Source organism: Kamptonema formosum PCC 10802 (assembly GCF_000332335.1).
Taxonomy (GTDB): Bacteria; Cyanobacteriota; Cyanobacteriia; order Cyanobacteriales; family Oscillatoriaceae; genus Oscillatoria.
The window spans coordinates 3,704,820-3,801,645 of sequence record NZ_KB235948.1; the positions used below are offsets into that span (position 1 = coordinate 3,704,820).

The 96,826-nt window shown below is 54.4% G+C and carries 79 protein-coding genes, 1 tRNA gene and 2 riboswitches; of the genes, 48 read left to right on the forward strand and 32 right to left on the reverse strand.

What is annotated here, in order from left to right; genetic code table 11:
* Window positions 1-400 precede the first annotated feature (400 nt).
* On the reverse strand, window positions 401-2,536 hold the full coding sequence (locus OSC10802_RS40400; RefSeq protein WP_017717771.1) for a hypothetical protein: 2,136 nt from the start codon (window positions 2,534-2,536) through the stop codon (window positions 401-403).
* A 407-nt stretch (window positions 2,537-2,943) separates the two neighbouring features.
* Window positions 2,944-3,984 (reverse strand): glycosyltransferase family 2 protein, encoded by a 1,041-nt coding sequence (locus OSC10802_RS0115950; RefSeq protein ID WP_017717772.1) that lies wholly within the window; start codon window positions 3,982-3,984, stop codon window positions 2,944-2,946.
* Window positions 3,985-4,020: 36 nt separating this feature from the next.
* Between OSC10802_RS0115950 and OSC10802_RS0115955 the strand changes: the two genes are divergently transcribed.
* On the forward strand, window positions 4,021-4,803 hold the full coding sequence (locus OSC10802_RS0115955) for a hypothetical protein (protein ID WP_017717773.1): 783 nt from the start codon (window positions 4,021-4,023) through the stop codon (window positions 4,801-4,803).
* Between the two features lie 149 nt (window positions 4,804-4,952).
* On the opposite strand, the gene OSC10802_RS0115960 is transcribed toward OSC10802_RS0115955, so the two are convergent.
* From OSC10802_RS0115960 to OSC10802_RS0115970, 3 genes are all read right to left on the reverse strand, one after another.
* The gene (locus OSC10802_RS0115960; RefSeq protein WP_017717774.1) at window positions 4,953-5,927 is read right to left on the reverse strand and encodes a class I SAM-dependent methyltransferase; all 975 of its coding nucleotides are present in this window, start codon (window positions 5,925-5,927) and stop codon (window positions 4,953-4,955) included.
* Between the two features lie 388 nt (window positions 5,928-6,315).
* Complete coding sequence (gene mraY / locus OSC10802_RS0115965; protein ID WP_026098529.1) at window positions 6,316-7,422, reverse strand: phospho-N-acetylmuramoyl-pentapeptide-transferase; 1,107 nt, start codon at window positions 7,420-7,422, stop codon at window positions 6,316-6,318.
* Window positions 7,423-7,642: 220 nt separating this feature from the next.
* The gene (locus OSC10802_RS0115970) at window positions 7,643-7,885 is read right to left on the reverse strand and encodes a DUF3134 domain-containing protein (RefSeq protein WP_017717776.1); all 243 of its coding nucleotides are present in this window, start codon (window positions 7,883-7,885) and stop codon (window positions 7,643-7,645) included.
* Window positions 7,886-8,035: 150 nt separating this feature from the next.
* Between OSC10802_RS0115970 and OSC10802_RS0115975 the strand changes: the two genes are divergently transcribed.
* The 5 genes from OSC10802_RS0115975 to OSC10802_RS0116000 all read left to right on the forward strand — a co-directional run bounded on the left by OSC10802_RS0115975 (window position 8,036) and on the right by OSC10802_RS0116000 (window position 13,015).
* The gene (locus tag OSC10802_RS0115975; RefSeq protein ID WP_017717777.1) at window positions 8,036-9,739 is read left to right on the forward strand and encodes a glycosyltransferase family 4 protein; all 1,704 of its coding nucleotides are present in this window, start codon (window positions 8,036-8,038) and stop codon (window positions 9,737-9,739) included.
* 145 nt (window positions 9,740-9,884) lie between these two features.
* Window positions 9,885-10,469 carry a PAP/fibrillin family protein gene (locus OSC10802_RS0115985; RefSeq protein WP_017717779.1) on the forward strand — a complete coding sequence of 195 codons (585 nt, stop codon included), beginning with the start codon at window positions 9,885-9,887 and terminating at the stop codon, window positions 10,467-10,469.
* 1 nt (window position 10,470) lies between these two features.
* Window positions 10,471-11,274 carry a PD-(D/E)XK nuclease family protein gene (locus tag OSC10802_RS0115990; RefSeq protein WP_017717780.1) on the forward strand — a complete coding sequence of 268 codons (804 nt, stop codon included), beginning with the start codon at window positions 10,471-10,473 and terminating at the stop codon, window positions 11,272-11,274.
* 161 nt (window positions 11,275-11,435) lie between these two features.
* Window positions 11,436-11,891, forward strand: coding sequence for a DIP1984 family protein (locus OSC10802_RS0115995; protein WP_017717781.1), 456 nt, complete (start codon window positions 11,436-11,438; stop codon window positions 11,889-11,891).
* Window positions 11,892-12,358: 467 nt separating this feature from the next.
* Window positions 12,359-13,015 (forward strand): GNAT family N-acetyltransferase, encoded by a 657-nt coding sequence (locus tag OSC10802_RS0116000; RefSeq protein WP_026098530.1) that lies wholly within the window; start codon window positions 12,359-12,361, stop codon window positions 13,013-13,015.
* A 338-nt stretch (window positions 13,016-13,353) separates the two neighbouring features.
* Here OSC10802_RS0116000 and OSC10802_RS40405 read toward each other — a convergent pair whose 3' ends face one another.
* The 11 genes from OSC10802_RS40405 to OSC10802_RS0116060 form a co-directional block, all read right to left on the reverse strand.
* On the reverse strand, window positions 13,354-14,400 hold the full coding sequence (locus tag OSC10802_RS40405; protein WP_017717783.1) for a calcium-binding protein: 1,047 nt from the start codon (window positions 14,398-14,400) through the stop codon (window positions 13,354-13,356).
* 132 nt (window positions 14,401-14,532) lie between these two features.
* Window positions 14,533-14,826 carry a hypothetical protein gene (locus OSC10802_RS40410; RefSeq protein WP_017717784.1) on the reverse strand — a complete coding sequence of 98 codons (294 nt, stop codon included), beginning with the start codon at window positions 14,824-14,826 and terminating at the stop codon, window positions 14,533-14,535.
* 230 nt (window positions 14,827-15,056) lie between these two features.
* Window positions 15,057-15,725: a response regulator transcription factor gene (locus tag OSC10802_RS0116020; RefSeq protein WP_017717785.1), complete on the reverse strand. Its 669-nt coding sequence runs from the start codon at window positions 15,723-15,725 to the stop codon at window positions 15,057-15,059.
* A 151-nt stretch (window positions 15,726-15,876) separates the two neighbouring features.
* Window positions 15,877-17,343, reverse strand: coding sequence for a sensor histidine kinase (locus OSC10802_RS0116025; RefSeq protein ID WP_017717786.1), 1,467 nt, complete (start codon window positions 17,341-17,343; stop codon window positions 15,877-15,879).
* 141 nt (window positions 17,344-17,484) lie between these two features.
* The gene (locus tag OSC10802_RS0116030; protein ID WP_017717787.1) at window positions 17,485-18,087 is read right to left on the reverse strand and encodes an exopolysaccharide biosynthesis protein; all 603 of its coding nucleotides are present in this window, start codon (window positions 18,085-18,087) and stop codon (window positions 17,485-17,487) included.
* Between the two features lie 275 nt (window positions 18,088-18,362).
* On the reverse strand, window positions 18,363-18,587 hold the full coding sequence (locus OSC10802_RS50045; protein ID WP_155967895.1) for a hypothetical protein: 225 nt from the start codon (window positions 18,585-18,587) through the stop codon (window positions 18,363-18,365).
* A 43-nt stretch (window positions 18,588-18,630) separates the two neighbouring features.
* Window positions 18,631-19,392, reverse strand: coding sequence for a universal stress family protein (locus OSC10802_RS0116040; RefSeq protein ID WP_071593314.1), 762 nt, complete (start codon window positions 19,390-19,392; stop codon window positions 18,631-18,633).
* A gap of 83 nt (window positions 19,393-19,475) precedes the next feature.
* On the reverse strand, window positions 19,476-20,315 hold the full coding sequence (locus tag OSC10802_RS0116045) for an ABC transporter ATP-binding protein (protein ID WP_017717790.1): 840 nt from the start codon (window positions 20,313-20,315) through the stop codon (window positions 19,476-19,478).
* Between the two features lie 210 nt (window positions 20,316-20,525).
* Window positions 20,526-21,998 carry an ABC transporter substrate-binding protein gene (locus OSC10802_RS0116050; protein WP_017717791.1) on the reverse strand — a complete coding sequence of 491 codons (1,473 nt, stop codon included), beginning with the start codon at window positions 21,996-21,998 and terminating at the stop codon, window positions 20,526-20,528.
* A gap of 201 nt (window positions 21,999-22,199) precedes the next feature.
* A complete protein-coding gene (gene ntrB / locus OSC10802_RS0116055) occupies window positions 22,200-23,048 on the reverse strand; it encodes a nitrate ABC transporter permease (RefSeq protein WP_026098532.1) in 849 nt (282 codons plus the stop codon).
* Window positions 23,049-23,143: 95 nt separating this feature from the next.
* A riboswitch (cyclic di-AMP (ydaO/yuaA leader) is annotated at window positions 23,144-23,312 on the reverse strand.
* Between the two features lie 141 nt (window positions 23,313-23,453).
* The gene (locus OSC10802_RS0116060; protein WP_017717793.1) at window positions 23,454-24,791 is read right to left on the reverse strand and encodes an ArsB/NhaD family transporter; all 1,338 of its coding nucleotides are present in this window, start codon (window positions 24,789-24,791) and stop codon (window positions 23,454-23,456) included.
* A 383-nt stretch (window positions 24,792-25,174) separates the two neighbouring features.
* Window positions 25,175-25,308, reverse strand: a riboswitch (cyclic di-AMP (ydaO/yuaA leader).
* 243 nt (window positions 25,309-25,551) lie between these two features.
* Between OSC10802_RS0116060 and OSC10802_RS0116070 the strand changes: the two genes are divergently transcribed.
* A complete protein-coding gene (locus OSC10802_RS0116070) occupies window positions 25,552-27,987 on the forward strand; it encodes a DHH family phosphoesterase (protein WP_017717796.1) in 2,436 nt (811 codons plus the stop codon).
* Between the two features lie 443 nt (window positions 27,988-28,430).
* Here the strand turns inward: OSC10802_RS0116070 and OSC10802_RS0116075 are convergent, their stop codons facing one another.
* Together OSC10802_RS0116075 and OSC10802_RS0116080 are read right to left on the reverse strand one after the other, a co-directional pair.
* Complete coding sequence (locus OSC10802_RS0116075; RefSeq protein ID WP_017717797.1) at window positions 28,431-29,171, reverse strand: YdcF family protein; 741 nt, start codon at window positions 29,169-29,171, stop codon at window positions 28,431-28,433.
* A gap of 120 nt (window positions 29,172-29,291) precedes the next feature.
* On the reverse strand, window positions 29,292-30,173 hold the full coding sequence (locus tag OSC10802_RS0116080; RefSeq protein ID WP_017717798.1) for a hypothetical protein: 882 nt from the start codon (window positions 30,171-30,173) through the stop codon (window positions 29,292-29,294).
* Between the two features lie 452 nt (window positions 30,174-30,625).
* Here OSC10802_RS0116080 and ctpB point away from each other — a divergent pair, with 452 nt between their 5' ends.
* Window positions 30,626-31,921 carry a carboxyl-terminal processing protease CtpB gene (gene ctpB / locus OSC10802_RS0116085; protein ID WP_017717799.1) on the forward strand — a complete coding sequence of 432 codons (1,296 nt, stop codon included), beginning with the start codon at window positions 30,626-30,628 and terminating at the stop codon, window positions 31,919-31,921.
* Here ctpB and OSC10802_RS0116090 read toward each other — a convergent pair.
* Window positions 31,888-32,076 (reverse strand): hypothetical protein, encoded by a 189-nt coding sequence (locus OSC10802_RS0116090; RefSeq protein ID WP_017717800.1) that lies wholly within the window; start codon window positions 32,074-32,076, stop codon window positions 31,888-31,890. The two genes, ctpB and OSC10802_RS0116090, sit on opposite strands and share 34 nt — an antisense overlap.
* A gap of 115 nt (window positions 32,077-32,191) precedes the next feature.
* Here OSC10802_RS0116090 and OSC10802_RS0116095 point away from each other — a divergent pair, with 115 nt between their 5' ends.
* On the forward strand, window positions 32,192-32,542 hold the full coding sequence (locus tag OSC10802_RS0116095) for a hypothetical protein (protein ID WP_017717801.1): 351 nt from the start codon (window positions 32,192-32,194) through the stop codon (window positions 32,540-32,542).
* On the forward strand, window positions 32,539-32,709 hold the full coding sequence (locus OSC10802_RS53015; protein WP_017717802.1) for a hypothetical protein: 171 nt from the start codon (window positions 32,539-32,541) through the stop codon (window positions 32,707-32,709). The genes OSC10802_RS0116095 and OSC10802_RS53015 overlap by 4 nt, the downstream gene beginning before the upstream one ends.
* Window positions 32,710-32,941: 232 nt before the next feature.
* Here the strand turns inward: OSC10802_RS53015 and OSC10802_RS0116105 are convergent, their stop codons facing one another.
* Together OSC10802_RS0116105 and OSC10802_RS44425 are read right to left on the reverse strand one after the other, a co-directional pair.
* Entirely contained in the window at window positions 32,942-35,302 is a 2,361-nt protein-coding gene (locus OSC10802_RS0116105; RefSeq protein WP_017717803.1) for a beta-propeller domain-containing protein, read from the reverse strand.
* On the reverse strand, window positions 35,295-37,274 hold the full coding sequence (locus OSC10802_RS44425; protein WP_017717804.1) for an NACHT domain-containing protein: 1,980 nt from the start codon (window positions 37,272-37,274) through the stop codon (window positions 35,295-35,297). The genes OSC10802_RS0116105 and OSC10802_RS44425 overlap by 8 nt, the downstream gene beginning before the upstream one ends.
* 565 nt (window positions 37,275-37,839) lie before the next feature.
* Between OSC10802_RS44425 and OSC10802_RS0116115 the strand changes: the two genes are divergently transcribed.
* Entirely contained in the window at window positions 37,840-38,559 is a 720-nt protein-coding gene (locus tag OSC10802_RS0116115; protein ID WP_017717805.1) for a Uma2 family endonuclease, read from the forward strand.
* Between the two features lie 196 nt (window positions 38,560-38,755).
* On the opposite strand, the gene OSC10802_RS0116120 is transcribed toward OSC10802_RS0116115, so the two are convergent.
* Both OSC10802_RS0116120 and trpS read right to left on the reverse strand, forming a co-directional pair.
* Window positions 38,756-39,697 (reverse strand): methylenetetrahydrofolate reductase, encoded by a 942-nt coding sequence (locus OSC10802_RS0116120; protein WP_017717806.1) that lies wholly within the window; start codon window positions 39,695-39,697, stop codon window positions 38,756-38,758.
* A gap of 170 nt (window positions 39,698-39,867) precedes the next feature.
* A complete protein-coding gene (gene trpS / locus OSC10802_RS0116125) occupies window positions 39,868-40,878 on the reverse strand; it encodes a tryptophan--tRNA ligase (protein WP_017717807.1) in 1,011 nt (336 codons plus the stop codon).
* 254 nt (window positions 40,879-41,132) lie between these two features.
* On the opposite strand from trpS, the gene OSC10802_RS0116130 reads away from it, so the two are divergent.
* Entirely contained in the window at window positions 41,133-42,722 is a 1,590-nt protein-coding gene (locus tag OSC10802_RS0116130; protein ID WP_017717808.1) for a B12-binding domain-containing radical SAM protein, read from the forward strand.
* Window positions 42,723-43,084: 362 nt separating this feature from the next.
* On the opposite strand, the gene glgP is transcribed toward OSC10802_RS0116130, so the two are convergent.
* A complete protein-coding gene (gene glgP / locus OSC10802_RS0116135; protein ID WP_017717809.1) occupies window positions 43,085-45,751 on the reverse strand; it encodes an alpha-glucan family phosphorylase in 2,667 nt (888 codons plus the stop codon).
* Window positions 45,752-45,914: 163 nt separating this feature from the next.
* On the opposite strand from glgP, the gene OSC10802_RS0116140 reads away from it, so the two are divergent.
* Together OSC10802_RS0116140 and OSC10802_RS40420 are read left to right on the forward strand one after the other, a co-directional pair.
* Window positions 45,915-46,244, forward strand: a complete 330-nt coding sequence (locus OSC10802_RS0116140; protein WP_026098534.1) for a hypothetical protein — start codon at window positions 45,915-45,917, stop codon at window positions 46,242-46,244.
* Window positions 46,245-46,407: 163 nt separating this feature from the next.
* Window positions 46,408-47,652, forward strand: coding sequence for a PAS domain-containing sensor histidine kinase (locus OSC10802_RS40420; protein ID WP_017717810.1), 1,245 nt, complete (start codon window positions 46,408-46,410; stop codon window positions 47,650-47,652).
* 183 nt (window positions 47,653-47,835) lie between these two features.
* Here OSC10802_RS40420 and OSC10802_RS44430 read toward each other — a convergent pair whose 3' ends face one another.
* Window positions 47,836-53,166 (reverse strand): PAS domain S-box protein, encoded by a 5,331-nt coding sequence (locus OSC10802_RS44430; RefSeq protein WP_017717811.1) that lies wholly within the window; start codon window positions 53,164-53,166, stop codon window positions 47,836-47,838.
* Between the two features lie 110 nt (window positions 53,167-53,276).
* Here OSC10802_RS44430 and OSC10802_RS0116155 point away from each other — a divergent pair, with 110 nt between their 5' ends.
* From OSC10802_RS0116155 to OSC10802_RS55680, 3 genes are all read left to right on the forward strand, one after another.
* A complete protein-coding gene (locus tag OSC10802_RS0116155) occupies window positions 53,277-53,681 on the forward strand; it encodes a hypothetical protein (RefSeq protein WP_026098535.1) in 405 nt (134 codons plus the stop codon).
* Between the two features lie 570 nt (window positions 53,682-54,251).
* On the forward strand, window positions 54,252-56,648 hold the full coding sequence (locus tag OSC10802_RS53020) for a protein kinase domain-containing protein (RefSeq protein ID WP_017717815.1): 2,397 nt from the start codon (window positions 54,252-54,254) through the stop codon (window positions 56,646-56,648).
* A gap of 22 nt (window positions 56,649-56,670) precedes the next feature.
* A complete protein-coding gene (locus OSC10802_RS55680) occupies window positions 56,671-56,802 on the forward strand; it encodes a hypothetical protein (protein ID WP_255349146.1) in 132 nt (43 codons plus the stop codon).
* Here the strand turns inward: OSC10802_RS55680 and OSC10802_RS0116170 are convergent.
* Together OSC10802_RS0116170 and OSC10802_RS0116175 are read right to left on the reverse strand one after the other, a co-directional pair.
* The gene (locus OSC10802_RS0116170) at window positions 56,770-57,822 is read right to left on the reverse strand and encodes an N-acetyltransferase DgcN family protein (protein ID WP_017717816.1); all 1,053 of its coding nucleotides are present in this window, start codon (window positions 57,820-57,822) and stop codon (window positions 56,770-56,772) included. The genes OSC10802_RS55680 and OSC10802_RS0116170 overlap by 33 nt on opposite strands.
* A gap of 116 nt (window positions 57,823-57,938) precedes the next feature.
* A complete protein-coding gene (locus tag OSC10802_RS0116175) occupies window positions 57,939-58,982 on the reverse strand; it encodes a dipeptide epimerase (RefSeq protein WP_017717817.1) in 1,044 nt (347 codons plus the stop codon).
* Between the two features lie 255 nt (window positions 58,983-59,237).
* Here OSC10802_RS0116175 and OSC10802_RS0116180 point away from each other — a divergent pair, with 255 nt between their 5' ends.
* The 23 genes from OSC10802_RS0116180 to OSC10802_RS53025 all read left to right on the forward strand — a co-directional run bounded on the left by OSC10802_RS0116180 (window position 59,238) and on the right by OSC10802_RS53025 (window position 84,598).
* A complete protein-coding gene (locus OSC10802_RS0116180) occupies window positions 59,238-59,468 on the forward strand; it encodes a hypothetical protein (RefSeq protein ID WP_017717818.1) in 231 nt (76 codons plus the stop codon).
* Window positions 59,465-59,884, forward strand: coding sequence for a PIN domain-containing protein (locus OSC10802_RS0116185; RefSeq protein ID WP_017717819.1), 420 nt, complete (start codon window positions 59,465-59,467; stop codon window positions 59,882-59,884). Before OSC10802_RS0116180 ends, OSC10802_RS0116185 begins: the two co-directional genes overlap by 4 nt.
* Window positions 59,885-60,141: 257 nt before the next feature.
* Window positions 60,142-62,328 carry a CHASE domain-containing protein gene (locus OSC10802_RS40435; RefSeq protein ID WP_017717820.1) on the forward strand — a complete coding sequence of 729 codons (2,187 nt, stop codon included), beginning with the start codon at window positions 60,142-60,144 and terminating at the stop codon, window positions 62,326-62,328.
* 147 nt (window positions 62,329-62,475) lie between these two features.
* Complete coding sequence (locus tag OSC10802_RS50055; protein WP_155967898.1) at window positions 62,476-62,820, forward strand: hypothetical protein; 345 nt, start codon at window positions 62,476-62,478, stop codon at window positions 62,818-62,820.
* 32 nt (window positions 62,821-62,852) lie between these two features.
* Entirely contained in the window at window positions 62,853-63,917 is a 1,065-nt protein-coding gene (locus OSC10802_RS0116195; RefSeq protein WP_017717821.1) for a 3-deoxy-7-phosphoheptulonate synthase, read from the forward strand.
* A 135-nt stretch (window positions 63,918-64,052) separates the two neighbouring features.
* Window positions 64,053-65,174, forward strand: a complete 1,122-nt coding sequence (locus OSC10802_RS0116200; RefSeq protein WP_017717822.1) for a serine hydrolase domain-containing protein — start codon at window positions 64,053-64,055, stop codon at window positions 65,172-65,174.
* 739 nt (window positions 65,175-65,913) lie between these two features.
* Window positions 65,914-66,690 carry an ankyrin repeat domain-containing protein gene (locus OSC10802_RS0116205; protein ID WP_026098536.1) on the forward strand — a complete coding sequence of 259 codons (777 nt, stop codon included), beginning with the start codon at window positions 65,914-65,916 and terminating at the stop codon, window positions 66,688-66,690.
* A 272-nt stretch (window positions 66,691-66,962) separates the two neighbouring features.
* The gene (locus tag OSC10802_RS0116215) at window positions 66,963-67,733 is read left to right on the forward strand and encodes a DUF8692 domain-containing protein (protein ID WP_017717825.1); all 771 of its coding nucleotides are present in this window, start codon (window positions 66,963-66,965) and stop codon (window positions 67,731-67,733) included.
* Window positions 67,734-67,750: 17 nt separating this feature from the next.
* The gene (locus OSC10802_RS0116220; protein WP_017717826.1) at window positions 67,751-69,556 is read left to right on the forward strand and encodes a glycosyltransferase family 39 protein; all 1,806 of its coding nucleotides are present in this window, start codon (window positions 67,751-67,753) and stop codon (window positions 69,554-69,556) included.
* Between the two features lie 440 nt (window positions 69,557-69,996).
* Window positions 69,997-70,155, forward strand: coding sequence for a hypothetical protein (locus OSC10802_RS50060; protein ID WP_017717827.1), 159 nt, complete (start codon window positions 69,997-69,999; stop codon window positions 70,153-70,155).
* 92 nt (window positions 70,156-70,247) lie between these two features.
* On the forward strand, window positions 70,248-70,514 hold the full coding sequence (locus OSC10802_RS44440; RefSeq protein WP_017717828.1) for a sensor histidine kinase: 267 nt from the start codon (window positions 70,248-70,250) through the stop codon (window positions 70,512-70,514).
* Between the two features lie 938 nt (window positions 70,515-71,452).
* Window positions 71,453-73,330: a sensor histidine kinase gene (locus OSC10802_RS0116240; RefSeq protein ID WP_017717830.1), complete on the forward strand. Its 1,878-nt coding sequence runs from the start codon at window positions 71,453-71,455 to the stop codon at window positions 73,328-73,330.
* Between the two features lie 78 nt (window positions 73,331-73,408).
* Entirely contained in the window at window positions 73,409-74,323 is a 915-nt protein-coding gene (gene phnD / locus OSC10802_RS0116245) for a phosphate/phosphite/phosphonate ABC transporter substrate-binding protein (protein ID WP_017717831.1), read from the forward strand.
* Between the two features lie 410 nt (window positions 74,324-74,733).
* Window positions 74,734-75,663 (forward strand): PhnD/SsuA/transferrin family substrate-binding protein, encoded by a 930-nt coding sequence (locus tag OSC10802_RS0116255; RefSeq protein WP_026098538.1) that lies wholly within the window; start codon window positions 74,734-74,736, stop codon window positions 75,661-75,663.
* A gap of 420 nt (window positions 75,664-76,083) precedes the next feature.
* The gene (locus OSC10802_RS0116260) at window positions 76,084-77,481 is read left to right on the forward strand and encodes a DUF4139 domain-containing protein (RefSeq protein ID WP_017717835.1); all 1,398 of its coding nucleotides are present in this window, start codon (window positions 76,084-76,086) and stop codon (window positions 77,479-77,481) included.
* A gap of 7 nt (window positions 77,482-77,488) precedes the next feature.
* A complete protein-coding gene (gene ybiA, locus OSC10802_RS0116265; RefSeq protein ID WP_017717836.1) occupies window positions 77,489-77,935 on the forward strand; it encodes a riboflavin biosynthesis intermediates N-glycosidase in 447 nt (148 codons plus the stop codon).
* Between the two features lie 145 nt (window positions 77,936-78,080).
* On the forward strand, window positions 78,081-79,013 hold the full coding sequence (locus tag OSC10802_RS0116270; protein WP_017717837.1) for an alpha/beta fold hydrolase: 933 nt from the start codon (window positions 78,081-78,083) through the stop codon (window positions 79,011-79,013).
* Window positions 79,014-79,136: 123 nt separating this feature from the next.
* Window positions 79,137-79,640, forward strand: coding sequence for a peptidoglycan-binding domain-containing protein (locus OSC10802_RS0116280; RefSeq protein ID WP_017717838.1), 504 nt, complete (start codon window positions 79,137-79,139; stop codon window positions 79,638-79,640).
* Window positions 79,641-80,098: 458 nt separating this feature from the next.
* A complete protein-coding gene (locus tag OSC10802_RS0116285) occupies window positions 80,099-81,304 on the forward strand; it encodes a DUF8838 domain-containing protein (protein ID WP_017717839.1) in 1,206 nt (401 codons plus the stop codon).
* Window positions 81,305-81,517: 213 nt separating this feature from the next.
* Entirely contained in the window at window positions 81,518-81,919 is a 402-nt protein-coding gene (locus OSC10802_RS0116290) for a hypothetical protein (RefSeq protein ID WP_017717840.1), read from the forward strand.
* Between the two features lie 184 nt (window positions 81,920-82,103).
* Window positions 82,104-83,105, forward strand: a complete 1,002-nt coding sequence (gene arsS / locus OSC10802_RS0116295) for an arsenosugar biosynthesis radical SAM (seleno)protein ArsS (protein ID WP_017717841.1) — start codon at window positions 82,104-82,106, stop codon at window positions 83,103-83,105.
* A 144-nt stretch (window positions 83,106-83,249) separates the two neighbouring features.
* Window positions 83,250-83,960, forward strand: a complete 711-nt coding sequence (locus tag OSC10802_RS0116300; protein ID WP_017717842.1) for a TVP38/TMEM64 family protein — start codon at window positions 83,250-83,252, stop codon at window positions 83,958-83,960.
* Window positions 83,957-84,598, forward strand: a complete 642-nt coding sequence (locus OSC10802_RS53025; protein WP_026098541.1) for a TVP38/TMEM64 family protein — start codon at window positions 83,957-83,959, stop codon at window positions 84,596-84,598. The genes OSC10802_RS0116300 and OSC10802_RS53025 overlap by 4 nt, the downstream gene beginning before the upstream one ends.
* A gap of 116 nt (window positions 84,599-84,714) precedes the next feature.
* Here the strand turns inward: OSC10802_RS53025 and OSC10802_RS0116310 are convergent, their stop codons facing one another.
* Complete coding sequence (locus OSC10802_RS0116310) at window positions 84,715-85,074, reverse strand: hypothetical protein (RefSeq protein ID WP_155967904.1); 360 nt, start codon at window positions 85,072-85,074, stop codon at window positions 84,715-84,717.
* Window positions 85,075-85,552: 478 nt separating this feature from the next.
* Between OSC10802_RS0116310 and OSC10802_RS0116315 the strand changes: the two genes are divergently transcribed.
* The 3 genes from OSC10802_RS0116315 (at window position 85,553) to OSC10802_RS0116325 (ending at window position 87,335) form a co-directional block, all read left to right on the forward strand.
* On the forward strand, window positions 85,553-86,461 hold the full coding sequence (locus OSC10802_RS0116315) for a class I SAM-dependent methyltransferase (RefSeq protein WP_017717844.1): 909 nt from the start codon (window positions 85,553-85,555) through the stop codon (window positions 86,459-86,461).
* A complete protein-coding gene (locus OSC10802_RS0116320; RefSeq protein WP_017717845.1) occupies window positions 86,458-87,186 on the forward strand; it encodes an HAD family hydrolase in 729 nt (242 codons plus the stop codon). The genes OSC10802_RS0116315 and OSC10802_RS0116320 overlap by 4 nt, the downstream gene beginning before the upstream one ends.
* A gap of 76 nt (window positions 87,187-87,262) precedes the next feature.
* Window positions 87,263-87,335 (forward strand) — tRNA-Ala (locus OSC10802_RS0116325).
* Between the two features lie 316 nt (window positions 87,336-87,651).
* On the opposite strand, the gene OSC10802_RS50070 is transcribed toward OSC10802_RS0116325, so the two are convergent.
* Window positions 87,652-87,981, reverse strand: coding sequence for a hypothetical protein (locus OSC10802_RS50070; protein ID WP_155967907.1), 330 nt, complete (start codon window positions 87,979-87,981; stop codon window positions 87,652-87,654).
* 236 nt (window positions 87,982-88,217) lie between these two features.
* Here OSC10802_RS50070 and OSC10802_RS44445 point away from each other — a divergent pair, with 236 nt between their 5' ends.
* The 3 genes from OSC10802_RS44445 to OSC10802_RS0116345 all read left to right on the forward strand — a co-directional run bounded on the left by OSC10802_RS44445 (window position 88,218) and on the right by OSC10802_RS0116345 (window position 89,903).
* Window positions 88,218-88,820, forward strand: coding sequence for a hypothetical protein (locus OSC10802_RS44445; RefSeq protein ID WP_017717847.1), 603 nt, complete (start codon window positions 88,218-88,220; stop codon window positions 88,818-88,820).
* Window positions 88,821-89,085: 265 nt separating this feature from the next.
* Window positions 89,086-89,319 (forward strand): hypothetical protein, encoded by a 234-nt coding sequence (locus tag OSC10802_RS0116340; protein ID WP_017717848.1) that lies wholly within the window; start codon window positions 89,086-89,088, stop codon window positions 89,317-89,319.
* Window positions 89,320-89,672: 353 nt separating this feature from the next.
* Window positions 89,673-89,903, forward strand: a complete 231-nt coding sequence (locus OSC10802_RS0116345; protein ID WP_026098542.1) for a hypothetical protein — start codon at window positions 89,673-89,675, stop codon at window positions 89,901-89,903.
* Window positions 89,904-90,052: 149 nt separating this feature from the next.
* Here the strand turns inward: OSC10802_RS0116345 and OSC10802_RS0116350 are convergent, their stop codons facing one another.
* Window positions 90,053-90,595 carry a hypothetical protein gene (locus tag OSC10802_RS0116350; protein WP_232731692.1) on the reverse strand — a complete coding sequence of 181 codons (543 nt, stop codon included), beginning with the start codon at window positions 90,593-90,595 and terminating at the stop codon, window positions 90,053-90,055.
* A gap of 242 nt (window positions 90,596-90,837) precedes the next feature.
* On the opposite strand from OSC10802_RS0116350, the gene OSC10802_RS0116355 reads away from it, so the two are divergent.
* Window positions 90,838-91,524, forward strand: a complete 687-nt coding sequence (locus OSC10802_RS0116355) for a polysaccharide deacetylase family protein (RefSeq protein WP_017717851.1) — start codon at window positions 90,838-90,840, stop codon at window positions 91,522-91,524.
* A 104-nt stretch (window positions 91,525-91,628) separates the two neighbouring features.
* Here the strand turns inward: OSC10802_RS0116355 and OSC10802_RS0116360 are convergent, their stop codons facing one another.
* The gene (locus tag OSC10802_RS0116360) at window positions 91,629-92,621 is read right to left on the reverse strand and encodes a pentapeptide repeat-containing protein (RefSeq protein WP_017717852.1); all 993 of its coding nucleotides are present in this window, start codon (window positions 92,619-92,621) and stop codon (window positions 91,629-91,631) included.
* A 694-nt stretch (window positions 92,622-93,315) separates the two neighbouring features.
* Entirely contained in the window at window positions 93,316-94,155 is an 840-nt protein-coding gene (locus OSC10802_RS0116370; RefSeq protein ID WP_017717854.1) for a pentapeptide repeat-containing protein, read from the reverse strand.
* Between the two features lie 397 nt (window positions 94,156-94,552).
* Between OSC10802_RS0116370 and ilvD the strand changes: the two genes are divergently transcribed.
* Window positions 94,553-96,235 carry a dihydroxy-acid dehydratase gene (ilvD, locus tag OSC10802_RS0116375; protein WP_026098544.1) on the forward strand — a complete coding sequence of 561 codons (1,683 nt, stop codon included), beginning with the start codon at window positions 94,553-94,555 and terminating at the stop codon, window positions 96,233-96,235.
* The last annotated feature ends 591 nt before the right edge of the window (window positions 96,236-96,826 follow it).

Below are 96,826 nucleotides of genomic sequence, written 5' to 3' on the forward strand. Positions count from 1 at the left end.
GTAGTTGGGCTTTAGCCCAAAGGTTCGTAGTTGGGCTTTAGCCCAAAGGTTCGTAGTTGGGCTTTAGCCCCACAGTTTGTCGTTTGCAGTTGGGCTTTAGCCCACCGGCGACCTTATATGCCCGCACCTTTTCCATTATTCCCATACTAACACAACTCCTGCCAATTGCAAGGGGTTTTGAGAAAATTTTTGAGAGAATTTTGGCTGGAGGAGGCGGAGCCTCCTGGGGGCGTTCCCAGGCGGATACTGGGAACGAGAAAGGTTACCTCTTTGCTCCCCTCCCCGTTCACGGGGAGGGGTTGGGGGTGGGGTAAAACCCCCTATCAATTCGCCAACAGATTCTTTCAATCGCCTGGATCTATGTGCCACCGAGAGACAAGCCCGGATAAAACCCCGCTTTCTACTTACTCCCGTTATGAGCGCCCAAATTATCTGCAGCCGCCACCAGATATTGAGCCACCTGCATCAGCCCCGTAGAGGTTTCTTGCAAACCGGCACACACTTGGGCCATCGAAACATCCGCCTCATTAAAAAACCTGGTTTGCGATTCAGTCGCCCTGTCCAAATATCCAATCATCTGGTGATTCCCCAGCTCCAGAGCTTGGCTAAACTGACCGGCCAAATTCTGATAGGCGCTCTCCACCCCCTGCATCTGCTCCTCAACCGATTGCAAAACCTGATTCAATTCCCCAACCATACTCCTGTAGGCGCTCTCCACCTGCTGCGCCTGCACGCCCACCGTGCGAGCCAGCTCTTGCAACTGCTGCAAACGCTCGCTAGAATTCAACCCCAGCCCGTTCGCCATATCGCACACCTTTTCCGTCGTATCATGAATTTTTGTCATACTCCGGTCAACATCTGCTAACATCTGCTGGCGTTTTTCCGCCTCCTCCCGAAACGCAGTCTGCAAAGCCGCCACAACCTGCGCCAGACCCCGCTGCTGCTCGCCCAAAGTTGACTCCAGCAAATTGTTTTGCTCGCTAAAAAATTCCACCAGCGACGCTTGGTAGCTTTCCCGGAATTGCTGCAACTCTTGCTGCACCATCACGCGCGTATTTTGCAGCATCCCATCCACATTTCGCAAGCTCCCCACCAGATTTTCCCTGGCATCTTCCATCAGCTTAGAAGCCTCTTGACCGACAGCTTGAATTGTGCTAGACTGAGATTGAAATGCGGTGTGCGCCGCCTTGAGAATACTCACCATTCGCTCCCCCACGCCTTGCAGCCGCTGCTGTTCCAACTCCGCTTGAGTGTGCAAACCCGCTTGCAAGTCCTCTCGAATCCCCCGGAACGTCGAGGCGGCTTCCTCCGCACTCTGTTTAAACGCCGCTCGCTGCTCCTTCATCCCCTCAATACTCTGGTCAACTCCCTGCTGGATCTCAGCCGCCATTTCCTGCAAAACGCCCTTCGTATCCGTTTGGAACTCGCCCAGAATTTCCTGCAAACTGCCGGCGAAGTCCTGCAGGCGAACCACAGTATCCTGCTGGAAACTCTGAATCGTTAATATCGATTCCGCCAAACTCTGGGAAATGCCGCCCAGCTCATTTTTCAGCTCCCTGACCGCAACAGACGCTTCCTGAGTCAGCTGTGAGGTTGCGTCCAAACGCTCCACCACCGGCTCAATCACGCCGGTGCGCAATTCCCCAATCAAACTCCTTAACAGCTCTTGACCCTGATCCGCCTTAATTTGCCGCAGAGTGGCGAGTTCTTCGCGGATTTCCTCAAACACGGGAATCAGCGCCACCCCCACTTGGTGGCCCATTTTTTCTGGATTGAGCCGCTGCTGAGCTGTTACAATTTCCGTAAAACCGGCACGCATCGTCTGCGCCGCGCGAACCATCGCGCCGGCTGCATCGCGGTTGGCATCCGGGGTGATGCGCGAGAGCAGTCGCTCTGGGGTTTCCAGGAAAGCAATCTGATTGAGCTTATGGCGAAACTTGTCGCGGCGATCTCTCCGCCGGCGCTCGCCCCAAGCGAGAAGTAATATCAAAAAAATCGAGTTGCCCAGTCCTAGCAGAGAGGTGACAAATGCCAGCTTCATCCCTTCTAGGAGCTGCGTGCTAGAAGTCAGCAGCTGTTCCGGTTCCGTAATACCAGAAACCCCGATTTTTTGCAACCCCAGAAAGATGCCGGCGAACGTTCCCAGAACCCCCAGCGCCGTCAGCAAATTCGGCGCAAAACTCACTGGCGATCGCGGCACCGGCGCTGCTAAAATAGAAGGGTACTGCAGCAGCACGAAACTGCCACTGTCTATCCTGGGCAGAAAGTCATCCTCCGTACACTGACCGGCAAAGTGTCTGGCAATCCATTTCAGGCTCTGAGCGTCTGGCTTTGGCGGCGGTGTGGAGCCGTTATGTTCTGCCGGTTTGCTGTCACTGTTGAGGTACTTCGCCAAATAGTCCATAGGTTTGGCAAGCTCGCTGAGTGAGCGCCGGTAAGCGCGGATAGCCATTAATTCCAGGAACACCGATGCGAGGGCTCCCCCTGCAATGGCCACCACAAACAGCAAGTCTACCAGTTTGATTATATCTATCATCCTCCCCTCCTCCCTGTAGTTTTGTTATGGCTGGCATCTCGCACCACCCCCCTCCCCGGCGTGGGGAGTCGGTGTCAGCCAGCAATATCATGTCTTTAGGTGACTTCAGCTTAAAAAAGGCTCTCACCTCCATCCCCTCTCTCCCAATAATAGCGGGGAGAAAAAATCTTGTAGAGGCGCGACATGTCGCGTCTCTACCACCCCCCTCTCCCACAAGAGGAGAGGGGCTTGGGGGGTGAGGGGATATTTGTGCGGTAGTTCAAGGACATGACACAGCACCCATGCAGCCAACTATACCCCACAAGTGGACTCTCGCGCAGTAAAGACGCGACATATCGCGGCTCTAAAAAACGCAACCCCACCCCCTGTCTCCTTTCCCGCGCTCCCTTGGAGGGGGAATGGGAGCGCTAGCGAGGTTCCTCCAGCCAGTCCATTTCCCGCGCCCTTTCTGGGAGTTGCGCTTGACGCTGACCGGCAGCTCGCGCCGCAGCGCAAAACAAACCAATCGGAGTATTTAATAAATCAACCCAACCGGCTTTCCCGAAAATCGCCTTAACACTCGCCACCGGCAATTCTTTGAGCAGCCACCGGCTGAGCCGGTAAGCGTATTCTCCGGCTGTTGGCTCCCGCATCAAATCAACTCCGTGCAGTTCGTGCAGGTAGCGGTTCGACTCGCCATAGCGCCGCCACTGACTTTTCAGCTGGCGCAGGGTTGAGCGGTGCCGGTGCTGGACTGCGGCTGCCGGTGCGAACTCGATCTGCCAGTCAGTCTGCCGGAGAATTCGCCAGCAAATATCGGCGTCGCCGCCGGTAGTCAGGTAAGGGCGAAATAAGCCCACTTTTTCCAAAGCGAGCCTGCGAATTGCCAGATTTGCTGTTTGACCGTAGGGGCAAAATGGGTGGGCTAGCGTGTGTTTTTGCGATAGCGTATCCTGCCGGTCTGCAAATTGTTCTAGCAGCGTTTTTCCAGGCAAAGCGACAATTTCACCCGCAACTGCCCCCACAGAGGAATTGACAAATGGCTGCACTAGCGCTTCCAGCCAGTTGGGCGCGGGGCGGCAGTCAGCGTCGGTGAAGGCGAGAATCTCGCCGGTGGCGGCGCGGATGCCGGTGTTGCGGGCGGCGTAGGAGGACTGCACCCAATTTTCGCTGAGATGGCGAATGGGTGGCTGCACCTTTTGCTCCTCTATCTGAGGAGAGAGGGGAGTTTGGGGGGAGGGGGATAAGATAGGGGTATCTGGAGCGGCAGCTTGGAGCAGGGTGCCGGTGCGATCGCGGCTGTTGTTGTCCACTATCAAATATTCAACCAAATGAGGCGGATAAGTTTGAGAGCGCAGACAGTTGAGCAAATCTGGCAAATCCGCTTCACCATTGTAAACCGGCACGATCGCCGAAACTCTAGGGAAAAACTTAGGGGCAGTGGGACTTTCTCCTGAACTGGCTGTCATATTACCTGAAAATCGCAATCTTGTGCTTGTAAGTCCATGAACGACGGGGAGATTAATTTTCTAACGTTGCAGTTTTCTGAATATCTGGAAAATACGTTTGCAGAGGAGTTCTTTGAAAACTCATTAATAACTGTCCGTGCCGGGGCTCTTTTGAGCCTGTTTCTCTATGCCGTTTTTGGATTTTTAGATAGCTGCCTATTTCCCGATTCAAGGGTCGGGCTCTGGGCGATTCGCTACGCCATTGTTTGCCCTTTCATTTTAGCAGTTTATTGCTTCAGCTTCCACCCCCATTTTAAGCGGTTTCTACAGGCCGCCATCAGTGTGTCAATTCTCGGAGCGGGGCTGGGCATCGTCGCCATGACAGTGATTCTGCCATCTCCGAGAAGTTATGACTACTATTCAGGCTTAATTCTGATAGTGATGTTATCTTATGCGTTTACCCCTCTGAGATTTTTGCACTCGGCGCTCACCGCTTGGGGGCTGATACTTGCTTATGACATCGCCGCTATCTGGCTCAGCCACACGCCCCTGCCGGTTTTGGCGGAAAACAACTTTTTACTGATTTCTTCAAGCTTGATTGGCATGTTTGCAGCCTACAACATTGAACTTTACATCCGCCGGGATTTTTTACAAACTTACCGGTTAAAAGCTGAGCGGGAAAAGAGCGAGCAATTGCAGCAGCAGGTCCGGCAACTCACCATCGAGATTGACCAAGGGAAGCGGGCGCGCCAAGTGGCTGAAATTACCGAAACAGATTACTTCCAGGAGTTGCAGGAGAAGTCAAGATTAATCAGGAGTCGGGCGAAACAGCAGCAGTAGGGTGGGTTCCCTCAAGGGAGAATTCAACTTTTTTGAAGGACTGGGGGAACGCACCCTACCTTTAGTATCAGTAGGGTGCGTTCCCTTAAGGTAGCATTCTATTTCTCAGAAGGACTAGAGGGCGGGGAACGCACCCTGCCTTTTCTATATTATTTCCTGCGAATCCAAAAAGAACCTGGAACGCGATTTTCTTGCTTAGCAAAAATTGGGCACTTAGCGGCTAACTCTTCTTTATAGTGGTGTGCGAGGTAGTTAAGCGCGAGCAAGACTTCAAATTCTGAATTGAAAGCGAGAAAAGCCTGCAACAGATATTGCTCAGTCCAAAAGCGCCTTTTGTTTACTATCCATTCACGAATATATTCAAAGGGCAAAAAAATATCATGAATGTGTACTATTACGCCGCTATTAAGAGTAGGCAATATTCTCAAGTATTCGTATAAAACATCTCCCCCTGTTCTTAAAACATGAGAAGAATCAATGAAAAGAATGTCATTTTTATGAAGAATATCAAAGGTGCTAAGTGGCAGAGTCTCGACTTTTTCTCTAATAACCTTGCCAGCGCCAAGTTCCTCAAGCCAAGGATTCTCAAAAGGCTCAATGCATATGTGTTCGCAAGCTTTTCCTTCAGACCGATTTTTGTCAAGGGCATGCTTCGCTATTCTAGTTGAGAATCCCGAAACTATTTCTAGAACCCTACCGGGCTTAAAATATCTAATGACGTTGTAAAGCGTCTCTGCATCTCCAGACTCAAAGGACAGATTTTCATAATAAAAGTCCAAGCTGCTATTTTGCTTTTTTATGGGAAATAGCTCTAGCTCTGAGTTGTATTCAAATTGCTTCAATAAATTGAGTTCCCCTTCAATTTTTAAATCTATTCCATAAAGAGGGTCTTCTTCTATCCATATTCTTTCGGGCAGTTCTGAGACTTTAAAAATGGGTTGATAGTAGTGATATCTCACTGGAGAAACCCCAAAAAAATCCCATATTTTATAGGTAATTGGCAGTTCTTGAGATCCATATCTGGCTTGTATTTTACTCACCAGAGCAACTAGAGGAGTTACGGCTATACCCAGGATATCTAACCCTAAACACAGCCAGGATCGGAGAAAACTTTTCACATTCATCGGCGTTACCTCGAATCTACTAATAGCCCCTACTTACTAAGTCTTATTTTACCCCATCAGTCAGAAAAGTGCAAACCTAAAAATATCCCTAGAAGAATTCCGAAGCCAGAATCGAGGGGAATCAAGAATTCTTAGAGGTCATTTATAAAGAAAATCTATATCTCCCCGCCCCCTTAAAAATGGTTGGCTCTGAAAGTTCCCCCCTTTTGTAGGAGGGGTAGGGGGGATCGTTTCCCTACTGAGCGAGCGCGGGCCTTTAATATTTACTTTATAAATAACCTCTCAAGTCTCCATTCCTCCATTTTTCCTGACTTTTGGATGCTGGCTTCGGTATTGTAGCAGCTTCTGGGATGATTTAGGACGTGTAAGTCCTGAAATGTAATAAAAATTAACGAATCGCCAGAGCGAGGAGAGCGAGCACCGCGTTAATCGCGTAAAAAACCCCAACAACTTTCACTTCAGGCCAGCCAGAAAGCTCTAAATGGTGGTGAATCGGTGCCATTTTGAACAGGCGCTTGCCGACCCCATCGGGACCTTTGGTCGCTTTGTAGTAGGTGACTTGGGCAATCACTGAAATGGATTCCATGAAAAACATTCCGCTGAGGAGAAATAGCGGCCAGAGGCTGTTGGTCAGGATGGCCACAGAGGCGAAGGCTCCGCCGAGGGCTAGGGAGCCTGTGTCGCCCATGAAGACGCGGGCGGGGTTGCGGTTGTGGGCCACAAAGCCGAGGCAGCTGCCGGCCATGCCAGCGCAGAAAATCCCCAAACCGGGGGATGCGGGAGCCACCACAGCAGCTAGACCGAGAAAAGCAATGGCCCCCATTCCTCCCATCAGCCCATCCACACCGTCGGTGAGGTTGGTGGCATTGCTCTCCGCCACCAGGGCAAACACCGCCAGCGGCCAGAACAGCAGCCCCAGAGGCAGCGCTAAACCGAGGGGCAAGTCGAGGGCGGTGACGGCTGCCGGTGCGCTCACTGACGCCCACAGGCAAAACACAGTCCCAAAGCCGATTTGCAGCGCCAGTTTGGTTTTGGGGGAGATGCCTTTATTCGACTTGCGGCGCAGGATTTGCCAGTCGTCGAGCCAGCCGATGAAGCCATAAGCCAGAGTCAGGGCACAGACAGCACAGACAAATGTCACATCTGGCGTCTGGGCCAAGACAGACCACAGCACCCCCACCAGCGCCCCCACCGGCACAAAAAACACCCCGCCCATCGTCGGAGTGCCGGCTTTCTTCAAATGCGCCTGAGGGCCATCTTCGCGAATCACTTGCCCGGTTTTCAGCCACTGGAGCAGGGGGACCGCACGGGAGCCCAGGGCAGCTGCAGCCAAGGCGCACGCCAGCAGCGGCAGGGTGAGCGACAGCCCCATATTGGCCAGCCGGCCAGAGATTAAATCCAGAATCAGCGCTGCCGCACTCACCCCTGCAGCTAGCAGGCAGAACAGACGAGTGCCTGAGAGTTTTAACCAGCCAGAAGATAATTTAGCGTCCACAGTTCCACATTCACTCAACACAACCCTATTCCAAAGACAGAAATTTCGTCTCCGGTTACTGCTCATTGCTGGGGACGGCGGACGGGAGACGGGGGTGGGAGGGGAGGGGAAAGTGGCGCTCTCCCACTCACAGCCAGACGCTAAGCGTGCGGGTCAATCGCGTCTGTGCCAGACTCTGCCACTGTCCCACTCACGACGCCCTTGGCAGCGCCCCAAGCTGCTACTCATCATCGACCATCAGGTCGTCATCGTCACCATCGTCCTCGAGGTCGTAGCTGTTCTCATCGACAATCAGCGCATCAATCTCTTCTTCATCATCGAGAAAGCCGTCGGGATCGTGGGCGTCTCGGGCGATCAGGCGACCGTTGGCATCCAGCCAGTCTAGAAAGGAAGTCTCCTGCTTGAGTGGAATTACCTCAGCTGGCTGATTGCGAGGTTCCTCACGCAAAGAAGGGTTATACATAGTGGCAAGTCCCACAACTAAAGGCGCTCGGACATTTTAGCTCACCGCTCCGGCAGCGAGCCATTAGTATCTTACACGAGCCGGTTGAGAATATGATTACGATCAGCTGTCAAGCTGTCGAGAAGAGAGTTTACCGGGAGCGACCTGAGGATGGGCACGACTGCAGCAGTCCTTTATCTCAAGGACGGTTACGATACGAGCGGGAAAAAGCTGCTCGGTCGCCAAGCGGCGGGTGAGGGTTTTCTCAAAGGTTTAGTCGGGCACGGAACCGCTGAGCGCCTGTACTGTTGCGCTAAGAACCGTGACGAATTCGCCGACTTCTGCAAGCGCATAGACCCCTGGGCGAAACAGCGCCCCCGGCAAGTGCGGTGGCTGCCCTTTGAGGATGCCAAACTGCTCGCTGAACCGGGTGCCCTCTACAAACCCGACCCGCTGATCGGCGAACTGGCTTGGCAGCGGCGATTTTTTGACCAGCGCGCTTACAGCCTGTGCGGCGTCACCCACACCATCGCCAGCAAGGGCGTTATGCAAGCGATTGGCGACTTGATCGTTGCGCCGCTGCAGCCTTGGGACGCCCTGATCTGCACCTCAACTGCCGTGAAAACGGCGGTGGAGCGCCTGCAGGGAACCTGGGCTGAGTATCTGGCCGCTCGCATCGCAGGCGGGACGCCGGCCCTGCCCGGGGCTGCCCCCAAACCCTCGCTGATGCTGCCGGTTATCCCCCTCGGGGTGGATTGTGATGCCTTCCAGGGGGGACAGCAGGCAAAAGACACCCGCAGCCGGCTGCGCCAAAAACTCGGCATTCCCGACGGTGACATCGCTGTTTTGTTCGTGGGGCGGTTAATTTTCTCTGCCAAAGCCCATCCGGTTCCCATGTATCAGGCGCTGGAACGGGCGGCTCAACTCACCGGCGCTAAGGTTCACCTGATCCAAGCCGGCTGGTTTGAGGACGCCAGAGATGAGCAGGACTTCAAAAATACCCCTAAGGTGTTCTGCCCGTCTGTACGCGCGATCTTTGCCGACGGGCGCGAGCCAGAAATTCGTTCCGGCATCTGGCATGCGGCAGATATTTTTATCTCTCTGTCGGACAATATCCAAGAAACCTTTGGGCTGACGCCGGTGGAAGCGATGGCGGCGGGACTGCCGGCAATTGTCTCGGACTGGGACGGGTATCAGGAGTCTGTGCGCCACGAAATTGACGGCTTTAAAATTCCCACCCTGACGCCCCCACCGGCATCCGCCCTCGATCTAGTATGGAGTTATATTAATGACAGCTTGAATTACAGCACTTATATTGGCCATGCGGCGATGGTGACGGCTGTGGATGTGGAGGCTTGCGCGAGAGCTCTGGCAACCTTAATTAGCAATGACGGGCTGAGACAGCGCATGGGCGAAAATGGCCGCGCTCGGGCGCGGGAGGTCTACGACTGGAAGGTTGTGATTGCTGCTTATGAGGCGCTGTGGGCCGAAATGGCAGCGGTTCGCGCCAGTGCCCCGGAGTCCGTCCCCGTGCCTGCCGGCGCGCCCCCCTATCCCCTGTGCGACGACCCCTTCCGCCTGTTTGGCCACTACCCCACAGCCCAGCTCACCAGCGAGATGGCTCTCGGCTTGGGCCCAATGGCCGCACCGGCCAGCCTGAACCAGCTGCGAAGCTTTTGGATCGGGAATTTTGGCAGCGGGAAGCGAGCGCCGGCATCTACCCTTGAGCGGATTTTAGCCACCATTGAAAAAGAGGGGCCTCTGTCTGTTGGGGAAATCCTCCGCCGCTTTGCCGGTGCAGACGCCGCAGCAGTGGCGTATCTGTCCCGCTCTCTGGTCTATCTGATAAAATTTGATATCTTGCGGCTGCAATAATAAGAAACCCGGTTTCTCCCAGAAACCGGGTTTCTGGAAGCCCGGTTAAGAAACCCGGTTTCTCCCAGAAACCGGGTTTCTGGAACCAAAGCCCCAATCCAAAATCCACGCATCCAAAATACAAAATAAAAAATCCAAAATAGCCATGATTGGGAAAGCAGCACTGTTGGAAGCGATTGCCGGCAAAAATCGCGGACTGCTGGCGACAGAAACGGACAGACAAGCGATTTTATCGGCAGTGGCGCAGCTGGAAGACCGCAACCCCACGCCGCGACCGGTGGAAGCCAGCGAGCTGCTCGATGGCGACTGGCGGCTGGTCTACACCACCAGTCGGGGTCTTTTGAACCTTGACCGGCTCCCTTTGGCTAAGCTGGGACAAATTTATCAGTGCGTCCGCGCCAGAGAGGCGAAAATTTATAACATTGCTGAAGTGTGCGGCTTGCCCTATCTGGAAGGGCTGGTCAGCGTTGCCGCTACCTTCGAGGCGGTTTCGGAACGGCGAGTTCAAGTTAAATTTAACCGCTCAATTGTCGGCTTGCAGCGCTTGACCGGCTATCAGTCGCCGGCTTCTTTCATCGCCCAAATAGAAGCTGGGAAAAAATTTGCCGCCCTGGATTTTCCCCTGGACAGTCGCGAGCAGCAAGGCTGGCTGGATATTACATATTTAGATGCGGACATGCGGATAGGTCGCGGCAATGAGGGCAGCGTGTTCGTGCTCACAAAGGGGTAGTATGAGAGTGTCTCAAGGCCAGCTGAATCTGCTTGACACTTGCCCCCGCAAATTTCAGCTGACTTATATCGAGCAGCTGGGATCGCCGGCATCGCCGGAACAGCAAGAACAGCTCGTTTGGGGGGCAAGGTTTCACTTGCTCATGCAGCAGCGAGAGCTGGGTTTGCCCATCGAATCGCTTGTGGGAGAGGACCCGGAACTGCAGGGCTGCTTGGCAGCTTTGCAAGGGGCTGCGCCAGAAATTTTTGCGGCGGAGAGTGCCGGTGAAAGCCGGGTTTTTCGAGAAGCGGAACACGAGCGCATTTTGCATTTTAACGGATATTTGCTGACAGTTCGCTATGACTTGCTGATTGCTCAAGGCAAGCACGCCCAAATCCTGGACTGGAAAACCTATCCCCGCCCGCAAAACCGGCAGAAGTTGGCCGAGAACTGGCAAACGCGCCTGTATCTTTATGTTTTGGCGGAAACGAGCTATTATTTGCCCAAGCAGATTTCTATGACTTACTGGTTTGTCCAGTCTGCCGGTCAGGGGGTGCCGGTGCCGCAAAGTTTGAAATTTGCTTATAATGCCACCCAGCACAAGAAAACTTTGGCGGATTTAACGCGCCTGCTGAGCGACTTGACCGGCTGGCTGCAGCGCTACCAAGAGGCGGGAGAGCCTTTTCCGCAAGTGGCGGAGGGAGCCGGTCAGTGCCGGTCCTGTCCCTTTGCGGTTCGCTGCGGGCGCACCCAGGATCGCCGGCAAGATGCGCTGGCTGTTGACCGGCTGCCAAGTCTTGCTACTATTGAAGAGGTAGCGCTCTGAGGGGCATGGGGCATTGGGCATGGCGGCGGGCCAGGGGGCATCATCGCATTGCGAAGAATCTTCCCCATGCGCCATGCCCAATCCACGCATCCAAAATCCACGCATCCAAAATCCACGCATCCAAAATCCACGCATCCAAAATCCACGCATCCAAAATTTATATGAAGCTGGCTGAAGCGCTAATATTGCGCGCCGACTGTCAAAAGAAAATCGAGCAATTGAAACAGAGGCTGACAGCAAGTGTGAAAATTCAGGAGGGAGAGCAGCCTCCAGAGAATCCGCAAGAGCTTTTTGCTGAGCTAGACCAAACGCTGAATGAGCTTGCCGGTCTAATCACGAAGATTAACAAAACGAATTCCCAGACCGAGTTGGAGGGAATTACTTTATCCGATGCGCTGGCTGCCAGAGACACCCTTTTGCTAAAGCGCCGCGCCTATGAGGCTGTCGTTGAAAAGGCATCTGTAAGAATGGACAGGTACACTCGCTCGGAGGTTAAATATTATAGCACAGTTAACGTGGCTGAGTTGCAAAAGAAAATGGATGAAATGTCAAAGCAGTATCGGGAGCTTGACACAAAAATTCAAGAGAAAAACTGGACGGTGGATTTGCTAGAATAAGAGTTGAGTTGGTAGCCGGTTCGGCAGAAGCGAGTACAGCCCGCCAACTGGGTAAGTTGGATGGCAGGCATGACGGGCTATGCCTTAGCGGGTTCAAATCCCGCACCCCTCATAAATTAATAAGCCCAGCACTGTCACAAGTGTACGGGGCAATGTTAATGTAACTACCGCGTGCTGGTCTGTTGAAATCGGTGAGGGTGGGTCTGGGGAATTTACAGCTGTTTGCCGCCAGCGCTCGTGCGCTGGCAAGGATTTTTCAGCAAATGTAGCTGATTTAACAGCGGAGGCAGCGAATTGGGTGGGAGAGTTATAGCGTTTTTCAGAGGTACTGAGAAACCCGGTTTCTTTAAGAAACGGGGTTTCTGAGGGCTAGTCTGTCCGCGCTTCCGCCGGCATTAGGCTGCTAGCTAGCTGGTGGCAGCATACAGGAATTCATCACCAATAAGTGATAAAAGCAATCAAAAGTCATGACGAACTCTAGTAATAATAAAAGTAACGGGAGTTATTCCTCAGTTGCAGTCCGAGAGATGGAGATTGACGACCTCGCTCCCGTTTACCACTTGGGAGAGTCCTTATTTACCAGTGATTTGTACCCCTCTTTATATCGAACGTGGGACGAGTGGGAGGTGATTGGGCTTTACAACACCGATCCGGAATACTGTCTGGTTGCGGAAATAGACGATAAGCTGGCGGGTTTCATTTTGGGGACGATTATCAGCAAGGCATCTTGGACCTATGGATATGTTATATGGCTGGGGGTGAATCCTGAGTTTCAGCGCCGGGGAGTGGGGGACAAGCTGGTTGACAAGCTGGTGGAAAGGATGATAGAGGATGGGGCGCGGTTCATGCTCGCCGACACCGATCCGGAGAATGTGCCGGCGGTCAAGTTTTTTACCCGGAAAGGTTTTGTTAATACCCGCGAACACATTTTCCTGTCGATGAACTTAAGCAAGCACGAGCGCTACAAGAAACTGATCGCCAAGGGGCGGGAGCGCGAAAAAGCTGCAAAAGCTGGGCGCGAGCGCAAGCGAAAAGCTACTCAGACGCTCACTCCCGAAGTGATGGCGGGGGAAGCTGCTGTACAAGTAATGGTAAGTGAAACTTCTCCGCCGGCTAGCAGTTAAACCTGAATAATTTTAGATGTTAATTTGAAAAACTTCCGGGAATTTTATAGAACAATAGAAGTCAAAGGAGGCTCCGTCTCCTGATTTTGTTTTCCAGCTTTAGGCTGGGAACGATATTGTACAGCCGGATACCAGAAACCCGGTTTCTTTAAGAAACCGGGTTTCTTAGACTCTGTTAGGCGAGTGTAAAGCCTTTCAAGCCCCAGGAAAAAATACTATCTGTGCCAACTTGGTATTAGTCTTGTTTCTGGCGGTTCCGACCATTTGGCCCGCCGGCCCAAGGGGGACGACCGGCACCGGTGCGGTTTCTCAGTACCTCACAAAAGATGAGAAACTTATCATCCAGTGAAACTGAAGTAGCCAGCTGCAAGACTCAGCCCTGTGCTCCCTTGGACGATGGCGATTAACTCATCGGGTTCGCTAGCGGGTTTGTCAAGATAGATGGCTGTGCCGGCGGGGGCTCCTGTGGGGGATGTCCCCAGCACATAGTTGGCTGCCGATCCCTTAAGTTGAATCACATCTTGACTGAGGTTGAAGTCAGCAATCAGCGCGTAGTCACCGGCACCTAATGTCGCCGCATTGCCATCATCATAAAAGTGACTCGTGCTATTCCCCAGAATGAAGCGATCTGCCCCCGCACCGCCAATTAGGATATCCACCTCACCGGCACCTAATGTCGGACCCGCGCCGGTGAGCGTATCATTGCCATTTCCGCCATCAATGCTGTCACTGCCAATATCCCCACTCAGGAAGTCATTGCCACTGTCGCCATCCAGGGTATCGCTATCCCGACCTCCGTAAAGCGTGTCATTGCCATCTTCACCGTCGAGGAGGTCATTTCCCAAATTGCCAAACAGGAAATCGTCTCCATTACCTCCGTCGAGGATGTCACTATCCCGCCCTCCGTAGAGCGTGTCATTGCCATCTTCACCGTCGAGGAGGTCATTTCCTTGGTTGCCAAACAGCATATCGTTCCCCAAATTACCGCCGTCGAGGGTATCATTGCCGGCTAAACCGGCAAGAGTGTCGTCGCCACCGGCACCGTCGAGCGAATCATTTCCCGCTCCACCGATCAGGGTGTCATTGCCGGCACCGCCAAAAATTTTAGGTTGCCCTGACACACTGACCGCACCGCCGCCCTGAATTGTCGATCCGTCAGCCTTGGTGATAGTAAAGGCGTCAAAATCTCGATCGTCATAATTTCCAAATACCGTAACTGTATCGCCAGGTAAAAGGTTGAGGAGTTGCCCGCGAGTGTCGGCATCAACGAGAATTTGTCCGGTGCCATCGCTGAGGATAAATTCATCTTCCCGAATGCTCAGGATTGTCCCCGCTATGGTAATATTAGACACCCCTTGCTGCAAAGTGTTAATGCTGACTGCCATTGCTGTTCACCTGCGATTTTGATTTACGGTAACACCCCATGAGCTTTGACATGGGGTTATTCTGGGAGCTAGTTTTGAACAAAAGGAACCCGCTTTCTTTGGGAGGAAAGCGTCAGTTAGGTTGATTTAAGCTCAATCGTCAATCTGGATAACCGAGCCATCCGAGCGGGTGATAGTGTAAGCGTCCAGGTCGTAGTCATCAAAGTCACCGTAGACAGTGACTCGCTCACCGACGCTTAGATTGATTGGATTGTTGCCTTCACTGCCGGCATCAACGAGGATCTTCTCCTTGCCGGTGTCGAGGGTGAAGTCATCGCCGTGAATGCTCACGACACTGCCCGATACAGTCACCATTTTCGCTGATGCCGGTGTGGCCTGCACCCCTAGCATCGCCGAAACTAAACCTAAAACAAGAGCCTTTTTCATCGCTAGACATTTCCTCCGCCGTTTCTCTATTAAGCAGGTGAGCGAAAATAAACGCTCCTCCGTTTGCAGGATCGCCCCAGCGCCAATAAGCGCGAGCGAGTGCTTGCCGCACACCTGCGAGTAGCTCGAAGCTGGCACGCAGGCGGGGACATACGGTTTATTTATGCCCACCTATTTCCCAGTTTGGGAGGTAATTATTAAATTCTTATTAAAGTTACATGAGAAGATTCTCATGATTGCAGCCGGTAGCCCACGCCCCTCACCGTCTCGAAGTGCTTGCTGCCTAGCTTTTTGCGGAGATAGCCCACATAGACATCCACGATATTGGAGCTGGGGTCATAATCGTAGCCCCAGACGCGGCTGAGCAGCTGCTCTCGCGTCAGCACTTGTCCGGGGTGGCGCAGGAAAGTCTCAGCTAAGGTAAATTCGCGGGCGGACAGCTCCACTTGCCGGTTGCCGGCGGACACTCGCCGCGTCCGCAAGTCTAGCACAATGTCGCCTGAGGTGAGTGTCATTTCATCTTTGCCGCGCGGGGATTGCCGGTCGCGCAAGCGAGCCCGGACTCGCGCCAGCAATTCTTCAAAGCGGAAAGGTTTGGTCACATAGTCATCCGCTCCGCCTTCTAATCCCGCTACTTTATCAAGCACGTCATCGCGGGCTGTCAGTATAATGACGGGCATCTTTTCGCCTCTGCCGCGCAGTTCTTCTAGCACCTGCAAGCCGTCTTTTCCAGGCAAGCCGAGGTCGAGAATTAACAGGTCAAAATCGTTGCTGTCCGCTGTGCGAATTGCCGCCGGCCCGTCTCCCACCACGAGGGTTGTGAAGCCATTTGCTTTTAGCCCTTTTTCCAGGAAGGATGCGATTCGCGGTTCGTCTTCTGCGATGAGAATTCGGTTCATGGGCTGTAAATTGTGAGGGGTGAGGGGAAAATAAAGTATGTTATAGGGGTTAGGGATAATTTTTTTATAAACCGCAGAGGCGCAGAGATCGCAGAGTCAGGGAAAGATGAAGGTTTACTCGTTTGATAAGGAGGCTCTGCATCCCGACTGCCTAGTCCCGGCTTCCCACGGCGTCAAAAGGCGGGTTCACCGGCACGGCGAGCGTAAAAGTAGAGCCTTTCCCCAACTGGCTTTCCACTTCCACTCGCCCGCCGTGAGCTTCGGCGATGGCGCTGACAATTGCCAGCCCCAAACCGGCACCTTCTGAGCGCCGGCGGCTGTTGGCGGCGCGGGCAAATCGCTGGAATATGCGCTCTCTGTCCTCAGGGGCAATGCCAGTGCCGGTATCGCGCACCCAGAAGCGGACATGACCGTTGGTTAAAGCCGATCCTAACACAATTTCGTCACCGGCACTCGTGTGCTGGGCGGCATTTTGAGCGAGGTTCATCAGGGCTTGCGTCAGGCGCTGCCGGTCTGCTACAATTTTACCTGATGCCTGAGATTCCAACTGCCAGTCACGATCTCCCAGAGCTTTCACCTTAGCATACACTTCCTCGGTAAAGGCGGAAACTCCCACAGTTTCTAAAGTTAAAAAATCGGGGCGTTCGGCTTTGGCGAGCAGCAGTAAATCGTTAACCAATCGGCTCATCCGCTCCAACTCGTCGAGAACTAAGGCTACAGTTTCCGCTCGTTCCTGGGGGTCATCGCCGAGCAGTTCCAAATGGCCGCGAATGATTGTAATGGGGGTGCGCAGTTCGTGACCGGCATCGCTGATAAAATTGCGCTGGCTGGTGAGAGCAGCTTGGAGCCGGTCGAGCATTTCATTGAAGGTGATGGCGAGTTCCGCAATTTCATCAGAACCCCGCACGGGGATGCGCTGGCTGACATTCGACTCGCTAATCGAGTTAGCGGTTGCGGTGAGCGAGCGCAAGGGAGCGAGGACTCGACCGGCTGCAATCCAAGTCAGAGCGCAAGCAATAACTGAGACGGCTAGCGTCACCAGAAGCATGACATCGGTGGTTTCATTTACCTTTTCCCAGTCCCCAGCTGCCGATTGAATGACGACAAACACCCCGCGAGTTTTCCCTTGGATTGTGACGGGTTCCGCCCAGTAGCTGAGCGTGTCATTTGGGGTGACTAGCTCACCTTTTTCTGGCTGAGTTAGTTTCGCCCAGCGATTCAGATATTTTGAATTCGGGCGAAGAGATTCTGGCAAAGCGACGGGACTGGATTTGTAAAGCTGACCGTCGAGCAGTGCCAGCATAAACTCGCCGTCATCCGGGATGTTGCGGGACAGGAACGTGTCAAACAGAGCCGGTGTGTCCAAGACGCCGGTGCTGCTGGGGGACAGGCGGGACGCCTTTCCTGCTGTTGGGCTTTCTTGCAGCAACTGGCGGAACTCCTGGATTTCTTGGAGGAGATTATGTTTGCCCCGCTCTTGCAGCCGCAGCGAAAGGACTTGACGGACTGCTAAGACGGATATTCCCTGCGAGCCAGCTATTAGCACCGCGCACCAAGCGATCAGGCGGGTGCGGATTCCAAAAAAAATTCGACGCCATCCCTGAAATTGTCCAGTCATCAATTCCGAGCCCTTCCTGCAGCACGACTTATAGCGGTTCTCAGTTAGATGAGCGTGTTTGCCCAGAAACCCGGTTTCTTAAAGAAACCGGGTTTTTAAGTACCTCACTAATATGAGACAGGCTATATTTGATAACTTTTACTATAATATATTTTGAAATAGACCGGGCATTTGCCAGAGCAGGTAAGCAATCAGCGCAAACAGCAAAGTAATCAAAGCCGTCAGCACGTAGCTGACGCACATCAAGAACCCGTCGGATTCCAAAGTGGCCACGACAAACAGCAAAATCCCAACGGTGGGAATGGGATTGGTCAAGGGCACCGGCAGCATGAGCAGCAGCGTCAGCCAAGTGATACAAAGCCCGTTGATCTGCCAAATGTAAGGATTGTTTGCGATCCGCCGCATCCGGGGCTTGGCCAGTTTTTTGAGGACGCAGTTGACTTGTTTGAGGTTTTTTAGCAGGGTGAGGATAAATTTCCGGGGGAATTGCAACCGGGCAATTTTTTTGGGAAGCCACGGCGAGCGCCGGCCCAGTGCCATCTGCACGGACAGGACTAAGTTGCCGATGCCCAAGACACCGGTCAGTCCGGGCGGCATGGGAAACAAAAACGGCAAAACCAGTAAACCAATGACTAAACTAAACCCCCTTTCCGAAGTTTGCGCCAGGATATCTGCTAAGGTTAGGGGTTTTTCGGCTAGCCGCTTCAGAAGGGACTCAATATCTTGAGAAAATCTAAGCTGCATAACGCTCTGGCACAATCCAATCTATTCTTGGCTATTTCTGAGTAATTAAAAATTGTAACAAAGAATCGAAAGCAACTTCCTCCTTCTCAAGACGGGTCAGTGTTTTGGCAAGCATTCGACTGTCCCGCAACCTGCCGGCTCGGTTGCTGCGCCGGCAGGCGCTGCGCACCCCCCAGACGGGCGTGGGGACGCACCCGTGTGCGGGAGCATCCCCATGCATGCCAAACTATTGTGACCGAGGAAAAGGTCGAGAGGTTTCATCTGATGTCTGCGGCTTAGGCACAGGGCACGATCTCCGAAGAGCATTTCAGCCGGAAACGGCGGCGATCGCGAGACTGACCGCACAGCGATGCCACCGGACATAATATCAGGGAATTTCTTCTACAGACGCGATTTATCGCGTCTGGGTTCAGGGGAGAGAAAAAACCGGCATCTCTCTGCAGGCTGCTGTGTTCGGTTGCCGGCACCGGCACACTCCCCATTCGCCTGCCGGCAGACACCAGCAGCAGGGTGCGTTATTAAAACGCACCTTATATCTAGCAGTTAAACTGACAGGCAATCTGAGGCAGGAGCGCAACTCGCCCCTGACACCAGCATCGAAGGGATGCCCAGCACCGCGCAGGGGAAATTAGGGCCCAGAGCGCGGACAATGGGGTGGTTGGCGTCGCTGCAGCCCAGGAACAGCAAAACCGCCGATTCGGATTCCACAACTTTTCTGAGTTCGGCGGCAACGCCACCAAACCGGAGGTGAGCTTTGAAGGCACCCCGCCACTCTTCCGCCAGACAGCGAGCTTGCCACAAGATGCGGTCGGCTTGCTCGAACGGGTGAGTAGGCGAGAACATGGTCTTGTAGCTTTGCCGGTCTGCCGGTGTCATTCGCTTGCTTGTTGCTAGCGCTTTATAGGTTTGTTGAGTTAAAACAGATGTGCTAGACTCTAAAGGCTGAGATGATTCCGACACCGCCAGCCGGCTGCTGTAATGAATGGAGGGGCTGCTCCCTTCTTTCGCCCGCTTCAAGACATGCGGACAGTGACTGCTTTGAGTTTCGCTGACAGTGTAGACCACTTGAACGGTGACTTGCCGGTGGGTGGCTAAACGAGTTTGATGGGCCATCCACAGGGTAATATCCAGAGCCGTTTGACTGCTGGGGGAGCTGTTATAGCCTACGACGAAGTTGATTGGTTTGGTAAAGTTAGCCCCATCACAAGCGGGTGCAGCCGGCTCGGGCAGCAACACCATGCGATCCATTATGTCATGCCGGCCCAGTGCGCTTTCCAGACGTGCTAACATTGGCTTGATCTTCACAGCTGTAACCTCTCTCACATGAAACGGACGATCGACAAGAGGTAGGCGACCCACTCAATCACTTAACTTAACACTATTATAATCTATTCGTCCTGAGTGAAATACCTGTCTAGAAAATCTAAGGCGCGGTTGCGGAGGTCGTAATACTCCGTGGATTCCCGCAGTTCTTGGCGGTTGCGCGGATGCGGGAAAGGCACCTCCAGAATCTCCCCAATTGTAGCCGCGGGCCCGTTCGTCATCAGGACGATCCGGTCAGACATATATATCGCTTCATCCACATCATGGGTGATCGTCATCACTGCTTGCCTGTGACTTTCCCAGATGTCGAGCACCTGTTTTTGCAATTTGCCGCGAGTCAGGGCGTCTAGCGCCCCAAAGGGCTCATCCATCAGCAGCATCTTGGGGCGGATCGCCAGGGCGCGGGCAATCCCCACCCGCTGTTTCATGCCCCCAGAAATTTCATCTGGATACTTATCCGCTGCAGCTGTTAAGTTTACCATTGCCAAGTGCTCATTGACAATGCTGATTTTTTCGGCACGGGTGGCCTTCCCCAGCACTTCATCCACGGCCAGCCGGATGTTTTCCCGCACCGTCAGCCACGGGAGCAGCCCGTAGTGCTGAAACACCATCATGCGATCGGAGCCCGGTTTGCGGATCTCTTTGCCCTCTAGCCGCACGGAGCCGGAGGTCTGTTTCTCCAAACCGGCAACTATCTTGAGCAGTGTTGATTTGCCGCAGCCCGAGTGACCGATTACGGAGATAAATTCATTTTCCCCAATGGTAAGGTTGACATCCTTTAGGACGACAAATTCACCCCCGCCAGCAGTAGGGTAGGACTTGACTAAGTTTTCAATTTCCAGAAATCCCGATTGGCGAACTGCTTTATCGTTTGCGCCGGCTGAGAAAGAAGTGGATTTGGTCATGGGAGTCTCCTAGAATAAGTTTTACTCAGGTGCGCTCTGGCGCACCGCACTGTTCAGCTGTTAGGCTAATAATGCTGCTTGTGGTCGAAAGGAGGCAGAGCCTCCTCCTCTGCGTTCCCAGGCAAAGCCTGGGAACGAGTGGTTAAAGGTTTGTAGTAGGGCTAAAGCCCTACCGGCTCGCCTGCCGTAGGGCCCAGAAACCCGGTTTCTTTAAGAAACCGGGTTTCTCAGTACCTCAGAAGACAGGTAGAACGATTGAGGCCGGTTGGCTCTGATTTCAAAACTCTTGAGATAGCCGGCAGGATCGCTGGGGTCAAAGGCTTTTTTGTCGATAAAAACCTCTGCCGGCTCAACTTTGTAATCCTCCTGAGGGCACTCGATACCCATTTCAGCGACAATTTCTCGATAGAGGTCAGTTTTCCAAGCTTTGCGAGCCAACTCTTCGGCATTTTTGGGAATTTCCCGAATCTGCCCCCAGCGAGCAGCTTGAGTCATTAACCAGATACTTTCTGACTGCCACAAGAATGTCGAGTGATCTCCTGGCACTTTAGAAACCTTAGCCGGCATGTCAAAGAAAATCGTGGTGTCGTCTGATGTCACGGTGCGGTATTGGTCATCAAACCCGCCATAATTGTATGAGCCAACAATTGCCGGTCGGGTAAACTTATCAATTGGACCATTCTTGGGTTTCGCGCCCGTAAACGACCGTTCTGTCAGCAGTTTTGCCACCTCCTCGCGGTTTTGCGGGTCGCCGCAATACCGGCAGGCTTCAATCATCGCCTTGACCAGAGAGCGATAGGTTTTGGGGTTTTCTTTGATGAAAGATTCCATCACCCCCAGCAGCCGGTCTGGGTGTCCGCGCCAGATTTCTTTGCCCTGCGCGAAGGTAAAGCCAACTCCCTCCCCGCCAGTAATTGCTTTTTCGTAAATTGCCCGCGTGTTCCAGGGTTCTGCCACCATGTAAGCTTGCATCGCCCCAATCCGCACGTTCGTCACCATCTGGGGTGGGGGAATGATGATGATGCGAAACTCCTCTAGGGGGTTCACACCGGCAGCGGCAGATAAGTAGCGGACAAAGTATTCGTAAATAGCAGAACTCAGCACAACCGCCCAGACTTTGCCCTCTGGCGGCTGGCTGTCAAAATAGGCTCTAAACTGTTTGCCAAACGCTTCCAGATCGCCGCCGTATTCGTACCAGGGGCGCAGCCCAAAATCCCACATTTTCCGGTTCATCGTCATGGCGTTGCCGTGCCGGTGAACCGTCATGGCTGCGCACAGCGGGGCGTGGCGTGCGCCTTCCGCTCCTATTCTAGCATTGGTGACGGCACCCGACACTACCGGCGAGGCGTCGAGGCGGCCAAAAATAATCCCGTCGCGAGAGTTTGCCCAGCTGGCTTCGCGGTTGAGTTTGACGTTCAACCCGTACTTGCGGAAAAACCCTTTTTTCCAGGCAATCGCAAAGGGAGCGCAGTCATTCACCGGCACGTACCCCACTGTCAAATCGGGTTTTTCCAAAGTTTTGGGATCTACGACTTGTTCGACGGCTAAGGCTTCTTCCGTAAGCCCTCTAGCCGACCGGTCGGCATTAATGGCGCAAGAGGAAAGTGCCATGCCGGCGGCTGTCGCTCCCATCCCTTTAATAAACTCGCGCCGGCTCCAGTCATTTGGGGATCTCTCACTCATCTTCAGTCTCGCTCAATCTTGCAAAATTTTGCCCTGTCAGAATTCAGCAGCCAGAAGAGTTTTCAACTCTCACTTCTGGCTCTCCTAAAACTGACAGCTAAGCTGTCAGGCTTTTAATCTACTTGTTGCAGAAAGGAGGCAGAGCCTCCAGCGCCTCGTTCCCAGGCGGAGCCTGGGAACGAGGGAACGAGGGAGGGTATATTAAGAGCGTGCCGGTCTTCTGTGCGTTACCAATTCCTGAATTTTGCCAACCGCCCAGTCGAGGACTAACCCCGTTAATCCAATCACGAGTATCGCCAGAAACACCGAACTCAGGTTGAGCCGGCTCCACTCATCCCAGACAAAAAAGCCAATGCCAATCCCGCCGGTGAGCATTTCTACGGCGACGATGACGAGCCACGCTATCCCCAAACTAATCCGCAAGCCGGTGAATATGTAGGGCAAACTTGCCGGCCAAATAATTTTGGCAATCTGCCGCCAGCGGGGCATTTCCAGCACCCGCGCCACATCGAGATAATCTTTGGAAACGCTCGACACTCCCAGGGCAGTGTTGATAATCGTTGGCCACAGAGAGGTGATGAAGATAACAAAAATTGCCGAGGGATCAGCCAGGTTAAAGATAGCCAAAGCAATCGGCAGCCAAGCGAGCGGCGATACCGGCTTGAAGATTTGAATGATGGGATTGAGCGCCAGCATCGCTTGTCTGGACATCCCGATGAGAAACCCCAGGGGAATCGCGACAACCGCACCTAAGGAAAACCCCAGCAAGACGCGGCGTATGCTCGCCAGCAATAGCCAGCCGATTCCCAAATCTCCCGGTCCGCGCTGGTAAAACGGATTGACGATGTAATCCCAATTTGCGACTAGCGCCTGCACTGGATTGGGCATCAATTCGCTCTGGAAGCTGGCCACTACCCACCACAGGATGAGAATTCCCAGAAATCCTGCTGCCGGCAGCAATACCACCTCCCGCAATATCACGGGTTTCGCCCGTTTCCAGGCGGCCTGTCCGGCAACTGCAATCGAAGATAAATTAAGCTGAATAGCCATTATAAACTCCTCAGAGTCAAGGGTGGGACACTGCGAACCAACCGGAGACACTGACGAGATCGAACGCTCTATTTTAATAGAATGTTGAGTCTTCATCAGTCTCCTCTCAATGCCTGCGAAGTTAGCTGACGGGCTAGGACTGAGAGATGTCCCTCTCGCTGCCTGGCGCGACCGCTCACAGGCATTCGAGATAAGCCCCCTAAATTGGTTCCTCCGCTCCTGTCTCACCCAGAGGTGAAACGTTGGATTAGGCAGACTTTTTACGCTCTTTTCACAATACTAGCATTGTTTTTTCTGCCTGTCAAGCAGTCTTCAGGCACAAGTTTTGCATGGCCATCGCTCCGCAAACAGGTGCGCCCCTGTCGCGCGCACGCTCTGTAGGGAGCGATTCCATCCCCCTCTCGCCTAAAGCAGAAAACGTAGCGTCACATACACAGCGGCAGCGATCAGTTGCGCCGCCATCACTGGGATGCCGTAGCGCAGAAAGGTGTGAAAGGAGATCCGGCGTCCGTGCAGCTCAGAAATCCCAGCTGCGACTATATTAGAAGAAGCTCCTACCAGAGTGCCATTGCCTCCTAAGGTTGCGCCAAACATCATGGCGTAGAAGAGTGGCAGCACTTCCGGGGGGAACTGACCTTGAAAGTCGGGTGCGAGAACTTCTGCCGGCGCTAACCCGACACTCACTACATACTGTTTCAGCAATGGCACCATCGCCACCACCAGCGGGATGTTGGGGACAACGCTGGACAACAAACCGACAAAAAACAGCAGCACCAGGGAACCTAAGACAATATTTTTCCCCAGAAGAACGGCTAGCACCCCTGACACGCTGCTGATGACGCCGGTTTTTTCCAGCCCGCCAATCAGCACAAAGACGGACATGAAGAATATCAAGGTACTCCAGTCGATATCCCGCAAGATGTTGTTGACAGAATCAATTTTCGTGTGGTGAGCGAGGAGCAACGCCAAAGCTGCCCCCAGCAAGGCGACGGCTGCCGGTGAGATCGGGACTGGCAGGGTTTCTCCCACGACAAAAAACAGCAGCACGAAGGCGACAATTAAGCCCCCCACTCCCAAAATTCGCGGGTGTTCGATCTTCGGGTGCGGCAGGTGTTCCAGGTCGTCCAATTTTTTGCGCCAGGTTTTGGGGAACAGCCACGGCAGCATGACTAATATTGTGACAATAGCAATAACTCCGCCCAGGCTCAATTTTAGCAGGTAATCCGCAAAGCTGATATTGACGGCATCGCCGACAATAAAGGTGGCTGGGTCGCCGACAAGCGTCAGCAGACCGGCACTGTTGGCAACAAACACCATCAGGATCAGCAAGGGGACAAAATCCACGCCAATTTCCTCCGCCATTGGGGGAATCAGCGGTGCCAGGAGCATCACGGTTGTGGCGTTGGGTAAAACGGCGCAGATGGGCGTGGTAATCGCCACAATGCCGAGCAGCAATCGCTTGCCTTGCCCTTTCGCCAGCAGCACCATCTGTGTGGCTAAGTAGTCAAATATTTTGGTTGGCTCAAACGCCCTCACCAGCACCATGACTCCAAAGAATAAACCCAGGGTGGCGTGACTCCGGCTGATGTATCCGATCGCTTCGTTCAAGGTCATGATGTGGCAGAACACCAGCAGCAGCGCCCCCAAAAAGGCGGCAATGGTTAGGTGTATCCACTCCGTCATGATTAAGAAAATGACACCGACAAATGTTGCCGCCGCCACGATGCTTTGCACGTTTTCCATTGCATCTCTCTCGACTCAGTTATAGAATTGATTTTGCCTGAACAGAAATCAGCCGCAAGCAGTTATAGGGTTGTGCCAGAAACCCGGTTTCTTTAAGAAACCGGGTTTCTCAGTCCCTCACTCAGAGGAAAACCGCGATATCACCGGCAGCCCAACTGTCTCTGTGGGCGGGGCTAATTTGTTCTTATGCAGCAAATACGGCCACAGCAATAAAATGAGTGCTGGGTCGCCATGACACTAGAAAACCTCCCTGGCTAAAAGTCGGGATTATGACAAAACACCCTCTCGCTATCGAGAGCAAGTGAAATTGATTGGCTCACACCACGATGTAGCGGGGAAGCTGATGAGAGCAAGGCACTTTTGATTTAGAAATGCTGTCTCGTCAGTCCCCTCTCAATGCCTGCGAAGTTAGCTGACGGGCTAGGGCTGAGAGGTGCCCTTCTCCTGTTTTACAACAGAGATAAGCCCCAGAGAATCTCTTTGGTTCCTCCGCTCCGCCTGCCGGCTTCAAGTGAATTTCTCAGCTCGGAAGGCAGATTAGGCTGACTAGATATAACTTAACTGAAATTACCCTAACATGTTTTTCCGCAGGAGTCAATGCCTGCAGGGCGGTTTGGCGGCAAAAATTTGCGCGCTGTTGGAAAGAGCCCCTCAAGGGCAACCGCCGGCTCCCCCCTGCCGCAGGGCCGGCAGCCGGTCGAGACAAAGTATTTCCCCGGAAGTGATATAATGGCACTCAACTGTGGGGGTGGGAGCGAAGATGCCCGAGCAAAACATTCAGTGGCAAATTCAGCCGCCGGCACAACCGCCGGAGTGGTTCATTCAAGAAATTCGACGCCACGCACCCGACATCTCTGGCCACTATGCCGGCCAGTTGCTGTGGCAGCGGGGGATTCGAGACCGGCAGCAGCTTGCCGGCTTTTTGAATCCCAACTCGGTACAGCCGGCCAGTCCCTTTGAATTTGGCCAGGAGATGCGCTGGGCGGTAGAGCGATTGCTCGCGGCGCGGCGTGCCGGTGAAAAAGTGGCCATTTGGGGGGACTTTGACGCCGACGGCATCACCGCCACCGCTGTACTCTGGGAAGGGCTGGGCCAGTTTTTCCCCCAACACCTCCAGCTCACCTATTACATCCCCAATCGGCTCACCGAATCCCACGGACTCAACCGCCCGGGGATTGACGCCCTCGCTCAATCTGGAACCGGGCTGATTGTTACCTGCGACACCGGCAGCACCAACCTCGAAGAAATTCACTACGCCGGCGAGCTAGGCACAGACATCATTGTCACCGATCACCACACCCTGCCGGATCAGCGCCCCCCGGTGGTGGCCATCATCAACCCCCGCTCCCTGCCGGCCAGCCACCAGATGGCCAATCTTTCCGGCGTCGCCGTCGCCTACAAACTCGTAGAAGCCCTCTACCTCACCCTTCCCGACATCCCCCAGCAACCTTTAGAGAATTTGCTGGATTTAGTGGCGATTGGCTTGATTGCCGATTTGGTGCAGCTGACCGGCGAGAGCCGGTATTTGGCCCAGCAGGGGATTAAACGCCTGCAGCAGCAGCTGTCGCACCCCACCCGCCCGGGCGTGCAAAAACTGCTCCAGCTCTGCCAGCGTGCTGGCGACCGGCCCACCGATATTTCCTTTGGCCTTGGCCCCCGGATTAACGCCGTCAGCCGCATTCACGGCGACTCCAGCTTCTGCGTAGAACTGCTCACCAGCCGCGACAAAAAGCGCTGCAGCGAGCTGGCTGAAGCGGCAGAGCTGGCCAACACCCGCCGCCAGTCCCTGCAAAAAGATGTCACCCAGCAAGTCAAAGCCCAGCTGCAAAAAGAAGACTTGTCCACCACCCTTGTCCTCGTCCTGACTCACTCACAGTGGCCCGCAGGGGTCCTCGGTCTGGTTGCAAGTCAAGTCGCCCAGGAATACGGGCGTCCGACTGTCCTCCTGAGCACAGAAGTAACAGACTCTGCCGACAGCCAAATCCCCAAATCCCCAAATCCCGGCACCCCCATCCCCAACTCCCCAATCGCCAGGGGTTCCGCCCGTTCTGTGAATAATATTGACCTGTACGGGCTGGTGAAGCAGCGGGCCGACCTGCTGCACCGTTTCGGTGGCCATCCCTTTGCCGCCGGTCTGGCCCTGCCGGTGGAGAATATTCCCCTGTTTGCAGAAGCCATCAACCGGCAGCTGCGGGAAAAGCTGGGGGCGTCTGGCTCCTTGGGCGTGCCGGTGGTGACAGCAGATTTGACTGTCACAGTGGCAGAACTGGGACAGTCCCTGTTTCGAGAGCTGAAACTGCTGGAACCTTGCGGCACCGGCAACCCCGTTCCCAAATTCCTGGTGCAAAACTGCTGCTTTGAAAAAGTCTGGCACCGCAATATTGAGGATTCTAAAGGGCGAAAAGTTCAGTACATTAAAACCGAGTTTGAAATTCGGGATGAGTCTAGCGCTTTCGGGTTTGCCGGCGTCTGGTGGGGGCACTATAAAGAAGAACTTCCGCCGGGCCGGTGCGATGCGATTGTGGAGCTGGACTACAATACTTTCAAACAGCGCTATGAGGTGCGCCTGATCGCGGTGCGCTCCTGTGTGGGAAATTTCCAGTTCCGCGCCCCCGCACAGATCGACTGGATTGTGGACTGGCGCTGTGAGAGGGTGCGGGCGGAAGGCGCTTTGATGAGTGAGGGGAAAGTTTCTTCTCCTTTTATTGTAGTGGAAGAGTGCCCTAGAAGTTGGGATGAGTTGCAAGTTTGGTTTCGGCACGCGGCGCACCGGCAGCAGAAACTGGCCCTGGCGTGGGGGCAGCCGCCACTGCAGTCCCCAGCTCAAATCTGGCAGCAGCTTGCCGGTGTGGCTAAATACCTCAGCCGCACGGGTGCGCCAGTCACAAGGCGTCAGCTGTGCGAGAAGCTGGGCATCAGCGATGGCTGTCTGCAACTGGGATTGCAAGCTCTGGGCGCGCTCGGGTTCCAGGTGGCCCACTTCGGTCAGAACTTGCGGCTGAGCTGGCAAAAGAGCGCCTCTAGGGAGGGGGCTTTGGCGGAAAGACCCTCCGCTCTTATTGCATTTTTGGCTGCGGTTTATGAAGAGCAGTTTATCCGGCAATATTTCGCCGAAGTGCCGCTGTCTACTCTTCAAGCGATGGCAAATTCGGCGCGCGATTCTTTGTCTGAGTTCGATACGGATGTGGAATTTTAAGCCGGTGCGGTTGAGGGTGGAATTTGCTTAGTGCGGGGAGAATTGAGTTGATAATTTTGTTAGGAACCGCCCCCGTGAAGGAGCGCCTAGAAAGAAGTAGGGTGGGTTCCCTCTTAGGGAACCCACCTCAAACTGTTACGCTCAGCTGTTAGGCTATAGCAGTATGCACTTAGGTTAAAACATTAGACCTTCAGGCCCGGCGGGACGCCTGCCCTACGTCTATATCCCAGTAGTAATATGGGTTAGGACAATAGGAGCGGGAGTGCGGGGGTGCAAAAGAGGTTGAAATGTACGAACCTAATTGGCTACTGCTATAATGCAGCCTGTCTGTCCAAAGGAGGCAGAGCCTCCTGGAGGGCGTTCCCAGGCGGAGCCTGGGAACGAGGGACATCATGTTAAACCCCTTGTCCTAACCTAAGTGCCTACTGCTATATTGAGGGAGCCTAGTGCGTGGTTAAATGACCTTGGTACTCGCAGGTGAACCCTTGTGTGCGCCACTGTTGCATGTCTACGTCTGTCAGCGGGGTGAGCGCGGAGCACGACGCCGGCTCGACAAACTGGCTGATGACTGCCCAAATCAAGCTGCGAATTACATCGATGCCGGTTTTGAGGGGTGACTCGCGATTGCCGGGAATGCCGGTTTCGGGGGCTAAGTCTATCTCGACCCAAATTCCGTGGGAGCCTAAGATAATCTGTGCCAGCCACTTGGCGCGTGGCAGATGGGTGGGGGAGGTAATGACTTTGACTCTGTGAGCTTGCCACCGGCTCAGGATGGGGAGAGAGAAGTAGTAGTTGTCAAAGGTGTTGCGGGCGCACTTTTCCAGGAGGACTTGCTGCGGGGGAGCTTTGGCTCGCTGAAAAATCAGCCAAATGCAGGGATCTTGGGAGCCTTGAGAAATCAGCACCGGGGTCTGGGGGTATTGTTTGGCGAGTTCGGCGACGTAGATTTCCCGTTTGATGCTGCCCCCGAGCACCAGGATAGCATCCACCGGCCTGTTGGCGGCGGACTGCAAAGCTACTGTGTTGCTCAGCAGCCAGCCAAAAAGGGCAACCGTCACAACTAAAAGGGCAAAAGCAGCTATCGAGCCGGCAATCCTGGAGATTTTTCTGTTGTGACTTCTGGTTTTTGGCTGCTGGCTGCTTGTGTTGCTGAACTTTTGCTTTTTGCCTTTTTTTGGCCCCATACAGGTTATGTCCGATCGCGTTTTATTCATGCCACCCCCACCTCTGGCGGGATGAGGAGTGACGCCCCCCACCCCACCTTGGCCCGCACCCGGCACCCCTGACCCCGCACCCCGCACCCCTCACCCCCCTGATTTTTTCTTGGGGGGCTTGCCGGTGGGCAAGACAAATTCGATTTGCCCATCGGGAGTCTGCCGTATTTGCCCGCCTAGCTTGCGGATTTCTCGCTCAGCCCGCTCTCGGACTCTTTTGTCTGTGGCGTTCATGTAAACCTCGGCCCACGACCGGCCCCGCGCCAGGGTGCTGTCGGGATCTGTTTTGAGGAATTCAGCGGTTTGCCGGTACATGGCTGCGTATTGCCCGTCTGGGGTTCCCTCCGCCCACTTGGCCGCCATTTCGTGAGAGTGGATGGCACCGGGGATGTCGTCGATCAGCAGCAGCTCGTCGAGTCCTTTCCAGCGCCAGAGCACATAGGCTCTCGGATTCATCTGGGGGGAGAGGGCGCGGGTGCCGCGATCCATATACTGCACGGTCAGTTGCGGCTCGCCAAGATAGTAGGAAATGCCGGTGGAAAGAAAAAGGTAGGTGTCAAGGAAGCGGGGATCGCGCTGGGTGATCAGGTCAAAGTAGTCGGTATTGAGGGAATAGCCGGTTTTGGCGCGCGCAGGTTCGTCGCCAAAATACTGGATGTAGTTGAGGAAGGCCCAGTTGGCGATTAAGTTGTCGAAGCCCAGGGTTGGCATCTGCTTGAGCAGCTGCACCCGCTCTCTTTCGAGCTGTTCCGCCTGCTTTGGGTTCTCCGCTTCCTGTGGCGGGCGGTGCAGCTGAGCCCACTGGAGGGCAATGATGCCGGCGAGGGCGGCTGCAGCGAGGGCTATATTCAGCAGCAGCCCTCCCCCGGAGCCCCGCCGCTTGGGGGGAGTGGGGGGCGCAGTGGGGGGCGCAGTGGGGGGCGCAGTGGGGGGCAGCGAAAGGGCGGCGGGGGAGAGGCGATCTGCTTCCATCGGCTTTAGACTCAGCAGTCTGCGGTGGCGGTGTTCTGCTACTCGCTATTTTAGCTACACTAGAACCAACAAAGTTTTGAGGTCGGTTTGTGTCTGAGTGCATAGCACTATGCGCTTCTCTGGGGTTAAATTAGCTTGCAAGCCCCTCGCACCGGCTTCTCTCGGGACACCTCCGGCGGCTGAGTGCCACCTGCTGGCCAATCCGGACACTCTCGCAAACTGTCACAGGGTTTTGCAAGTTCTTGGCCTCAGCTGGGTATCTTAATATTAGTCGATTCAGGGTGAACCCAGCCCTGCGATGCCCCACACCCAGACCCCCGAGCTAGCCACCCCTTGCCTGTCCCTGCCGATCTTTACTGAGATGCCGTGCGTTTTCCTTGAGGCGATTGCTGCGGCATCTCCCTGTTAAAAGGGCTTATTTATTGTTAATAATTTGTGTTAGCCAATTCAAAATGAAGTCATCCTCAAAACGCTTCCTGCTCCCCCAAATCGTCCTGTTTGCTGGGGCCATCGCCACAACCGCGACCATTAGTCTGTTCCTTCCCGGGCTGAGTCGCTCCGTGCGGGCCGCACTCCAGGACAGTCCGAAAACAGTTTTAGATGAAGCCTGGCAAATTGTTAACCGGGATTATGTAGATGGCAGTTTTAATAAAGTCGATTGGCAGCGGGTTCGGCAAGACCTCCTGAATAAAAACTACACGTCTCGCGAACAGGCTTATGTCGCCCTCCGGCAAGCTTTGGAGAAATTGGGAGATCCCTACACCCGCTTCATGGACCCGGATCAGTATGAGGCGCTGACTAACCAAACTTCAGGCGAACTCTCAGGGGTGGGGCTCCGGCTAGAACAGAACGAGAAAACCAAGCTGATCAGCGTGGTGGAGCCGATAGAGAATTCCCCCGCCCTCAAAGCCGGCATCCAAGTCGCAGATCAAATTTTGCTGATTGATGGCAAACCCACTCAGGGCATGAGTGTGGAAGAGGCGGCTAAGCTGATCCGGGGTCAGGTGGGCACTGAGGTGACTTTGCAACTTTCGCGCCCCGGAAAGGGGATCTTTGATGTGACGCTCACCCGGGCTCGGATTGAACTGCCCACAGTGCGTTACAGTCTGAAACAGGAAGGCAAGACGCGCGTCGGTTATATCCGCTTGCAGGAGTTCAGCAGCCACGCCGCAGAGCAGATGCAGCGCGCGATTGAGACTCTCGGCACTCAAAAGGTGGATGCCTATGTCCTCGATTTGCGGGGGAATCCGGGCGGGTTGCTGTATGCCAGTATTGATATTGCCCGCATGTGGATGGGCAAGGGATCTATCGTCCGCACGGTAGACCGGCAGGGACACGATGAGGAAATTAAGGCCAATCAGACGGCGATCACGGAGTTGCCTCTGGCGATTCTGGTGGATGGCAACTCGGCGAGCGCTAGCGAGATTTTATCCGGCGCTTTGAAAGATAACCGTCGCGCTACGATTATCGGCAGTCAAACCTTCGGGAAGGCGCTGGTTCAGTCGGTACACTCCCTGTCTGACGGCTCCGGTTTGGCGGTGACGATCGCTCACTATTACACTCCCAACGGAACGGATATCAGCCACAAGGGGATTACGCCTGATATCAAGGTTGATATCTCCGAAGAGCAAATGAAGCAGCTGGCGTCTAACCCCAATGCTCTCGGCAGTAAGGATGACCCCTGCTACGCCCGCGCCCTCACTGTCCTGCAAGCTCAAATCCCCAGCAGGCCGGTGGCTGCCCAGTAAATTTGTGCCGGCTCTCCCGGATGCCGGCTCTCCCGGATGCCGGCTTCCTGGGATGCCGGCAGGAATACGGCAGGTTGAAACCTGCCGCTATACAAACTTTCGCCCGCCTGCGCGGGCTTGTTGTTTTTCGGTGCCGGTGCGATCGCTTCCTGCACGGTTTGTAGTTGGGCTTTAGCCCAAAAGTTTGTAGTTGGGCACCGGCCTCACCGGCCCCCCGTGCCGGTGCTAAATTGCTTGACATCTAACCTCTTTTATGCTATTAAATAATCTATGCATATCCCATCAGAAATTGCCGGTCTGATCGAGCGCTTGAACCAGGAATTGAATGAGATGGAGCGGGAAGCCACAGACGGGCTTGCCCTCACCAGAACTATTGTGGATCGCTCTCCCAATAATTTCACAGCGATCCAGCTCTTGGCTTTCTGGAAAACCACTCTATTTTTTGTAGAGACATCCAGAAACCGGATTCCGAGTCTTCGGGAGGATATCTCGCTCTCTGAAGTGACTGCCAAGCAGGCAGTTAAGGACGCTGCAGAAAGTTTGGCAACAGAGTTGGTTCGAGTGCTGGAAACTAAAACAGAAGTCAGTGGAGTTAAAAATCGTTTGGAGAAGTGGCAATGACACAGAAAGAACCGGCTGAACAGGAACTCCTCGAAATTTTGGAGCTGGCAAAAGAAGCGGAACAAAAAACCAGAGAGATGTGTCAGGGAATAGTTGATCTCTCGGAAAACTGGCGGCTGAGGGCAGAAGCTAAACGCGCTGCGGCGGCAAAAGAGCCGGTGGGGTGAGCCGGCAAGTGACAGTGCTCGAACGATGAACCTCAGAACTCGAATGCTAACACCGGCATCTTTATCCCTGGGGTGAAACGCCTCCTGCCAAAATCCTCTGGAAAATTTTTGCCTTTCCCCCCTTGCAATTATTCAGCGCCATCCCCACCGAGAGTACAGTTTGATAAGCCAACTTAGCCGCACATCCAGCCGGCTGTCAAACCACCGGCATTTTGCGGCTATTTTTGCTAGCTTACTGGCGGCGGGGGTTGTCTCTGGCGGCGGGGGTGCCGGTGTGCCCCTCCCAGCGCAGGAAATGCAACCGCCCCGACTTTTCCCCCGCCACCACTGTCACCCCATCTGGCGCGACAGCACAGCAGAGTAACCCAGACTCGCCGGTGAAACAAGCAACCTCCTCCCCGGAATGCAAATCCCAGACTTTCAGGGTGCTATCCAATGAAGCGGAAACCGCAGTTTTCCCATCCGGCGTCAGGGCGACTGCTCCTACCGTGTTAGTATGCCCGGTGAGGGTGCGCACTTCGGTGCCAGAATGTAAATCCCAGACTTTCAAGGTGCTATCCCATGAAGCAGAAACGGCAGTATTCCCATCCGGCGTCAGCGCGACTGCTCTTACCGTCTCAGTATGCCCCCTGAGGGTGCGCACCCGCTCAAAGGAAAGCAAATCCCAGACTTTTAGCGTGCTATCGTGTGAAGCGGAAACCGCAGTTTTCCCATCCGGCGTCAGGGCGACTGAATTTACCCAGCCAGTATGCCCCCTGAGGGTGCTTCTTGACTCCCCGGAATGCAAATCCCAGACTTTTAGCGTGCTATCCGATGAAGCGGAAACCGCTGTTTTCCCATCCAGCGTCAGGGCGACTGCATTTACCCAGCTAGTATGCCCGGTGAGGGTGCTTCTCGACTTCCCGGAAAGCAAATCCCAGACTTTCAGCGTGCAATCCTCTGAAGCGGAAACCGCAGTATTCCCATCCGGCGTCAGGGCGACTGCATTTACCCAGCCAGTATGCCCCGTGAGGGTGCTTCTCGGCTCCCCGGAAAGCAAATCCCAGACTTTCAGGGTTTTATCCACTGAAGCAGAAACAGCTGTTTTCCCATCCGGCGTCAGGGCGACTGCTCTTACCCAGCCAGTATGCCCCGTGAGGGTGTTTCTCGACTCCCCGGAATGTAAATCCCAGACTTTCAGGGTGCTATCCGATGAAGCGGAAACCGCAGTTTTCCCATCCGGCGTCAGGGCGACTGCATTTACCAAGCTAGTATGCCCCGTGAGGGTGCTTCTCGACTCCCCGGAATGCAAATCCCAGACTTTCAGGGTGTTATCCGATGAAGCGGAAACCGCAGTTTTTCCATCCGGCGTCAGGGCGACTGCATATACCGAGTCAGTATGCCCGGTGAGGGTGCTTCTCGACTCCCCGGAATGCAAATCCCAGACTTTCAGGGTGCTATCCTCTGAAGCGGAAACCGCTGTTTTCCCATCCGGCGTCAGGGCGACTGCACTTACCCCGCCAATATGCCCCGTGAGGGTGCTTCTCGACTCCCCGGAATGCAAATCCCAGACTTTCAGGGTGCTATCCGATGAAGCGGAAACCGCAGTTTTCCCATCCGGCGTCAGGGTGACTGCATATACCGAGTCAGTATGCCCGGTGAGGGTGCTTCTCGACTCCCCGGAATGTAAATCCCAGACTTTCAGGGTGCTATCCCATGAAGCGGAAACCGCAATTTTCCCATCCGGCGTCAGGGCGACTTCCCATACCGTGTTAGTATGCCCGGTGAGCGTGCTTCTCGACTCCCCGGAATGCAAATCCCAGACTTTCAGGGTGCTATCCGATGAAGCCGAAACCGCAGTTTTTCCATCCGGCGTCAGGGCGACTGCCCATACCGTGTTAGTATGCCCGGTGAGGGTGCTTCTCGACTCCCCGGAATGCAAATCCCAGACTTTCAGGGTGCTATCGTATGAAGCGGAAACCGCAGTTTTCCCATCCGGCGTCAGGGCGACTGCAGTTACCGATCGAGTATGCCCGGTGAGGGTGCGTACCTTTTTCCCGGAAAGTAAATCCCAGACTTTCAGGGTGCTATCCGATGAAGCGGAAACGGCAGTTTTACCATCCGGCGTCACGGCGACTGCACTTACCCAGCTAGTATGCCCGGTGAGGGTGCGCAGCAGTGCTCCCCCTGGGGGGGTCAGGCTGGGTGTCAAGGGGCGCAGCCAGGGTTTTTCTTTCCACTGTTTTGCCGCCTCCAGCATTTTCTGAATGTCTGGCACTTCAAAAGACATCAACCGCCCCAGCAATTGCCCCGCCAGTTGGGTCTTATCCCGTCCCAACACATGCCCCGACAGATCCAGCGCCCCTTGAATCAATTTCAGAGTCTTTGTTTGCTCCTCACAGAGCAAACCGGCAGAATCGGTCACTAACCGGCAATCCTGGATCGCCGGCTGCACCCCCAAGGCGTCCACCTTCGCCTGAATAAAATCAAAATCAGTCAGCAAGCGGTACAATTTCTTGCCCTCACCGGCAGCCGCCAGATACCCCGGTAACAGCAAGCGCTGCTCTCTCTCTTCCGGCGACGCACCCGCCAACCACTCGCGAATTTTACTCATCGTCCCACAATTCCCCAATCAGAGCGTCCGCAATCCGAGCGTTAATTTCCCGACGCTTCTCATCCGGAGCCTGAACAATCTCCTGACTGTAGAGAAAATCGCGGAAACTGCTGTGATAAATCCTGTAGCGGGTTTCTCCCTTAATTTTCTCAGGATACAGGAACGGCTCCCACTCTGTCAGCACCTTCTGCACCGTGCGCTCACTCTCACCGGCTAACTTAGCCAGCAACACCCGCGAAACCGGCTTGCGGACTTCCCCCAGAATGTACACAATATTAATCTTCACCTCAAACAGCTGCCCGTCTTCCATCTCCATGCGCCGCCAGTGATCGTCGCGGTAGTATTTCTGCAACCCTTGGGGCAGATTCTCAATCCTATCCAAATCCCGGTACGCGCCCCCCTCAATCTCTGGCAGCACAAACCGCAGGTACATGAAATTCTTCTCGCTCTTAGCCGCCAGTTTTGTGATAAACTCCCCCACAGCCATCCCCCGCTCAGCTACCCACGCCCGCAGTTGGGGACGCCCAGTCACCCCGCGAATATAAGTCTCGATATCCGCTAAACTCTCTCGCGGATAATCTTGCAAGTCAAACACCTGATGCCGCGTCTGCGGGTTAATCCGAAAAGGCACCGGCTCCGGTCGCCGCGTCAGGATAAAATAGACCCCATCCGGCAGCACCTCTGGCAGGTACAGCACATTAGCACCGCGACTCTGGCTGTCCAAATCCACCTCATCCAGCGCGTCAACCGCAATCGCCAGTCGCTCTCCCAGCTTCAGCTTTTTGCTCGCCTCCGCCAGCAGATTGGACAAGAAATTGCCATTCTTCATACTGTCCGGGTGCAGCGGAGTTTGATAGGGCAAGTCGTAGCGGTCAATTAACTGCTTGCAGACACTGTTGAGGAAATCACCCGTGCTGGTGATGCCGGCAGAGCGCATGTTAAAATAAGCCACGCACTCATTCCACAAAACGTACTCAGCGAGGATAGCGCTCTTGCCGGCCCCCGGTGGCGCAACAATAGTAAAATAGCCCTTAGGATAGCTTTGGCAGAAATTTTCAATCGCCGCAAAAACGAATTGCCGCCCGACAAACCCATCCGTCTTGTCAGCAATAATCTCCCGGAAATTCAGGTCAGCCGGCGGCAAAGGTCTGCCCAACCGCTCCCAAATCTCTTGCAGCAAGTCCTCAATCTGGCCCAACCCATCCCCGATGCCAGAAGCCATCCCCGAAATCCGAGAAAATTCTGCCTCTAACCCCTTGACAATTGCCTGATTTTGTGCCTTTAATTGTTTAATGCCATCCAGAATATTGCCCAGCAGCGACAGCTGCATGCCGGCAAAAGCTTGCCCCCCCTGGGCGGCGTCGTGAGCCAGCACTTGGCGCAACGCCTTGGGGAAAGTCTCGTGCAGCCTTTGAGCGACGAAGTGGATCGCATCAGGGGGGAGAGACACCCCAGCCGCAGTGCACAGCCAGCCGGTGGCGTGTTCCCAAGTTTCTGGATCGAGGGCGCGCACCTTGGCCAAATCTTGGGAATTGGCGGAAAAAAGAGCCGGGAGGTGCTGCTCTTCAATGCCGGTGTAATTTGGATCGCCTTCCGCAGCCCGAGCAATCGCGCCCCAGTAGGTGACGCTTTTTTTAGCGACAGTCTCCAAAGCCGCTTTGTGGGCTGAATACAGGGGATTTTTGGCCACAGAATAGATAGCGAGGGCAACAGCCAGCCCCACAGCCTGCGTCAGCTCATCGCTATCGAGGAGATTCTGGTCATAGCGCAGCCGGTTGGCCAACTCGCCCAGGTCATTGGACAGCATCCCGCCGGCAAGACTGGCGGCGATGCCGGCAGCCCCAGCCCCTGCCATTATAAGGGGTGCGGTGCCGGTGGCGGTGAGGGCACCGGCAGCCACTGTCCCGCCCAAAACAACAGTCCCACACGCAAGGAGCCTGGTTTTGATTTCTGCTAAATTAAGGAGTGCCATCCCAATCGCTGACCTTCTGCTAAACGCTGACCCGGCAAATAGAAAACGCCCTTATATAAATATAGAGTGCCGGTGCCCAGACTGAGCACTTATCTATAAAATTAGATCACGCAAAAATTTCCCCTCGCTCCCCTCGTTTCGGGGCGGGCACGGGGACCATCGGTGTCAACTTAAACTGTCTCCCGCAGCCTCTGGGCGGTTGAAACCGCAGCTACACAGACGAAACCCGCCTGCGCGGGTTTTAAGATTCTAGCTGTTCTCTTAAGTCCGCGAAGGCGGACTTCGTTTGTATAGCCGCGATTTCAATCGCCAGGAGCTTAAGTTGACACCAATGGCACGGGGACCCGCCCCTACTGCCTCGAAACGCTCCGCTCTTTGGCTCCGCCTCCTTTCCCACCCCAAGCAGATTAAAACAGTCAGAGCTTATCAGCTGCCGGTGGCATTGATTCCTCTGAAGGCTCCGCCGACTTTTTCAAGGCGCTTATTTCGCTCCGGTTGCCGGCTGGCAGAATGTCCGCTCTGGTGCTAGACTAAACTTAATCAGTTTGAAACGGAGGCGAGAGGAATGATTTCTCAACTAGAAACTCCGAGCGCGACGAATATAATTTATCCAGAAAGCGATGGCCAACCTATAGCAGAGAATACCAGACAGTTTCGCTGGATAATGAGCCTGTATTACAATTTAGAGTGGCTATTTGCCGGTGAGCCATTGGTATTTGTAGCTGGGGACTTGCTGTGGTATCCGGTCGAGGGGAATAATACTATTCGTCAAGCTCCTGACGTGATGGTAGTGTTTGGCGTGCCGAAAGGGGACAGGGGCTCTTACATGCAGTGGCGAGAGGGGAATATTGCGCCGCAGGTGGTGTTTGAGATCCTGTCTCCGGGAAACACACAGACAGAAATGAACAAAAAACAGATATTTTACAATCGCTATGGCGTGGAGGAATATTACCTGTACGATCCTCAGAAAAACGATTTGAGTGGCTGGTTGCGTTCGGAAGCCGGTTTGGAGGTGATTGAGACGCTCCATAATTGGGTCAGCCCACGGCTGGGAATTCGCTTTGATTTGTCAGGGGAGGAGTTGCAGATTTACCGTCCCAATGGGGAGCGGTTTGCAAGTTATGTGGAAATTCAGCGACAGCTGGAACAACAGCAGCAGCGGGCCACCGAAGCCGAGCTGCGGGCCACGGAAGCGGAGCAGCGTGCTGAACAAGAACGGCTGCGTGCTGAGCGTTTAGCAGAGCGGCTGCGTGCGGCGGGAATTGATCCGGAGTCAGTTGATTGAAAAGGGACAGCCCCTTGACCCCTCCCTAAAACGGCTACGATTTACACACATTTTAGGCAGGGGGCACGGTGTTAGGTGTAATAGCAGTAGCGATTTAGGTTAGGACGTAGGACAGGCGTCTCGCCTGTCCTTTGTGTCCTAACCCTTAACCCATCCGACGCTTGGGTGCGACGCCAGAAACCCCCGAAACGACAAATCAACCCACCGGCGCAATCCCCGCCAAATCCAGAATTTCTGGAATCAAATCCTCCCGCTTAATCACCATCATGTGAACCCCCTGACAGAGCTCCTTCGCCATCCGCACCTGCTCAGCCGCAATTAACATCCCTTCGCGCAGCGGATTTTTCGCGCGTTCCAGCCGGTCAATAATAGATTCAGAAATCCGCACCCCCGGCACATTCTTATTCAGGAACTGAGCGTTCTTCGCCGATTTTATCAGAAAAATTCCCGCCATAACCGGCTTTCCAGACCCGGAAGCAATTTGACTCATAAACTTTTCCAGCCGGTCAAAATCGCAAACCAGCTGACTTTGGAAAAACTGCGCCCCCGCTTCCAGCTTGCGCTCAAACCGGCGCTGCAAACCCGACCAACTTGGAGATTGCGGGTCAACAGCAGCGCCGGGAAATAAATCCGTCCCCCCATCGGTCAGAGGCTTATCATTCAACTCAATGCCGTGATTGAGTTTGTCAATCAGTCGCAGCAAGCGCACCGATTCCAAATCAAAAACGCTCTTGGCGTCAGTATGGTCCCCCGCTTTCACCGGATCGCCGGTGAGTGCGAGAACAGTGCGAACTCCCAGAGCGTGAGCACCTATCAAATCAGCTTGCAGAGCAATGCTGTTGCGATCGCGGCAAGCCAGCTGGCAAATTGGCTCAATCCCCTGCTGCAGCAAAATTGCCGAAGCCGCCACCGGCGACATCCGCATCACCGCCCGACTGCCATCCGTAATATTAATCGCGTGGACTCGATCCTTCAGGAGTTGAGCCATTTTGATCATGTGAGATGGGTCGCCACCTTTTGGCGGAGCCACCTCAGCGGTCACTAAAAACTCGCCGGCTTTTACCGCATCGCGGAAGCGATGGGGAGCGAAAGTCGGTACAGGGGTGCTGCTAGAAGGCGCGAGAGGCTGCTCTGTCATATCTGAAAACCGGGTAGGAAAAATAAAATGAAGCGGGCGCAAATTGCCACCCGCTCTGTTTTAGCCTAATTATCATTCAGACGTAGCACAGGCGTCTCGCCTGTGCTTGGGACAGGCGGGACGCCTGTCCTACGCCTTCTGGGGACCGGCGGGAGGCCTGTCCTGCGCCATCACACCGGCATAGAATAACCCAGAGCCGCTTTCACCTTGCGCAGGGTTTCATTAGCGTGAGCCTCCGCCTTTTGCCGCCCCTCGCGCAGCACCGACTCCAGATATCCCCGCTCGTCCATCACGTCCTTATACTTCTGCTGAATTGGCTTCAGCGCCTCCACCGCCACCTCCGCCAGCAGCGGCTTGAACTGCCCCCAGCCCATATCCTGACACTCCGCAGCCACCGCCTCCTTCGTCTTGCCAGAAAGCAGCGTGTAAAGTGTCAGTAGGTTATTGCACTCAGGCCGGTTCGGGTCATCAAACGTCAAACCGCGAACCGGATCGGTTTTGCAGCGCTTGATTTTCTTAGCAATCTCATCCGGCGAATCCAGCAGGTTAATCCGGCTGCCCTCCGCCGGGTCAGACTTGGACATCTTGCGCGTGCCATCCGTCAAACTCATCACCCGCGCCCCCTCCTTGCGAATCAGAGGATTGGGCAGCTTCAGCACCGGCACCTCGGGGCTGCCAAACTGGTGATTCAGCCGCGCCGCAATATCGCGAGTCAGTTCCAAGTGCTGCTTCTGGTCCTCGCCCACCGGCACCTTGTCCGGTTCGTAGAGCAAAATATCCGCCGCCATCAGCACCGGGTAATCCAGCAAGCCGGCGCTGACATTTTCTCCCTGCTTGACCGCCTTTTCCTTAAACTGGATCATATCCTGCAGCCAGTTCAGGGGAGTAATGCAGTTGAGCAGCCACGCCAGCTCACTGTGGGCGCAGACATGGGACTGCACAAAGATGCTGGAATAGTTCAAATCAATGCCGCACGCCAGATAGAGCGCCGCAATCGTGTAAGTGTCTGCCGCCAGCGTCGCTGGGTTGTGCGGCACCGTAATCGCGTGCAGGTCCACCACGCAGAAGTAATTGTCGTACTGGCTCTGAATCTCCACCCAGTTGCGAATCGCGCCGAGATAGTTGCCCAGATGCAGGTTGCCGGTTGGCTGAACCCCAGAGAGAACGCGCTGCTTGCTCATAAATTCAAGTTAACTGTCACCTAGCCCACCGGCAGTGCCGGTTAAGACTAGCCTACCAAGACTTTGACACCTTCTGGCGTCAAAGCTCTCAACCGCCCAGCGGTATACCACAAAAGTAAGACAGCGGCACAAGGCATTTAATAAATCTCACTCAAGACAGAGGTTGTTCTGTCAAGCTCACCAGTAAGCTTTGGGGATAACTAAACCTCCCTTGAAGGCTTCTGACCGATAGAGTTACCTAGTTGAGATGATTGATGAAAGCGCTTTTAATTTGGCCAATTTTACCAAATTCCTTCTGGTCTTATCAACAGACCCTAGATCTCGCCGGCTTGCGCTCCACCAACCCACCCTTGGGTTTGATTACAGTAGCCGCCATGCTGCCGAGTGACTGGGAAATCCGGTTTGCGGACCGCAATGTGCGCCCTGAAACTGAGCCAGACTGGGCCTGGTGCGACCTGGTTATCCTCTCTGCCATGATCGTCCAAAAGGAGGATTTCCGGACGCTGATTCAAAAAGGAGTCGCCTCGGGGAAAAAAGTGGCCGTGGGCGGCCCCTTCCCCACTTCAGTGCCGGAGTTTGCCCTGCAAGCCGGTGCCCACTACCTGATTCTAGATGAAGGCGAATGCACTGTACCGATGTTTGTGGAGGCGCTGGAACGCGGCGAGGAACGCGGCATTTTCCGCTCTGCCGAGAAACCCGATGTCACCCAGACGCCGGTGCCCCGGTTCGACTTGCTGGATCTGGATGCCTACTATGCCATCACAGTGCAGTTTTCGCGGGGCTGCCCATTCCAGTGCGAGTTCTGCGACATTATCAACCTGTATGGGCGCAAGCCGCGCACCAAAACGCCAGAGCAGATGCTGCGGGAATTTGAAGTCCTCTATCAGATGGGCTGGCGGCGTTATGTGTTTGTGGTTGATGACAACTTCATTGGCAATAAACGGAATGCCAAAATATTCTTGCGGGCCCTCATACCCTGGATGGAGGAGCGCAACTATCCCTTCATCCTGATTACGGAAGCGTCACTGAATCTGGCAGAAGATGACGAAATGATAGACCTGCTGGTGAGAGCGGGGTTCACCACGATATTTATGGGGATTGAGACGCCCGACACTGACAGCTTGATGGTCGCTCACAAGGAACAGAATACCCGCCACTCACTCCAGGAGTCATGCCACAAAATTGTGCGGGCGGGGTTGCAAATTATGTCTGGCTTCATTATCGGCTTTGACGGTGAGCGTGCCGGTGCGGGAGAGCGCATACAGGAGTTTGTCGAAGCTACGGGCATCCCTCAGGCTCACCTGAGTTTGCTGCAGGCGCTGCACAATACGGCGATGTGGAAGCGCCTCAAGCAGGAGGGGCGTCTCATGGAAGGGATCGGCACCCATTTTACCTCTCAGAAGTCTTTGATGAATTTTGTGCCGGCACGCCCTATTGAAGAAATTGTCGGGGAATATATCAATGCTTTTTGGAACCTCTACGAGCCCCTGCCTTACCTGAAGCGCACTTTTCGCCACTTTACGATCATGGAGGGCCGGCGGCCCAAACCCCCCCGCTGGCTGACAGGGCGCGAGTTGGGTTTCGTCCTGGCAATCTGCTGGCGGCAGGGCGTAGTGCGCTCCACTCGTTTCCGGTTCTGGTGGCAGTTGCTAGCGATCGCACTGCGCAAACCCGGCGTGTTCTATGACTACTTTGTTACTTTGGGTGTGGGAGAGCACTTCTTTCAGTTGCGCCATGAGGTGAGAGAGGAGCTGCAAGCCCAACTCGCAGGGCTCAAGCTGGGGCTGCCGGCACAAGCAAACGAGCTGCCGGCAGCCCCATCCCAGACCTGTGTGACGGCCTAACAGTTCCTTTTCAGATGGACCAGACATAGAGATTGGCACCTCACTCAGGGTTTGAGCAACGTTTATGCCTGACCCAAATAGGAGGGGGACATAAACGTTATCTGCCGAAAGGATGTACTGCCAGACATCCCCTATCCCTTTTGACAGTTAAGTCTTCGGGATTAGTTCAAGTTGGAATTGGGATAGAGTCCCTATCTTTTATTGGGTTGTGAAGACGATAAGTCCGATCGTTCATCTGCATTCTAGTCAATCAGCGTCTGTTACTGCCTACTCTGTGAGGGAAGTTTTACAATACCAATTTTGGATTTTCCCAAATCCAAAATTGGTATGAAAGCCGGCAGCACCGGCACCCCAGCTCGCCGTTACGAGTGGGCCCACAGCACCAAACCGGGCTCGTAGGGGCTGCTCAGGTTCGGGTGGTTGGGCAGCACGCGCAGGGACAGACCCTGCAACCCGGAAGAGGTGTAGGCGATCGTAGCCGTGTAGATACTCAAGCCATTGAAATCTTGACCTTGGCAGTCCATCACCACCGGCACCCCATGAGTAATGTTCCCAGTGGCGTCCACCGCGCCTTGGTAGAGCTGCACCTGCACGTCAGAAGGAGTCAGCCCCGCCAAATTGAGGCGAGCCTTAACGGCAATATTTTGGTTGACGCGGACATCAGCCGGTTCAGAGATGTCAACATCTTCAATTTTGATGTCGTACCAGCGCTCAAACAGGCGCGTTTTCCACTGAGCGAGAGTTTTGGCGGCAGCGCAGCTATCCCCACTCATCGTGCGGTAGCGGTCGCTGGCGGGGAAATAAGCTCGCGTAGCGTATTCTCCCACCATGCGGGCGGTGTTGAAGCGGGGGCAGTTAATGCGGATGGCATCTTTCATCTTCGCCACCCACCGGCGGGGAAGCCCCTCCTCGTCCCGGTCGTAGAACAGGGGCACCACTTCCTGCTCCAGCAAATCGTACAGGGCGTTGGCTTCAACAGTGTCCTGATAGTTCTGGTCGTCGTACACTTCGCCGTGACCGATCGGCCAGCCGGTGCGGACGTAATCCGCCTCGTCCCACCAGCCATCGAGGATGCTGAGATTGAGCAGCCCATTCATGGAAGCTTTCATGCCGCTGGTGCCGGAAGCTTCGCGGGGCCGGCGGGGAGTGTTGAGCCACACGTCACAGCCTGACACCATCATCCGGGAGACGTTGATGTCGTAGTTGGGGATAAAGACAATGTTATGCCCCATGCCCTGCTCGCGAATAAAGTGAATAATCGCTCGGATGACTTCCTTGCCGGGAATGTCGTGGGGGTGGGCTTTGCCCGCAATTACAAACTGCACCGTGCGTTTTTTCGGCGTCGAGTGCAAGCCGCCCTTAATCCGGTCGGGATGGAGGTCGAGCAAAATCCGCTTAATTCGCTCAATATCGCGCAGGAATAGCGTCCCCCGCTTGTAGGTGGCGAACCGGCGGGCGAAGCCAATCGTCAGGACGCTCGGATCGAGGACTTCTTGGGCTTGGGCGATTTCGATAGGGGAAGCGCCGCGCTCGCGCAGGTATTTTTGCAGCCGGTCGCGGACAAACACCACTAGCTCCGACCGAGCGCGCTCGTGATTGCGCCACAGCTCATCGTCGGGAATGGCACTGATGCGCTCCCAGAGGGGATTGTCCGCCGGTGCCGACGCCCACTGCGGGCCCAGGTAGCGGTCGTAAATCTCCTGGGTTAATTTGGCGACGCAGCTGCGGGCGTGCACCCCATTGGTAATGGAAGTCACCGGCACTTCATTTTCCGGCAGGCCGGGCCACAGGTTCTGGAACAGCACCCGCGACACTTGCCCGTGCAGCTGGGCGACGCCGTTGACAAAGCTCGCCATTTTAATCGCCAGCGTAGCCATATTGAACGGCGACTGCAAATCGCCGGTGTTTTCCCGGCCCAGGGCCAGAAATTGCTCCCGCGACAAGCCGAAGATGTTCGCGTAGTACCCCAGGTAGTGCATGATTTTGTCCGGTGGGAACAGGTCGAACCCCGCCGGCACCGGCGTGTGAGTGGTGAACACGCTGCTGGCGGCCACCACCTGGCGGGCTTGCCCGAAGCTGAGGCCACTCTCTTGCATGAGCATGCGGATGCGCTCCAGGGTTAAAAATGCTGCGTGCCCCTCATTCATGTGATAGGCGGTGGGGGTCAGGCCCAGAGCCCTGAGCATCCGCACGCCGCCAATGCCGAGCATAATTTCTTGGTGGATGCGCATGTCCAAGTCACCGCCGTAAAGCTGGTCGGTGATGTCGTGGTCGTACTGGGATTTATTGGCCTCAATATTGGTGTCGAGCATGTACAGCGGCACCGTCCCCACTTGCACGCGCCAGACGCGGGCGTAGACAGTGCGCCCCGGATAGTCCACGGCAATCTGGAGCTCCGAGCCGTCGGGATTGCGCTCCAGGTGCAGGGGCATGTTGTAGAAGTCGTTAATCGGGTAGCGCTCCTGCTGCCAGCCATCGGCGTTCAGGTACTGGCTGAAATAGCCTTCCTGGTAGAGCAACCCGACGCCAACCAGAGGAATTCCCAAGTCGCTGGCGGATTTCAGGTGGTCGCCGGCGAGCACCCCCAAACCGCCGGAGTAAATCGGCAGGCAGTCCGTGAGCCCAAATTCAGCCGAGAAGTAAGCGTAGCAGTCGGAAGTCTGAGCGGGTTCAGTCCGGTCTGCGGAGTTCTCCGGGGAGTGTTCTGGGGTCAGCGCTGACTTCTGACCCCTGTGCTTGCGAAACCAGTTGCGCTCCATGAGGTAGCCGTCGAGCTGGCGGGAGGCTCGTTCCATTTGGGCGAGAAAGCCCTCATCTTCGGCCACTTCGTTGAGGCGCTGCTGAGAGATGGTTCCCAGCATCAGCACCGGGTTGTGGCGGCTCGATTCCCACAAGTCGCGGTCCAGGCGTCGGAATAGGTCTTTGGTTTCAACGTTCCAATCCCAGTGCAAATTGTAAGCGAGCTTGCGCAGGGGTTCAAGCTGCGCCGGCAGAGAAGGAGAAACGTTAAAGGTGCGAATTGGCTGCATTGGCAGATCCTTCTAGCGAATAGGGACTGTGGGCTTAAGAAACGGAGAAGGGAGTTGGGTAAAAGATATTTCTGACTTCTCAATCCTTCTCAGGCACCAGCCTGTAGCCCATTGTCTCTTCTGTTTTGGCAAAAGTCAGAACTCTTAATAGTTTTCCCAGATATTGGCAACCCTATCTGCAAAGACTCTGCTGGCGATTGGTTGCGCCACCCTTGTTTGCCGCCGCACCGCTGGATTCCCCCGCCGGCATCCGAGGTGCGGTCCCCCTTCCCGGGTGAGGGTTTTGGGTGAAGCGATCTTGCTGGCAACCGCCGCGCAGGCAGCCCGCCAGAGGCACGCCCCCTCTCCCCTATCATTCGGTCCCTACTATAATTTTAGCCTCCGGATTGAGGCGCAATCAACTCAGCAGCGCCTGTTTGTGGCACCTGACAGCCAGTCGCCCCAGCCGCTTGAGCCGGCGGCAACAGGGTGCCATCACCGCATCACAGGTTGATTCACTCCCACCCCCCCGACTTATTAAATTTATATAAAGTCTCAGGCAGCGGTGATTAAAGATGATTTAAAATTTTCAACCTTTAGAGAGTGAGAGCTAAAATTGTTATAAAGAACTTATACAAATTTAAACAAATATTAGCTTTAAGCAACAGGGGAGCGACATGCTGCAGGAAAGCCGGCAGAAGTTAGAGAGCGAGCAGCGATTTCGGGCGCTGATCGAAAACGGGACGGATCTGATTTTAATTCTGGACGCCGAGGGGATTTGCCGCTACGCCAGTCCATCGCAGGAGCGGATTTTAGGCTTGCCCCTCAGCGAGGCGATCGCGAAAAAAGCCTTTGAGCTGGTTCACCCGGAGGACCTGCCGCAGATTGCCGAGACGTTTCAGCAAGCGCTGCTTTCCCCGAGAGCGCACGTGCCGGTGGCCCAGTACCGGATGCGGCACCGCAATGGCTCTTGGTGTTTCTTTGAGGGCGTAATAACCAACCTGCTGGATCACCGAGCGGTGAGAGGGGTTGTGCTCAACTGCCACGAGATCACCCACCGCCTCCGTTCGGAAGCGGCCTTGCTTCAAGCTAAAATGGCAGCAGAAGCGGCCAACCGGGCCAAAAGCGCGTTTCTGGCCAATATCGGCCACGAATTGCGAACGCCACTGAGCGTAATTATCGGGTACAGCGACCTGCTCCTTGAAGAAGCCCAGGCGACCGGCGAAAAGGAGTGGGTGCGGGATTTGCAGCAAATTCGCTCCGCCGGCACACATCTGCTCACCCTGATCAACGATTTGCTGCAGATTGCCGAGCTGGAGGCAGGACAGATTGGCCTGCGGCTGGAGAAGTTCAACCTCTCCACCTTGATTGAAAATGTAGTGGCTACTATTTTACCGCAGGTCGAGAGAAATAGCAATACCTTGGAGGTGCGCTGCGCCGGCAATTTGGGCGTGATGCGCGCCGATCCGAAAAAAGTCCGGCAAATCCTGCTGCACTTGCTGGGAAACGCCGCCAAATTCACTGAGAACGGCAAGATTACCCTAGCGGTGAGCTTTGCGGATGCGGAGCTAGGGAGTGTGGTCGGTCTGCAGGGGGCTCCATCCTTCTCCCCGGATGGCGCTCTCCCCCGCACCCGCTCATCTTGGCTGAGTTTCACCGTCGCCGACACCGGCATCGGCATCCCCGCCGAGTATCTGCCGCACCTGTTCGAGGCGTTCACGCAAGGGTATGACTCTGGAGAGCGCATGTACGGCGGCACCGGCTTGGGATTGGCCATCACCCGCCGCCTGTGCGAGATGATGGGCGGCAAGATTGCCGTGCGCAGTGAGCCTGGAATTGGGTCTGGGTTTACAGTACACTTACCTGTAGATGTGCTGCAAAGCACCGCAACGGCAGCGATTGCCGAGGAGGATATTACCTGAGGGGTATGGGGATTTTGGATTTTAGATGCCCCGATTTTAGATTTTGGATGGGGGCATGGCGCATAGCGCATGGGGCATGGGGAAGATTTCTAGCAATGCCCACTGCCCACTGCCCACTGCCCACTGCCCACTGCCCACTGCCCACTGCCCACTGCCCACTGCCCCATACGCAATTCCCGCATCTCAGCCCCTCTTTAACTGAGAAATGGGAATAGAAATCACAAACGCAGCCCCCTGTCCGGGTGCGGAGGAGCACGCCAGCGCTCCCCCGTGTTTTTCCACCACAATCTGGTAGCTAATCGACAGCCCCAAGCCGGTGCCCTGACCGACCGGCTTCGTGGTAAAGAAGGGATCAAACAGCCGGCGGCGAACTTTCTCACTCATGCCCGGACCATTGTCGGCAATGCGGATTTCAACAAATTGGGGATTGGGCGCTGGGGGTTGGGCGCTGGGCGCTGGTAATTTGTCTTTTCTCCGATGCCCCATTCCCAATGCCCCATTCCCCACTGAGGTGCTAATCTCAATCGTGGGAATTGGGGATTGAGGATTCGGCGGGGTGTGCGGCTGTTCTTTCCCGCGCCCCGCCCCCGATGCCCGGTGGCCCTCTTCGAGGGCATCAATGGCATTGGAGAGAATGTTCATAAACACCTGATTCAGCTGACCGGCATAGCACTCCACTTTGGGCAGATTGCCGTAGTTTTTAATCACCGAGATCGCCGGATAGCCCAGTTTGGCTTTCAGCCGGTTTTGCAAAATCAGCAGCGTACTCTCAATGCCAGAGTGAATATCGACCGCCTTCATTTCAGCCTCGTCCAGCCGCGAGAAAGTGCGCAGGGAGAGCACAATTTCGCGGATGCGGTCGGCTCCCACTTTCATAGAAGACAGGAGTTTGGAGAGGTCTTGGCGCACGAAATCCAGATCGACAGTTGCCAATTCTGTCTGGATTGCCGGTGTGGGATGGGGGTATTCCTGCTGGTAGATTTCCAAAAGTCTCAGCAAGTCTTCGGCGTAGTCACTGGCATAGGTGATATTGCCGTAGATAAAATTAACCGGGTTGTTGATTTCGTGAGCGATACCGGCAACCAGCTGTCCGAGGCTCGACATTTTCTCGCTCTGGATCAGCTGAGCTTGAGTGCGCTGGAGTTCGTTCAGGGTGTGCTGGAGTTGCTTGGCTCGCTCTCGGGCGTCCTTCGCAGCGGCGCGGGTTTGCTCGTAGAGTCTGGCTTGGTCAATGGCGATAGCGAGTTGGTCTGTAACGGCTTGCAGCAGTTCCACTTCCGCCTCGCTCCAAGGGCGCAATCCCTGAGTGGAATGGCAGGCAATCATCCCAACCTCACCGCTTTGAGTCTGAATCAGCAGCACCACCGCTGAACTCACGCCTAGAGAAAGATAGAGATAGCTGATTCCCAGCTCATTGAGGGTGCTGGCACCAGTGGGGGGGTGGATTTGCCGCTCTAAGAACTGCAGCACCAGGGGGCTGAGGATCTCAACCGGAGAGGAGGCAATCAGGGTTGGTATCGAAGGATTCCTCGCCTCGTACACCACCTCCCAAACGGGCGGTTTGGCGTTATTGCGATACCAGCTGAAGCCGCACCAATCCACCTGCAAAAGATTGCGGATCTCCCGCACTGCAGTTTCCAGAATCGTGTTCAAATTTAAGGAGTTGCGGATGGCTCTGGCGAGCCGGTTGAGCAGCGCTTCCCGCTGCGCTTGCTGTCTCAGGGCTTGCTCCGATTGCCGCAAAGCCTCTTCCGCTCGCACGCGCTCAGTCATGTCGCGTGCGAAGCAAAAGATGAATCTGTCGCAGCCAATCTCGACAAAGTTGGTGCTGATTTCCAAGTTTACAATCTGCCCATCTTTCCGGCGGTGCTTGGTCTGGAAACGGTCAGAGCCGGTTTGGATGACGCGCTCTATGTGCCTTGCGGTTTCTTCAGCGGTTTCCTGCGCCTCAAGCTCGGTAATCTTCATGCCAAGCAGTTCCTCCCGCGAATATCCCACAACTGCGGAAAACGCGGGATTAACTTCCAGTATCTGCCCGTCAAGACGCAATTTGAAGAAACCGTCCAGCGCGGTTTGCAGAATCAGCTGATTCTGCTCAATTTGCTCTTGTAGCGCCTCCTCTGCCCGTTTGCGAGCGGTGATTTCAATGATAACCGCACCAATTCCAATAAAGCCACCCTCACCTGGCAGCGGGAAGTGAGAGGCAATCCAGTGTCGCAAACCCCCCGGATTTTGGGGCGTATAACTGCTAGTTTCCTGGTTGAGAGCGGGTTCTCCTGTCGCCAGCATCTGCCGGTACATTGGCTCTAAAATAGGTGCCAGATGCGGCAGCACTTCAGCCAGAGTTTTGCCCAAATGCTCTTCTACTGATGGCCCATTCATTTCTGCCAGGGTTTCGTTGATTTGCGCGAACCGCAGCTCCCGGTCGAGGATGGCCATGCCGGCGTTTGCCGCTTTGAAAAAGGCGTCAAAGCGAGCTTGCCGCAGAACCAACTCTCTCTCCAGCGCCTTGCGCTCCGTGATATCCTGCACCACACCCACTATACCGATGACGCTACCAAAACCGTCCCGCCAGCAGCTTTTCGTGACCAGTAACGTCTGGATTTCGCCCGCTACCAGCGCATCTTCCTCAAATCGCTGAGCTTCTCCCGATGTTATGATTTCGCGGTCTTTTTCCATGAGTTTGCGGGCAATTTCAGGCGGTAATATATCGGGGTCTTTTTTCCCAACCATTTCCCGCACAGACATTCTAGCCATCCTGGCAGCGGCAGGATTAACCATTACATAGCGCCCCTCACAGTCTTTGACAAAAATGCCATCAGCGGTGCTTTCTAGGACGGTGCGCAAGAGGTTGTAGCTGCGCTGTATTTCCGACTCTGCCTGCTGGCGCTCGGCGATTTCCTGTTGGAGTTGCTCATTTGCCCGGGAAAGTTCAGCAGTCCGCTCTGCCACTAGGTCTTCCAGGTGTTCTTGGTACTGCCGCAGCGCTTCTTCCGCTCGCTTGCGCTCGGTGATTTCAATCACGACTATACCGATGCTGGCCGGTTGGCCGTCCGGGTCCGGGAGGGGAAAGTAAGAGGCGATATAGTGCCGCTCCACACCGGGCTGTTTTGCTGTTGTGCCGCTGAGTTCAATGTTGTGAAACGCAACGCCTGCCGTCAGTATCCGCCGGAACATTGGCTCCAGCACTGACGCCATATCGGGCACGATTTCCCCCACCGTTTTGCCCAGATGGTCCGCCACAGACAGCCCGTTTATCTGGGCTAGCGCTTCGTTAATTTGCATGTAGCGCAGCCGGTCGTCTAGAATTGCTAGACCGGCGGGCGACGTGGTGAAAAAGGCGTCAAAGCGGGCTTGCCCCCTGGCTAATTCTTTTTCTAGCGCCTTGCGCGAGCTGATATCTTCGACCGCGCCAATCAAATATTGCGGCTCTCCCGCAGCGGAGCGCACCAGGGAGACGGTGAGGTGAACCCAGAGGTGGGAGCCATCTTTGCGGATGTAGCGCTTTTCTATCGAGTAGCGCTGAATCTTTCCAGCCAGCAGCTTGCGCACCCACTCCAGATCGGCATCCAAGTCATCCGGGTGGGTGATGTCTTGGAATGTCAGCGCCTGCAGTTCCTCACGGGTGTAACCCACAATCTCACAAAATCTTTGATTGACCAGCAGCCACCGGCTATCTTTAGCGCCCACATGGCAGATGCCAACGGCAGCTTGCTCGAAGGTGGAGCGGAATCGCTCCTCGCTTAAGCGCAGCGCTTCTTCGGCGGTGGCGCGTTCGGTTATGTCAATCCCCACCCCAAAGAAGAAGTCCACTTCACCGCTGCGTTTAAAGACTAACCGTCCGCGCCACTCGACGAACCTTTTTTGTCCGTCCTTGGTCAGCACGCAGTTGGCGTGAGTCACCGGCAGCCTCAGCCTCTTCAGGCGCTCGACTGTCTCGCCTAGCGCCGCGCGTTCCTCCCAGGGGACCAAAGTCTCCATGCAATCCCTGCCGGCTACTTCTTGTGGGGTGTAGCCCAGGGCGCTCAGCATGGCTGGATTCATCATCCGGATTTTCAGGCTGGCGTCCACTGTCACGATAAACGCTGGACAGGTTTCGATAATGGTTTTGTTGAAGTCCCTTTCTTTGATTAATGCTTCTTCAATGCGCTTGCGTTTTGTGATATCTTTGTGAGTGCCGGTCATCCTGAGGGGCTTGCCGGTTTCATCCCGCTCTACGACTTTGCCGCTTGCCTGAATCCACTGCCATTCCCCTGATTTTGTCCTGAATCTAAATTCGGCTTGGTAGGCTGGCGTGCGCCCTTCAAAATGATCGCTCAATACTTCCGTTACCTTTGGCATGTCGTCAGGATGTACCCGAATTATCCAACTATTGACATGTCCTTCCAGTTCGCCGGCCCTGTAGCCAATCATCTCCATAAACCGGGGGCTGAAATAAGTCTCTCCCGTGGCTACGTTCCAATCCCACAGCCCAACCTCAGATCCCTCTACGGCCAGCTGCAATCGCTTTTCGCTGACCCGCAATGCTTCTTCGGCTTGCTTGCGGTCGCTGATGTCTTCCACGCTCGACCAGATCAGCCGCTCTCCGTCTTTTTCGACTATCACCCCCTGGAGCCGCACCGGCACAAAATGCCCGTCTCTATGAATGTATTCTTTTTCATAAGGTCCATAGCGCCCCGTCTTTTCTAAACTCTCTAGCTGAATTTGTTCTTGCGCCAGGTATTTTTCTGGCGTAATTTCCCAGTAGGTCAGGTTGAGCGTTTCCTCTGCGGTTCGACCGAGAATGGCTGCAAAAGCCGGATTGACCTCAACCAGCTTCCCATTCAGCCGGCACAAGGCCAGACCGATGGGACATATCTCAAACAAATTGCGGTTGAATTGTTTGCTTTTCTTTCTGGGGTTCCCTGCGGATTTGCGCTTTCGCCCCTGGCTTTTCCCGGGCGGTTTAGCCTGTGTTAATTCCGCAGCACCGCGACTGCCGTCAGAATTGTCAAGATATCCTGACTCTTGCTGAGTGGCCAACTCTCCTGCCACCCTGACTTCAGTGATGTCCGCACAGGAGCCGGCGTACCCCAAAAACTGGCCATCTGGCAAAAACTGCGGGGTCGCTGTATCCAAAATCCAGCGGTATTCCCCACCGGCACTCCGCAGGCGATATTGCATCTGGAAGCGGCGGCGCTCGACAACCTCCCTGATATAATTGTTTAAACACCGCTGTCTGTCCTCGGGATGGATGCCTTCCAGCCAGCCCGAGCCCCGCTCTTGCTCCAGGGTCCGTCCGGTAAATTCCAGCCAGACTGCATTGAAGTAGTGCCGGTCAAGGCTGCTTTGGGCGTCAGGCGCTCCCACACCAGCCGGGATAGGTCCATTAACCGCGCCCAGCTCTGTACTGGCTACCCAAATCATTGCGGGAGCCGTATCTGCCATAATGCGAAGTCGCTCCTGGCTCTCGATCAGTGCTGCCTTTGTAGTTTTGCGCTTTGTGTTTTTGCCTTTTAGTCCTCGGGTAGCCACTTCTGGTTGCCTTTCTCGCTCTATTTTATTCCGATTCTACAATACTTTATGATTGAGATTTGTAGATTTAAATATATTTTAACATTTTCAACGCCCTTTCCCGAAAGGCGGTGGCGAAACACCCAGCCGCCGCGCCCTTGGCAGTGGCTTGCTGTAGCCGCAAGCACAGATTCAACGGAATTAAAACACCGCAGGTTGCCGGTGGGGCTAAAGCCCAACTACAAACTTTGGGGGAAAGCCCAACTACAAACTTTGGGGGAAAGCCCAACTACAAACTTTGGGGGAAAGCCCAACTACAAACTTTGGGGGAAAGCCCAACTACAAACGGTGCCGGTGGGACAGTGGCTGTTCCAATTCTAACCCGCCGGCGCAGGATCTTGCCAGCCGGCGAGCGCAAATTTCACCTTGACGGCGAGAATGGGCAGACAGTCGCAAGCGGCGAGCCGGTGGGTTGCTTCATGCCCTCCCCACCCGCTATTAATCCTGTAAAATTTTATCGCGCCGCCGCCCTTTAAAGGGACAGACTTTGCGACAGGTTGAGAGATTTTTTTTTGAATCGTAAATTGTTCCGCATGTTGGTTTAAAAGGGGATAAAATAGAAAAAGCCAGACGGCGGACCGGCATGGGCCGGTGGGGCCGACGCCCAACTACAAACGGTGGGGCCGACGCCCAACTACAAACGGCGTGCCGGCATTATTGGGGTGGGAGTCGGGAGACTGATGAGTTTTGGCATATCCTGTGTCTCGGCAGGCTTCGATTTATATAAAATCCGTGCAGAGAAACCCGGTTTCTTAAAGAAACCGGGTTTCTGGGTCGCACTTCACCCAACTGAAAACCGCTATAATTTTCTCCAGAATTTAAAAATTAATTAAACGGATATTCGCGCTTGTATTCCTTTGAGCCCCCAGGGGTGGCAGCAAGGAGTTCAAGCCAGTCCCGGGACGCTCAGCAGAGCCGCCGTATGGAGAACTCTGGTTTCCGGCACAGCGCTGCCGGACAGAGCGGGTGCCAGCTAGGCTCTCCTGTGACAGATGCAGGGTCAGCACTAGGGTGCTATCCCCAAGGGAGAGGCACCCAAAGCGCCGATGATCGCAAAGTGGGACGCTGGCAATACGGGGGAGTCCCAACAAGAAAAGCCGGCAGCCGGCAGGGGCGGTCAAGCAAGCCTTGCCATAAATGCGCCTAAAATTGAGGAAAGAGTGAGCCAGCAGGCACCGGCTAATAGCAACCGACAAGCAGAAAGGTCTGAGAGTGGTTTCATGAATGTCATTAATTGCGCAAACTGTGGCAAAGAAAATCCGGTGGAAAACCTTTTTTGTTCTAACTGTGGCAGCTCCTTGGCAGGATTGACCCCCAGTCAGGCAAGCCTGGAACCGCAACCGGCAGCCTCTACCGAGTTGCAAGCGGGGGCGCGGTTGCGGGACCGCTACATTATCGAGCGGCTGCTGGCTCAGGGGGGGTTTGGCAGAACGTACCTGGCAGAAGATACAGGTCGATTTAACGCCAAGGTGGCGATCAAAGAACTCAGCCCGGGACTGCAAGGAACCTACGCCCTCCAGAGAGCCGAGGAACTGTTTAAGCGAGAAGCGCAGACGCTCAACAAACTCGCACACCCGCAAATTCCCAAATTCTGGGAAATTTTTCGGGAAGGGACACGGCTGTTTTTAGTCCAAGACTTTGTGGAGGGCCAAACCTATTATGCCCTGCTGTACCAGCGCCAGGAGCAGGGGCAGAGCTTCAGCGAAGCGGAAATCCTGCAGCTGTTTCGCCAGCTCCTCCCGGTCCTGAGCTACCTGCACGGTCAGGGCGTCATCCACCGGGACATTTCCCCAGACAACATCATCCTGCGCTCGGCGGACAGCCAGCCGGTGCTGATTGACCTGGGCGCAGTCAAGGAAGTGGCCATCAATGTGGCCACACAGATAGCCGGTGCGCCAGCTGCCGGCACCTGCGTCGGTAAAGTTGGCTACGCCCCTGACGAGCAGCTGCGGATGGGAATCGTCGCGCCCCACAGCGATCTGTACGCCCTGGCCGTTACCGCCCTGGTGCTGATGACCGGCAAGAAAGATCCCCGGCAACTCCTAGATCCCAACACGCTGCAGTGGGTGTGGGACAAAGAGATCGACCCCAGCCCGAAGCTTGCCGAGGCGCTCACCCGCATGCTCGCCCCCAAGCCGCCTCAGCGCTTCCAATCGGCCATAGAAGTCCTGCACTTCCTGGAAGAGCAACCCCCCATTGCGCCGCCGCCGCGTTATGCGCCTGCGCCCGATGTGCCAGTGCCGCCCCGCCAACTCTGGCCCTTGGCAGCTGCCGGTCTGGGAGCCGCCGCCGCTGTTGGGCTGGCGCTGTTCCTTCTCAGCATCAAAAACCAAGGGCAATCTGGGGAGCCAAACCGAGAGCGGGCGTTTGGAGGGGACGGCACCTTAAATATCGGTGTTGTGACTACCCCCATAAATCCAAAAGAAAACTACCTGCCCCTGGCGGATTACTTGAAATCTGAGCTGGCAGCCAAGCTGGGTGAGGGGGTCAATATTGAGATTGAGGGCATTGAGGTTAGAGAAAAAGACTCCTTAAATGAGGCAAAAGATAGGATTATACACAAAAAATGGGATGTCATCTTCCCCTTATCCGCCCAGCTTTCAGTAGCCGCACAAGACAACAGCTATCTGTTCGCCGCCCGGATGTTTCCGAAACAGCCTCAAATCGAATCTGTTCTCTTTGTTCGCTCGGACAGCCCAATCCAGGGCTTAAATGATTTAACGCCTGAAAAAAGAGTTGCCTTAGGAGAATTCAGCAACACGCTTTCTTTTTACATGCCGGTATACGACCTGTACGGCAAAATTGTCCGGCTCGATATGGGGAACGCAATTCCTGACATCCTGAAGAAGGTGAAGTCGCGGCAGGCTGAGGTGGGAGTTAGTATTTACAGGTTTGTGCAAAACGACCCAGAGGTGCGGGTCATCGGGATAAGCAAATCCATTCCCGGTCCTGGAGTGTACCTGTCACCGGCTCTTTCCCTAAAAGAGCGGAATTTGGTCAAAGCCGTTTTGTTGCACGCCCCCTCGGAGATCCAAGACAAAGCCTTCTACGGGGAAGGGAAGGAAGTTGATTACACGCAGTTTAGAAAAATTATGGCCAGAGTGGAGGGGATTCTGGCCTGCGTTGATTTGAACCAAGACCCCGTGAGCTTTTTCTGTCGGAATTCCGCTGACAAGCCGGCCACTCAACCGGGGGAAATCCAAGGGCCAGCCAGCAATATTAAATTGCCCGACGCTAACACCATTCACCTCACTGTACAGGGACAGGACGGTCAAGCTTATCGCGTTGTTTTGCCCAGGGCGGTACTCAATCAAATTCCCAGTGCGCCGCCGCCATTCGCGCTCAACGGTAAAACGCTTAAGGTCACAGGTGTGGAGCCAAGACAATCTGCGGGAACGCTGGAGCTGGAAATTACCAAGCCCGAACAGCTGACCGTCAGATAATATAGCAATAGACAGCTCAGTAATGGACAAGGCATCTCACTTGCTAGTAGGTACAGGGACAGGCGGGACGCCTGTCCTACGTCCTAGTGAGACTGCCGGCACCGGCTCTCGCCGCCGGCGCTCACAGCCGGCTTTCCTCGGTGACCGCATCTAAGAGCAAATCAGCGCCAAAGCGCACGGGATCGGTGCAGGGGAGGCCGGTTTCCGCCCGGACTTGTGCGATCGCATCGCTCGCTGCCGGCCCGTCGAGGTGGTGAGTGTTGAGTGCGATCGCAGCCACCCGCGCCGGCTGCATCGCCCCGCCGGCACTGGCAACCGCCTCATACAGCTGAACCACCACCGGCAGGGGAGGGACCGGCACCTGGGGGTGATTGCGGATGTGGGTTTGACCGGCACGGTGCACCAGCACCAGATGAGTCGGCTGGGAGCCCCGCAGCAGGGGCAGAGTTGCGGTTGAGCCCGGATGCAGCAGGGAGCCCTGCCCCTCAATGTGCAGGATGTCCCGCTCGCGACCGAACTGCACCACCATTTGCTCGACCGCACCGGCAGCGAAGTCCACTCGCACGGCATCCAGGGCGATGCCGTCACCGGCAATCATCAGCCCCGCTTGTCCCGTGGCCAGAAACTTGGAGCGCAACCCCCGCCGCAGCGATGCCCTGTTCAATTCTAGACTGGCGGACATCTTGCCGATGGCCATATCGGTGCCCACCGTCAGCACGCGCCGGCAGCTGAGCTGGCGGGCTTTAGCGCCGCCAATGGCCAAGCGAGCTGGCTCTCGGCGCATGTCCCAGATCCACTGCCCCTCCCGCAGCAACTCGCGGAATTCCTCATCTTTTGCCAGGTGGGTGTGCAACCCGTTGGCCACAGATAGCCCAGCCGCCACGGCTTGCTTGACTTCCGCCAGCCACTCCGCCGGCAGCGCTCCGCCAGAGGGGGCGATGCCGATGGCCAGCACGTCCGGACTGTAAGCCAGCGCCCCCTCAACCGAGGCAACAATCGGAACTTGACGCGGAATTCCTGTTAGTTCTGGCAGCGACTCACCGGCACACTCCCGGTCAATGACTGCTACAATGGAAGCTTCGCTGTAGCGCAGGAGAGACAGGCCGGTTTTGCCAGAACTGCTGCGAATGCCTTCGTGCAGGAGAATAGCGACTCGATGTTCAGGTTTGAGCATAAAAACTGCAAAAAATTACCCGTTAATAATTCTAGAATTTCCCTCGTTCGCCTCGTTTCCCCTCGTTTCCTCTCGTTCCCAGGCTCTGCCTGGGAACGAGAATTTCAACGAGAATTTCAATTTTTAATGACTCCCAGTCCGGGGAAATCATTCGGCACCAAGCAGCCATTTTGCAGGGGGGCGCCGGCGAAGGGGTCGTCTGTCAAGTTGAGGTGACTGTCTAAATCCAGATAGTCTGCCAGGGGTGACAGGTGAGCCATTGCTGTATTGGCGATCGCGCTGTCAGAATAGCAACCAAACATCACTTGCAAGCCACAAGATCGCGCCGTGTGTATCGCCCGCATGGCTTCAGTTAATCCCCCAGCTTTCATCAGTTTGATGTTAATGCCATGCACGCGGTCTGCCAGCTGGGGAATGTCGCGGCTGGTGAAGCAGCTTTCATCGACGAAAAGGGGGAGGGGCGAGCGCTCTTTGAGTGCCGGCAAGTCTCGCTCTTGACCGGGGGGAAGCGGCTGCTCGACATATTTGACCCCCTGACCGGCAAGCCAGTCACACATTTTCACGGCATCATTTAGGCTCCAGCCGCCATTGGCATCGACGCTCAGCTGGGTGAGCGCCTTGCTTGCTGAGCGCACTGCTAATAGCATGGCTTTGTCGGCTTCAATGCCATCAGGACTGCCTAATTTTAGCTTCAAAAATTGCAATTTTGTCACTTGCGACCACTGCCGCACTCTCTCAGTGGCACCCTCTGGGGAATTAATTCCTATGGTGAGGGAAGTGGGGGTGATGCGGCGGCGATCTAACCCCCATATCTGCCAGAGGGGAAACCCCACTTTTTTGCCCAGCCAGTCGTGCAAGGCGGTATCGATGGCAGCGCGGGCCGCAGAGGGAGTGTTAAATTTTGTAAAAAGCCGCTCAATCTGCTGCCGGTCGTAGGGGCTGAACTTTTCGAGTGCCGGTGCGAGTTGCTGCAAGGCTTCTAGGAGGGTTGCGGTGGTTTGGGGGGTGCCGCCGGCAGCAAAGGGGGAGGCTTCTCCCCACCCTTCGATGCCGGTGTGTTCTATTCTCACCCAGATATTGGTGGTTTGGGCGGTGGTGCCGCGACTGATGGTGAGGGCAACGCGCTTGTGGACGGTAAAGGGTTCGATCCGGGTGTTCATGGTGGCTGTGGTAGGGGGCACTTTAGAAAATATAGCGGGCGATTGACCGTCTCACACCGTTTTTTCCGGGAAACCGGCGCTCCGGAGCGGCGGGGGGAGGCAGCTTGTCAGGCGGGCGCGTGCCGGTGTTGCGCAAGAAGCAACAAGGAAGAAAGGGCGAGCGCCCAAGCTTTAAAAAGGTAACCGCTTGACAGTCGCTCTGGAGATTTATATAATGGATACAGTTTCCTCACCCTGGTTTAGGGAATTGTAAGTATGTCTTTGCAAGAAGTGACAAAAGAAATCTACAAGTTATCGGTGATGGAGCGCTTGCAATTAGTGGACGCAATTGTCCGATCGCTGCAAGAGGAACTCAGGCCGCGCCCCGACCGGAAAGCAGCAATAGAGCGGATGCGCGGGCTAGCGAAAACCGATGCGCCACCCCCAACGGATGCCGAAGTTGAAGCTATGCTAGAAGAACGTTTGGTGGAGAAATACCTGCAATGAGAGTCTTAGTAGACACCAACATTATTCTGGATTTCCAGCTGGTGCGAGAGCCTTTTATCAGGGAGGCCGATGCCTTATTTCAGGCTATGCAATCAGATCGGATTGTCGGCTATGTTACAGCCACAACCGTAACTGATATCTTCTATATTGTCAGGAGGGAAACCCGGAGTCTTGAGCGTGCTAGACAAGCCGTCTCAACCACACTAGAAGCAATGGAAGTCTGTCCTGTGAGCGGCCCGATTTTGGATCGAGCCTTCGCCTCTAATTTGAGGGATTTTGAAGATGCCGTCCAGCTAGCTTGTGCGGTGGCCGAAAATCTGGATGCGATTGTCACCCGCAACCCTCAAGATTTCACCGGCTCTCCTCTGGCAATTCTATCAGTCGCCGAGTTATTAGAGCGTTTGGGAGAGCCTTGAAATAGGCGCTGGCGCTGCTGAGTGGCGCGACAGCTGCGAGCGCTTTTGGGCGGTGTTTGAGGCCCACCGGCAAGTGCTGGACAGCCGGCAGTCCAAATCCAGTCGCAAAACCATTAATTTATTTTAAGATTTAGGGCCGGTTGATTCCTACAGGCTGGCTAGTCTACAATAATAAAAAAATATAGGTATTTATTCAGCGATCGCACCCATTTTAGCTAGACTGATAGAAGAGGGTTTTTTTAGGGAAAAAAGCTGATATGATTGGGACTGCCTGGTACAAGCGATTTCAGTCAGCGCTCAGGATGGGTTCTGTATCCCCCTACCTCCCTGTGGCACTATCAATCTGTGTGGGCAGCGGACTGTCCCTGGTGGCGTCCGCAATTGTCTGGAAGTGGGAACTGGAAAGCCTGCAGGCAGAATTCCAGCGGCAGGCTGATAACCTGGCCACAACTCTGGAGCGCAAGATAGACGAGTATTTGCAAATTCCCCGCTCGCTAGGCACTTTTTACGACGCCTCCCCGGCTGAGCTGAATCGGCAAAGCGTCAGGGAGCTTTCCCAGCTGTTCCTGTCTCGCTATCCCGGGATTTTTTCAATGGGTTTTACAAAACGGGTGAGAGGCGAAGAGCGAGAAGCCTACGAGGAAAGGATTAAGGGAGAGGGCTTCCCAAATTTTAGCATTCTCGAACGAGGTCCGAAAGGAAAGTTGGTTCCGGCCAAAGAGCGCCCGGAATATTTCGCAATTACCTACATCGAGCCGCTGGAGAAGCGGAAGATGATATTGGGTTACGATGTCACGGTGGAACCGGAGCGCAAAGCAGCAATGGAGAAAGCGCGCGACACAGGAGAAATGGCCGTGACTGAACGGGTGATTGTGGCTTCTGGGGAAGCCGCCTTTCTACTTTACAGGCCAATTTACCGCAAAGGCAGCCCAAAAGACACCCTGACAGATCGCCGCGAGTCCTTTGAGGGGTATGCCTTCAGCGTTTTCGCACTTACAGATGTGATGAAATACTCTCTGAAAGGGCTGAAAACGGGGCACATTGACTTTTACCTTTTTGATGAATCTGCTCCTGCCACCAATCGCTTTTTGGTCTTTTACGATTCTAGCATGCAGCAGGTCATAGAAGACTCAAAGCAAAAGAAATCGGCTGATTTTGCCGCTAGCGGGCTGCTCTGCAGGAATCCAACGGCTTGCACGCACACCTTCAAAGTTGCAGACCGGCAGTGGTCACTTGTGACTGTGCCTACGCCGGCGTTTACAGGTCTGAAAATTTACTGGAGAGCCGGCTCCACACTGGCAATCGGGTTACTCCTGACCGGCTCTATCGCCGCTTACCTGTTGATTTCGCTGCGCCACACTAGCGGAGTGGAAAAACTTGTACACGAACGCACCGAGCAAGCCGAAAAGCTGAGTAAAACTCTGCGCGAACTGCAGGAAACCCAGGTTCAGCTGATTCAAAGTGAAAAAATGTCGAGCCTGGGGCAGTTAGTGGCGGGAATCGCCCATGAAATCAACAACCCCGTCAACTTTATCTACGGAAATATCACTCACGCAAATAGGTACACTGGCAAATTGCTCGAACACCTCCGCCTCTACCAGCAGGAACACTCCCACCCTTCTGCGGAGATTGAGGAACACGCCGAGGACATAGATTTAGCCTTCCTGAACGAGGATCTGCCCAAAATACTGTCCTCCATGAAAATGGGGGCGGAACGCATCCGGGAGATTGTGCTGTCGCTGCGCAACTTCTCGCGCCTGGATGAAGCCGAGATGAAATCCGTGGATCTCCATGAAGGCATCGACAGCACGTTGCTGATTTTGCAAAATCGCCTGAAAGCGAAGTCGGGGAAGCAGCTTGATATTCGGGTGGTTAAGGAGTACGGCAATTTGCCTAATGTGGAGTGCTACGCGGGACAGATCAATCAAGTGTTTATGAATATTCTCAGCAATGCCATAGATGCTTTGGAAATCGGGCAGGGGGCATCGGACGTCGAGAATGGGAAAAATGCCCCACGCTCTGCGCCCAATCAGCAATGGCCAACCATTTGGATTCGCACCTCAGTGGCGAATGGGGTATTGGGAATGGGGGATTGGGGAGAAGAAAAATTCCCCCTGCCCAATGCCGGCTGCCCAATGCCCACTCCCCACTGCCTAAGGCCCAATTGCTATGTTCGTATTGCCATTGCTGATACTGGTCCGGGCATCCCGGAGGCGCTGCGCTTGCGGATATTTGACCCCTTTTTTACCACCAAGCCGGTGGGCAAAGGGACGGGGCTGGGACTGTCCATCAGCTATCAAATTGTAGTTGACAAACACGGCGGCAAGTTGGAGTGTGTTTCCACCCCCGGAAAGGGAACAGAGTTCTTGATTGAAATTCCCGTGCGCCAAAGTTGCAGGGGGTCTGCCGGTCGGACAAAGCTGGAGCAGACCGGCTGCCGGTGACAGGCGAGCGCTTGACATCTCAATAAGCTGCCGCCTAGAATAAATAGCACGTTATTTAAGTCAGAACGCTGGAGTTATAATTCAGAAAAGTTTCATAATTCCAATTTCAAAACTGGCGGGGGTTACTCGCTGGCGGGAGCGCCGGTAATGGCAGTGCTGCGATCTCCGGCATCCGGATCGCCGGCTCTCTTTCCTTTTCCGCCTGCTTCCCCCGCCCTTTCTGCCGGTTGCGCTCGCCGGCAGGATGGACTACAATCTAGTGAAAGCTTCCTCGTGCCAGCTTTGGGAGCTACAGCATCGCCGGCAGATGAAGTTCACCCCTTGCAAAATTCGCCGGTTTCTGCTAGAGAAGGTTTGCGGCGCGAGCACCGGCACCCCTCAGGCGTCGCGTGTGGCGCTCAGAACCCGGCACCCAACCCCACCCCCGCGTGCGGGGAGGGGGCTAGGATCTGTCGGGCTGGCGCACCAAGGATAAGCGAATTTTTGCGGTAGAATAGGAAAACACCAATCAGGAAACCTGCTTCATGGAAACAAAACTCTTTGACGCTCACATTCAAAAGTCCCAGGTTTTACTTACGCCGGCTGAAATCAAAGAAAAATTGCCTTTAACAGACTTGGCAGAGAAAAACGTTTTGAAATCCCGGAATGAACTAGAAGATATCCTCGACCGCAAAGACTCCCGAACCTTCATCGTTGTTGGCCCTTGCTCCATACACGACATCGCAGCGGCTGAAGAGTACGCCGCTAAATTAAAGGAACTTGCGGATAAAGTTAGGGATAAGTTTTTGATAATAATGAGAGTTTACTTTGAGAAGCCAAGGACAACCGTGGGCTGGAAGGGATTAATTAACGACCCGGATATGGACGACTCTTTTAACATAGGAAAGGGGCTATTAATCGCCAGGAGCTTGCTGTTAAAAATCGCAGAAATGGGACTGCCGGCGGCGACAGAAGCCCTCGACCCTATAGTGCCCCAGTACATTGGCGAACTGATTTCATGGTCGGCGATAGGAGCGCGCACCACCGAATCGCAAACTCACCGGGAAATGGCCAGCGGGCTGTCCATGCCGGTGGGCTTTAAAAATGGCACAGATGGCAATATAGAGGTGGCTGTAAATGCCATGAAATCAGCGAAAGAACCTCACAATTTTTTAGGGATTAACCTAGGGGGACAGGTCAGCATATTTCAAACCAAAGGCAATGCCTACGGGCACATTATCTTGCGCGGGGGTGGCGGTCAGCCTAATTACGATGCGGCGACGGTAAAAAAAGTGGAAGAAAAACTAAAAGCCGCAAATTTGCCCCCGAATGTAGTCATCGACTGCAGCCACGGAAATTCCAACAAAGACTACAAGCGCCAGAGCGCCGTATTTGAAGATGCCATCGAGCAAATAGCGGCGGGGGACACATCTATCGTAGGGTTGATGCTGGAATCTAATTTGTGTGAGGGCAACCAACCCCTGACCAGGGAGGGACAGACGGAATTAAAATATGGCGTTTCCGTGACCGATCCCTGTATTGGCTGGGAGGAAACCGAAAAAATTATTTTGGCGGCTTGGGAAAAACTCAGCAACCAAACCAATTCTTGAGTTCCTGTGGCCAGAAAGGCCAGAAACTGGGTTTCTTGAAGAAACCCGGTTTCTTCCCCCCAGTTGCTATTTTATCACGATTCGGTCAAAAATGTTTGAATTAGGAGATCGAACAGCTATTCAGGATTTACATCCATGCCCAAACGCATTTCTCGCCGGCAGTTCCTCAAACACAGTCAAGCGGCTATTCTGGGTCTTTCCGCTTTCAGCGCTGCTAGCTTGGGGCGAAATTCTCAAGCTTCCGGACAGTGGAAACCCAGCGCCGGTCCAGAAAAACTGATTGCTAGCCTTGAAAGCCGAATCCCTCAACTGATGGGAGACGCCGGCATTCCTGGCGCTGGGGTGGCGGCGGTGAGAGACGGCGAGATTTTCTGGAGTCGGGGTTTCGGCGTCAAAAATGCAGATACTGGAGCGCCGGTGAGCGCGGATACTGTATTTGCCGCCGCTTCCCTCAGCAAGCCGGTTTTTGCCTGCGCGGTTCTCAAAATGTGCGAGCGGGGGGAACTCAACCTCGACACGCCCTTAACGCGATATACCGATAAACCTTACATTTCCGACCCCAGAATCGAACAAATTACGGCGCGGATGGTGCTGTCTCACACCACAGGATTCCCCAACTGGAGCGGGGACGACCCGGTATGGATAGACTTCACCCCCGGAACCCGATTTAGCTATTCTAGCGAAGGTTTTCTCTATTTGCAAACCGTTGTGGAGCGCCTGACTGGAGAGCCGCTAAATGATTACATGACTCGCAATGTCTTCACGCCTCTCGGCATGAACAGCAGCAGCTATGTCTGGAAGCCGGCCTACCAATTCTCAGCGGCAAACGGTCACGACCGCCAGGGCAACCCAGACCCTCTGAGCAAACCGAAAGAGGCAAATTCTGCCGGCAGCTTGCGCACAACCGCCGCCGACTACGCTAAATTCCTGCTCGCCATGATTGAGCCGGCTTCCCGTGACCCTTTTCGGCTCAGTGAAGAAAGCTTGAATAACATGCTGCGACAGAATATTCAAATTAGTCAGTCCCTTGGCTGGGGGCTGGGCTGGGGATTGGAACACACCGGCTCGGGCGATTTCTTCTGGCACTGGGGGGACAGCACCATTTTCAAAAGTTTCACCCTGGGGTCTCGAAGTCTCAAAACCGGCATCGTCATCTTGACCAACAGCCAAAATGGACTGCAAATCGGCGAAGATATTGTCGGCATGGCAGTGGGGGGCAAGCATCCCGCATTTTCTTTTTCTATGATACAATACTAACAGGAAAGCGTCCTGCTTTTGCAGATAAATACTGGCGATTAGAAAGAAGCTGTTAGCGAATTGGTGAGGGTTAGACCTCTGGCTAGTTCCTCGGCGATTAGCCCAGCTTCCTGGCGATTGGAAATCGCGGCTATACAAACAAAGCCCGCCTGCGCGGGCTAAGAGTAGAGCGAGACTCTTAATATCTGCGCGTTTTTTTTTCCAGGAAAGACAAGGAAAGGGGGGACTTTGGCTCCCAGAAAGCTCCCCTCCCCGTTAACGGGGAGGGGTTGGGGGTGGGGTAAAACCCCCTATTAATTCGCCAACAGCTTCTTATAAATCGCAGCTACACAAACAAAACCCGCCTGCGCGGGTTTTTTAGATGCTGCGCTTTTTGAGCGAAAGTAGGTGTGGCAAGCCCTGTGCTAGAATACAAAAACGGGACGATCCCTACCTAGAACTCTTGCTTCAGAGTCTCAAGACTCGCTGGCAGCAGGGACTTCTCGGCGGGAGCGCCCCTACGTAAAATCCCCTAGCCTGCTGGGAGTTTGGGGAGTTCAGTCCCCACTGCAAACTGATTTTTGCGAGAAGTCTATTCTGCCGGCACCCGACAGCGCAGAGCGAGAAGTGGAGAGAGTCCGTCAGGGACAGCTTTGGCGAACTTGGGCGAGAGCGCCCCGGTTTCCGGCGCTCGGAAATTGAGGCGTGGCGAGAGTTTCTGGAAACGGAGGTGAGAGAAGGTGTTGGCGGAAACATTTTTATGGCGTTTGTTAGAAGTATCCTAGATAGTAGGGGGCGCGGCGACGCACCTTTGTGCTCTGAGGTGAGGAAGATGGATTTATTTGAGGCAAGCCAAGTTGGGGATATTGCCAAGGTTCGGGAACGGATTGAGGCGGGAGTGGATGTGAATGCCAGAGACAATTTTGGCAGGACCCCACTGATGCAAGCAGCGCGAGATGGACGCGCCGAGATTGTGCGAGTCCTGATCGCCGCTGGGGCGGATGTGAGTGCGTTTGACAGCTGCGAGGTCACGGCGCTAATGAAGGCGGTTGCGGCTTATAAGGCGGACAGCGAAACAGTGCGAGTTCTCATCGAAGCCGGCGCAGATGTCAATGCCAAGGACGAAAATGGCAAAACTGCCTTGCTTTATGCGGCTGAGCGGGGTCATGCGGATGTGGTGCGAACGCTGATAGATGCCGGCGCGGATGTGAGTGCCAAAGCTGAAAAAATGGCAGTGGGGTGGAACAGAACCGCCTTAATGTATGCTGCGTTACAGGGTCACACCGAGGTTGTGCGGGCGCTGATCGCCGCCAGCGCGGATGTGAATGCCAAAAACTCGCGCGGCGAAACAGCTCTCCTGTGGGCTGCGGCGGAAGGTCACGAGGAGATTGTCCGGCTTTTAATCGCTGCTGGGGCGGATGTGAATGCCAAAAATTCGGACGGCGAGACAGCGGTTTCAGTTGCGGCAATTGAGGACTGCACCGAAACCGTCCAGCTTCTCTGCCAAGCCGGCGCAGATGGGTGTCCCATTGGCTGAAGCCGAACACCGGAACATTTTTGTTACCCTGACTCGCTATTGAATATGAGGCAACACCTCGGACTGGCCAGAACAAATCACCCTTCTGGCCTTTTTTTGCGCTGATTGCCATAGACCGCAGGGTGCGTCAGGTGCTACTCTGAGGGGCTGAAGCGCGTTTTTCATCTTTTGTGAGGTACTGAGAAACCCGGTTTCTGAAAAAAACCGGGTTTCTGGGGCGCACTTCAACTTAAAACCGCTGTGCACTGCATCCATTTCAAAGGGGCTTTTGCATGAAATTTACACTGTCCATTTTTCCTTGGAAAATCACCAAAGCCCTGACCGGCGCGGTCTTATTTTTTACCTCTGCCGGCATCGCTGTCCAGTTTGCTAAGTACCGCCTTAACTATCGCGCCGAATGGTTAAAGTTATTTAACCTCGACGGGGAGCTCAATTATCCTTCCTGGTACGCCACGTTCACTTTGGCGTTCTGTTTCCTGCTTCTCGCCGCGATTGCCTCTGCCAAGAAGCTGGATGGCGACCGATTTTTCCGTCACTGGAAAAATTTGTCCCTAATTTTCCTTTTTATCTCCGTTGATGAAGCGATGAGCATTCACGAACTTTTAATCAGTCGCGACCTGCGACATTTACTGCATGCTGGCGGGATATTATACTACGTTTGGGTGATACCGGCAACCATTTTTTTCGCCGCTGTTGGCCTCTCCTATATCAAGTTTATCATGCATCTCCCTCAACAGATTAGGCTCCTCTTTATAGTTGCCGGTGGCATCTACGTCGGCGGTGCCCTTGGCATGGAAATGGTCAGCGGCTACTGGACTGATTTATACGGCAAGAATCATTTGAGCTACGCACTGATAACCTGCGCCGAAGAGTGCATGGAAATGGCCGGCGTTGCGGTCTTCACCCACGCCCTGCTCTCCTATATGCGCTTGTACATGAAAGATTTGGAATTGCGGTTCCAGTTCACTGATGGCACAAAACCTCAGCATGAGATGGATTCATTGATCGCCCGCGACCGGCACCCAGAGGACACGAAACATTAACAGCCAGCCATTAGCCAATGATAGTGCAAAATCTTTTAGCCAAAATTCAAAATGATAAGCAGAGCCGGTTTCACCTGCTGCTGCTCTTGATGTGGGTTGCCATCGGGACAGGTTTGCGTTTGACCAATCTGGCGTCGAAAACTCCTTCAACAATTGAGTTAGCCACCCTCATTTTTAGCTTGGGGAACAGTGTGCGAGCGGTTCCCCTGGAGCGAGCGATCGGGCTGGATACGCTGCTCAAACCGCTGCTGCCCAATCCGGATGCCGGCATCAGTGAAGTCGTCCACCACCTGCTCGCAGAAAGCACCCACCCTCCGGTCTATTTTGCCCTCACTCACCTGTGGCTGAAGCTGTTTCCTGCGGATGGGGGGCTGGTTTCACTCTGGGCGGCGCGTTGCGAGAGCGCACTGTTTGGCGCAGCCTCAATTCCAGCGGTGTTTGGGCTGGGATGGCTGGCTTTTCGCTCTCGCAAGGCGGGTCAAATGGCGGCGGCGCTGATGGCGGTTTCTCCTTACGGCATCTTTCTGGCTCAAGAAGCCCGCCACTACACTTTGCCGGTTTTGCTCATTATCGCTTCTCTGTGCTGCTTGGTGGCAGCCGCGCGCTCGGTTAACAGCCGCACTCCCCTGCCAATTTGGGTGGGATTAACCTGGGTGCTAATTAACAGTCTGGGGCTTGCGGTTCATTACTTCTTCAGCCTCGCCCTCGCGGCTGAGGCGCTGGTTTTGCTGGGATTTGGAATTGGGGAATTGCGAAGTGAAAAGTTTCTCCCGCTCGCTCTTCTCTCCTCGCAACCTTGGCTGCGAATTTATGCCGTAGCCGCCGGCACTCTTGCCGGAGGCTTAGTTTGGCTGCCGGCTTTGAAAGGGGCGTCAGACAGCGAGCTGACGCGCTGGATTTACAGCGGGAATCCCTTTAGCGACTGGCTGGAGCCGGTGGTGAGAGTGTTGGCTTGGGCAATTACCATGCTGTCGCTGCTGCCGGTGGAAGGAACACCGCTGCCAATTGCAATCGCCTCCGGTCTGGGAATGGGGGTTTTTCTCCTGTGGGCGCTGCCTATTTTATGGCGCGGGATAAAAATCCAGATGGGGCAACCGGATCTCCGTGAGAGCGCCATGATTTTGGGCGGGTTTGCGTTAGCGACGGTGGCGCTAGTTTTTGGCATCACTTACGGGTTGGGCGCTGATTTAACCCTGGCGGCTCGCTATCACTTCGTCTACTTTCCGGGGGTGATAGTTTTGCTTGGCTCTGCGCTCGCTTTCTATTTAGACGCTCCAGTAGTGCCGGTTAGCGACAGCGCAACCGGCACCACAACTGAAGTAGAAGTAGTGCCGGTTAGCGACAGCGTAACCCACCCCAAAAGCTGGTTTGCGGGGAGTAAAAAAGCCGCAGCGGTGATTTTGGCGGTCGGCTTAGCCGGTGGGCTGACAGTCGTCTCGAATCTGGGATTTCAAAAATCCAAACGAGCCGACCTCTTAGTTCCTATAATTTTACAGAGGTCGGAGGTTCCTGTTTTGATAGCAACGGTTCACAAAACCCACGCTGAGACGAGAGCGATGATGGGGCTGGCTTGGGAATTCAAACACCGCAACCGCTTGTCTCCAGCGAGTAACCCCCAGTTTCTCTTGGCACATAAAGACGGAGATTCAACACCGGCTGCTCAGGCGCTGTACAGAACGCTCAAAGAACTGCCGCGACCTTTGGATTTGTGGGCGGTCAATTTCACTGCGGCTTTCGAGCCGGCGGCGCAAAACTGTGTGGCGGATTCACAAAAACTGCCAAAGGTTGCCGGCTATAAGTACCGGCTGTATCACTGCAAATAAGCCGGCGGGGGGATCACCCCGTTTTTCCAAATACACCGGGCGAGCCCGAAACTGACTGCGACAGACAAAACCCGCACAGGCGGGTTTTGAAGAGCCAGCGATTTTCGGGCAAAAGTTTTTGTAGCAGGCTCTGTGCCACACTACAAAAGTGGGCCGCTCCCGATTGCAGCAGGATTCGTGAGGTCTGTAAAGCAATCGGACAGGGCGATTTCATTGAGTAGGGGCTATTACAGAACAGGTGTGAGAGATTCCTCCCTAATAATAGCCTAAGTGAACGTAGGGTGCGTTCTCAGAAGGGAACGCACCGTGCGAGTTCCCTGCAAGACGAGCGCGAATTTACAGTATAGTGGGGAGAGTTGTATTTCAAAAGAGAGCGCCAGAGAGTGCCGGTGTCTGCGCCAAAAATTAAAGACCGGATCGCAGATATCGCTCGGTAATTATTGACTGATAATTTGCCCAAACTTCTCTCCTTCATGAAGATGAGGACGGCTCGCATCCGGCAAATTGTTCTGTCTTTGCGGAACTTCTCCCGCCTGGATGAGGCTGCGGTAAAAGCGTTCGATATTCATGCATTAATTGACATTGAGTTCTTGATTTAAATTTCCAGTTTAACCATTGAATTTATGTGACCAAAAAGTAGGGTAAATTGCCCGAAATATCCTGTCATACAGCCGGAGTGAATCAGATATTTATGAATATTATCTATAATGGGATTGATGCGCTGGAAGAGGGGCCCAATCCCCAGTGCCCAGCACCCAGCGCCCCATACCCAACTCCCACGATTATGATTCAGACAGAACGGCTGGATCGGGGCCACATTCGGGTGCGGATCGGGGATAATGGCCCGGGGATTCCTCCAGAAATTATGGGCAAGCTGTTTGACCCGTTTTTCACGACTAAGCCGGTGGGTTCTGGTACTGGGTTGGGACTTTCCATTTGCTACCAAATCGTCGCCTAGCACAAGGGGAAAATCCAGGTGAGTTCTTGTCCCGGGAAGGGAACGGAGTTTGGGATTATTTTGCCGGTTGAGACGCCAAAAAGCCCAGCGACTGCAATCCAGTAAAAGCCAATCCGGTTGATTGCCGGTAACATAGGGATATTTGCTCACTATTAATTTTTTCCGCCCAGGGCACCCGCACACCGGCATCGCAGCGATCCAGCTGACTGTCGAAATTGCCCTTAAGAAGTATATTTGCTCTCCCAGAAGATAGAGACTTAGGACAAACTGATTCGGTCCAGGGCAGCCGGCCTCAACAAGAAGTTCCGGGAGTCCCAGCTGGTGCCGGCAAATGGCGCGCACTATAACACGATCCCTCAGGTCTATAAAGCAATCGGACAGGGGTATTTCCTTAAGTAGAGGTCAAACCCCTCAGTAGCTGTTATAGCAGTAGCCATTTAGGGAACGGACATTAGACTTGAGGGCAGGCCATTCCGTAAGCGCAGCAGGCCGCAGGGGCATTGCGGGCGCGTACTGAGGGAACGCCCGCTCTACGGATATACCTCTTAGGACAGGGGTGCCCTCCGACCCAATGTCGTAAACTGACTGTCTATTGCTATAGCTGTGACGTATTAAAAAGATCCTCCTGCCCCCAGCACCTGTGGCCGGCAGGGCCAGCACCTTTCTGCCGCTCCCCTGACCCCTTCTAAAAATTTATTAAAAAATTGTTAAATTTATTTTTTCTTGGGATATGATGTTAGTGGGTGGGTCTGCAAGCATTCTGCCTGCGGAGGGCAAGTTTGGGTAGGCGGTGACAGTGAGAACCCATCGGGGAAAGATCCTCTGGGGCTTTCAGGGGAGGGAAAAAGAGGCAAAACAGGCGGCGAAAAGGCATCGGCTGCAGTGTCACCCCCCTCCGGTTTAGCTAGCAAACAGGTTGAAAAAAGGAGATAATTCCTGTGCTGTTCCAAAAATATAACTGGGTACCAGATAAGCTAAAAAGCGACGTGGGGGCTCCCGATAGTGATTTCACAGGCCAAAGGGACCCTGTAACATTTCCCGTAAACCGCGTCAACCGCTTCATCCGCCGCTTGAGTATTGTCAAAAAGATTGGTTACGGCTATTCCCTGGCTATTGGCATAGCTGTTTTGGGAACAACGATTGGGATGGCCATCGGAGATTACTACCAAAAAGAAGCTGAGGATCAGCTGAGGTTCGCAGATGAGCAGCAACATCTCCTGAGCGAGTTGGAGAAAGCCGTGGTAGCCGTGCGCTCCCATCCGCACCGGCTGGTTTCTGTCCTGGGAAAGTCAATCTTATTTGAGTGCGAGTCTTCCAAATTTTTGGGAGAGGTAGCTGTGTTTCAGAAACGGCTTGACGCTCTGGAATCTTTTGCTGAGATCCACTCGATGGATTTAGCCGCTGACGCCACAGAGTTCAAGCAGTTATTGCAAGGCTACAAAACGAATACAGAATTATACACTCAACTCATCCAGGAACTCTGGCAGCAGCTCGATCCAGGCTCCTTGAAACAGGAGGAAATTCCAGCAGCAAGGCAGCAGGTGTTTGTTGCTATCAGTGGGGAGAGAGCTATTAAAATAGATTTCTACTATGAGCGCCTCACAGAGAGTTTAAACCGGCTCGCAGCAGCAGCCCAAACTCAACAGGGCGAAGCCGATGCCAGACTCAATAGAGCTTCGGCGCTGCGGCTGCAACTTATCGTGGCGAGCATGCTGCTGTCAGTGGCCATCGCGGTCGCTTTGGCTTTCTACACCAGTTGCGCCATCGCCCGTCCTGTAGAATCGGTGACTCAAGTCGCCCAGCGAGTCACCCGGGAAGGCAATTTTACTCTGCAAGCGCCGGTGACTACTGAGGATGAAGTCGCCTTACTGGCGAACTCCCTCAACCAGCTGGTGCTGTGGGTGGGCGAGCACACCCAGAACCTGGAACTCGCTCGCCAGACTTTGGAGCAGCGGGTAGAGGAGCGGACGCTGGAACTCACGCGAACGCTTCAAGAGCTGAAACAAACCCAAGCTCAACTGATTCAAACGGAGAAAATGTCGAGTTTGGGGCAAGTGGTTGCCGGTGTCGCCCACGAAATCAACAATCCCGTCAACTTCATTCACGGCAACATTAAATACCTCAGGGACTACACTCAGGAGCTGCTGGCTATAATCCGCCTTTACCAGCAGCGCTGTACCACCTTTGACCCGGAAATTCAAGACCGGCTCGAAGACATCGATCTGGAATTCGTGGCTGAGGATTTGCCCAAAGTTCTGTCCTCTATGAAAATGGGAACCGAGCGCATCCGGCAAATTGTTCTGTCTTTGCGGAACTTCTCCCGCCTGGATGAGGCTGAGATGAAAGCGGTTGATATTCACGAAGGGATTGACAGCACTTTGCTGATTCTCAATCACCGGCTCAAGCAGGGAATTGAAGTCATCAAGCAGTATGGGGATTTGCCCAAAATTGCCTGTTACCCAGCCGGGCTGAACCAGGTCTTTATGAATATCCTGGCTAATGCGATTGACGCGCTGGAAGAGGGGCAAAATGCCGGGCGTCCAGCGCCCACGCCAGCGCCGGCGATTGTGATTCAGACAGGAAGGGTGGATTCTGGCCACATCCGGGTGGGGATTCGGGACAGTGGCCCCGGAATTCCCCCAGAAATTATGGGCAAGCTATTCGATCCGTTTTTCACGACCAAGCCGGTGGGTTCTGGCACAGGGCTGGGACTTTCTATTTGCTACCAGATTGTTGAAAAACACCGGGGAAAAATTGAGGTCAGTTCCCCGACCGGACAGGGAGCGGAGTTTGCGGTTCTCCTGCCGGTCGATTAAAAATTCAAACGCAGCCCTCAACAGTCAACTGGCCAGTTCAAGTAAAAGTGTCGCAGGTTTTTCCCCTCAGTACAACTTATGAAACGCCGCAGTTTTCTCTGGAACTCCCTATTATTCCTTACCGGCTGTGCGGCAGCAAAGAATAAGCCCAATAGCAAGCACAGCAAAGCTTATAGCCGGCCCAACAAGCTGCGATTTGCCGTGTCAGACACTCGCGGCATGGAAGAATTGCAGCGAGATTACGAGCCATTTCGCAGGGCGCTAGCAGAAGTGCTGGAAACAGAGATAGAGTTCTTCCCTCTGGCAAAAAAATTTACAGCAGCGGGATCTGCCATGCAGCTCAATCGGGTAGACTTGATGCTGGTCGGACCGGCGGAATACGCGATCGTAAGCGCCCGGACAAATGCTGTGCCGGTCATCGCCCTGACGCGACCGGGTTTCCACTCAGTCATCGCCGTCCGTGCGGACAGCGGCATCAAGTCGCTGCAGCAGCTGAAAGGCAAAACAATCGCCCTGCGGGAAGTCGGCTCAACCAGCGGCCACCTCAGCCCCACAAAGCTGCTGCTCGACGCTGGATTAAATCCCCAGTCTGATGTCAAAATCCTCATGTTAGATGATAAGGACTTAAAAGCGTTAAAAAACGGTGAGGTCGATGCCTGGGCGGGGTCGATTTTCAAATATCAAAGAACCCTCCAGGCTGCCGGCTTATCCGAAAAGGAATTTCCGGCAATCGCGGCAGGGCCACCTCTCCCCAACGACATCTTTATTGCCAGCAGCCACCTTGACCCCGCTTTCGTCGAAGAGGTGCGCGACCGCATGTTTGAAAATCAGGCCAAACTGACTCAAGCCCTAGTCGCCACCCCACTCCTCTCCACTCGGTTCCAAGGCTCTAAACTGGTGCCGGCTAATGATGCTGATTACAATCCGATTCGGGAGGCTTATAAAGCAATCGGACAGGGCGACTTTTTCACTAAAACACCAGCCCACTACTGATATAGCAATATGCACTTAGGTTAGAACATTAGACCTTCAGGGGGGGCGTCCCGCCCCCCCTACGTCTATATAGCAGTAGGCATTTAGGGAAGGGACATTCCGGCCTCCCTTGCTCCCCCGCTCCCGAAGCTCCTATTGTCTTAACCCATATGACTACTGCTATACCAAGTTTGGCTTTTAGATTTTGGATTTTGGATTCGCCCCCGGGCCGGGTGTTTCCTCGTGCGTACTCAGAAACCCGGTTTCTTTAAGAAACCGGGTTTCTGGCATGTACTTCATCCAACTGAAAACCGCTATATCTCTACTCGTTACAAGAGCCAGCCCGCTCAAATCTGCCGGCGGGTCTATAATAAAAGTACCCCAGTCTTTTTCTCTACTATTTTTGCCCCTACCGGCAATTGGCAAAACTTATGAAACGGCGGTGTTTTGTTTGGCAATTCCTATTATTCGTCTCTGGCTGCACAGCAACAAGGAGCAAGCCTCGCGGCAGGCACAGCAGGAGTGGGAGCCGGCCAGAAAAGCTGCGATTTGCCGTGACCGACAGGAAGGGGCTAGAACTGCTACAGCGCGATTATGAACCCTTTCGTAAGGCTCTTGAAGAAGTCTTGGAAAAAAAGATTGAGTTTTTTCCCACTGAAAATTATATCGCCGCAGCATCAGCCCTAGAGTTAGATCGGGTGGACTTAGTTCTGGCCGGCCCGTCGGAATACGCGGTCATACGAGCCCGGACAAACGCTTTTCCCGCCCTCGCCATTACGCGACCGAACTTCCACGCCGGCATCGCCGTCCGCGCCGACAGCGGCATTAAATCACTGGCTCAGTTGAAAGGCAAAATAATCGCCTTGGGGGAGGTGGGCGGAACCGCTAGCCATATCGCCCCCATAAAGTTTCTCATAGATGCTGGGTTGAACCCGCAGTCCGATGTAAAAATCCGCATGGTAGGAACTGAGGAAAAGAAGGGGCTAGAGGAATTAAAAGCCGGTGAGGTCGATGCCTGGGGAGGGTCTGTTCAAAGATATGAAAAATTCCTCCAGGCTGAAGGTGTGGCGGAGAGTGCGTATCCCCTAATCGTCAAAGGGCCACCGCTACCGGGCGACGTTTTTGTGGTCAATAGCAAGCTCGATTCTACCTTCGTTGAAGAGATGCGAACCCGCCTGCTAAAAAATCAGGACACACTTCTCCGAGCCATCCGATCAGCCAAAGCTAACAAAAAGTACAGTCGCTCCCAACTGGTGCCAGCCAGAGATGAGGATTATAACATGATTCGTGAGGTTTATAAAGCAATGGGACAGGGGGATTTTATTGAGTGGAGCGGCCCAGCCCAACCGGCTCGCTTTTAGAAGCCCCCGCACCTTTAACTAAGATTTAATATTTGACGCCGGCACCAGCCGGTGTTCAGCCGGCTATTTCACTGCAAAATGTGATACTATAGAATAATTACGATGTAATACTTTTAACGGAGGCAAGCCAAAAAGCGAGCTTTCTCCCCCCCTCTCCTATCTTGCAGAAAGGCGATATAGCAACAGCCAGTCAGTTGAGGACACTGGAACAGGCGAGACGCTTATCCTACGAGATATAGACGTAGGGCAGGCGTCTCGCCTGCCCTGAAGGTCTAATGTCCGTTCCCCAAGTGGCTACTGCTATAAATCGCGTCTGCGGCGGAGGGTAGGGCAAAAACAAAGTAGGGTTCCTCAACTCGCGCAAGAGCTGACGCCCCCACAAACTGAAAGAAAGTACCAATCAATCATCAAGAGTTTAAAATGACAGAAGCACAAAACACGACAGTCTCCACCGGCACAGACAGTAAAGGCTTTTCACTGACCATTTACAACCAGGACTTCGCAGTGGTGCGCGAGCAGCGCCAGATCCACCTCAACCAGGGTGAGAACTTTGTCCGGTATGAAGACGTGGCGGCGCAAATCGACCCCACCTCAATCAGTCTCAAATCGCTCACCGCACCGAATGGAGTGGTTGTGCGCGAGCAAAACTACCAGTATGACTTGCTCAATCCGAGCAGCATCTTGAATAAATCTGTAGGCAAAACAGTCCGCTTCCGGCGAGTCAACCCAGACGGACAGATTGAAGTGCTGGAAGGCACCCTGCTGAATCCGCCGGCTTTGGGCTCTTATGAAGACCGGGAGGTGGTTATTCGCCTCAGCGATGGGCGCATCGTGCTCAATCCTGCCGGTGAAATCGAGCTAAATGAAATGCCCGAAGGATTAGTGTCCCGTCCTTCGCTGCTGTGGGAACTGGATGTAACTGAAGCTGCAGATCACACCGCAGAAGTTTCCTATTTAGCAAACGGCATCAGCTGGAAAGCCAATTATGTAGCCGTTGTCAATCAGCAAGAAAACCAAGTAGACATCACCGCCTGGGTGACGCTAGACAATCGCAGCGGCGCTACTTATCCTGACGCTCAGCTGCAGTTAATTGCAGGGGACGTGCGCCGCGTGCGAGAGCCGGTGCTGTACCTTGCTAAGTCTACTGCAGTTTTTGCGGAAGCAGCGCAGCCCCAGTTTCAAGAAGAAGCTTTTTTCGAGTACCACCTCTACACCCTGCAAGGCACGACCACCGTGCGAGACAGCGAAACCAAACAGATGGCATTACTTTCGGCAGCAGACGTGCCGGTGCGGCGCAAACTCGTCTATGATGGCAGCAACCAGCAGCAGTGGGGTGAGTCCGCTCCGGGGGAAGGAGGCGACACGCAGCAGGGGAAAGTCAGCGTCGTGCTGGAACTGCAAAATAGCCAAGAAAACAACATGGGCGTGCCGCTACCAAAAGGCACAGTCAGAGTTTACAAAGCAGACGCTCGCGGCAACTTGCAATTTTTGGGAGAAGACTCCATCAACCACACCCCGCGCAACGAAAAGGTTCGCCTGTACATCGGCGACTCGTTTGATGTTGTCGGCGAGCGCAAGCGTACCAGTCTCGAACAAATCTCAGAGCGCGTCACTGAGGAAAGCTTTGAAATTTCCATCCGCAACCGCAAGCAGGACAGTGCAGAAGTCTCCGTCGTGGAGCGCTTCTGGGGTGACTGGCAAATTCTAAAAAGCAGCCACGAATACAGGCAGCTGGATGCGCGAACCGCCGAATTTACGGTTGCGGTTGCACCAGACAGTGAGGTAAAAATAACCTATACCGCGCGCACAATCCGGTGAGGACGAGATGACTGTTTACTTTTACGGCACCCGCGACAAATACGGCGGCTTCTCCAACTTTTCGCCCCACGGCTTTGAGCTGGATGGAGCCTACTGGCCAACCAGCGAGCATTACTTTCAAGCCCAAAAATTTGCCGGCACGCCCCACGCAGAGCAAATCCAGCAGGCAAAAACCCCCAAGGATGCTGCCAAAATGGGGCGCGACCGCAAGCGCCCCCTGCGTCCTGACTGGGAGCAAGTAAAAGACGGCATAATGCGGCGCGGCGTGCTGCGCAAATTTGAAACCCATGCCGACATCCGCGAGCTGCTGCTCTCCACCGGCAGCGAAGAACTTGTCGAGAACTCCCCCATCGATTACTACTGGGGCTGCGGCGCTGATGGGAGTGGCAAAAATAGGCTGGGGCAGATTTTAATGGAAGTCAGGGAAATCCTGCGCTCTCGCACCGAAGCGTAAATCTCTCCTTTTTCCTCAATCTTTATTCCCGCTTCCAGCACAGCTTTGGTGCGCTTCCCAAGGGAAGCGCACCCTACAGGAAAAGAGATTTGTCAAAAAAGCTGGTTTTTTGTTAATATGGAACTAGAAAGCACCTTGGCACAAGATGGGAACGCAATCCTTAATTACCGCCCGGCTCGCCCAGCTTGGATCTCAGCGAGATTGGGTCTGGCGCGGCTGGCAAATTCGCTACACCTACATCCGACCGGCAGGCAACAGCACCGGCAAACAAACCGCACTGCCGGTAATTTGCCTGCACGGTTTTGGCTCAGCCCTCGGACAGTGGCGCTCGAACTTGAAGCCCTTGGGCGAGGAACACCACATCTACGCTCTTGATTTTTTGGGCTTTGGCGCTTCTGAAAAAGCGCCCGCTCGATACAGTGTTTGGCTTTGGGCGGATTTAGTTTACGATTTCTGGCGCACCTTCATTGGCAAACCGGCTGTAGTGGTTGGGCACTCCCTGGGGGCGCTCATCGGGCTGACTGCAGTGGCGAACCATCCGGAAATGGCGTGCGGCTTGGCATTGCTGGCTCTGCCAGACGCTCAGCCAAAACAGCCGCCCGCTTGGGCGAGATATTTGGAGCGAATGTTCGCAAATCCCCTGCTGCTGCTGCCACTTTTTAAGATCGTGCGCCAGCCTTGGTTGCTGCGCCGCGTGTTGCAAAAAATTTACATTCGCCCGGAGTTGGTGGATGAGGAATTAGTCGACCTTTTTGCCACGCCACCGCAAGATAGGGGCGCGCTGGCCGTTTTTTGCCGGCTGTCTCAATCGAGAAGCGACGATAATTACAGCCCCAGCGTGAAAGATTTGTTGCCCTGCCTGCGGACGCCCATTCTGTTGGTTTGGGGTCAGGAAGATAGGGTTGTGCCGTTTGCCGGTGCTGGGCAGTTCAAGCTGCTAAATCCCAATGTGCGGCTGGTGGACATTGAAAAAGCCGGTCACTGCGCTTTTGATGAATATCCGGAAAAAGTCAATCAAGAAATTATGGACTGGATAGATAAGGAAGTGAGGGCTTCGGTTTCACCGGCAGCCGGTTAGAAGGCGAGCGCACCGTTGGCAGCCGGCGTTAAGCCCTGCCGGCACGCCTTGCGCTCGCTCCCCCCCCTTGCCATTAGCATCTCAGCTTAATTTTTTCCCGCCAAATTAGGAATTTGTAAAAATATGTATGAACAATTTTTAGCTCCGATTGTTGTAACTGTTGCAGCAGCTAGAGCCGAATCCGCAGCCATTATCCTCCGGCAAGGCTCGCAAGGGCCAGAAGTCACCGAACTGCAGGTGTTGCTGGATTATGCAGGATACCCTCCAGGTTCGCTAAACGGCATTTTTGGGCCGCAAACCAAAGCAGCCGTCCTCAAATTGCAGCAGGCTAAAAAACTCACCGCCAATGGGGTAGTGGGGGCAGAAACTTGGCAGGCTGTCCTGATAGACGAGTATTTATTCTGGCCCGAGGGGCCCGGAGTGTTTTTAAAGGAAGGCTCAAGGGGGCCAAAAGTCAAAGAGTTGCAGCAGAGATTGAACAGCAGGGGGAACGTTAATCTGATCGCCGACGGGGTTTTTGGGCGGAAAACCAAAGCTGCCGTAATGAACTTTCAAAAGTCCACCGGCAGACCCCAAACTGGAATTGTGGGGGCGAGCGTTTGGGGCAATTTGGTGAATTGGCGCTAACAGAAGCGCAATGGGGGCAACCGCTGGTATTTACAAAAACGCTGCCTGCCGGGTATAATAACTGCGGAGGGATTTATGAAAAGCTTTTGGGCTTTAGCCCAACTACAAACTTTTGGGCTTTAGCCCAACTACAAACTTTTGGGCTTTAGCCCAACTACAAACTTTTGGGCTTTAGCCCAACTACAAACTTTTGGGCTGTGGCGCTGACCCATTCCGCCACTTACAGAGGAGTATAGCATGCTGGGTGCGGGCCCGGTAGGGGCCAGCCCCACCGGCATCCTGCAAGAACCCGCTACAATGAGATACTGCGCTGTGAGCCGCCCTCAACCTTGCGAAAGCTCGTGTGGCCTGAACTTTCCCTCAGGCGACCTTGCCAGACTTCCTGAAATTTTTCTGTAAAAAATCTCAATTTCGCTCACAGATTGGTAAAAAGACTTAAGATGTTAGACTCCATACCTATGACCGAAATCGCCACCGCTGATCTGCCGACAGCAGAACCTGCCTATGATGTAGAAACTGCGGTTCTAGAACGCTACAAAGCCGGTGCCCGAGCTGTTGAGCCGGCCCTCTGCTGCCCCCCTGCCGGATACGACACCCGCTACCTGGACATTTTGCCGCAAGAAATTCTGGAAAAAGATTACGGCTGCGGCGACCCGACGCGCTATGTAAATGCCGGTGAAACTGTGGTAGACTTGGGTTCAGGGGCCGGCAAAATTTGCTACATCCTCGCCCAGAAAGTTGGGAAGGATGGCAAAGTTATCGGCGTCGATTTCAACGACGAGATGCGGGTGCTGGCCAAGAACTATCAAGCTGAAATTGCCAGCAAAATTGGATACGATAATGTGCGTTTTGTCAAGGGTAAAATTCAAGACCTCGCCCTGGATTTAGAGCTGGCTCAGCAGTGGCTGGACGAACACCCGATTACCTCCATTGAGCAGCTGGCGGCATTTGAAGCTGAGTGCGAGCGCTTGCGGCGCTCTCAGCCCCTAATCCCCAGCGACAGCGCTGATGTCATCGTTTCCAATTGCGTGCTGAATCTGGTTCGCCCCCAAGACAAGCAGCAGCTGTTCCGAGAAATTTACCGCGCCCTAAAGCGCGGCGGGCGAGCCGTTATTTCTGATATCGTTTGTGACGAGAACCCCACACCGGCAATCCTCAACAGCCCGGACCTGTGGAGTGGCTGCATTGCCGGCGCATTCCGGGAAGACACCTTCTTGGAAATGTTCGAGGAATCGGGTTTCTACGGGATTGAAATTATCAGCCGGCAAGTCGAACCCTGGCAAGTCATTGATGGCATTGAATTTCGCTCCCTCACCGTCCGCGCCTACAAAGGAAAAGATGGCCCCTGCTGGGAGCGCAACCAAGCCGCTATCTACAAAGGACCCTGGAAAGAGGTGCTCGATGATAATGGGCATGTTTACCGGCGGGGTGAGCGCATAGCCATCTGTGACAAGACCTATAATATCTTAACTGACCCCAATGGCCCCTATCACCGCGATATCCTGCCGGTGGAACCCTATCAAAACATTCCCCTAGAGGAAGCTGAAGCGTTTGACTGCGAGCGCACCGGCACGAGGCACCCGCAAGAAACCAAAGGCTCAGAATACCGGGAAACAGTTAGCAATGACAGTGCCTCCTGCTGCAGTGCAGACAGCTGTTGCTGAAGGCTGCCGGTATACCATTTTTCATCCTTTGTGAGGTACTGAGAAACCCCGGTTTTTTAAAGAAACCGGGTTTCTGGGGCGCACTTCATCCAACTGAAAACCGCTATAAAATGTTTGTAGGGGCGGATTGGCCAGGGATGTCTGCCAGAGACAGACGATATTGACTTGCCCCGCCCCTCCTTACCCAAAACACAGCAAAACAGGAGATAATTTGTGAGCGAGCGTCAGCGTCCATCAGGTGTTAATGTACTTACCGGCTTGCAAGGCATTACCGGCATCTACCTCCTTCTTGCCGGCTTAGCCATCGTCGGGTTATCGAACGTCGCCGCCCCCAATCGCACAGTTTCAGGAGAGGCACTGTCCGGCAGTTTGGGGATAGCGATTGGGGTTTTATCCTTAGCTCTGGCGATAGCCGCTCTGGTGTTTTGTTGGCAACTGTGGCGACTCAAGCATTCGGCTTGGACGGGTGCGCTAGTCAGCCAAGTCCTTACCCTTATTATCTCAATTATTGAGGTTATTTTAGGCGCTAAATTCGGCTTTATAAGCCTTCTCCTTGCCGCAGTTAGTATGTATTACCTGATGCGGCCATCGGTAAAAGCTACCTTTGGGAAGTAGCCAGCTAGCGCTAATCCCACAAACCGGGTTTGTTTGGAGGGTAGCTGGGGCCAGAAACCCGGTTTCTCAAAGAAACCTGGCTTCTTAAGGATTCAGAAGAATACTTGACCCGCATCCGCCCCTCATAGCGGACATTGGCAGTAAAATTGTGTGACAATCAGGAAGAAAATAAAAACCCCCAAAAATGGTTCAGGCAAAACCAATTCATACCGCTCTCACACCATTTCGCGAAAAGATTGCCAGCCCTTTAACAAAGCGCAAAATCAGCGTTTTGCAAATCAATCTGGGCAAGCGCTGCAATCTCGCCTGCACTCACTGCCACGTGGAAGCCGGCCCCAAGCGGGCTGAGGAACTTTCTTCAGAAGTCTGCGCCCAAATGATTCAACTGATTCAGCGGTTTCCTCAAATTAAAACGGTGGATATCACCGGAGGTGCGCCAGAAATGCTCTATGGTTTTAAGCCCCTGGCAGAAGCCGCACGGACTGCCGGCAAGCAGGTCATTGTCCGCTCTAACTTGACGATTTATTTCGAGCCAGGGTTTGAGGATATCCCACAATACTGCCAGCAACACCAGCTGAGAATTATTGCTTCTCTTCCCTGCTACCTGCCAGATAATGTGGATAAAATGCGGGGTGCCGGTGTCTATGACCTTTCCATTCGGGCGATTCAGCTGCTGAATCAGCTGGGTTACGGGCGCGAGGAGAATTTAATTCTGGATTTGGTGTATAATCCGCAGATCCCCAGCTCAGATAATTTTTCTCTGCCCCCTGAGCAGGGGAAGCTAGAGCGCGATTACAAAATGTTCTTGCAAGAACATTTCGGCATCGTCTTTAACCAGTTGCTCACGATTACTAATCTGCCGGTGGGGCGCACGAAGTTCCATCTGGAACACAAAAAACTGCTCAAGCCTTACTTGCATTTTTTGGAGGACAATTTCAATTCCGCTACGGTTGAGCGTTTAATGTGCCGCGATGAACTTTCGATAGACTATCTGGGGAATGTCTACGATTGCGACTTCAACCAGATGGAAAATCTGCCGGCAAGAACGCCCCAAGGCGAAACTCTAACTGTGGCTGACTTGCTCGCTGCCAGCAGCTTAGACTTAATAGACGACGTCAAGACGGCTCCCTATTGCTACGGTTGCTCGGCTGGGTGCGGTTCGGGCTGCGGTGGCGCGTTAGTTTGACGCGCAGGGTGCGTTTCCCTGGAACGCACCCTACTGCTGAGTGAGGTACTGAGAAACCCGGTTTCTTAAAGAAACCGGGTTTCTGGCATGTACTTTATCCAACTGAAAACCGCTATAAGTTAGATATGCTAGATTGAAAGAAAAATGGAGAACCCTGTGAAAAACGGACTGTCTGCCCAAATCAAACTGATAGCTGGGATTGTGCTAGTTGTTGAGCTAGCGGTTGCGGCGCAATATTTCAACCTCCAGGGACTGTTGAAAAGTGCCCTTTCCTGGACTGAAAGTCTGGGCGCAGCTGGATTTGCAGCCTTTATCCTCATCTACATTCTGGCTACAGTGCTGTTTCTACCCGGATCTGTCCTGACGCTGGGTGCCGGCGCTCTGTTTGGGGTGGTTTGGGGTTCTGTTTGCGTCTCGATTGCCTCCACTTTGGGAGCTACAGCCGCTTTCCTCGTGGGGCGCTATCTGGCGCGGGGCTGGGTTGAGAAGCAGATAGTGGGGAATGAGAAATTCAAGGCAATTGATGCAGCCGTCGCCCGCGAGGGATGGAAAATTGTCGGCTTAACCCGACTGTCTCCCATTTTTCCATTTAATTTGTTAAACTATGCCTTTGGAGTCACGCAAGTCTCGCTGAGAGACTATTTTTTCGCCTCTTGGATTGGCATGATGCCGGGAACGGTTATGTACGTTTACCTTGGTTCCTTGGGGAAGGATTTAGCTACCTTGGGAACCCAGCAACAGCCCAGCACCCTCCAGTGGCTGCTGCGGATAGTTGGGTTAATTGCCACAGTGCTTGTGACAGTTTATGTGACGCGCCTGGCTAAAACAGCTTTAGATAACAAAATTGACTCATGAAAGAGGCATCCTTTTTAAGAGCGTTGCGGCAGCGTTCGTCGCTAGCAGCACTGCTAAAAAGTCCTCAATTTTGGCTGGCGGTGGCGCTGCTGAGCTGCCTGCTGCTCTGCTTTTTTGAGCCACTGAATCTGCTGGCCTTCGCTGTGGCCACGGTGCGGGGCTTGTCCGGCGCGGTTTTCCCGATTGCCGGCGGTGCCGTCTTTGGTTTGCTTTGGGGGACTTTGCGGTCAGTGGTGGGGGCAACCCAGGGGGCAGTCGGTGCCTTTTGGGTGGCTCCCTCGGGAGCGTCAAGGGTTGTGCAAATCTGCCGAAATCAATGCGATAATGATTTGAGCCGGCGGCAGGAGAAGAATCTTTTTTGCCAGATGAATCCCGGAAACGGGATTGAAACTACCTGGCCTGGCGTCACCGGCTTTTCTGCCCTCCAGGGAGGCGAGCGCCTCCCTTTTTTTTATGGCTTTCGGTTTTTTCGCTCTGCTCTGCTTTCTGCCGGTTTTGGCTCGCAGGGAGCGCTTTGCTCCCCGGCGAAAACGAGCATCCAGTCTCCCTTTAATCACTCATTATTTGAGAGAGCCCCGCCGGTATGGAGAATAGAAGCGCAGGGCAGTGAGGGCGGGCGTTTAGGCAAGCATCCCTGATATAGTCTATCCTTTATTGCGCTGACATTTCGGTCGGATGCCCTAAGACTGGCTGTTCCAGCTTGGGGGGTCCGACCGGCGAATCACTCCCCCTGTCCGCCACCCCCCTGACAGTTTTACCTGCCCATCGATTGAAACTGAATAGGCAACGCCGCTGTCATCATCTTGTTTTCTTTCTTGTCGTACACTCTTGCCATCCTGAACAGGGATTTTGCTGCGGGAGGTTGTGAGACTTGCACCTCTTGGGTCAGAGTCGGCAGGACTTCGACCAGCCGGTAGCGTCTGTCAGCACTCTTCTCGGTGTAACTGATGGCTGGCATCCCCATGGCATTGCGCATGATAAGAATGGGCAGTTCCTTGACGACAGGAATGTCTTTGCCCCCGACTTTGATTGAATTTTGGGCAAAAGCGGGAAGAGGCAGATTGGCAACCAACAGTGCAATTCCCGCACCCAGCAACATATTTATTCTCTTCATGGTTCGCCCTCTAGCGTGCTTGTCCATGCAAATTTTACCACCTTTTCTCGAACCTGTCAAGTCGTTTTAGCCATAAAATTTATTGAAGGAACTTTTAATTTTAAAGTTCCGTCAGGAGGTAGTTGACGTTTTGCCCTAGGGCAATATTTCACTGCCGCGTGGCAGTAAAGAAGTAAGCGGGTATCGGTGTGTCTCCCCCCAAGCCAGAGCTTGGCACTTGCCAGCGGCGCGGGAGAGCGGGGGGAGAAGATGATGCTAAATTTCACCCCCTGACCCCATCACCCCCTGGCCCCATCGCCCCCTGATTGCCCCCGGCACAGCAACCCCCAGCCCCTCCTCTGTCGGGAGTGCCCCGACTGCCGGCAATACTTGTGCATTTTAGAGATTTATTAAAAGTTCGACAAATTTATTAAACTTTAATAAAGAGGGGCGTGCCAATTGAGCGGCCCACCTGCAGTGCTATCCTCACTCAGTCATCATGCCTGTTCGCTTTGACACAATTTGGGAGCGCTTCTTAGGGCCGGTCGTCCGGCACCTGACCGGTCAGGAGGAGCTGAGGCGCTTCTCTGACAGTATAGACTGGCAGGCAGAAGGCGAGCGGCTGGCAAACCCAAATATAACCTATCCCGACTACTACAGGACTGGGAGGTTCCACGGCATAGAGGGCGGCTACCTGAATCCAGAGGCAGCGGTTTCCTACGATGCCATCACGCAGTATGCCCTGCCCCCTTCCGAAACTGCTGTGCGCCAAGCTTTGACCGATGCCGTTCGCTGCCGCCCGCGACGGATTCTGGATTTGGGCTGCGGCACCGGCTCGATGACTCTGATGTTAAAACAAGCCTTCCCCGGAGCTGAGGCCATCGGTCTGGACTTATCGCCCTGCATGCTGGTGATGGCGGAATATAAAGCCAAGAAAGCTGGGCTGGAGATTCAGTGGCGTCACGGCAGTGCTGAGCGCACCGGCTTTCCCGACGCCTCCTTTGACCTGGTTGCGGCGTCTTTGCTGTTGAGCGAAACTCCGCCCTCCGTATCGCAAGCCATCGTGCGGGAAAGCTTTCGGCTGCTCACCGCCGGCGGGGAGATGGTGGTGCTCGACGGCAATCAGAAAATGCTGCGCCAGATGGATTGGCTGAATGATATTTTTGAGGAACCGCAGATTAAAGCCTACGCCGCCGGCAGTGTGGGTGCCTGGATGGGAGCGGCTGGATTTGGGGCAGTGCGCACCGAGGACATCTGGTGGGTTTACCAGGTGAGCCGGGGCGTCAAACCCATTTCAGCTTCCGACTCACCCGCCTCCGCCGCCCGAGGCGTCTGGCAAAGAACCGACACCCCAGACGGAGGGGATTTAGAAGGTTGGCCGGCTCCGGCGTTCAGCACACTAGCATGACACTCAAAGCTGTACTGTTTGATTTTAACGGCGTCATTATTAATGACGAGCCAATCCACGAGCGGCTGCTGGAGCAGCTGCTGATTGAGGAAAATCTGCGGCCCAAACGAGGGGAGTTCCGGCAGTTCTGTCTGGGGCGGAGCGATAGAGCCTGCATCACGGACTTGCTGGCCATTCGGGGGCGCGTTGTCTCGGAAAGCTACTTATCAGGGCTGATGGCTCGCAAGGCGCAAGCGTATCAGGAGTATTTGCAAACACTTGACCAGTTGCCGGTGTATCCCGGGCTGGAAGATTTTATCTTGAAGGTGCGCGGGGCTGGGCTGGCCATCGCCCTGGTTACGGGTGCCCTGCGCTTGGAAGTCGATTCGGTGCTGCGCCGCGCCGGTCTGGCCCAGCACTTTCCTGTGATTGTGGCCGGTGACGACTTGACCGCCAGCAAGCCAGAACCCGATGGCTACCTGCTGGCGGTGGATCGCCTCAATCAGTTCTATCCCGAACTGAAGCTGCAGCCCCGCGAGTGTCTGGCCATTGAAGACACCCCAGCCGGGATTCAAGCCGCCAAGCGAGCCGGCATGCAGGTGGTTGGTGTGGCCAATACCTATCCGCTGCACATGCTCCAGCGGCAGGCGAACTGGGCCGTGGACTTTCTGGCCGATTTGGAATTGGAGCGTGCCGGAAAAATTTTTGACAGGCCGGTGCTCACAAAATCCGTCGGAGAGTGCTAATATATTTTTTGGCAGCCAGAGAGCGGCGGACAAATGTCCTGGACAAGTGACCCTCGCCCTGGCCGCAGACTGCTTCGGGGAATTAGCTCAGTTGGTAGAGCGCTGCGATCGCACCGCAGAGGTAAGGAGTTCGACCCTCCTATTCTCCATGGGTTTTAGGCTGCAATTGGCAGAAAATTGGCAGAAAATTGGTAGAATTCTAGCAATTGCCGAAGAACGTATGGCCATTGGTTAGAGGTTTTGTCTCCAGTGGTCAGTGACACGGCAAGCCAGTAAAACTTCGCTTGGTTCTGGTTCGGGCCACACCGGTTTACCTCTTGGGGCATGGTCGGTGGCCCAAGAGGCGTATCGGATTGCCTGAGGCAAGCACCTCTGGCTGTGAAGTAGCTGTGCCGGCAGTCGGGGCGGAAAACTTCCAGCCGGTCTGCTTTTTGGGGTTTTTTGAGCGGTCAGGGGTGCTTGCAATTAGGTAGAATGTAGGTGGGTCTGTCCCAACCTTTGATGCCGTAAGGCGTTGAGCACGGATTTGAACCCCTTGCCTCTGCGGTGCCCGACATACCTTTGATGCCGTAAGGCGTTGAGCACCCTAGCAAAAACCCCGGCCACGATGCCAGGGTTTTGCTGTCCCAACCTTTGATGCCGTAAGGCGTTGAGCACAGCACAGCACAGCACAGCACAGCACAAACTCTGAGTGGAGCGCGCTCTCGTGGCTAGGTACTGGACACAAACGGGGCGCTCACTCAAAAGTGCCCTTCCGAGATGGCCGGCACCTTTGGCTGTTATAGCAGCAGTCATATTGGTTAGGACACTAATGGCATGGCGTATGGGGCATGGCGCATGGGGCATGGCGCATGGGGAAGACTCACAGCTTTTTGCGATGATGCCCAATGCCCAATGCCCAATGCCCAATGCCCAATGCCCACGTCCTAATCTAAGTGCATACTGCTATACCTGTCTGAGCTAATCTGAGCCGGCTTTCCCGAGTGCTAGCGTAACCGCTCTGCCAAGATTCAGCCTAAAGGAACAGGAAAATGAATCAAAAGATTTGTCAGGGGTGCGGTCAATCCTTTCCCGCAACTTTGGAGTTTTTTTTCCGAGATCCCAAGGGTCGTGAGGGCTTGAAAAGCCGATGCAAAACTTGTCTCTACGCCCAGAGAAACCGCCAAAGGAAAGAAAACCCTCAGAAGCAGAGGGAACGATGGCGGGCTTATTACCTCAAGAACAGAGAGCGGCTTAAAGATAAATGGAGGAAATGGGAAAGAACTCATCCAGAGAAAGCCAAAGCACTTGCCTTGGACTGGGAGAAGCGCTGCCAAGGGAAAAAGAGGGCGAAAGATGCCAGGAGACGAGCTGCTGCACTCAATTGCTGTCCGTCTTGGGCTAACCACCAAGCGATAGAAGAGATTTACCAGCAAGCTTGCATCCTGACTGAGGAGACTGGAATCCTCCACGTAGTAGACCACATCATTCCATTCAAACACAAGTATGTTTGCGGGTTGCATGTCGAGTCGAATCTGCGCATCGTGACTGGGTTGGATAATCTCAAAAAATTTAATCATTTTATCCCCTATACAGAGGACTCAGAAGGCAACAGAGTCTACCACCGATGGCCGACTGACAGGAGACGCCGGTAACAGGACACCGGCTTTCTCTTCAAGCGACACCAAGAAACCCGGTTTCTCTGACCTTCAGGGGGGTGTCGAATGCAAACCCTACTGGCGGAGTTCGGAAGTGCGGAAATCTTTGGCCGGTTAATACCGGCTTCTACTATTGTGGGAAAAGGGGCAAAAGGAAAGGGTTGATAGGGTTTTTCATATTAGTGAGGTGCTGAGAAAGCTGGTTGCTTTAAGAAACCGGCTTTCTTATGCGCACTTCATCTAACTGAAACCATCTATAGAAATGCGACATGTCGCGTTTGGGTGGGGGGAGAAAAGCAATTTTAAATTTTTATCACCGGCAGCCCCCAAGCGCACCGGCATGCTGGAGTCGCCCACCGGCGCTCCCCCCTGCAAAGCTGGCCAGGTCAAGAGTGATCTAGAATACAAAAATACAATTCCCCCGCCTTTTCCCCCAAAACCGGCATCATCCCTGCCTCTCACCAGCGCCGCCGGCACACATCCCAAAGAATTGTAACAAAAAGACCCGCTTCTTGGAGAGGGCAGGGGGCTGAGAGCTTTTACTCAACGGGCTCGGAAGCCCTGAATTCAACATTCCCAGCAAAAAACCTTTCCCTCACAGGATCGTTAAGTTTTCGTTACCTTTGGCTCAGCCTTCAGTCAAGATATCCCTCTTTTTATTAAGCCAGTTGTAAATCTTGTTTCAGATTGTGTTTTCTTACCGCCGATTCCTCCAAATTCAGCTATGGTGGAAAGAGAACGGAATCATTAAGTAAATCTAAAGGCCGATTTTGGCGGTCTGGCAACTTGCGGCCCGTCGGGACCGGCACCCCACCATCCCCGGAAAGGGGAGTAACGCTAGGAGGTTGTATGACTCCCTCAATGCTGCGCCAGCTCTGGATCTTGATTGAAACTACCCAAGCGAACATGCTGTTAAACCTGGATGATGACAGCTTGGAGCAGTGGTTGCTCAAGCAGTTCAACCAAAAGCGCTCGCTCAATCCAGATGAAGCCTGCGTCCTCAACGCTTATATCCGCTCTAAGCTCTCACTGATCCGCGACTTGGCTCAGGAGCGCCAACTGACAGAACTTTTCGGATAGGGCTTTTCTGAACACTCGATCCCATTGGGCGCGGAACCGCCCCCGAACCCTCGCTTCCAGAGCCCATCTGGCGCTGGCAACAATCGATTTGCCGCCACCGGCACCGCCGCCGCCAGCCTGGGAGCTAAACGGCCCTATTTGCCGTGGCCTTACTGGGGTTCGGCTTTTTCCACAGAGGCATCGCCCGGTCCCAAGGTCAGGCTCAGTGGGGTGCGGGAGGGGTGCGCTTTGGCCACCAGCCGGTAGACTTGATAGTTTGTCGGCAGGGTGACGGTTTGCCCGTCTTCAAGATAAATCAGTCGGTAATCCACTGTTTTCAACAGCTGTGGGGAACTGGCTTTTTCTAGGGGCTTCTGGAGCCGTTTTTCCATTTCAGCGAGTGCTGGGCGCGGCGGCAGCGCAGGCCACCACAACCCCTTGTCGTCAGGGCCGGTGACCGCTCCTTCTGGCTTCTGGCCATTGCGATTCAGCAAGGAAGTGGAGGCAAAGCTTTCCACCCGAGGCATTTTCTCGCCGGCGGGGCTGAGCGAGTATTCGACTTGCCAAGTATATTTTACTAGCGCCGTGGCTTCATAGCTGTCCGTCGTGACGGTGTTGCAGCCGGTGAGGCCGGCTGCCAGAGACATTCCAGCTAGAATTGAGACTAGCTGGCCAATTCGCATAGGGTGAAAATCGCAACGGTTAGCGCTCATTTATCTATTTCTGCCCAATCAATTTATCTAAACATCGCGCTTTGCGCTTTGGCCAAGTGCCTGAATCAGCCGGTCGCTGACAGGCTGCCGCTCTATATTGAATGCCTGCAGGTTATAGTGGGAGGCGGATTCTGCCGCATGTGTCTCCCTTAAGGAGCCTGGGAACTCGGACAGGAGGATGGATTCCCACAAGGCGCGGGGACGGGGACGGGAGAAAAGTATTCAGTCGGAGGTGAGACATAGTGCAATTCGCGCCGCTATATCCCATTGTGTATCAAATTCTCAAACCGGCCTTTTCCAAGTGCCTGTGGGCTGGCGATGAAACATCTCGGGCCATCGCGCTCACCTTTGATGATGGCCCGCACCCGCAGCACACGCCCCAACTGCTGGAAGTTTTAGACCGCTACGGGGTTCAGGCCAGTTTCTTTTGGCTGGGCGTCTGCGTTGAGCGATCCCCGGCAGTGGCCAAAGAAGCCTGCCGGCGGGGGCACTGGATTGGGCTGCACGGGTGGACGCACCGCTCGTTTCCCTGCCTTGCCGGTGAGGAACTCAAGCAAAGTCTGGAACGAACCCAAGCTGCGATTGCCGGTGCCTGCCAGCTGGACTTAGAATATGTGCGGCAGCACGTTCGAGACGTGCGACCTCCCAACGGATTCTTCACCCCCCAGACCTTGCGCTGGCTGCAGGAGTGGGACTACCGTCCTGTGATGTGGAGCGTCGTGCCCGAAGACTGGGTGCGCCCGGGGGTGCCGGTGGTGGTGCGGCGGGTGATGCAGCAAGTGAAACCGGGCTCCCTAATTGTTTTGCACGACGGCTACGTTGGGGGAGAAGACGCAGCCGAGACAGCCGCCGAGCTGATTCCCCAGCTGCTGGATCGAGGCTATAAATTTGTTAGCGTCAATCAACTTTGGCAGGCGGTTCAGTGCTGATAGGGGGTTGCCGGTGGATGAAGCGGGCGTCAGAAACCCGGTTTCTTTAAGAAACCGGGGTTCTCAGTACCTCACGAATATGAAAAACGCGATCGACCGGCACTTCAAGGGGCGCAAGTCGTGCCATCCGGCAGAGTTGCCCCAGTCAGAACCGCCTCGCGCCAGTCAGAGGCTTCCATCTGCGCCCCCCGCAGACTAGCGCCGGTCAAATCCGCTCCCTTTAACAGCGCCCAGTTTAATACAGCCTTCCACAAGTAGGCTCCCCGCAGCTGAGCTTTTCTCAGGTCGGCATTGGACAAATTGGCCAAATTCAGGTTAGCATTAGTCAAATCAGCCTCACTCAAGTCCGTGTCGCTCAGATTAGCCTTAGTCAGGTTCGCCTCACTCAGGTCAGCTTTTCTCAGCGAGGACCCGTTCAAATCTGCGGCTCGCAGATCGGCGGCTTTCAGGATGGCCACTCGCAGCTGGCAATCGCTGAGGTTGGCGGCACTCAGGTTGGCACCGCTAAAGTTGGCTCCACTCAGTTTCGCCGAGCTGAAATTCACCCCGCTGAGATCGGCAGCACTCAGGTTGATTCCGTTTAAGTACGCCCCGCTCAATTGAATGCCATTGAGCAACGCCCCATCCAGTAGCGCCCCACTCAATCTGGCTCCATTCAGGTTCGCCCAACTCAAGTTGGCGTCTGTGAGGTTGGCACAGCGGAGATTGATGCCGCTGAGATTGGCTCCACAGAGGTTGACGCCCCGCAAATTGGCGCTGGAAAGGTTGACCGCCGCCAGCACAGCCCCACTGAGTTTGGCACCGCTGAGATTTGCTCTCACCAGCCCGGCTCCGAGGAGGTTGGCTTTTGTCAGATCGGCGTCAGTCAGGGATACTTCCGAGAGCTTGGCATAACTGAGATCCGCTCCGTACAGGAAGGCACCACTCAAACAAGCGCCGGTGAGGAAAGCTCGACTCAGACAAGCCGATCCCAGAGATGCCCGACTCAGATTAATCCCACTCAGATTGGCGTGTTCTAGGTTCGCCCCGATCAGGTTGACTTCACTAAAATTTCTTTCGCCCGCAGCGTAACGCTGCAGCAGTTCATCAACATTCATATCACTTACCTCACCAATTTTAGAGAGCAGCTCGTTCGCGTCCCACCGGCATGCCAGAAAAAGAGGTGGCGCATTCGGAAGCCCCGCCACGGCGGCGCTTCGGGGGCTTTGCAAGAGGCATAAAATTTTTGTCCGGCCTTTTTTGTGTGCTGCTTTCTGTTTATTAGGTCTTGCTTTTTAAAGGGAGGAGAATCCGGAAGATATCCCAACTAATCCGACTCGCACAGACAGTGCAGCCTCCCATGACACAACGCAACACTCTCCCAGTCAAGCGAGCGAAGTAGGGGAAGTTTTAGCAAGTTGATTTTTCCTCAAGAAACCGCCATTTAGCGCCCTGAAAAGTGTGCGTCCCTGAGTGATCCAAGCGTGGCCACCAGCAACCCAGTGTGTTAAAGAAATCTGGTTTATAGAGTGCGATGTTAGCTTGTATAATTCTAAGTTAGAAGCGCCTGGGTGGCCGCTAGTTCTGCCGTGCCACCGGCACCAAACTGCCGGAGTGAAAAAAAATCGACAGGGCAGACAAGCGGGCACCTGAGGGCGCATCCAGAGATTTGAGATTTGAGATTGGAGATTTTAGAGGGAGTGGAATGTTTTCAATCTGAAATCTCAAATCGGAAATTTCCAGAGAGCTGAAGCCTGGGGCTGCCCTTGGCCTTACTGTCACCGGCTCGCGAAGCGCAAAGGAGGTGCCGGTCTAATCGTGGGTTGTCCCATCCGGCATGATTGCCCCCTTGAGGTCGGCATCCCGGAGATTGACGCGATAGAGATTGGTGTCAATCAAAATAGCATCGCGCAGGTTAGCTCCCGTGAGATTTGACCAGCTCAGCTTGGCCCGGTGCAGGGTGGCCCCACTCAGGTTGACTTCCCGCAGCGTTGCCCAACTGGCGTTTGTCCCCCGCAGTTGCGCCTTGCTCAAATTGGCACCGGCCAGGTTGGCCCCACTCAGTTTGGCCTTGCTCAAATTAGCCGCTCTCAAGTCGGCCCCACTGAGATTGGCCCCATTGAGGATGGCATTGGTGAGGTTCGCCGACTCCAGTACCGCCCCACTCAAAATGGCAATGGTCAGGTTGACCGACTCTAAGTTGGCCCGACTCAGGTCGGCATCACTCACAGAAGCGCGGCTGAAGTTGGCGTCGCTGAGGTTCGCCCAGCGCAGGTTGGCTTTCAGAAGTCTGGCTTCACTGCAGATCGCCTCAATCAGATTGGCTTGTTGAAAGCTCGCCTCACTTAAGTTGGCGCGACTCAAGTTAGCCTCAGTGAGGTTGGCTTTTTCTAAATTGCCTCGCGTTAGGTCCGCCCCAATCAGGTTTATCTCACTCAAGTTGGCCCCACTGAGATCGACCTCTTGCAGAGATGCCTCTCGCAGGTTGGCCCCGCGCAGCTTGGCTCCCGCCAGGCGAGCGCCCCGCAGGTCGGCATCCCGCATGTTGGCCCCAGTCAGGTCGATTCCTGGCAGGTTGGCTCCTACCAGATTTACCTCCCGAAAATCTCTCTCACCGGCAGCGTATCGCTCTAAAAGTTCGTTGGCATCCATGTCATCTGTCTCAATGCGCTATTACAGGTACGCAAGTCTAATCGTGGGCACTTCTATTTCACAGTCTCAAAGGACATAAAATTTTGGTTTTAATCTTTTGAGTCAGCCCAACTGCCGGCAGCACCCGGACAGCTGATTAAAATTGTCTCAAATTGACCCCACTCTGTTGGCATAAAAAGCAGCTCAAAGGGGTATGATTAGTGAGACAGTCAAAAATAGCGGTCAGCGGTCGCCAGTCACAAGGTCAAAAAGTTACTGGTCAAACGCAAGAACCATTGGGACCACGGGCGGACAGATTCGCCGCCGCCTCGGGCCGGCTGCTGAAGACCGGCACCTCTACCGGCACCTCGACCGGCGGACCGCTGATATTCAGATGCTTTCACGGGAAGGAACCAAGATGCCAGAGAATCTCAGAAGCTTTGCCGTCACCCAAGGCGTGCAGCGCTCGCCAAATCGGGCGATGCTGCGTGCCGTCGGTTTTGGGGACGGGGATTTCACTAAACCCATTGTTGGCATCGCGAATGGGTACAGCACGATTACGCCGTGCAATATGGGGATTAACGATCTGGCGAATCGGGCTGTTGCGGGCGCTGCCGGTGCCGGTGCCATGCCCCAGATGTTCGGCACGATTACCATCAGCGACGGCATATCGATGGGAACGGAGGGCATGAAGTATTCCCTGGTGTCGCGGGAAGTGATTGCTGATTCGATTGAAACGGTTTGCAATGGCCAGAGCATGGACGGCGTGCTGGCGATCGGCGGCTGCGACAAGAATATGCCAGGGGCGATGATTGCAATCGCGCGGATGAATATCCCTGCGATTTTTGTCTACGGCGGCACGATTAAACCGGGCCATCACAACGGGCGGGACTTGACGGTGGTGAGCGCCTTTGAGGCGGTTGGGGAATACAGCGCTGGCAAGATTGACGATGCAGAGCTGATGGAGGTTGAGCGCAAGGCGTGTCCCGGTGCCGGTTCCTGCGGCGGCATGTACACAGCTAATACCATGTCTAGTGCCTTTGAGGCAATGGGGATGAGCCTGCCCTATTCCTCTACTATGGCAGCTGAGGATGCGGAAAAAGCTGACAGCACAGAGAAATCGGCTTTTGTTTTGGTAGAGGCGATTCGCAACCAGATTCTGCCGCGCCAGATTCTGACTCGCAAGGCGTTTGAGAATGCGATTTCGGTGATTATGGCGGTGGGCGGCTCGACCAATGCGGTGCTCCACCTGCTGGCTATTGCCAACGCCGCCGGTGTTGAGCTGGCCCTCGATGACTTTGAAGCGATTCGCGCTCGCGTGCCGGTGCTGTGCGACCTCAAGCCTTCGGGGCGCTATGTAGCAACTGATTTGCATAAAGCGGGCGGAATCCCTCAGGTGATGAAGATGTTGCTGGCTAAAAGTTTGCTGCACGGGGACGCCCTGACGGTAACTGGCAAAACAGTTGCGGAAGTGCTGGCGGACGTTCCAGAGGAGCCACCGGCAGGTCAGGATGTGATCCGCCCTTGGGACAGTCCGATGTACGCTCAGGGACACTTGGCGATCCTGCGGGGGAATCTGGCGGCGGAAGGTGCGGTGGCGAAAATCACCGGCATCAAAAATCCCCAAATTACCGGTCCGGCGCGGGTGTTTGAGTCGGAAGAGGACTGTTTGGCAGCGATTTTGGCCGGTGAGATAAAAGCCGGCGATGTGCTTGTTGTCCGCTACGAAGGGCCAAAAGGGGGCCCAGGGATGCGGGAAATGCTGGCTCCCACTTCGGCGATTATCGGTGCCGGTTTGGGGGATAAGGTGGGGCTGATTACTGATGGGCGCTTCTCTGGCGGCACTTACGGGATGGTTGTGGGCCACGTTGCGCCTGAGGCGGCTGTCGGCGGGACCATTGCTCTGGTTCAAGAAGGGGATATGATTACCATTGACGCCCACAACCGGCTGTTGCAGCTGCAGGTTGCGGATGAGGAGTTGCAGCGCCGCCGCGCCGGTTGGCAACCGCCTCAACCCCGGTATACGAAAGGGGTGCTGGCGAAATACGCCAAGTTGGTTTCTTCGAGCAGTGTTGGTGCGGTGACGGATTTGGCACTGTAGCCGGTGAGATGGACCCCACCCCCCAACCCCCTCCGCGCCTCTGCCGGCGGGGGGGAGTTTCTACCCAGCGATGGCGCGAAGAAACTCCACACTTGTAGAGACGCGACATGTCGCGTCTCTAAATATTTGACCGATGGACCTCAGAGCTCGGGCGATGGACCTCAGAGCTCGGGCGATGGACCTCAGAGCTCGACCGATGGAGCTCAGAGCTCGGACGATGGAGCTCAGAGCTCGGGCGATGGAGTTCAGAGCTCGGACGATGGAGCTCAGAGCTCGGACGATGGAGTTCAGAGCTCGGACGATGGCCCAAAAGACGGGTAGGAAGCTTAAGAGTTGATTAAGAAGAGTCTTTTTTAAGAGATTCCCCCTTGACACCGGCAGATTTTAAGTGTTAATCGGCAGAGTTTGTAGTTGGGCTTTAGCCCAAAGTTCGTAGTTGGGCTTCAGCCCAAAAAGGTTCGTAGTTCGGCTTTAGCCCAAAGGTTCGTAGTTGGGCTTTAGCCCAAAGTTCGTAGTTGGGCTTTAGCCCAAAGTTCGTAGTTGGGCTTCAGCCCAAAAAGGTTCGTAGTTGGGCTTTAGCCCAAAAAGGTT

Excerpts from the sequence above, each read along its gene's own strand:
- OSC10802_RS40400 (WP_017717771.1), bottom strand. The coding sequence starts at position 2,536 with ATGATAGATATAATCAAACTGGTAGACTTGCTGTTTGTGGTGGCCATT.
- OSC10802_RS0115950 (WP_017717772.1), bottom strand. The coding sequence starts at position 3,984 with ATGACAGCCAGTTCAGGAGAAAGTCCCACTGCCCCTAAGTTTTTCCCT.
- OSC10802_RS0115955 (WP_017717773.1), top strand. The coding sequence starts at position 4,021 with ATGAACGACGGGGAGATTAATTTTCTAACGTTGCAGTTTTCTGAATAT.
- OSC10802_RS0115960 (WP_017717774.1), bottom strand. The coding sequence starts at position 5,927 with ATGAATGTGAAAAGTTTTCTCCGATCCTGGCTGTGTTTAGGGTTAGAT.
- OSC10802_RS0115970 (WP_017717776.1), bottom strand. The coding sequence starts at position 7,885 with ATGTATAACCCTTCTTTGCGTGAGGAACCTCGCAATCAGCCAGCTGAG.
- OSC10802_RS0115975 (WP_017717777.1), top strand. The coding sequence starts at position 8,036 with ATGGGCACGACTGCAGCAGTCCTTTATCTCAAGGACGGTTACGATACG.
- OSC10802_RS0115985 (WP_017717779.1), top strand. The coding sequence starts at position 9,885 with ATGATTGGGAAAGCAGCACTGTTGGAAGCGATTGCCGGCAAAAATCGC.
- OSC10802_RS0115990 (WP_017717780.1), top strand. The coding sequence starts at position 10,471 with ATGAGAGTGTCTCAAGGCCAGCTGAATCTGCTTGACACTTGCCCCCGC.
- OSC10802_RS0115995 (WP_017717781.1), top strand. The coding sequence starts at position 11,436 with ATGAAGCTGGCTGAAGCGCTAATATTGCGCGCCGACTGTCAAAAGAAA.
- OSC10802_RS0116000 (WP_026098530.1), top strand. The coding sequence starts at position 12,359 with ATGACGAACTCTAGTAATAATAAAAGTAACGGGAGTTATTCCTCAGTT.
- OSC10802_RS40405 (WP_017717783.1), bottom strand. The coding sequence starts at position 14,400 with ATGGCAGTCAGCATTAACACTTTGCAGCAAGGGGTGTCTAATATTACC.
- OSC10802_RS40410 (WP_017717784.1), bottom strand. The coding sequence starts at position 14,826 with ATGAAAAAGGCTCTTGTTTTAGGTTTAGTTTCGGCGATGCTAGGGGTG.
- OSC10802_RS0116020 (WP_017717785.1), bottom strand. The coding sequence starts at position 15,725 with ATGAACCGAATTCTCATCGCAGAAGACGAACCGCGAATCGCATCCTTC.
- OSC10802_RS0116025 (WP_017717786.1), bottom strand. The coding sequence starts at position 17,343 with ATGACTGGACAATTTCAGGGATGGCGTCGAATTTTTTTTGGAATCCGC.
- OSC10802_RS0116030 (WP_017717787.1), bottom strand. The coding sequence starts at position 18,087 with ATGCAGCTTAGATTTTCTCAAGATATTGAGTCCCTTCTGAAGCGGCTA.
- OSC10802_RS0116045 (WP_017717790.1), bottom strand. The coding sequence starts at position 20,315 with ATGACCAAATCCACTTCTTTCTCAGCCGGCGCAAACGATAAAGCAGTT.
- OSC10802_RS0116050 (WP_017717791.1), bottom strand. The coding sequence starts at position 21,998 with ATGAGTGAGAGATCCCCAAATGACTGGAGCCGGCGCGAGTTTATTAAA.
- ntrB (WP_026098532.1), bottom strand. The coding sequence starts at position 23,048 with ATGGCTATTCAGCTTAATTTATCTTCGATTGCAGTTGCCGGACAGGCC.
- OSC10802_RS0116060 (WP_017717793.1), bottom strand. The coding sequence starts at position 24,791 with ATGGAAAACGTGCAAAGCATCGTGGCGGCGGCAACATTTGTCGGTGTC.
- OSC10802_RS0116070 (WP_017717796.1), top strand. The coding sequence starts at position 25,552 with ATGCCCGAGCAAAACATTCAGTGGCAAATTCAGCCGCCGGCACAACCG.
- OSC10802_RS0116075 (WP_017717797.1), bottom strand. The coding sequence starts at position 29,171 with ATGGGGCCAAAAAAAGGCAAAAAGCAAAAGTTCAGCAACACAAGCAGC.
- OSC10802_RS0116080 (WP_017717798.1), bottom strand. The coding sequence starts at position 30,173 with ATGGAAGCAGATCGCCTCTCCCCCGCCGCCCTTTCGCTGCCCCCCACT.
- ctpB (WP_017717799.1), top strand. The coding sequence starts at position 30,626 with ATGAAGTCATCCTCAAAACGCTTCCTGCTCCCCCAAATCGTCCTGTTT.
- OSC10802_RS0116095 (WP_017717801.1), top strand. The coding sequence starts at position 32,192 with ATGCATATCCCATCAGAAATTGCCGGTCTGATCGAGCGCTTGAACCAG.
- OSC10802_RS53015 (WP_017717802.1), top strand. The coding sequence starts at position 32,539 with ATGACACAGAAAGAACCGGCTGAACAGGAACTCCTCGAAATTTTGGAG.
- OSC10802_RS0116105 (WP_017717803.1), bottom strand. The coding sequence starts at position 35,302 with ATGAGTAAAATTCGCGAGTGGTTGGCGGGTGCGTCGCCGGAAGAGAGA.
- OSC10802_RS44425 (WP_017717804.1), bottom strand. The coding sequence starts at position 37,274 with ATGGCACTCCTTAATTTAGCAGAAATCAAAACCAGGCTCCTTGCGTGT.
- OSC10802_RS0116115 (WP_017717805.1), top strand. The coding sequence starts at position 37,840 with ATGATTTCTCAACTAGAAACTCCGAGCGCGACGAATATAATTTATCCA.
- OSC10802_RS0116120 (WP_017717806.1), bottom strand. The coding sequence starts at position 39,697 with ATGACAGAGCAGCCTCTCGCGCCTTCTAGCAGCACCCCTGTACCGACT.
- trpS (WP_017717807.1), bottom strand. The coding sequence starts at position 40,878 with ATGAGCAAGCAGCGCGTTCTCTCTGGGGTTCAGCCAACCGGCAACCTG.
- OSC10802_RS0116130 (WP_017717808.1), top strand. The coding sequence starts at position 41,133 with ATGAAAGCGCTTTTAATTTGGCCAATTTTACCAAATTCCTTCTGGTCT.
- glgP (WP_017717809.1), bottom strand. The coding sequence starts at position 45,751 with ATGCAGCCAATTCGCACCTTTAACGTTTCTCCTTCTCTGCCGGCGCAG.
- OSC10802_RS40420 (WP_017717810.1), top strand. The coding sequence starts at position 46,408 with ATGCTGCAGGAAAGCCGGCAGAAGTTAGAGAGCGAGCAGCGATTTCGG.
- OSC10802_RS53020 (WP_017717815.1), top strand. The coding sequence starts at position 54,252 with ATGATCGCAAAGTGGGACGCTGGCAATACGGGGGAGTCCCAACAAGAA.
- OSC10802_RS55680 (WP_255349146.1), top strand. The coding sequence starts at position 56,671 with ATGGACAAGGCATCTCACTTGCTAGTAGGTACAGGGACAGGCGGGACG.
- OSC10802_RS0116170 (WP_017717816.1), bottom strand. The coding sequence starts at position 57,822 with ATGCTCAAACCTGAACATCGAGTCGCTATTCTCCTGCACGAAGGCATT.
- OSC10802_RS0116175 (WP_017717817.1), bottom strand. The coding sequence starts at position 58,982 with ATGAACACCCGGATCGAACCCTTTACCGTCCACAAGCGCGTTGCCCTC.
- OSC10802_RS0116180 (WP_017717818.1), top strand. The coding sequence starts at position 59,238 with ATGTCTTTGCAAGAAGTGACAAAAGAAATCTACAAGTTATCGGTGATG.
- OSC10802_RS0116185 (WP_017717819.1), top strand. The coding sequence starts at position 59,465 with ATGAGAGTCTTAGTAGACACCAACATTATTCTGGATTTCCAGCTGGTG.
- OSC10802_RS40435 (WP_017717820.1), top strand. The coding sequence starts at position 60,142 with ATGATTGGGACTGCCTGGTACAAGCGATTTCAGTCAGCGCTCAGGATG.
- OSC10802_RS50055 (WP_155967898.1), top strand. The coding sequence starts at position 62,476 with ATGGCAGTGCTGCGATCTCCGGCATCCGGATCGCCGGCTCTCTTTCCT.
- OSC10802_RS0116195 (WP_017717821.1), top strand. The coding sequence starts at position 62,853 with ATGGAAACAAAACTCTTTGACGCTCACATTCAAAAGTCCCAGGTTTTA.
- OSC10802_RS0116200 (WP_017717822.1), top strand. The coding sequence starts at position 64,053 with ATGCCCAAACGCATTTCTCGCCGGCAGTTCCTCAAACACAGTCAAGCG.
- OSC10802_RS0116205 (WP_026098536.1), top strand. The coding sequence starts at position 65,914 with ATGGCGTTTGTTAGAAGTATCCTAGATAGTAGGGGGCGCGGCGACGCA.
- OSC10802_RS0116215 (WP_017717825.1), top strand. The coding sequence starts at position 66,963 with ATGAAATTTACACTGTCCATTTTTCCTTGGAAAATCACCAAAGCCCTG.
- OSC10802_RS0116220 (WP_017717826.1), top strand. The coding sequence starts at position 67,751 with ATGATAGTGCAAAATCTTTTAGCCAAAATTCAAAATGATAAGCAGAGC.
- OSC10802_RS44440 (WP_017717828.1), top strand. The coding sequence starts at position 70,248 with ATGAATATTATCTATAATGGGATTGATGCGCTGGAAGAGGGGCCCAAT.
- phnD (WP_017717831.1), top strand. The coding sequence starts at position 73,409 with ATGAAACGCCGCAGTTTTCTCTGGAACTCCCTATTATTCCTTACCGGC.
- OSC10802_RS0116255 (WP_026098538.1), top strand. The coding sequence starts at position 74,734 with ATGAAACGGCGGTGTTTTGTTTGGCAATTCCTATTATTCGTCTCTGGC.
- OSC10802_RS0116260 (WP_017717835.1), top strand. The coding sequence starts at position 76,084 with ATGACAGAAGCACAAAACACGACAGTCTCCACCGGCACAGACAGTAAA.
- ybiA (WP_017717836.1), top strand. The coding sequence starts at position 77,489 with ATGACTGTTTACTTTTACGGCACCCGCGACAAATACGGCGGCTTCTCC.
- OSC10802_RS0116270 (WP_017717837.1), top strand. The coding sequence starts at position 78,081 with ATGGGAACGCAATCCTTAATTACCGCCCGGCTCGCCCAGCTTGGATCT.
- OSC10802_RS0116280 (WP_017717838.1), top strand. The coding sequence starts at position 79,137 with ATGTATGAACAATTTTTAGCTCCGATTGTTGTAACTGTTGCAGCAGCT.
- OSC10802_RS0116285 (WP_017717839.1), top strand. The coding sequence starts at position 80,099 with ATGACCGAAATCGCCACCGCTGATCTGCCGACAGCAGAACCTGCCTAT.
- arsS (WP_017717841.1), top strand. The coding sequence starts at position 82,104 with ATGGTTCAGGCAAAACCAATTCATACCGCTCTCACACCATTTCGCGAA.
- OSC10802_RS0116300 (WP_017717842.1), top strand. The coding sequence starts at position 83,250 with ATGGAGAACCCTGTGAAAAACGGACTGTCTGCCCAAATCAAACTGATA.
- OSC10802_RS53025 (WP_026098541.1), top strand. The coding sequence starts at position 83,957 with ATGAAAGAGGCATCCTTTTTAAGAGCGTTGCGGCAGCGTTCGTCGCTA.
- OSC10802_RS0116310 (WP_155967904.1), bottom strand. The coding sequence starts at position 85,074 with ATGAAGAGAATAAATATGTTGCTGGGTGCGGGAATTGCACTGTTGGTT.
- OSC10802_RS0116315 (WP_017717844.1), top strand. The coding sequence starts at position 85,553 with ATGCCTGTTCGCTTTGACACAATTTGGGAGCGCTTCTTAGGGCCGGTC.
- OSC10802_RS0116320 (WP_017717845.1), top strand. The coding sequence starts at position 86,458 with ATGACACTCAAAGCTGTACTGTTTGATTTTAACGGCGTCATTATTAAT.
- OSC10802_RS50070 (WP_155967907.1), bottom strand. The coding sequence starts at position 87,981 with ATGACTGCTGCTATAACAGCCAAAGGTGCCGGCCATCTCGGAAGGGCA.
- OSC10802_RS44445 (WP_017717847.1), top strand. The coding sequence starts at position 88,218 with ATGAATCAAAAGATTTGTCAGGGGTGCGGTCAATCCTTTCCCGCAACT.
- OSC10802_RS0116340 (WP_017717848.1), top strand. The coding sequence starts at position 89,086 with ATGCGACATGTCGCGTTTGGGTGGGGGGAGAAAAGCAATTTTAAATTT.
- OSC10802_RS0116345 (WP_026098542.1), top strand. The coding sequence starts at position 89,673 with ATGACTCCCTCAATGCTGCGCCAGCTCTGGATCTTGATTGAAACTACC.
- OSC10802_RS0116350 (WP_232731692.1), bottom strand. The coding sequence starts at position 90,595 with ATGAGCGCTAACCGTTGCGATTTTCACCCTATGCGAATTGGCCAGCTA.
- OSC10802_RS0116360 (WP_017717852.1), bottom strand. The coding sequence starts at position 92,621 with ATGAATGTTGATGAACTGCTGCAGCGTTACGCTGCGGGCGAAAGAAAT.
- OSC10802_RS0116370 (WP_017717854.1), bottom strand. The coding sequence starts at position 94,155 with ATGGATGCCAACGAACTTTTAGAGCGATACGCTGCCGGTGAGAGAGAT.
- ilvD (WP_026098544.1), top strand. The coding sequence starts at position 94,553 with ATGCCAGAGAATCTCAGAAGCTTTGCCGTCACCCAAGGCGTGCAGCGC.